At 53.9% G+C, this 115,343-nt stretch carries 105 protein-coding genes, 1 tRNA gene and 3 pseudogenes (2 of these 109 only partly in view); 41 read left to right on the top strand and 68 right to left on the bottom strand.

Features of this window, described 5'->3' with window-relative positions; genetic code table 11:
- Positions 1-1,486, bottom strand: the 5' portion of a protein-coding gene (locus AAFN47_RS03020; RefSeq protein WP_499807722.1) for an ABC transporter ATP-binding protein. It extends 227 nt beyond the left edge of the window; 1,486 of the gene's 1,713 nt are visible here — the first part of the coding sequence; it begins with the start codon at positions 1,484-1,486; the stop codon falls past the left edge of the window.
- A 382-nt stretch (positions 1,487-1,868) separates the two neighbouring features.
- Here AAFN47_RS03020 and AAFN47_RS03015 point away from each other — a divergent pair, with 382 nt between their 5' ends.
- Positions 1,869-2,963 carry a glycosyltransferase family 2 protein gene (locus AAFN47_RS03015; protein ID WP_499807721.1) on the top strand — a complete coding sequence of 365 codons (1,095 nt, stop codon included), beginning with the start codon at positions 1,869-1,871 and terminating at the stop codon, positions 2,961-2,963.
- A gap of 24 nt (positions 2,964-2,987) precedes the next feature.
- Here the strand turns inward: AAFN47_RS03015 and AAFN47_RS03010 are convergent, their stop codons facing one another.
- Together AAFN47_RS03010 and AAFN47_RS03005 are read right to left on the bottom strand one after the other, a co-directional pair.
- Positions 2,988-3,353, bottom strand: coding sequence for a YcbK family protein (locus AAFN47_RS03010; RefSeq protein ID WP_499807942.1), 366 nt, complete (start codon positions 3,351-3,353; stop codon positions 2,988-2,990).
- Between the two features lie 143 nt (positions 3,354-3,496).
- Positions 3,497-5,635, bottom strand: coding sequence for a ComEC/Rec2 family competence protein (locus AAFN47_RS03005; RefSeq protein ID WP_499807941.1), 2,139 nt, complete (start codon positions 5,633-5,635; stop codon positions 3,497-3,499).
- A gap of 331 nt (positions 5,636-5,966) precedes the next feature.
- Between AAFN47_RS03005 and gltX the strand changes: the two genes are divergently transcribed.
- The 3 genes from gltX (at position 5,967) to parE (ending at position 11,205) form a co-directional block, all read left to right on the top strand.
- Positions 5,967-7,388 (top strand): glutamate--tRNA ligase, encoded by a 1,422-nt coding sequence (gene gltX / locus AAFN47_RS03000; protein WP_499807720.1) that lies wholly within the window; start codon positions 5,967-5,969, stop codon positions 7,386-7,388.
- A gap of 258 nt (positions 7,389-7,646) precedes the next feature.
- Positions 7,647-8,939, top strand: coding sequence for a citrate synthase (gltA, locus tag AAFN47_RS02995; RefSeq protein WP_499807719.1), 1,293 nt, complete (start codon positions 7,647-7,649; stop codon positions 8,937-8,939).
- A 190-nt stretch (positions 8,940-9,129) separates the two neighbouring features.
- Complete coding sequence (gene parE / locus AAFN47_RS02990) at positions 9,130-11,205, top strand: DNA topoisomerase IV subunit B (RefSeq protein ID WP_499807718.1); 2,076 nt, start codon at positions 9,130-9,132, stop codon at positions 11,203-11,205.
- 9 nt (positions 11,206-11,214) lie between these two features.
- Here parE and AAFN47_RS02985 read toward each other — a convergent pair whose 3' ends face one another.
- The 5 genes from AAFN47_RS02985 to AAFN47_RS02965 form a co-directional block, all read right to left on the bottom strand.
- Positions 11,215-11,568, bottom strand: coding sequence for a DUF1428 domain-containing protein (locus AAFN47_RS02985; protein ID WP_499807717.1), 354 nt, complete (start codon positions 11,566-11,568; stop codon positions 11,215-11,217).
- Between the two features lie 224 nt (positions 11,569-11,792).
- Positions 11,793-13,322 (bottom strand): AMP-binding protein, encoded by a 1,530-nt coding sequence (locus AAFN47_RS02980; RefSeq protein ID WP_499807716.1) that lies wholly within the window; start codon positions 13,320-13,322, stop codon positions 11,793-11,795.
- Entirely contained in the window at positions 13,303-14,568 is a 1,266-nt protein-coding gene (locus AAFN47_RS02975) for an acyl-CoA dehydrogenase family protein (RefSeq protein ID WP_499807715.1), read from the bottom strand. Before AAFN47_RS02975 ends, AAFN47_RS02980 begins: the two co-directional genes overlap by 20 nt.
- Positions 14,561-15,352 carry an alpha/beta fold hydrolase gene (locus tag AAFN47_RS02970; RefSeq protein WP_499807714.1) on the bottom strand — a complete coding sequence of 264 codons (792 nt, stop codon included), beginning with the start codon at positions 15,350-15,352 and terminating at the stop codon, positions 14,561-14,563. Before AAFN47_RS02970 ends, AAFN47_RS02975 begins: the two co-directional genes overlap by 8 nt.
- Complete coding sequence (locus tag AAFN47_RS02965) at positions 15,349-16,386, bottom strand: 2,5-dihydroxypyridine 5,6-dioxygenase NicX family protein (RefSeq protein ID WP_499807713.1); 1,038 nt, start codon at positions 16,384-16,386, stop codon at positions 15,349-15,351. Before AAFN47_RS02965 ends, AAFN47_RS02970 begins: the two co-directional genes overlap by 4 nt.
- Before the next feature lie 89 nt (positions 16,387-16,475).
- On the opposite strand from AAFN47_RS02965, the gene AAFN47_RS02960 reads away from it, so the two are divergent.
- From AAFN47_RS02960 to AAFN47_RS02945, 4 genes are all read left to right on the top strand, one after another.
- Positions 16,476-16,955 carry a flavin reductase family protein gene (locus AAFN47_RS02960; RefSeq protein ID WP_499807712.1) on the top strand — a complete coding sequence of 160 codons (480 nt, stop codon included), beginning with the start codon at positions 16,476-16,478 and terminating at the stop codon, positions 16,953-16,955.
- Positions 16,945-17,406 (top strand): MarR family winged helix-turn-helix transcriptional regulator, encoded by a 462-nt coding sequence (locus AAFN47_RS02955; RefSeq protein ID WP_499807711.1) that lies wholly within the window; start codon positions 16,945-16,947, stop codon positions 17,404-17,406. The genes AAFN47_RS02960 and AAFN47_RS02955 overlap by 11 nt, the downstream gene beginning before the upstream one ends.
- A gap of 701 nt (positions 17,407-18,107) precedes the next feature.
- The gene (locus AAFN47_RS02950) at positions 18,108-19,748 is read left to right on the top strand and encodes a phosphatase PAP2 family protein (protein ID WP_499807710.1); all 1,641 of its coding nucleotides are present in this window, start codon (positions 18,108-18,110) and stop codon (positions 19,746-19,748) included.
- 134 nt (positions 19,749-19,882) lie between these two features.
- Positions 19,883-20,140 (top strand): hypothetical protein, encoded by a 258-nt coding sequence (locus AAFN47_RS02945; RefSeq protein ID WP_499807709.1) that lies wholly within the window; start codon positions 19,883-19,885, stop codon positions 20,138-20,140.
- Positions 20,141-20,160: 20 nt separating this feature from the next.
- On the opposite strand, the gene AAFN47_RS02940 is transcribed toward AAFN47_RS02945, so the two are convergent.
- The 3 genes from AAFN47_RS02940 to AAFN47_RS02930 all read right to left on the bottom strand — a co-directional run bounded on the left by AAFN47_RS02940 (position 20,161) and on the right by AAFN47_RS02930 (position 24,215).
- Positions 20,161-21,405, bottom strand: coding sequence for a thioesterase domain-containing protein (locus tag AAFN47_RS02940; RefSeq protein ID WP_499807708.1), 1,245 nt, complete (start codon positions 21,403-21,405; stop codon positions 20,161-20,163).
- Positions 21,406-21,487: 82 nt separating this feature from the next.
- A complete protein-coding gene (locus tag AAFN47_RS02935) occupies positions 21,488-22,741 on the bottom strand; it encodes a thioesterase domain-containing protein (protein ID WP_499807707.1) in 1,254 nt (417 codons plus the stop codon).
- Positions 22,742-23,297: 556 nt separating this feature from the next.
- Positions 23,298-24,215: a hypothetical protein gene (locus tag AAFN47_RS02930; RefSeq protein WP_499807706.1), complete on the bottom strand. Its 918-nt coding sequence runs from the start codon at positions 24,213-24,215 to the stop codon at positions 23,298-23,300.
- Between the two features lie 81 nt (positions 24,216-24,296).
- On the opposite strand from AAFN47_RS02930, the gene AAFN47_RS02925 reads away from it, so the two are divergent.
- Entirely contained in the window at positions 24,297-25,850 is a 1,554-nt protein-coding gene (locus tag AAFN47_RS02925; RefSeq protein ID WP_499807705.1) for a tryptophan 7-halogenase, read from the top strand.
- A 109-nt stretch (positions 25,851-25,959) separates the two neighbouring features.
- Positions 25,960-26,385: a universal stress protein gene (locus AAFN47_RS02920; protein ID WP_499807704.1), complete on the top strand. Its 426-nt coding sequence runs from the start codon at positions 25,960-25,962 to the stop codon at positions 26,383-26,385.
- Positions 26,386-26,460: 75 nt separating this feature from the next.
- Here the strand turns inward: AAFN47_RS02920 and AAFN47_RS02915 are convergent, their stop codons facing one another.
- Genes AAFN47_RS02915 through AAFN47_RS02900 form a run of 4 tightly spaced genes read right to left on the bottom strand, consistent with a single transcriptional unit; the run spans position 26,461 to position 31,127 of the window.
- On the bottom strand, positions 26,461-27,525 hold the full coding sequence (locus tag AAFN47_RS02915; protein ID WP_499807703.1) for a BMP family ABC transporter substrate-binding protein: 1,065 nt from the start codon (positions 27,523-27,525) through the stop codon (positions 26,461-26,463).
- A gap of 26 nt (positions 27,526-27,551) precedes the next feature.
- Positions 27,552-28,472, bottom strand: coding sequence for an ABC transporter permease (locus AAFN47_RS02910; RefSeq protein ID WP_499807702.1), 921 nt, complete (start codon positions 28,470-28,472; stop codon positions 27,552-27,554).
- The gene (locus AAFN47_RS02905) at positions 28,472-29,563 is read right to left on the bottom strand and encodes an ABC transporter permease (RefSeq protein WP_499807701.1); all 1,092 of its coding nucleotides are present in this window, start codon (positions 29,561-29,563) and stop codon (positions 28,472-28,474) included. Before AAFN47_RS02905 ends, AAFN47_RS02910 begins: the two co-directional genes overlap by 1 nt.
- Positions 29,553-31,127, bottom strand: a complete 1,575-nt coding sequence (locus tag AAFN47_RS02900) for an ABC transporter ATP-binding protein (RefSeq protein ID WP_499807700.1) — start codon at positions 31,125-31,127, stop codon at positions 29,553-29,555. The genes AAFN47_RS02905 and AAFN47_RS02900 overlap by 11 nt, the downstream gene beginning before the upstream one ends.
- 285 nt (positions 31,128-31,412) lie before the next feature.
- Here AAFN47_RS02900 and AAFN47_RS02895 point away from each other — a divergent pair, with 285 nt between their 5' ends.
- Positions 31,413-32,594, top strand: a complete 1,182-nt coding sequence (locus AAFN47_RS02895) for a UbiH/UbiF family hydroxylase (protein WP_499807699.1) — start codon at positions 31,413-31,415, stop codon at positions 32,592-32,594.
- A gap of 2 nt (positions 32,595-32,596) precedes the next feature.
- On the opposite strand, the gene AAFN47_RS02890 is transcribed toward AAFN47_RS02895, so the two are convergent.
- A complete protein-coding gene (locus AAFN47_RS02890) occupies positions 32,597-33,565 on the bottom strand; it encodes an AEC family transporter (RefSeq protein WP_499807698.1) in 969 nt (322 codons plus the stop codon).
- Between the two features lie 123 nt (positions 33,566-33,688).
- Between AAFN47_RS02890 and hspQ the strand changes: the two genes are divergently transcribed.
- Complete coding sequence (hspQ, locus tag AAFN47_RS02885) at positions 33,689-34,021, top strand: heat shock protein HspQ (protein ID WP_220227650.1); 333 nt, start codon at positions 33,689-33,691, stop codon at positions 34,019-34,021.
- Between the two features lie 75 nt (positions 34,022-34,096).
- Here hspQ and AAFN47_RS02880 read toward each other — a convergent pair whose 3' ends face one another.
- Positions 34,097-34,720: an invasion associated locus B family protein gene (locus AAFN47_RS02880; protein ID WP_499807697.1), complete on the bottom strand. Its 624-nt coding sequence runs from the start codon at positions 34,718-34,720 to the stop codon at positions 34,097-34,099.
- Between the two features lie 362 nt (positions 34,721-35,082).
- On the opposite strand from AAFN47_RS02880, the gene AAFN47_RS02875 reads away from it, so the two are divergent.
- Both AAFN47_RS02875 and AAFN47_RS02870 read left to right on the top strand, forming a co-directional pair.
- Positions 35,083-36,903, top strand: a complete 1,821-nt coding sequence (locus AAFN47_RS02875) for an extracellular solute-binding protein (RefSeq protein ID WP_499807696.1) — start codon at positions 35,083-35,085, stop codon at positions 36,901-36,903.
- A gap of 19 nt (positions 36,904-36,922) precedes the next feature.
- A complete protein-coding gene (locus AAFN47_RS02870; protein ID WP_499807695.1) occupies positions 36,923-37,582 on the top strand; it encodes a DsbA family oxidoreductase in 660 nt (219 codons plus the stop codon).
- Here the strand turns inward: AAFN47_RS02870 and mfd are convergent, their stop codons facing one another.
- Positions 37,583-41,092: a transcription-repair coupling factor gene (mfd, locus tag AAFN47_RS02865; protein WP_499807694.1), complete on the bottom strand. Its 3,510-nt coding sequence runs from the start codon at positions 41,090-41,092 to the stop codon at positions 37,583-37,585. It lies immediately after the preceding gene.
- Complete coding sequence (locus AAFN47_RS02860) at positions 41,089-41,370, bottom strand: FAD assembly factor SdhE (protein WP_499807693.1); 282 nt, start codon at positions 41,368-41,370, stop codon at positions 41,089-41,091. Before AAFN47_RS02860 ends, mfd begins: the two co-directional genes overlap by 4 nt.
- A gap of 188 nt (positions 41,371-41,558) precedes the next feature.
- On the opposite strand from AAFN47_RS02860, the gene recG reads away from it, so the two are divergent.
- Together recG and AAFN47_RS02850 are read left to right on the top strand one after the other, a co-directional pair.
- The gene (gene recG / locus AAFN47_RS02855; protein WP_499807692.1) at positions 41,559-43,664 is read left to right on the top strand and encodes an ATP-dependent DNA helicase RecG; all 2,106 of its coding nucleotides are present in this window, start codon (positions 41,559-41,561) and stop codon (positions 43,662-43,664) included.
- Entirely contained in the window at positions 43,664-44,086 is a 423-nt protein-coding gene (locus AAFN47_RS02850; RefSeq protein ID WP_499807691.1) for a DUF1801 domain-containing protein, read from the top strand. The genes recG and AAFN47_RS02850 overlap by 1 nt, the downstream gene beginning before the upstream one ends.
- Positions 44,087-44,110: 24 nt before the next feature.
- Here AAFN47_RS02850 and AAFN47_RS02845 read toward each other — a convergent pair whose 3' ends face one another.
- From AAFN47_RS02845 to AAFN47_RS02830, 4 genes are all read right to left on the bottom strand, one after another.
- Positions 44,111-44,812, bottom strand: a complete 702-nt coding sequence (locus AAFN47_RS02845) for a DUF502 domain-containing protein (protein ID WP_499807690.1) — start codon at positions 44,810-44,812, stop codon at positions 44,111-44,113.
- 121 nt (positions 44,813-44,933) lie between these two features.
- Complete coding sequence (gene glmS, locus AAFN47_RS02840; RefSeq protein WP_499807689.1) at positions 44,934-46,760, bottom strand: glutamine--fructose-6-phosphate transaminase (isomerizing); 1,827 nt, start codon at positions 46,758-46,760, stop codon at positions 44,934-44,936.
- A gap of 123 nt (positions 46,761-46,883) precedes the next feature.
- Positions 46,884-48,248 carry a bifunctional UDP-N-acetylglucosamine diphosphorylase/glucosamine-1-phosphate N-acetyltransferase GlmU gene (gene glmU, locus AAFN47_RS02835; protein WP_499807688.1) on the bottom strand — a complete coding sequence of 455 codons (1,365 nt, stop codon included), beginning with the start codon at positions 48,246-48,248 and terminating at the stop codon, positions 46,884-46,886.
- Positions 48,249-48,370: 122 nt separating this feature from the next.
- Positions 48,371-49,114 carry a cytochrome c biogenesis CcdA family protein gene (locus tag AAFN47_RS02830; protein WP_499807687.1) on the bottom strand — a complete coding sequence of 248 codons (744 nt, stop codon included), beginning with the start codon at positions 49,112-49,114 and terminating at the stop codon, positions 48,371-48,373.
- A 181-nt stretch (positions 49,115-49,295) separates the two neighbouring features.
- Here AAFN47_RS02830 and AAFN47_RS02825 point away from each other — a divergent pair.
- Positions 49,296-49,371, top strand: a tRNA-Lys gene (locus AAFN47_RS02825).
- Between the two features lie 148 nt (positions 49,372-49,519).
- Positions 49,520-50,323, top strand: a complete 804-nt coding sequence (locus AAFN47_RS02820; RefSeq protein WP_499807686.1) for a hypothetical protein — start codon at positions 49,520-49,522, stop codon at positions 50,321-50,323.
- Here AAFN47_RS02820 and AAFN47_RS02815 read toward each other — a convergent pair.
- From AAFN47_RS02815 to denD, 4 genes are all read right to left on the bottom strand, one after another.
- On the bottom strand, positions 50,320-50,967 hold the full coding sequence (locus AAFN47_RS02815) for a class I SAM-dependent methyltransferase (RefSeq protein ID WP_499807685.1): 648 nt from the start codon (positions 50,965-50,967) through the stop codon (positions 50,320-50,322). The genes AAFN47_RS02820 and AAFN47_RS02815 overlap by 4 nt on opposite strands.
- A gap of 101 nt (positions 50,968-51,068) precedes the next feature.
- Positions 51,069-51,260 carry a hypothetical protein gene (locus tag AAFN47_RS02810; RefSeq protein WP_499807684.1) on the bottom strand — a complete coding sequence of 64 codons (192 nt, stop codon included), beginning with the start codon at positions 51,258-51,260 and terminating at the stop codon, positions 51,069-51,071.
- Between the two features lie 121 nt (positions 51,261-51,381).
- Entirely contained in the window at positions 51,382-52,023 is a 642-nt protein-coding gene (locus tag AAFN47_RS02805; protein ID WP_499807683.1) for an MliC family protein, read from the bottom strand.
- A gap of 14 nt (positions 52,024-52,037) precedes the next feature.
- On the bottom strand, positions 52,038-53,024 hold the full coding sequence (gene denD, locus AAFN47_RS02800) for a D-erythronate dehydrogenase (RefSeq protein WP_499807682.1): 987 nt from the start codon (positions 53,022-53,024) through the stop codon (positions 52,038-52,040).
- A gap of 94 nt (positions 53,025-53,118) precedes the next feature.
- Between denD and AAFN47_RS02795 the strand changes: the two genes are divergently transcribed.
- The 3 genes from AAFN47_RS02795 to AAFN47_RS02785 all read left to right on the top strand — a co-directional run bounded on the left by AAFN47_RS02795 (position 53,119) and on the right by AAFN47_RS02785 (position 58,110).
- The gene (locus AAFN47_RS02795) at positions 53,119-53,742 is read left to right on the top strand and encodes an AAA family ATPase (protein ID WP_499807681.1); all 624 of its coding nucleotides are present in this window, start codon (positions 53,119-53,121) and stop codon (positions 53,740-53,742) included.
- Between the two features lie 82 nt (positions 53,743-53,824).
- A complete protein-coding gene (locus tag AAFN47_RS02790) occupies positions 53,825-55,102 on the top strand; it encodes an ABC transporter substrate-binding protein (RefSeq protein ID WP_499807680.1) in 1,278 nt (425 codons plus the stop codon).
- A complete protein-coding gene (locus tag AAFN47_RS02785; RefSeq protein WP_499807679.1) occupies positions 55,099-58,110 on the top strand; it encodes an adenylate/guanylate cyclase domain-containing protein in 3,012 nt (1,003 codons plus the stop codon). The genes AAFN47_RS02790 and AAFN47_RS02785 overlap by 4 nt, the downstream gene beginning before the upstream one ends.
- Before the next feature lie 3 nt (positions 58,111-58,113).
- Here AAFN47_RS02785 and AAFN47_RS02780 read toward each other — a convergent pair whose 3' ends face one another.
- Complete coding sequence (locus AAFN47_RS02780) at positions 58,114-58,740, bottom strand: histidine phosphatase family protein (protein ID WP_499807678.1); 627 nt, start codon at positions 58,738-58,740, stop codon at positions 58,114-58,116.
- A gap of 177 nt (positions 58,741-58,917) precedes the next feature.
- Here AAFN47_RS02780 and AAFN47_RS02775 point away from each other — a divergent pair, with 177 nt between their 5' ends.
- Positions 58,918-59,343, top strand: a complete 426-nt coding sequence (locus AAFN47_RS02775; RefSeq protein ID WP_499807677.1) for a winged helix-turn-helix transcriptional regulator — start codon at positions 58,918-58,920, stop codon at positions 59,341-59,343.
- Between the two features lie 87 nt (positions 59,344-59,430).
- Here the strand turns inward: AAFN47_RS02775 and AAFN47_RS02770 are convergent, their stop codons facing one another.
- The gene (locus tag AAFN47_RS02770) at positions 59,431-60,318 is read right to left on the bottom strand and encodes a DMT family transporter (RefSeq protein WP_499807676.1); all 888 of its coding nucleotides are present in this window, start codon (positions 60,316-60,318) and stop codon (positions 59,431-59,433) included.
- Between the two features lie 141 nt (positions 60,319-60,459).
- Between AAFN47_RS02770 and AAFN47_RS02765 the strand changes: the two genes are divergently transcribed.
- On the top strand, positions 60,460-61,107 hold the full coding sequence (locus AAFN47_RS02765; RefSeq protein ID WP_499807675.1) for a cytochrome c oxidase assembly factor Coa1 family protein: 648 nt from the start codon (positions 60,460-60,462) through the stop codon (positions 61,105-61,107).
- On the opposite strand, the gene AAFN47_RS02760 is transcribed toward AAFN47_RS02765, so the two are convergent.
- Together AAFN47_RS02760 and AAFN47_RS02755 are read right to left on the bottom strand one after the other, a co-directional pair.
- Positions 61,061-61,411 carry a hypothetical protein gene (locus AAFN47_RS02760; RefSeq protein WP_499807674.1) on the bottom strand — a complete coding sequence of 117 codons (351 nt, stop codon included), beginning with the start codon at positions 61,409-61,411 and terminating at the stop codon, positions 61,061-61,063. The genes AAFN47_RS02765 and AAFN47_RS02760 overlap by 47 nt on opposite strands.
- Before the next feature lie 240 nt (positions 61,412-61,651).
- Positions 61,652-62,026 carry a hypothetical protein gene (locus AAFN47_RS02755; protein WP_499807673.1) on the bottom strand — a complete coding sequence of 125 codons (375 nt, stop codon included), beginning with the start codon at positions 62,024-62,026 and terminating at the stop codon, positions 61,652-61,654.
- A gap of 399 nt (positions 62,027-62,425) precedes the next feature.
- Here AAFN47_RS02755 and AAFN47_RS02750 point away from each other — a divergent pair, with 399 nt between their 5' ends.
- The gene (locus tag AAFN47_RS02750; protein WP_499807672.1) at positions 62,426-63,094 is read left to right on the top strand and encodes an XRE family transcriptional regulator; all 669 of its coding nucleotides are present in this window, start codon (positions 62,426-62,428) and stop codon (positions 63,092-63,094) included.
- A gap of 321 nt (positions 63,095-63,415) precedes the next feature.
- Here the strand turns inward: AAFN47_RS02750 and AAFN47_RS02745 are convergent, their stop codons facing one another.
- The 4 genes from AAFN47_RS02745 to AAFN47_RS02730 form a co-directional block, all read right to left on the bottom strand.
- A complete protein-coding gene (locus tag AAFN47_RS02745; RefSeq protein ID WP_499807671.1) occupies positions 63,416-63,844 on the bottom strand; it encodes a PaaI family thioesterase in 429 nt (142 codons plus the stop codon).
- 33 nt (positions 63,845-63,877) lie between these two features.
- The gene (locus AAFN47_RS02740) at positions 63,878-65,440 is read right to left on the bottom strand and encodes a trimethylamine methyltransferase family protein (protein ID WP_499807670.1); all 1,563 of its coding nucleotides are present in this window, start codon (positions 65,438-65,440) and stop codon (positions 63,878-63,880) included.
- A 421-nt stretch (positions 65,441-65,861) separates the two neighbouring features.
- Positions 65,862-67,673 carry a TRAP transporter permease gene (locus AAFN47_RS02735; RefSeq protein ID WP_499807669.1) on the bottom strand — a complete coding sequence of 604 codons (1,812 nt, stop codon included), beginning with the start codon at positions 67,671-67,673 and terminating at the stop codon, positions 65,862-65,864.
- Positions 67,674-67,739: 66 nt separating this feature from the next.
- On the bottom strand, positions 67,740-68,711 hold the full coding sequence (locus AAFN47_RS02730; RefSeq protein WP_499807668.1) for a TAXI family TRAP transporter solute-binding subunit: 972 nt from the start codon (positions 68,709-68,711) through the stop codon (positions 67,740-67,742).
- Between the two features lie 140 nt (positions 68,712-68,851).
- Between AAFN47_RS02730 and amaB the strand changes: the two genes are divergently transcribed.
- Both amaB and AAFN47_RS02720 read left to right on the top strand, forming a co-directional pair.
- On the top strand, positions 68,852-70,381 hold the full coding sequence (amaB, locus tag AAFN47_RS02725) for an L-piperidine-6-carboxylate dehydrogenase (protein ID WP_499807667.1): 1,530 nt from the start codon (positions 68,852-68,854) through the stop codon (positions 70,379-70,381).
- Between the two features lie 39 nt (positions 70,382-70,420).
- Positions 70,421-71,698, top strand: coding sequence for an NAD(P)/FAD-dependent oxidoreductase (locus AAFN47_RS02720; RefSeq protein WP_499807666.1), 1,278 nt, complete (start codon positions 70,421-70,423; stop codon positions 71,696-71,698).
- 22 nt (positions 71,699-71,720) lie between these two features.
- Here AAFN47_RS02720 and AAFN47_RS02715 read toward each other — a convergent pair whose 3' ends face one another.
- Positions 71,721-73,136: an MFS transporter gene (locus tag AAFN47_RS02715; RefSeq protein ID WP_499807665.1), complete on the bottom strand. Its 1,416-nt coding sequence runs from the start codon at positions 73,134-73,136 to the stop codon at positions 71,721-71,723.
- A gap of 210 nt (positions 73,137-73,346) precedes the next feature.
- Here AAFN47_RS02715 and AAFN47_RS02710 point away from each other — a divergent pair, with 210 nt between their 5' ends.
- A complete protein-coding gene (locus tag AAFN47_RS02710; RefSeq protein ID WP_499807664.1) occupies positions 73,347-74,330 on the top strand; it encodes an aldo/keto reductase in 984 nt (327 codons plus the stop codon).
- 342 nt (positions 74,331-74,672) lie between these two features.
- On the opposite strand, the pseudogene AAFN47_RS02705 reads toward AAFN47_RS02710, so the two are convergent.
- From AAFN47_RS02705 to soxR, 5 genes and pseudogenes are all read right to left on the bottom strand, one after another.
- Positions 74,673-75,137 (bottom strand): annotated as a pseudogene (locus AAFN47_RS02705) (DUF2207 family protein); the annotation flags it as partial.
- Positions 75,122-75,880, bottom strand: a pseudogene (locus AAFN47_RS02700) (DUF2207 domain-containing protein). The pseudogenes AAFN47_RS02700 and AAFN47_RS02705, both read right to left, overlap by 16 nt.
- Positions 75,881-75,917: 37 nt before the next feature.
- Positions 75,918-76,472, bottom strand: a pseudogene (locus AAFN47_RS02695) (LemA family protein).
- Between the two features lie 50 nt (positions 76,473-76,522).
- Positions 76,523-77,197 carry a M15 family metallopeptidase gene (locus AAFN47_RS02690; protein WP_499807663.1) on the bottom strand — a complete coding sequence of 225 codons (675 nt, stop codon included), beginning with the start codon at positions 77,195-77,197 and terminating at the stop codon, positions 76,523-76,525.
- Positions 77,198-77,325: 128 nt separating this feature from the next.
- Positions 77,326-77,826 carry a redox-sensitive transcriptional activator SoxR gene (soxR, locus tag AAFN47_RS02685; protein WP_499807662.1) on the bottom strand — a complete coding sequence of 167 codons (501 nt, stop codon included), beginning with the start codon at positions 77,824-77,826 and terminating at the stop codon, positions 77,326-77,328.
- A gap of 107 nt (positions 77,827-77,933) precedes the next feature.
- Between soxR and AAFN47_RS02680 the strand changes: the two genes are divergently transcribed.
- Positions 77,934-78,599: a D-lyxose/D-mannose family sugar isomerase gene (locus AAFN47_RS02680; RefSeq protein ID WP_499807661.1), complete on the top strand. Its 666-nt coding sequence runs from the start codon at positions 77,934-77,936 to the stop codon at positions 78,597-78,599.
- Positions 78,600-78,626: 27 nt separating this feature from the next.
- Positions 78,627-79,565, top strand: a complete 939-nt coding sequence (locus tag AAFN47_RS02675; protein ID WP_499807660.1) for a carbohydrate kinase family protein — start codon at positions 78,627-78,629, stop codon at positions 79,563-79,565.
- A gap of 15 nt (positions 79,566-79,580) precedes the next feature.
- Here AAFN47_RS02675 and AAFN47_RS02670 read toward each other — a convergent pair whose 3' ends face one another.
- The 4 genes from AAFN47_RS02670 to AAFN47_RS02655 all read right to left on the bottom strand — a co-directional run bounded on the left by AAFN47_RS02670 (position 79,581) and on the right by AAFN47_RS02655 (position 84,332).
- The gene (locus tag AAFN47_RS02670) at positions 79,581-80,153 is read right to left on the bottom strand and encodes a hypothetical protein (protein ID WP_499807659.1); all 573 of its coding nucleotides are present in this window, start codon (positions 80,151-80,153) and stop codon (positions 79,581-79,583) included.
- Positions 80,154-80,239: 86 nt separating this feature from the next.
- Positions 80,240-81,850 (bottom strand): GMC family oxidoreductase, encoded by a 1,611-nt coding sequence (locus AAFN47_RS02665; protein ID WP_499807658.1) that lies wholly within the window; start codon positions 81,848-81,850, stop codon positions 80,240-80,242.
- Positions 81,851-82,258: 408 nt separating this feature from the next.
- Positions 82,259-83,047 carry an NAD-dependent epimerase/dehydratase family protein gene (locus AAFN47_RS02660; protein ID WP_499807657.1) on the bottom strand — a complete coding sequence of 263 codons (789 nt, stop codon included), beginning with the start codon at positions 83,045-83,047 and terminating at the stop codon, positions 82,259-82,261.
- Positions 83,048-83,336: 289 nt separating this feature from the next.
- On the bottom strand, positions 83,337-84,332 hold the full coding sequence (locus AAFN47_RS02655) for a DUF2336 domain-containing protein (protein WP_499807656.1): 996 nt from the start codon (positions 84,330-84,332) through the stop codon (positions 83,337-83,339).
- Between the two features lie 256 nt (positions 84,333-84,588).
- On the opposite strand from AAFN47_RS02655, the gene AAFN47_RS02650 reads away from it, so the two are divergent.
- Positions 84,589-85,509, top strand: coding sequence for an HpcH/HpaI aldolase/citrate lyase family protein (locus AAFN47_RS02650; RefSeq protein WP_499807655.1), 921 nt, complete (start codon positions 84,589-84,591; stop codon positions 85,507-85,509).
- Here the strand turns inward: AAFN47_RS02650 and AAFN47_RS02645 are convergent.
- The gene (locus AAFN47_RS02645; protein WP_499807654.1) at positions 85,499-86,080 is read right to left on the bottom strand and encodes a nitroreductase family protein; all 582 of its coding nucleotides are present in this window, start codon (positions 86,078-86,080) and stop codon (positions 85,499-85,501) included. The genes AAFN47_RS02650 and AAFN47_RS02645 overlap by 11 nt on opposite strands.
- Positions 86,081-86,164: 84 nt before the next feature.
- On the opposite strand from AAFN47_RS02645, the gene AAFN47_RS02640 reads away from it, so the two are divergent.
- Positions 86,165-87,106, top strand: a complete 942-nt coding sequence (locus AAFN47_RS02640) for an RgsD C-terminal domain-containing protein (RefSeq protein ID WP_499807653.1) — start codon at positions 86,165-86,167, stop codon at positions 87,104-87,106.
- 43 nt (positions 87,107-87,149) lie between these two features.
- Here AAFN47_RS02640 and thrS read toward each other — a convergent pair whose 3' ends face one another.
- The 3 genes from thrS to AAFN47_RS02625 all read right to left on the bottom strand — a co-directional run bounded on the left by thrS (position 87,150) and on the right by AAFN47_RS02625 (position 90,061).
- Entirely contained in the window at positions 87,150-89,114 is a 1,965-nt protein-coding gene (gene thrS, locus AAFN47_RS02635) for a threonine--tRNA ligase (protein ID WP_499807652.1), read from the bottom strand.
- Positions 89,115-89,248: 134 nt separating this feature from the next.
- Complete coding sequence (yidD, locus tag AAFN47_RS02630) at positions 89,249-89,602, bottom strand: membrane protein insertion efficiency factor YidD (RefSeq protein WP_499807651.1); 354 nt, start codon at positions 89,600-89,602, stop codon at positions 89,249-89,251.
- Between the two features lie 9 nt (positions 89,603-89,611).
- On the bottom strand, positions 89,612-90,061 hold the full coding sequence (locus AAFN47_RS02625) for an iron-sulfur cluster assembly scaffold protein (protein ID WP_499807650.1): 450 nt from the start codon (positions 90,059-90,061) through the stop codon (positions 89,612-89,614).
- Positions 90,062-90,305: 244 nt separating this feature from the next.
- Here AAFN47_RS02625 and folE point away from each other — a divergent pair, with 244 nt between their 5' ends.
- The 3 genes from folE (at position 90,306) to AAFN47_RS02610 (ending at position 92,395) form a co-directional block, all read left to right on the top strand.
- The gene (folE, locus tag AAFN47_RS02620) at positions 90,306-90,896 is read left to right on the top strand and encodes a GTP cyclohydrolase I FolE (RefSeq protein ID WP_499807649.1); all 591 of its coding nucleotides are present in this window, start codon (positions 90,306-90,308) and stop codon (positions 90,894-90,896) included.
- Positions 90,897-90,924: 28 nt separating this feature from the next.
- Complete coding sequence (hisI, locus tag AAFN47_RS02615) at positions 90,925-91,362, top strand: phosphoribosyl-AMP cyclohydrolase (protein WP_499807648.1); 438 nt, start codon at positions 90,925-90,927, stop codon at positions 91,360-91,362.
- Between the two features lie 121 nt (positions 91,363-91,483).
- Positions 91,484-92,395, top strand: coding sequence for a patatin-like phospholipase family protein (locus tag AAFN47_RS02610; protein ID WP_499807647.1), 912 nt, complete (start codon positions 91,484-91,486; stop codon positions 92,393-92,395).
- A gap of 42 nt (positions 92,396-92,437) precedes the next feature.
- Here AAFN47_RS02610 and AAFN47_RS02605 read toward each other — a convergent pair whose 3' ends face one another.
- The 6 genes from AAFN47_RS02605 to AAFN47_RS02580 form a co-directional block, all read right to left on the bottom strand.
- Positions 92,438-92,791, bottom strand: a complete 354-nt coding sequence (locus tag AAFN47_RS02605; protein ID WP_499807646.1) for an AzlD domain-containing protein — start codon at positions 92,789-92,791, stop codon at positions 92,438-92,440.
- Positions 92,781-93,521, bottom strand: coding sequence for an AzlC family ABC transporter permease (locus tag AAFN47_RS02600; RefSeq protein ID WP_499807645.1), 741 nt, complete (start codon positions 93,519-93,521; stop codon positions 92,781-92,783). The genes AAFN47_RS02605 and AAFN47_RS02600 overlap by 11 nt, the downstream gene beginning before the upstream one ends.
- Positions 93,522-93,537: 16 nt before the next feature.
- Positions 93,538-94,077, bottom strand: a complete 540-nt coding sequence (locus AAFN47_RS02595) for a hypothetical protein (RefSeq protein WP_499807644.1) — start codon at positions 94,075-94,077, stop codon at positions 93,538-93,540.
- A 2-nt stretch (positions 94,078-94,079) separates the two neighbouring features.
- Positions 94,080-96,563: an ATP-dependent Clp protease ATP-binding subunit ClpA gene (clpA, locus tag AAFN47_RS02590; RefSeq protein ID WP_499807643.1), complete on the bottom strand. Its 2,484-nt coding sequence runs from the start codon at positions 96,561-96,563 to the stop codon at positions 94,080-94,082.
- 10 nt (positions 96,564-96,573) lie between these two features.
- The gene (gene clpS / locus AAFN47_RS02585) at positions 96,574-96,930 is read right to left on the bottom strand and encodes an ATP-dependent Clp protease adapter ClpS (protein WP_499807642.1); all 357 of its coding nucleotides are present in this window, start codon (positions 96,928-96,930) and stop codon (positions 96,574-96,576) included.
- A 268-nt stretch (positions 96,931-97,198) separates the two neighbouring features.
- A complete protein-coding gene (locus AAFN47_RS02580) occupies positions 97,199-97,549 on the bottom strand; it encodes a phasin family protein (protein ID WP_499807641.1) in 351 nt (116 codons plus the stop codon).
- A gap of 223 nt (positions 97,550-97,772) precedes the next feature.
- Between AAFN47_RS02580 and AAFN47_RS02575 the strand changes: the two genes are divergently transcribed.
- Complete coding sequence (locus tag AAFN47_RS02575) at positions 97,773-99,263, top strand: SPOR domain-containing protein (RefSeq protein ID WP_499807640.1); 1,491 nt, start codon at positions 97,773-97,775, stop codon at positions 99,261-99,263.
- A gap of 73 nt (positions 99,264-99,336) precedes the next feature.
- On the opposite strand, the gene AAFN47_RS02570 is transcribed toward AAFN47_RS02575, so the two are convergent.
- The 4 genes from AAFN47_RS02570 to AAFN47_RS02555 form a co-directional block, all read right to left on the bottom strand.
- Entirely contained in the window at positions 99,337-100,038 is a 702-nt protein-coding gene (locus AAFN47_RS02570) for a DnaJ domain-containing protein (RefSeq protein ID WP_499807639.1), read from the bottom strand.
- Between the two features lie 6 nt (positions 100,039-100,044).
- On the bottom strand, positions 100,045-100,452 hold the full coding sequence (locus AAFN47_RS02565) for a hypothetical protein (protein ID WP_499807638.1): 408 nt from the start codon (positions 100,450-100,452) through the stop codon (positions 100,045-100,047).
- Positions 100,453-100,899: 447 nt separating this feature from the next.
- The gene (locus AAFN47_RS02560) at positions 100,900-101,337 is read right to left on the bottom strand and encodes a DUF1489 family protein (RefSeq protein ID WP_499807637.1); all 438 of its coding nucleotides are present in this window, start codon (positions 101,335-101,337) and stop codon (positions 100,900-100,902) included.
- Positions 101,338-101,404: 67 nt separating this feature from the next.
- Positions 101,405-102,805 (bottom strand): L-serine ammonia-lyase, encoded by a 1,401-nt coding sequence (locus AAFN47_RS02555; protein ID WP_499807636.1) that lies wholly within the window; start codon positions 102,803-102,805, stop codon positions 101,405-101,407.
- A 156-nt stretch (positions 102,806-102,961) separates the two neighbouring features.
- Here AAFN47_RS02555 and AAFN47_RS02550 point away from each other — a divergent pair, with 156 nt between their 5' ends.
- On the top strand, positions 102,962-103,204 hold the full coding sequence (locus AAFN47_RS02550) for a hypothetical protein (RefSeq protein WP_499807635.1): 243 nt from the start codon (positions 102,962-102,964) through the stop codon (positions 103,202-103,204).
- Positions 103,205-103,467: 263 nt separating this feature from the next.
- On the top strand, positions 103,468-104,457 hold the full coding sequence (locus tag AAFN47_RS02545) for a heparan-alpha-glucosaminide N-acetyltransferase (protein WP_499807634.1): 990 nt from the start codon (positions 103,468-103,470) through the stop codon (positions 104,455-104,457).
- 28 nt (positions 104,458-104,485) lie between these two features.
- Here the strand turns inward: AAFN47_RS02545 and AAFN47_RS02540 are convergent, their stop codons facing one another.
- The 4 genes from AAFN47_RS02540 to AAFN47_RS02525 all read right to left on the bottom strand — a co-directional run bounded on the left by AAFN47_RS02540 (position 104,486) and on the right by AAFN47_RS02525 (position 107,926).
- Positions 104,486-104,872 (bottom strand): MerR family transcriptional regulator, encoded by a 387-nt coding sequence (locus AAFN47_RS02540; RefSeq protein ID WP_499807633.1) that lies wholly within the window; start codon positions 104,870-104,872, stop codon positions 104,486-104,488.
- Between the two features lie 93 nt (positions 104,873-104,965).
- Positions 104,966-106,381, bottom strand: coding sequence for a magnesium transporter (mgtE, locus tag AAFN47_RS02535; protein ID WP_499807632.1), 1,416 nt, complete (start codon positions 106,379-106,381; stop codon positions 104,966-104,968).
- A 142-nt stretch (positions 106,382-106,523) separates the two neighbouring features.
- Positions 106,524-107,546, bottom strand: coding sequence for a threonine ammonia-lyase (locus tag AAFN47_RS02530; protein WP_499807631.1), 1,023 nt, complete (start codon positions 107,544-107,546; stop codon positions 106,524-106,526).
- A 5-nt stretch (positions 107,547-107,551) separates the two neighbouring features.
- On the bottom strand, positions 107,552-107,926 hold the full coding sequence (locus AAFN47_RS02525) for a methylglyoxal synthase (RefSeq protein ID WP_499807630.1): 375 nt from the start codon (positions 107,924-107,926) through the stop codon (positions 107,552-107,554).
- Positions 107,927-108,182: 256 nt separating this feature from the next.
- Here AAFN47_RS02525 and AAFN47_RS02520 point away from each other — a divergent pair, with 256 nt between their 5' ends.
- The 4 genes from AAFN47_RS02520 (at position 108,183) to AAFN47_RS02505 (ending at position 111,610) form a co-directional block, all read left to right on the top strand.
- Complete coding sequence (locus AAFN47_RS02520) at positions 108,183-109,220, top strand: TRAP transporter substrate-binding protein (RefSeq protein ID WP_499807629.1); 1,038 nt, start codon at positions 108,183-108,185, stop codon at positions 109,218-109,220.
- An 11-nt stretch (positions 109,221-109,231) separates the two neighbouring features.
- Positions 109,232-109,732, top strand: coding sequence for a TRAP transporter small permease (locus AAFN47_RS02515; protein ID WP_499807628.1), 501 nt, complete (start codon positions 109,232-109,234; stop codon positions 109,730-109,732).
- Positions 109,729-111,039 (top strand): TRAP transporter large permease, encoded by a 1,311-nt coding sequence (locus tag AAFN47_RS02510; protein WP_499807627.1) that lies wholly within the window; start codon positions 109,729-109,731, stop codon positions 111,037-111,039. Before AAFN47_RS02515 ends, AAFN47_RS02510 begins: the two co-directional genes overlap by 4 nt.
- 76 nt (positions 111,040-111,115) lie before the next feature.
- Complete coding sequence (locus tag AAFN47_RS02505) at positions 111,116-111,610, top strand: SRPBCC family protein (RefSeq protein ID WP_499807626.1); 495 nt, start codon at positions 111,116-111,118, stop codon at positions 111,608-111,610.
- Here AAFN47_RS02505 and sufA read toward each other — a convergent pair whose 3' ends face one another.
- The 5 genes from sufA to sufC form a co-directional block, all read right to left on the bottom strand.
- Positions 111,611-111,991, bottom strand: a complete 381-nt coding sequence (gene sufA, locus AAFN47_RS02500; RefSeq protein WP_499807940.1) for a Fe-S cluster assembly scaffold SufA — start codon at positions 111,989-111,991, stop codon at positions 111,611-111,613.
- 82 nt (positions 111,992-112,073) lie between these two features.
- A complete protein-coding gene (locus AAFN47_RS02495; protein ID WP_499807625.1) occupies positions 112,074-112,469 on the bottom strand; it encodes an SUF system Fe-S cluster assembly protein in 396 nt (131 codons plus the stop codon).
- Between the two features lie 24 nt (positions 112,470-112,493).
- Positions 112,494-113,753 carry a cysteine desulfurase gene (locus tag AAFN47_RS02490; protein ID WP_499807624.1) on the bottom strand — a complete coding sequence of 420 codons (1,260 nt, stop codon included), beginning with the start codon at positions 113,751-113,753 and terminating at the stop codon, positions 112,494-112,496.
- Positions 113,746-115,017, bottom strand: coding sequence for a Fe-S cluster assembly protein SufD (gene sufD, locus AAFN47_RS02485; protein ID WP_499807623.1), 1,272 nt, complete (start codon positions 115,015-115,017; stop codon positions 113,746-113,748). The genes AAFN47_RS02490 and sufD overlap by 8 nt, the downstream gene beginning before the upstream one ends.
- 27 nt (positions 115,018-115,044) lie before the next feature.
- On the bottom strand, positions 115,045-115,343 hold the final stretch of the coding sequence (sufC, locus tag AAFN47_RS02480) for a Fe-S cluster assembly ATPase SufC (RefSeq protein ID WP_499807622.1). Its footprint extends 457 nt past the window's final position; only the last 299 of its 756 coding nucleotides appear in the window; the start codon falls outside the window, past its right edge — the gene reads right to left on this strand; it ends in the stop codon at positions 115,045-115,047.

The raw sequence follows: 115,343 nt of genomic DNA, 5'->3' as shown, positions 1-115,343 counted from the left end.
CGCCGTCCAGAGCCGACGTCGCCTCGTCGAAAATGATTACCGGAGACGCCTTCAATATGGCGCGCGCAATGGCGATGCGCTGACGCTGGCCGCCTGATAGGTTGGTCGCATTGGGCCCTATATGCGTATCAAGGCCGTCGGGGAGATCTTTGGTGAATTCCTCGACATTGGCAAGGCGCACCGCTTCGCGGATCTCTTCGTCTGTGGCGTCCGGTTTGCCATCACGAATATTTTCGCGAATGCTGTTCTCGAACAGAAAGACATCCTGTGACACGAGTGACACGGCCTGACGCAACTGCTTGAAGCCGATCCGGTTCAGATTGACCCCGTCGAGCTTGATTTGTCCGGCGTTCGGCGAGACCAGTCTCAAAATAAGATTGATGATCGTCGTCTTGCCTGATCCCGATCGTCCGACAATCGCAATTGTTTCACCCGGCGAAACTTTGAAGGACACGCCATGCAGGAATGGTTTGTTTTTCTTGTAGCCAAACTTGACGTTCGCAAATTCCAACTCGCCTTTGACTTCATCGAGAACTACCGCGTTCTCCGCGTCAGCGGTTTCCGCTTCCTTCTTGTCCAGAAGTTCATACATTCGGCCGATCTGTATGAGTTTCCGTTGCAGCGAGACATTCACGGATGCGAGCCTTTTTGCGGGCTCATAGGCGAACAGGAACGCCATGATGAACGCCATGAATTCGCCAGGGGTCTTGCCGTTCGTCAGGCTTTGCCAACTTGCATATACGATGAAACAGCCGACGATAATGCCGCCAAGTGTTTCCATGACCGGACTTGCGAAGGCTGCCAACCGTTCCAGTTTTAACGCCCGCTCTTGCATGCTTTCCACGGCGTTGGAAAAGGTCGTTCTGGTCTTGTCCTCAAGCTGGTAGGACTTGACTGTGCGTATGCCCTCCAGTGCTTCGGAACCCAGCGAATAGACCTGTCCGGCGAGTTCGTTCTCCGCTTTCGAAAATTCGCGCACCCTGCGGGTGATCGAGGAGAGCGAAATAATAATCAGCGGGAGCGCGAGAGCCGCAAACATGGACATCACAGGCTCCTGGAAAACCATCACACAAACCAGGCCAAGAAGCGTTAGAATGTCTCGGACTATCGTCGTGGTGACAGTCAGGAAAGCATCAGCGGCAGCCTTCGCCTGAAGCACGACTTGCGCGATTTGCTTTGACGGGTGCTTGTTTGAAAGAAATATCAGGCTTTGCGACGTCAGCTTCCGGAACTGCAGTGTTTGATAGTTGGTTACGACGTCGCGTCTCAGCATGCCGTTGAACACGACGCCAAAATATGTCGACAGCCCCTTGATAATGGCGACCGAAATGACCGCTGCGGCGACGAACCAAGATGCAGTCACATTCTGATCGACGAAAATCTTGTTGACCATTGACCGTGTAAGCAGGGCGAAAGCCGATGTCGAGGCCGCCACAAAAACCGAACATACCAGCCCGGCAAGATAGATTCGGACATTACCTGGCATACTCTCCCGTAGCAGGCGTTTTATGATTGAGAGAGATTCAGATGCATTGGCCTTCATTTCACTGGTTTTAACGAGATCCAGGACCCGCGGCCTGTTGGCGGAGCTACTCAAAACGAACTCTATATTTTGCAATTGTGTTGGCGGTGGATAAAATAGTAGCAATCTTTTCGGGAGTGTCTAACATGCTCGATACAACTGTGAAATGAAAAATTGGCCGGTCGCAGGAGCGGTTTAAAGAAAACGTTAAAAAGTTTCAGTATCTGAGAAATAGAAGACATATCCGTCCGATTGATGGCGGTATCGTGTCATATTTCGTCATTGCATGTTCGCAATGGCATCACAAGGGCGCTGTGATCCGCCATGGTCACATTGTGATGAATTGATGAATAGTAACCATTTTAAAGCTTCGGATTTTGATCTCCAGAACACCAGAATTTATCTCGGTCCTCTACCCCGGATTGGAACGTTGGCGTTGAATAAACAACAGCCGGGAATTACGAAGCAATATCGCGCGGCGGTTTGCTGCACGACCCACAAGCGACCCAAAATGCTGGCGAGGCTATTGTCTTCCTGGCAGAACCTGGAAATACCGGGGAATGTGGATCCGTTTTTCATCGTAGTCGAGAATGACGCAAAGGAATTGTGCCGGAAAATCGTTGAGAATGCGCAGCGGCAGCTCTCACCCTACGACGTGATCTACGCGTCGGAAGCTGTGCCTGGAATACCGGCCGTCCGGAACAAGGCCATTGAAACCGCTGTTTCCGCTGGCGCGGATCTCATTCTTTTTGTTGATGACGACGAGACCGTCAGTTCGCAATGGTTATCCGAAATGGTGCGCACTTATGACGAGACAGGCGCCTTTCTCATCGGCGGTCCGGTCTTCGGAAGCATTGCAGAAGACAACTCCGACACATTACTGCTGCGCCTTATCCGCAGAGGTCTTGATGCCCGATATCGTCGGATCGCCGATAAAGCCGAGCGGAAATTGAAAAGCAATCAGGGTCACACCATCACGGTAGTGACTTGTAACTGGCTTGCTGATGCGCGACTTTTTACCGATTACAATATGTCATTCGACGTAAGCCTCAGCGAGACGGGCGGCAGTGACGCCAAATTCTACCGCACTGTAAGCAGGCGCCTGAATTTGCCGACCAGTTGGTCGCCCAAGGCAGTGGTTTACGAAACTGTTCCACCAGAGCGACTGACACCGAGGTACCAATATTACAGGGGTATGGAACAATCACGCAATTCCATGCATCAGAAGCTTGAGGAATACCCCAAAGTGGTTGTTTTTCCGATGATTCTGGGAAATATTGCAATCCGCGTGATCACCCTGACCGCTCTTGTTTTGACCATTCCCTTCAACGCTGGCCCTGCTCTTGTGCGCATCTTGCGATCTGCAGGCTGGCTAGCAGGCCGAATAAGCGGATTTTTTGGCGCGCGCTCCAAACTGTATGAGAATTTCAACGGGTCGTAATTTACCGGTCCACGGGTATAACCTTCACCAGGTCCGTCTTGGTCCCGTGTCGATGTGATAGAATCCGCCCGGATAATATTTGTATCCCCCAACTTCGGGTTGGGATTTCAGGTAGGCGACTACCGAAGACGGATCGCCGCGCACCGAAAAATCAACAGCTTTACATTTCAGGTGGTAGGAATTGCGAGCTCCGCCTTTACGCCGGTTCTCATACCACCAGCGTTTCGTGGAGTGCACGTTAACTGGACCATAGCGCTTCGAAACCCGATTCAGAACGCGTTTCAGCTTCCTTGGCACACACCATTTGGTATCCTGATATGAAACGGTTGATGATGACGTTCCAATCCATCCGAAACCAGGCAGACTGGAACAGCCCGATAACGCCAACATCGACGCCAGCACCGCTAACGTTACTTGTTTTCGCACTTTCATGTCGCCTCGCACCGTTCGTCTGTGACTTACAAAATTGCTGTCATTTGATTAAGATTGTCATGAAAAACGTGGTTAACTGGCGAGATTGATCAGGATGCGGTTTACCTGACATGGCGAAAGTTTTTGGTGCGCCAATTATAGAAGCGATGGCGAGTCCACTGTCGGAACTTGCTGTTGATCGCTCCAACGCTAGTGATGGCGCCCTCCTGAAAGTAAATTTCCAGCGCGCCACTGCGTCTCAATGATTTTCCAGTGATCAAAACGGCGCCGGAGTAACATCGTGGCATGCTAATATGCGCGGCCACTACGACAAGGTCAGATTCATCACACGCGGCGCCGAGGAACGCCAAATCCTGGATCGTTGTGATCTTCAGGCCGTTGTGAGAACGTCCAGCGCACCAAGCGCCCTTGGCGCAGCTGAATGTATTGTGTCCATTAATATCAATAGCTTCGAAAAATGAATGAAAGTGTTGTCTCATATTTGAAGTGGAGGTTGGGACGTCGCCGGAAGCGTGGATGGATGGTGTCGCGACTGAATTTAGGTCAAAGGCATCCTTCCATTGGTCGACGATAAATGCGGATGGGCGCGCTCTATTCGCTGCAAGGCCATTGTCATCTATCAGGGCGACCAGCGCGCCGTCTTCTGAAATGATCGCCTCAGGCAGTTCGCCAGGCGCCGCGCCCAGCCCCCAAGAAATTCCGATAATGAAAAGCGCTACGCCGAAAATCCGCAACCAGGAGCGCATCAGAACGAGTATCAGGAAGCCGACGAGTGCGACGAGAAAGGGCTGGGATGCGATCCTTCCGGTAATCGCGTCACCGCCAAGCCGTTCTGTTTGCATTGCGATGGCTATGACTGCGTCCAACCCTGCTCCCATGATCTGCAACGGCCAGTATTCAAGGTGCAATGGCATTGCGATGAGGGAAACAAGACCGAAGGGCATGACGACAAATGTCACGACAGGCATGGCGGCCACATTGGCAAGGAGACCGTAGGGCGCGATCCGTTGGAAATGTTCGACTGCAAAGAGGCCGGTCGAGACGCCGGCGACAAGGGATGTGAAGGCAATTCCAAGAATGAATTGCAGCGCCACTTTCAATGTCCGGTTTATGGAAAGAAAGGACGCCTGATCGTAGTTTCTCGTTCGCCTCGACCAAACGGCATAGGCTGATATCAGGGCGATGGTCGCCGCAAAGGACATCTGGAACCCGGGACCGATTACGGCGGAGGGCTGTATCAATATAATTATAATGGCCGCAAGGGCGACGTTTCTCAGCGTCAGGGCCATTCTGTCAATCAAAACCGCGATCAGAAAAATCACGAACATGAGCCATGCGCGCTGCGTCGAGACTGCGCCGCCCGAAATCAGCAGATAGGCGGTTGCGGCGGCAAGCGCAAAGAGCGCCGCGATCTTTCGTGTCGATCGTGTATGAACCAGATAGGGAGAAAAGCTGAGCGCGCTGCGTACGAGCAGCAAGACCGTTCCCGCAACAAGCGCCATATGCAGGCCTGAGATCGCCAAAATATGCGCCAACCCACTGGCGCGGAGGGCGTCGACAGTCTCCTTCGATATGGAGCGTCTGTCGGCAACCGCCAGCGCGCTTGCAAGTGCTCCAGTGTCGCCCGGAAGCACAGCTCGAATTCGGGTGGCTATTGTTTCTCTCAAACGGCTGAGCGTGATGGCAACTGGCTGTGCGCCAGTGTGATCGGTGGTGCGTGTATCGCCTGTAAGCGGCTTTCCATAAAAATAGCCATAGGCGCCCAAGCCTTTGAAATAGGCGTCAAAGCCGAAATCGTAACCGCCAGGCAACGCAGGGCCGGATGGCGGACCCATTTTGGCGAGGCCTTTTATGGCGCCGCCGATTTCCACTGGTTTGTGGTCTGCCCTGGCCAGAAGTCTGACGGTTTCCGGGGGGCGCCCAATAATTGGATCCGTGGTGCGGACGAGTCGGATCGTGTAACGCCAATAACGCCGATAATCGACATCGCGGGCCAGCACCACCCCTTCCAGCCGCGTCGTGATCTCACTGTCGAGTATCGTTGTCGCTCGACGCATAGTCTCGACCTGGGCGGTTGTCATTCCGGTCGCAAATCCGGCGACAAGAAATACGACATATCTGTAGAATTGCCGATTCCCGAGCACCGCGTACGCCAGCCATGACGCCAGGAAAAACAGAAATATTACAATCGCAGACGGCGCTCGATAAAATCCGAACCAGACGGCCGCCCCAAAAGCCATGGCGACCGGAAACCACAGAAAATGATGTCCGTATGCGACTTCTTGTTCCCATGCCTGGCAGATCTGAATTGAAATGGACCGCAATGCCTCGACAAGGTCGCGTAACGCGAACCGGTGTGGCTTTGGAGAAGGCACCGAGGTTTTGGATATATCCGAGTTGCCGGTCTCCATGGAAGAACCGGCGGCATCCTGAATATTTTCAATCTGGTTGCTGGTCATACCCAGATACAATCATGGGTTTAGTCGTGCGGCAATGGCTGTGTGGGAACTTGCGCTCTTGCACATGTGTGTTACATGGACCGCCGTTTCCGGTTCCCACACAGAGGCCTCCATGTCAGGTGAAACCATCACCCGTTTCGCGCCGTCCCCGACGGGATTTTTGCATATCGGCGGCGCACGCACCGCGCTCTTCAACTGGCTGTGGGCGCGTCATTGCGGCGGCAAGATGCTGCTTCGGATCGAGGATACGGACCGCAGTCGAAATTCCGATGAGGCGGTGGCGGCCATTCTTGATGGACTTTCGTGGCTGGGCGTGACCTGGGATGGTGACCCGGTTTCACAATATTCTCGTGTGGAGCGCCACAGGGAGGTCGCGCAGGAGTTGGTTCGACGTGGTGAAGCCTACTATTGCTATGCTTCACCACAAGAACTTGAAGACATGCGGGAGAAAGCCCGATCTGAAGGACGCCCTCCCCGGTATGACGGGCGCTGGCGCGATCGAGATCCTGCAGAAGCGCCTGCGGGCGCCGCCGGCGCAATCCGCATCAAGGCGCCGAAGGAAGGCGAGACACTTGTCGCAGATAAGGTGCAAGGCGATGTCCGGTTTCCGAACAGCGATCTTGATGATTTCATCATCCTGAGATCCGACGGCAATCCAACTTATATGCTAGCGGTCGTGGTGGATGATCACGACATGGGCGTTACGGATATCATTCGCGGTGACGACCATCTTACCAACGCCGCGCGTCAAACGGTCATCTATCACGCGTTGGGCTGGGATGTGCCGAGTATGGCGCACATACCGCTGATACATGGCCCGGACGGCGCAAAATTGTCCAAGAGACACGGAGCGCTGGGTGCAGAGGCTTACCGCGCAATGGGGTTTCTGCCTGAAGCGCTTGCCAATTATCTTGTCAGGCTTGGATGGAGCCACGGCGACGATGAAATCATGTCAATCGACCAGATGATTGAATGGTTCGATATTGGCGATGTCAACAAGGGCGCGGCGCGGTTCGACGTTAAGAAGCTTGAAGCACTTAATGCGCATTATATTCGAAGTAGCGATGACAAATACCTGACAGACGCCCTTGTTTCGGTTCTGCCGGAGATCGAAGGAGGCGCCTTTTATATCGAGCGATTATCTGACAGGCGTTACGCGCAGTTGCTTGAGGCCATGCCTGGATTGAAGGAACGTGCGCGGACGCTCGCGGATCTGGCGGATGGAGCACGTTTCATCTTTTCCGAACGGCCGCTGGAGATGGAAGAAAAAGCCGAAAAGATACTCGCCGAAGGCGGCAGGGATGTTCTGGCGAAAATCCTGCCCATACTGGAAGGTGTGGTGGATTGGTCGGTCGAGGCGACGGAAGATGCGGTCCGGGACTTCGCTGAGGCCAATGAACTCAAGCTCGGCAAAGTCGCGCAGCCGTTGCGATCGGCTTTAACCGGACGTACGACCTCACCAGGTATTTTCGATGTCCTTGCAGTTCTCGGAAAGGACGAGAGTCTTGGTCGAATTCGTGATCAAGTCGCTTGATCTACAAAGCCGGCGCCACTCTGGTTTCGTCATTAAGCTATTGAAATAGTATAATAATATTTCGATTGTTCGGGATCAGTAAGTCCTTCAGAGCTTCGGTTCCTTTTCCTGGGAGACTATTTTCCTATATGGCATTGCATCGATACACTTTTGCCTCTCTTGGCAGGGCGTCGGAAATCGGCTAGCAACTGCACACCAATCATTGCGGCGCTGCACATCTTGCATTCCGTTTTGTATTTTCTGTTGAAGGGGACCAGTATGACGGCATCGAACGCCAAGCTTTCCGTCGATGGGAACGATATTGAACTTAAAGTTCGTAACGGATCCATCGGACCTGACGTTATCGACATCGCCAGCCTGTATAAACAGACAGGCAAATTTACCTATGATCCAGGATTTACCTCTACGGCGTCTTGTGAATCCCAGATCACCTATATTGATGGTGATCAGGGAATTCTCCTCCATCGTGGATATCCGATCGACCAGTTGGCAGAGCACGGCGACTTCCTTGAAGTTTGCTATTTGCTGCTTTACGGGGAGCTTCCCACCAAAACCGAAAAGGCTGATTTTGATTATCGCGTGACGCGGCACACAATGCTTCACGAACAGATGTCGCGATTCTTTACCGGTTTCCGTCGTGATGCGCATCCTATGGCGATCATGTGTGGCGTCGTCGGCGCGCTTTCCGCCTTTTATCACGACTCAACTGATATCACCGATCCCTATCAGCGGATGGTCGCCAGCCTTCGCATGATCGCGAAAATGCCGACAATTGCGGCTATGGCTTACAAGTATCATGTTGGCCAGCCCTTTGTTTATCCGAAGAACGATCTCGACTACGCCTCCAATTTCCTGCGCATGTGTTTCGCGGTGCCCTGTGAGGAATACGAAATCAATCCGGTTCTGGCGCGCGCCATGGACCGTATTTTTATTTTGCATGCGGATCATGAACAAAACGCATCGACGTCAACGGTGCGCCTTGCAGGTTCTTCGGGAGCCAATCCGTTCGCCTGCATTGCTGCTGGCATTGCGTGTCTCTGGGGACCTGCCCATGGCGGCGCCAATGAGGCCGCTCTCAATATGCTGAGTGAAATTGGTTCGGTCGATCGCATTCCGGAATTCATTGGACGCGCCAAGGATCACAACGATCCGTTCCGCCTGATGGGATTTGGGCACAGGGTCTACAAGAATTACGACCCGCGGGCGAAGATCATGCAGAAAACAACGCATGAAGTGCTCGGCGAGCTTGGCATCAAGGACGATCCGCTCCTTGACGTAGCGATCGAGCTTGAAAGAATTGCTCTTACCGATGAATATTTCATCGAAAAGAAGCTTTATCCAAATATCGATTTCTACTCTGGCATCACGCTTAAAGCGCTTGGTTTCCCAACGACCATGTTCACTGTTCTCTTCGCCTTGGCGCGGACCGTCGGCTGGATCGCACAGTGGAAGGAGATGATCGAGGATCCGAACCAGAGGATCGGTCGTCCCCGTCAGCTCTACACCGGTGAAGAAGAGCGGGACTACGTGCCGCTATCAAGTCGCGGCTAAAGTTATGACAGGGGCCGGCACGTGTTGCCGGCCTTTTTTTTCTGGAAGCGTCGTCCAGCTACGGTCGCGTCACGCTGTTGCTGACTGAGCGTCGATCCTCGCAAAAATACCTTGAATCTGGCACAGTGAAGCGATCCGAATCACTGTGCTCGAACTGAATCTGAAATCGCAACAAGGCGCGCCATCGACCATGGATGACAATAACGATCTGTTCTCGAAACTGACCGTATCGCCCTCGCCCGTTCGGCGAGACAGCAGCGTGCCTTCCAAGGAACGGTCTGCAGCAGAGACGGAGAAGAAACCGAAACGGTCTCGTTCGCATCCGGTTTCAACGGAAGATGGCTATTCTGCGTCTGACATTGAGGTCCTTGAGGGGCTTGAGCCCGTTCGCAGACGTCCGGGAATGTATATTGGCGGTACGGACGTCGGAGCACTGCATCACCTTTTTGCGGAAGTGATCGACAACTCCATGGATGAGGCCGTCGCTGGCCACGCCAATTTCATTGAAGTGGAACTGGGAGCGGACGGTTTTTTGACCGTGACCGACAATGGACGAGGCATCCCGGTAGACGCACATCCGAAATTCAAGAACAAATCCGCTCTCGAAGTCATAATGACGACTTTGCACGCCGGCGGTAAGTTTGACTCCAAGGTCTACGAAACTTCGGGGGGCCTGCACGGCGTCGGCGTCTCGGTAGTCAATGCGTTGTCGGATCGGCTCGAGGTAGAGGTCGCGCGCGGTCGGCGGCTATACAGGCAAATATTCGAGCGTGGATTACCTGCCGGAAAACTGGAAGATCTCGGCGAGGTTCATAATCGCCGGGGAACACGTATTCGCTTTCATCCCGACGCCCAGATCTTCGGAGACAATGCGCGTTTCGAACCGGCGCGTCTTTTGCGCATGGCTCGCTCCAAGGCTTACCTGTTTGGGGGCGTTGAAATCCGGTGGAATTGCGACCCTTCTCTGCTGAGTGAAAAGGACGAGACGCCTGACAAGGCGGTGTTCCATTTCCCGGGCGGATTGAAGGATTACCTGGAAGCCTCCATCGGAGCCGACCATAAGGTGACGCGGAATTCCTTTTCCGGGCGCAGCGAAAAGAAAGGCGGACACGGAACGGTCGAATGGGCGGTTACCTGGTACACGGGCGATCCATTCATGAATTCCTACTGTAATACGATCCCTACTCCCGAAGGCGGGACGCATGAAGCCGGATTCCGGCTCGCTCTAACGCGCAGCCTCAAAGCCTACGCGGAACTCACGGGCAACAAACGCGGCTCGATCATCACGACGGACGATGTAATGATTTCGGCTGCCGGCATGCTTTCTGTGTTCGTGCGCGAACCCGAATTCGTCGGGCAGACCAAGGACAAACTGGCGACCGTTGAAGCACAGCGTCTCGTGGAAAACGCAGTCCGTGATCCCTTTGATCATTTCCTTGCCGACTCCCCGCAGGATGCGGCGCGGCTTCTCGAGTGGGTCGTCGAACGCGCAGATGATCGGGTTCGTCGACGCAAGGAACGCGAAGTCAACCGCAAGTCTGCGGTGAGAAAATTGCGGCTTCCTGGAAAGCTCGCTGACTGTTCCCAGGGAACGGCGGCCGGCGCGGAACTGTTTATCGTCGAGGGAGATTCGGCTGGTGGATCGGCAAAGCAGGCGCGAGACCGTTCGAACCAGGCCATTCTTCCGCTACGCGGGAAAATTCTGAATGTTGCCAGCGCAGGCCGAGACAAGCTTGGCGCCAACCAGCAGATCGCCGATCTCATCCAGGCGCTGGGTTGTGGGACGCGCACGAAATACCGGGAAGAGGATCTGCGATACGAGAAGGTGATAATCATGACCGACGCCGATGTTGACGGCGCTCACATCGCTTCTCTGTTGATCACATTTTTTTATCAGGAAATGCCAGACATGGTCCGTGAGGGTCACCTGTATTTGGCGGTGCCTCCCCTGTACAGGATTACCCAGGGCAGCAAGACGCTTTACGCGCGTGACGACCCACATCGCGAAGAACTGTTGCAGACGGAATTTGCCGGAAAAGGCAAGGTAGAAATCGGACGCTTCAAAGGTCTCGGGGAAATGCTGCCCGCTCAGTTGAAAGAGACGACGATGCACCCAAACAAGCGAACCCTTCTCCGCGTCCAGATTGATGACGCAGCAATAGAAGACACCCGCACCGCCGTTTCAAATCTCATGGGAACAAAGGCGGAAGCGCGGTTCCAGTTTATCCAGGAAAGAGCTGAATTCGTCGAGGATCTGGATATCTGACGCGTATGGTCACGCTTCGAGGATCATTTCGAAGCCGCCGTAGATCAGGCGTTTGCCATCAAACGGAAATTCGAATTGATCCGGCTGCATCCTGGGATCTTCCATCACTTTCTGCATGCCTTCATTGCGCGCAACGCGCGATGGCCACGTGATCCAGGAAAACACCACCGTTTCATTTTCTTCCCGCTTAACAGCCGTGGGGAAGGATGTAACTTCACCGTCGGGCACGTCGTCGCCCCAGCATTCCACCACTGTCAAAGCGCCATGCTCCTTGAAGACAACAGCCGCATCTTTGGCGTGCTTGAGGTATTTTTCCCTGTTCGCGTTTGGAACTGCTGCTACAAAGCCGTCTACATAGGGCATGGTCTAATTCCTCTCATCAGATTTCGGCTCAGGGCCGAGCGGCAGATTATTGCCGTATGGTGACGATTGAATGTTCATCGCTTCAGCAATGTCAGCTTTGATATTCGCCGCATGTACGCTGATACTTGTATTACAGGCGTCCCGACCGAGTGTACGGATTTACGTGTCATATTCTTCTGGAGGCTTGGCGCCGACCAGGCAAGTAAACTTCGGCACGACGACGATCAGCTGGCGGCAGTTTGAACCAGTCGGCGTACCTCGTCTACGACCACTTTTCCCATCGAATTTTTAGGCAAGGCGTCGACGAATAGGATTTCCTTGGGCTGCTTGAAGCGCGCAATTCGGTCATTAAGAGCCGAATGGATATTTGCGGCGGTGAGCGTCTTGTCGGCGCGGGTCACCACGGCGACCGGCGCCTGACCCCATTTCTCGTCAGGGCGGCCAACGACGCAACATTCGCCAATTCCCGACAGTTCGCTCAACACGCGCTCGATTTCAGCAGGATAGATGTTCTCACCACCGGAAATCAGAATATTCTTGAGCCTGTCCTGAAACCAGTAGAGTCCATTGCTATCGCGCACAGCCACATCGCCTGTCCTGAACCAGCCGTCCTTCGTGCTGTCACGCGTCGCTACAGGATTGTTCCAGTAACCGCTAAAGCAGTTCGGGGCTTTGACCCAGACTTCTCCGGGGATTCCATCCGGCGCTTCCTGGCCTTCGGCATCGACAATACGGATCGAGCTATGAAGCCCGCGCCGTCCGATGGAACCGACAGTATCGAATGCTTCGTCGATTGTTTGATAGATGGACACAGGTCCGGTTTCTGTCGCTCCATAGATCTGCACGACCGGGATCGTTTTCACATGCACCTTTTCAATCAAAGATACGGGAACGTCAGTCGATCCGATAGCCATGCATTTCAGGCGAGGCGGATTGAATACTTCCCAATCCGGATGGGAGGTCAGCGCGCGCAAGATCGTCGGAACCACGGTTACGAGAGTGACAGTGTCGAAGAGTTCCGGCGCGTAGAAGGCGTTCGGATCGAATTGCGCATGCAGCACCACGGTTCCGCCCGCCAGGAATGTCGGCAAGGTCTGTATGTTCAGACCACCTACATGGAACATTGGCAGGATATTCAAAGTCACGTCGGTGTCGGAAATGCGGAAGGCGTGACGGCTGCTCAACGCGTTCCAGAACACCGCCTGCTGTGTGATAACAGCACCTTTCGGTCTGCCGGTCGTGCCGGAGGTGTAAACCAGCAAAAGTGGATCGGTTATACGCCCAAGCTCTATCTGTTGAGTGGTTTGTATGGTGCTTTCCAGCCCGACCCTGGTTTGGACGATTCCATCCAGTTCCCGCGTGACGCGTGGAAGCACGGTTTCGAACGTCGTATCGTGAAACAGGACCCGTACACCGGCGTCAGATAGCACATAGTTCAACTCGTCAGCGGCAAGTCGCCAGTTGAGCGGCACAAGCATGAGACCCAGACGAGCCGCGGCGAACAGCAGAATGATCTGTTCGTCGCTGTTCTTGCCATACCACGCGATACGATCGCCGCGTTTCAAGCCGAGTTCACCTGAAAGATACTCCGACTGGCTTGCAATCTTCTTGCGCAACCCGTCGTATGTTGTTTCCCGACCGTTGAAAATCAGCGCGGCCTTTTGTGGCGTGAATTCTGCGTGACCGGTAATCCAAGTATCGATGGTCTGCGCTTCGACCGAACTCTCCATGCTGTCAGGCAGCATCTTCGTCATCGGTCTCGCCTTCCTCGTAGAGCGCCTCGCGTCCAAGCTTGTCCATGCACAGTTCCGCCGTCCATGGAAGCATCAATGAACCACAGCGGCTGTCACGATAGAGCCGTTCCAGAGGTAATGTGCGAAGCATGGACTGTCCGCCGCAGGTTCTGATCGCCAGTCGCGATATTTCGTTTGCGTTTTCCATGACGGTGTATTGCGCCGCCCAGGCTCTCATGACGGACGCCTTGTCCGGACCCGGACGGGCTTCCGAAATTGCCTGGAACCAGATCGCCTTGGTCTGTTCAAGCATGATCCGCATCTGCGCGACTGCGAGTTGCTTCGTCGGATACATACGCCGTTTCACCGGAGGCATGCCTTCGATTTCGCCACGCAAATACCGCACTGTGAAATCATACGCGGCCTGAGCGATGCCCATGTAACTTGGCGTCAGCGTCATGAACATATGGGGCCAGTTTTGCGCCGCTGAATAGTATATGCCGCGAGGCATCAATTGTTCCTGGTAAGGAACGAATACATCCTTGAAGATCAACGTGCGTGACACTGTTCCACGCATGCCCAAGGGATCCCAGTCGCCGACCACCGAGACGCCTTCTGCAGTATTCGGGATGGCTATGTACATCGTATTGCGCCGCGACGGTTTCTCGTCCGCGTGCTCCAACTCTGTGCACAGAACGCCGTAATAGTCTGCGTGACCCGAGAGCGAAGCGAAAATCTTCTTGCCATTTACGATCCATCCGCCATCCGACCTGACCGCTGTCGTGCCAAAAGCCTTGAAGCCGGCTGCCGCTGCACCGCCTTCAGAGAACGGCTGCGCATAGATCGCGCCTTCTTCGACAATTCGCACGTAATGATGCTTGCGATAGGCTTCGTGCTCTTTTCGCTGGCAATCGTCCATATCGAGGCCATCGGCGAGAAAACCCGTCCACAGGCAGGAACTGACATGCATGTTGAATGTAAGCGCCGTCGCGCCGCAATAACGGCCGATTTCCGCAGCTGTCAGCATATAGGTCTGGTAATCGGCCCCTACCCCGCCAAATCGTTCCGGAACGCAAATTCCCAACAGGCCGGAAGACGCAAGGTCCTGATAGTTCTCTGTCGGGAATGTCGCTTCGCGGTCATACACGAAAGCGCGGCGAGCGAATTTTTCCTGTCCAAGCTTGCGCGCGATTGTCGCAAGTTCGATTTGCTTGTCGGTCAGTCGCCAGTTCTCCGGCTCGAAAATGGCCGTATCACCACTATCCATTGTTAAACCTCTTCTTCAGGAAATCCGATATGATTTGATTGGTTTGTGCAGGGCCCTCGATGTTGACGAGGTGACCTGCATTCTCGACGAGATGGAACTCTGCTTCGCGCATTTTCGACGCCATCCGCTCCATGGTTTTTGCGGGCGCCGTGCGGTCTTCACCCCCGGCGATTAGACAAGCCGGGCAATCAATGGTCGCGATATCGTCACGCCGGTTGAAAGTGACCAGGCACTCGAGAACTGCGCGATAGGTTTCGACGGGCACACCGGCCATCCAGTCGGTCGCTGCATCGATAACGGCGGAACCTGCCGACGATCCGATCATTGACGGAACCAGCCGTTCTGCGACCTGTCGCATTGATTTACCGGACGCCAATGGCGCAAGCCGTTGTTCAAGAAATCTTTCCTTGAATTCCGCGTCGCGCCCTCCGAAAGCAGACGTCGTCGCGATCAGGACAAGGGAGGCAACCTGACCAGGACAACGTAGCGCGTAGTCTATGGCTATCATCCCGCCTATGGAGTGGCCGACAAGGTGGACGCGATCGAGCCCCTTGACCTCCAGAAATCGCCTCAATTTTTCAGACAATGTTTCAAAATTGGCCGGAGAAACGGCTTCAGACTCGCCGTACCCCGGCATGTCCCAGGAAAGGATACGCGTATGCGCGCCGAGACCATCCAACTGAGGACGGAAGCTCTCGGCTGCGCCACCGATTCCGTGCAGACAAACGAGAGGCGTCCCTCCCCGCCCATTTTCCAGATAGGCGACGCCTGCGGCGTGCATCATGACGTCAACTTGCCGTTTTCGACTACGCAACGATCATCGAGATGGATCGTGCAACCCATCATCGGCAGGTCGAAATGCCCGTCGGTGAAACGGTTTGCGAATTCATTGGCGCCGGTCGAATACAGAAAATTTCCTGCAACCGCCCGCAGTTCCGTCCCGTTGCAATCCCGCATGTCATACATTGTCAGCGCTTCGTAACGGGCGGCTCGATTGAGCCCCCATCCGACATGGCTGGTCGCGAATGCGTTCTTGTCACCAAAGGCGTCGAGATAATCGCGCATGAGGCGGGCGTCGACGCCGCTGCCTTCAATCCCGGTGACGTAGTCATCTTCCAGATGAAAGACGACCTGGCTGTCGAAATAGCGTTTGAAAGTCAGATTCATGTCGCCTGGTTGAAACACCAGCCGACCGTTGACGGAACCTGCTGCTGGAAAGCTGACCACAATGCCGCCAGGCCAGTGTGCAAGCGTTCCGGGGCGGTCTGTCCATCCCCATACGCCGACGGTTGAGGCGCCGTCCATATTGACTGTCAGATCGGTGCCGGCGTCGCTCGCTACTGTCATGGCGTCGGCGCCACGGCACAGTTTCACTGCGGCCTTGACATCCTCCATCAGCGAAAGTTCCGGCTTGCACCGTTCAAGCGCGTCCGGATGCTCGTTGGATATGTTGAGGATGCGGGTCCCGCTTTTCAGGATGCCTGCTGTTTGAGGCGCATGCATCAGACCTTCGACAGTAAGGTCGATAACAACATCCACGCCGCATAGCGCGGATACGGCCGCAGTCTGACCATTCAATGCGGTCGATGCTCCAGTTGAGCGAAGGATCGCCGGACCAAGTTGCGGAGGCGTGGGCACCTTGACATTGAAATAGGTGGCCTCGGTCCGCGCCAGCGCTAGTTCGGCAAGTTGAACATTCAATGAGCGGCTTTGCGTCTCGGAGAGAATAGCGACTGACTGGCCAGCGTCGATGGCGCAAAGATCCATCACCTGCTGGAAAGCGTCGATCCACTTGGCTTCAATCCTGTCCTCAAACACTGCGGCCTCCTTCTTCGATCCTCGCTTCATTTGCAATGTATATGAAAATGAAATATATTAAAAGTAATATATATTCGCAGGAGGTGGTGATGCGTGACAAGCGCGGCCTACGCAATGCTCTTGGAAAATTCGCGACCGGCGTCGCCGTTGCAACGACCGTCACTCAGGATGGCAAACCCGTCGGCGTAACCATCAATTCATTCGCCAGCGTTTCGCTGGAACCCGCGCTTGTCCTGTGGTCCCTGACCCGTAACTCGCCAAATCTCCGGCATTTCACCGGACATGGTTGGTTCGGCATCAATATACTGAGTGCGAGCCAGTCAGAGGTAAGCCGCGTTTTTGCATCGCCGACGCCCGACCGCTTTCAGAAAATCGACTGGAGTTACGGCGTTCATGGATTGCCGCTTCTTGATGGAACGCTCGCGAGGTTTGAATGCGAGGTTGAACGGGTAGCCGATGGCGGCGATCATCTTGTATTCTTCGGTCACGTACACGCGCACAATGAGGAAGAACGCGAGCCGCTTCTTTTCTTCTCGGGACAGTATGGAACCGCAAACATTGCAAGTTGAAACGGACATCTCCACCGACAGACCCTTTACCGGCGACTATCTGCTGTACCTTCTGGCGCAGGCCAGCGCGGCCGCCAGCAACAGTTTCCATGCGGATCTTGCGGCGCTTGGCGTATCTGTGCCCAAATGGCGCATTCTTGCCAGTCTCCATCCACTCGGCCGGATCACCATCGGACAACTTGCGAAGGAGTGTCTGCAAAAACAACCGACATTAACCCGTATCGTCGACAGGCTCGAGCAGGATGGTCTTGTCAGGAGATCCCATTCCCTGTCGGATCGTCGGGAGGTGCGTGTCAGCCTGACTGACAAAGGCAGGGAACTGACAGCCTGTCTTGTCGCGCGGGCAAGACATCACGAGGCTGCAATTTTGGACAACTACAGCGACGACGAGGTCGAAGTCCTGAAGGAGACGCTCAGGGAGCTCGTAAGACGCACCGCTTCGGCCGATTGAGTCTGTTAGGCAGGTAGATGCTGAATACGATTTTGGCGCCGGAGGCCAATCACGGCCCAAAGGCGCGCTCGGATTGCATTATCTGAATTCTGCAATCTTTAAGCGATTATTGTTACTTTTACGATTAGTATTTATCTGCTATCCATTATTAGTGGCATATTTATCACGTATTTTTCACGCTCACCGCACTCCAGTCGAACGAGTTCCAGTGTAGAATCTCATCCAAACCAGAGCAGCCTTGCCTGCTTTAGGAGTTTGAGATGGCGCAAAGACAGACCAACTATCGACCGGTTGATTCCGGGCGGAACAGGGCGGCGAAGGCGCTCGCCCGCCGATCCATGGCTACCTTCATGGCGGGTGAGCGCCCTACTTTATCAGTTCCTTCAAACGAGGAAGACTGCCACCGTTTTTCCACAGTCAGCGTGAGCAGTTTCACCAAGGGTCTTCCACACAATCCCTATGGCATAGCGAACCGACGCGCCTTCGAACAGTTCGTGACAAGTTTGACATCCGAAACAGCCGGCGGCTCAATCCTGACTGGTTGCGCCAACGAGGAATTCCTGGGGTGGGAGGGCGCGCGGGACGGACACGCTTATACTTTGAACGGAGCGGACGCCTCGACGATTGCTTTGCCGCCCGCCCCCAAACTTGGATTTTGCGAGGCAACGGCCGAACTGGCGGAGCTCTACGCCATGGCCCTTGTGCGGGATATTCCCTTTGGCGCGTTCTCGAACCCCAAAACCCCAATCGGATTCTACTACCCTCCGACCCATCCGCTGAAACCAGGCAAATCAGCGAATCTTGGCGATCTTTTTGACGAACTGGATAAACTCGCATGGTTTGATAAGGCGCGCACCGTCGCAACTTCGTTTGGTGGGCGGCGATTGACGCAGCCTGAGCTGCGTCGCAGGCAGGTAACCTGGTTGTCGAACCAGGGTCGTGTCTCAGTTGACGCGCTTCTGTCAGGAGCCACTTGCGGCGGAGAAAACTGGCTGTCACAGTTTTTTTTGATAGGTAGCGGTGGGTGCGAGCGACATCCGGAGCGCACGCCTTCATGCGGCCTGATTTCCGCCGGCGCATATTCAATCGATCAGCGCATTGCAGCGCCAGTAGCCTGTATTGATTATTTGACCAACTGGCATGACTGGTTGCGTAGTCAGAACGGCGCCAAGGCAGCCGCGTCTCACGCCGCCTCTGACCGGATCAGATTCGTTTCGACGCCGCGTGATCTCTCCGCGTGCAGTCGTTGGAATCCCGCTCACCAGCCATTTGTAAATGCTGCGCTCATCCTTCTCGGCAATAATGCACCTTGCGACCCCGGACTTATGCTCGGCAACAAGGGGTTGTCATCAAGTTGGGGTTTCACAGAAATCAATCGCTTGCTGGGAGACGCCGTATTGCAGGCCACAAGAGCAGTTCGCAGGCAGCAATACCAGGTTCACCGCCGCGGACGGCCCGAGTCTCTGGCCGCGATGCTATCGCTTGAAGCAAATGGCGAGGGTCGGCATTTGGGCGAGGCCCGAAAATCGATCCAGCTTATGCTGAACGATCTCGGTGCAGGGCAACCTGACGACGCCTCCCGTCCCGGCGTGTTACTTGACTGGATCTCGCAATTGAATGCAGATCGAAACGATCGAAAGCCTCGAGGTTTCGAGGCCCTGTTCTCGGTTGACCCCAACCGCAACTATCTGCTGCCCATAGCTTGGCCAGACGGCGCTCCTATGTCTCCATCCTACGGGTCCCTGCGCGCTGCCATCGCAGGCGCTTGCGTTACTGTGTTAAAAGCGGTTTTCGACATGAAAGTCACTTACACGCGCGCGACAGGCGCAAAGCATCACTACGCGCCAAGCGCTCTATCGGGTAAGCGGCTCGAAATCCTCGGAAACAGCCTCGGCGTCACGCTTGAAGGAGAACTGAACAAGCTTGCCTCCAACATCGCCATCGGTGACCGGTTCGCAGGCGTTCATTTTCATTCCGATTGTTACGAAAGCCTCCGCTTGGGCGAATGCCTGGCCGTGGGGATTCTCCAGGAGCATCTGCTCGAATACGGGTTTGCAATGTCCATGTCGTTTACAGGTTTCGATGGCGACAGAATAACAATAGCGAGCAATGGCAAGGCAGCTAGCGATTCCGTTCGCGCCTATATCGAGCCAGCTTGGGATTCCCTGCCTGAAAGCACGCCGCCGACTTGGGAGGCCATGGAAGACTGGGAATATCGCTTCAATTCCTGGTGGACCCGATCTGTTGTTGAATTTGAAAATCCGATGCTGGACCTCGACGAGGTCGATATTGAATTTGCAATGCCTCAACTCAAGGAAAAACTTCAACATCTGACGGCCTGAACGCCCAGGCGATCAGCGTCAGAGCAGGATGCCGCTTCGGTTGCGCCTCCGAAGCGGCATTCACTCTCTCCTCACTCAAAAACGGTATCCGCGTCATGACCAACGGAAAATCTTCGCACCAGGACGTTTTGGCAGTGCCTCGTACGACACAGCAGACGTCTGATTGCCGGTTAGCCCTGTCGCCGCGACAAGCATATGCGTCGGGTCAAGTAAGTCCCGCTTCAAATGACGCCTACTTCAAGGTGATCGCCGGTTCGATGGGTATCGGAATGCTTCTGGCCTTTGCGCTGCTCGTCGGGCTTTCATTTCCTGAAAGCGCAGCCCTGACCGACGCGACTGTCAGTGGTCACACATCGGTCTCTAACAATACGATCGCCACTGATCGCCGATAAAAACCGGTCCATGTTCCTGTTCAGGATACAACTGCTGAAACCCTATAGCTCACACCCGCTTCATCAAGCAACTTCTGTATGATTTCGGCGTTACGCGGCAATGACGGGTCGACCGTGTCCTTGTGATGTTGTCCGGTTACGATCAGATTGTGGTTAGGCAGTAGTTTATTCAGGGGATGATGAGGATTTGCAACTTCTCGCTGCAATTCGCGGCTGGCGATAATGTCGATATGGTCCGAAACCGGTGTATCGTTCATGTAATTGTGCAAAGCGTATTTCAGTTTTGCTGCAGCATAGGCGGCGCTGTCCGACGCGCAAATCTTAACCAGGCTGTCGCGTACGTCCTCGTCGAACTTGTCCGCTTTGCTGGCTCGCCAACGAAGACCGGTTTGTCGCTTCGCAATCGCCCTGTTCTTGATCTCCGGAATCTCGAACGCGTCCTTGTCCCTGAAGTCGATCCAGGATCCGTTTGTGAAAAATGTCCTGATCTTGGACAGGAATACCCAGAGTTCCGCCCTTGCCTTGCCGAACCAGGTCGTTCCGGCAAAAAGACGTCCGGCAAACAATCCGCGTTCCGCCTCATACCGGTCGCGCATCTTGCCTCTCTCGATCCTTGGGTCGACAAGGACGATGCGATCGAGCGCCTTTCCCTGTGCTGCGAATATTTTGATGATTTCAAGCGTTATCCACGCGCCGCCGCAATAAGCGGCCACATACCAGGGACCGGTCGGATTCATCTTGAGTATCGAGCGTGCGTAGTCAGCTGCTATTTCTTCTACGGTGCCGAAAGGCTCGTTCTGATCGTCGAATCCGCGAATCTGAAATGCGTAAACTGGTTGGTCCTCGTGGAAACCGGCCATGAATTGCGGCTTGGGAAAAAGAAATCCGGCGCTACCGTGTATGATGAACAGAGGCGCGCGTGATCCGCCGGTCCGGGCAGGCACAAGGTTGCTTGGAATTTTACGTTCGGTCGAGGCGGTTTCGCTCTGAATTACTTTGGCGACGGCCTGAATCGTCGAGTTTTCGGAAAGCCTGCCTGATTTGAACTCCACGCCGAATTTTTCGCTGATTGCCTTGGCTATCTGCGTGGCGAGGATTGAATTTCCATCAAGTTCAAAAAAATCATCATCCGTTCCCAGGCCATCTATTTGAAAGGCTTCGGACCAGATTTCCAGAAGGTCTGTTTCGATGTCGTTGACGGGCGCGACGTAATCTACATAGAGATCCAGACCGTCTCTATTAATCCGTTCGACCTTTTGATCCATTGATCCGCTCATTGGTGCTCAGAAGTTGTGGTGTCTCTAGCACTTTCAGTAAAAGACAACAAACGTGATGACGCCAAAAATACTATGCCACGGTCGTCAAAGATTGTTGGGGATCGGCGACGTTGGATTCGTCCATCATCTGTTGAATGATCCTTGCATTAACGGGAGAAGCAGATGCTACCGCATCAGTGTGATTTTCTCCCGAAATGATTCTGTTCTGGCGTGGCAGTATCGTATTTAACGGGTGATTTCTGTTCTCGAGTTCCTTTTCCCTGGATTTGCTGACGATGATGTCGACCGGCTGATTCAGCGGTGTACTGTTGGCGTAGCTGTAAAATGCGTGTTTCAGTTTTGCTGAAGCCAATATTATGTCCGTCGTGCTTTCCAGCGTAACAGCCTCGTCCTCGACCGACTCGCTTTCAAACTTCTTCTTTAACTGACCAATGCGTACAGCCCGTTTCATATGGTTTTTCTTCCGGGACAATATCCAATGGCGCACGGCTGGCACATCGAAAGCGCCGATATCGCGGTAGTCGATCCAATGGCCAGTCGCCAGGAAGCAGCGGAAACGAGCCCAATTGGAGTGAAAGTTCAATCTTTCCAGCGCGGATGTTGATAGAACTGGCTTGATTATGCGCGCCGGCGTAGAATAATGCATGTCGAACTGTTCGCGCATTTTTCCGCGCTGGATACCGGGATCAATCAGCACCAGGCGGCCAGCTTTTTTTCCCATGGTTTCGAGCCTGCGCGCCATTTCGACGACGATCCAGCTTCCGGCGCAATAGCCGGCGATAAACCAGGGGCCATCAGGACTGACTTGCAGCATTGAGTCGACGTAATCCGCGGCAATCTCTTCGACCGTGTCGAGCGGTTCGTCACGCCCGTCAAATCCACGTATCTGAAATGCATAGACTGGCTGATCGTTGTGAAATCCCGCCATGAACTGCGGCGTGGGGAAAACAATGCCGGCGGCGCCATGCACGAGGAACAGCGGCGGCCGGTTTCCGGTTTGCCGGACAGCTATGACGTTGCTGGGCAGCAAAAGGTTATCATCGGAGCCGATAAGATTCACCATGGCGGCCGGGGTGCAGAAGTGAACCAGCGCGCCGGTTTTAAAGGAGGCCGCGAACGTCTCATTGATCCGGGTTACTAGTTTCGCCCCGTTGGTCGAATTCCCACCGAGATCGAAAAAGTCGTCATCCATGCCTAGATTTTCGATTTCAAGGCATTCTTCCCAGATTGCTAATACCTTACGCTCGACAGGCGATGCGGGCTCGATAAACTGGTTGGTCAGGTCGAGAGAATCCCGAGAGATCTGCGACGACTCCTGATGCATGCAAACTTTCCCCTGTGCGACGCCATCAGCGATCTCAAACTGTCCGCCGGCATGGTGTCTTACTTATATAGATAGGCGACTGGCGCATTGCATCTGATTGCGTTGGGGTGGGCAGCCAGTAACAATGCGAACCATAGACTATGATAGCATACTCTGACCGGCTTCAGGAACCATCTGGCGCAGGTTTGGATAAGCTATGCAATCTTCCGGTGCACATGTTTGGGAAGCATAAAAGCGCGCCGCTTGTCGGCTTCACGCATCGACACTTTCCCATCCACCGCAGCCGAGTAGCCGGCTCCTCGAGTATAGTCAAGCATAACGGCGAAAGCCACAATGGGGAGCCGTTGAAACCGATGCTGTTTGTCAGTGTTTAGCAGGCTGGCGCGGTGTCTGCCCGAAAATTAGAGGCGCATAAACTTGTGATGAAAATTCCCAGGGAATCTGCTAAAGAAAATTCAGTCGCTTCGTGACCGAACTTCGCAGGATAGCAAGAGGTCAGCGGAATCCGCAGATTCCCGAAACAAAGCCAAAATGTATTATTATAAAATAATAACAGTTATTTAGCGTATTTGAGCCTGTAATATTCTCCATTTTCAAGTCCGATCACGACTGACTGGCCATCGTGGCCCCTATCGATGAGCATGTCCTTGTCAATACGGGCTGGCAGTTGAAAGGCTGCGACATTCGCCCAGACGTCATTGGCAAGCGTGACTATTCTCAGAGCCTTGCGATCGGCGTCAGGCAGGGCGAGATCCAGTCTTCCGTCTTGATCGAAATCGCCTGAAGCCGACAGTCCCATCTTTCTCGAACCAATGAAATGGTTGGAGAAACCTCCCGCTTCAGCTCTGTTTTTCAGCTTGCCCTCGCGTAGTTCCACCAGCTTTAGGACGCCGCCAATATGCGGCGTTTGGACATAGGCGATTTGAAGCCCTCCGTTACCCACGTAATCCTCAATCCCTGCAACATTGAGCCAACGGTTGGGCCGCCCGATGAACTTGGTCGCGGCAATCTGGACAAGGCGCCCTTCCCTCAATCCATACACGGACACCGAAGCTCCGCTGTGAACAGAAGACCGGATTGTGACCACCTCATTGGATCCGTCGCCGTCCAGATCATGGATTCTGGGTGTGCGGTCCTCGAAAACCTCAGTGTTCGGCAATTCCAGTTTCTCAGTTTCTCCATTCTGCAAACGAACGGCCAACACCGACGCCTCTATCGCGTCACCCAATATTCCGTGCTGATATCTGGAAGTCGGCCTTTCGTACCAGGCCGCTATTATGTCCCCCCCATTGTTGGAGGCGGCAAGCACGCCGTCAGGCAAGGAATCCCGGCTGTCAGGTTTCTGCTCCGGTTTCAGCAAACGTTCGTATGCTGCGACGTCAGTCTTTTTCAGTGTCCAAGCTGCATCGGCCAAGGCAGAAATGCAGGCCAGGCAGAACATGGCGCTGGCCAGCGCCAGGCGGAAACCGTTCATTTTGAAATTTCCGCTTTAATACAACGCGCAAAGGCAAATTCGACTGTTGCAAAAATGTAATACTGGTGTGATGTTGCTGTCATGGAGGAGCAAACTTTCAAAATTGTTGTCGTCGGCGGTGGCACCGCCGGATGGCTCACAAGCCTTATCATAAGGCACTACGCGCGCGAATCGAAGCTGCCCGTCGAAATACGTGTGGTTGAATCCAGCAAGATCCCGACCATTGGAGTAGGCGAAGGAACCACGGCGATATTTCGCCAGACCCTCGATCTGATCGGCGTGAAGGATACGGAATTCATCAAGCACACGGGCGCGACGATAAAGCTTGGGATTCGACACAAGGAATGGCTTCGCCGCGGCCACGTTTACGATGGTCCATTGGACGACCCGAATTTCCTTGCCGTGGACCCTTCCTTCCGGCCTGAAGAGATCGGCTCCGCGCTTCACATCTATTCCGTGGCCTCTGGAAAGGAGATACCGAACGTTCACCTGTTCGGACATCTCATGAAACGCGAAAAGAGCCCATACGGGCTCGATCTTGACGGCGCATTCATACCATCCGGACCATTCGAACACGCCTATCATTTCGATCAGGCCCGCGTTGGCGCCTATTTGCGCAGCAAGGCGGACGATATAGAAATCATCGACGACGAAGTCTTGGATGTCGGACTCGACGCAGAGTCAGGATTGATCACCAAACTACGCTGTTCTTCGGGTGCGGAAATTTCGGCTGATTTCTTCATAGACTGTACGGGCTTTCGGCGTCAGCTGATTTCCGGCGGGCTCGGCGGTAAGTGGGTTTCCTACCGCAAGAATCTTCCGGTCAATCGGGCGATGCCGTTCTGGCTTGAGCACAAGGAAGGCGACGAAATACTCCCTTTCACGCTCGCTTGGGCGCGGGAGGCGGGTTGGATGTGGGCCATTCCGACCCAGGATCGCATAGGCTGCGGCTATGTCTACAGTGACGAGTTCCTGACGCCGGAACAGGCGCAGCAAGAGATTGAAGCCGCAATCGGCCAGCCGATCGAACCGCGCAAGGATCTGAAATTCGATAGCGGAAGACTGGACGATTCCTGGATCGGCAATTGCTTGGCCGTCGGACTGTCTTCCAGCTTTCTCGAGCCACTTGAGGCGACTTCAATCCATGGTTCGATCGTCCAGGCCAGGCTTTTCGCAACGGAATTTTTGCCGGCGATGACGCGAGGTAAAGCCGTAGACAGGAAGCGATACAACTCGATCGTGGCCGCCCAGATCGATGATTTCATGGTGTTCATCAACCTTCATTACACGGGCGAACGAGACGAGCCTTTCTGGCGACATGTCAGGGAGAATTGCCTTCACGACAGGACGAAGGCGATGCTGGAACACTGGAAGAGAAAAATGCCGCGTTATGTTGATTTCGCAGCGTTCCCCTGTGAATTGCCGCACATCAATGCGCAGCTTTACTATCCGGTGCTTGACGGGCTGAACCATCTCGACCGGACGGTTGCGAAGAACGAGTTGGCTTCTTCACCCAAAGTCAGGTCGCACGCGCGCAAAACGACGGAGAAATTCGTCAAGGAAAATTTCAGAATAACAAACAAGTGCCTGGGGCACCGTGAATATTTGGAAAAAGTGGCGGAGTCGTCTTCCTGATAAATCGGTCTGTACCGCAGATTCAAATGCTCGGAAAAATTTGGTCAGATTGATTCAACTCAAGACGACGGATTCTTGGACATCCTAAGATGCAAATTCGGTCAACGAGATGGAAGGCGAACAGATGTACAACACGATTATTGTGCCTATAGACTTGTCTCATGAAGAGCGCGCTTCTCATATGCTTGAAGCTGCAAAGAGGCTTGGCGGCTCATCTGCAAAGGTTTACGTTCTCAATGTCTTCGATGACGTGCCGGGATATGTGGCGGCGGAGTTGCCTGCGGACATAATCGAGAACTCGAAGAATGCCTCCATGCAGCGTCTAGGGGGGATTGTCGCAGAAAGCGGTGTGGACGCTGAAGCGGTCATTCGTTCGGGCCAACCTGCGCGCGGAATTCTGGACCTTGCAGAAGACGTCAAGGCGGATCTTATTGTCATCGCCTCTCACAAACCGGGTTTCCAGGACTATCTGCTTGGATCGACCGCTTCACGGGTAGTGCGGCACGCCACATGTCCTGTCTTCGTAATACGCTGAAGTATATTTCCTTGCTGATGTAAAAAAGGCGCCGGAAAAGCCGGCGCCTTTGTAAATTGTAATGCTGTCTTACGGTCATTTCGGCAACTGGTCATCGACGCCTTCGACATAAAAATTCATGCCGAGCAAAGTGCCGTCGTCAGCCACTTCGCCTTCCTTCAGCCAAATAGAACCATCCTGCTTGTTGATCGGTCCCGCAAACGGATTGGTTTCGCCGTTGGCGACTTTGGCTTCGAGGTCCATGGCCATCTGCTTCACGTCATCAGGCATGTTTGTGTAGGGGGCCATTGTCAGGATGCCTTCAGCCAGGCCGTCCCAACTCGACTGCGATTCCCATGTTCCGTCCATCACAGCCTGGGTGCGCTTGATGTAGTAAGGCCCCCAGGTGTCCACAATCGACGTCAACTGTGTCTCGGGTCCAGCCTCGATCATGTCCGACGCCTGGCCAAAGGCCTTGATTCCGCGTTCTGCGGCAACCTGCATCGGCGCAGTTGAATCCGTGTGCTGCGTCAGGATATCGACGCCCTGGTCGATCAGCGCCTTGGCGGCGTCGGCTTCCTTGCCCGGATCGAACCAGGAATTGACCCACACGACCTTGATTGTGAAATCCGGGTTTACAGACTGTGCGCCCAGCAGGAATGCGTTGATCCCCTGCACGACTTCGGGAATGGGGAAGGAAGCGATATATCCTGCTACGCCTTTTTCCGACACTTTCCCGGCGATCATGCCTGAAATGTAACGACCTTGATAGAAACGGGAATTGTAAGTGGTGACGTTGTCGGCTGTCTTGTAACCGGTCGCGTGTTCAAATTTCACGTCCGGGAATTTCTCGGCGGCCTTGATGGTCGGATCCATGAATCCGAACGAGGTGGTGAACACCAACTCGCAGCCTGATCGGGCAAGGCGCTCTATCGCGCGTTCGGCGTCCGGGCCTTCCGGCACATTCTCTAGATAGACGGTTTCCACCTCGTCGCCGAAATGGTTCTGCAGTTCCTGGCGTCCGATATCGTGAGCCTGGGTCCAGCCGCCGTCGGTTTTGGAGCCGACATAGAGGAAGCAGACCTTGGTTGCAGCCTGTGCAGCCCCAGCGGTCATGGAAATGAGCGCGGCAGCCGACAGGGCCAGAATATATCTTTTCATGTTTCACCCTTTGGTTTTGGTTTCGTTTAGCGGTCCGGCACAAATCCCTGTCCGAGACAGGCCGGTGTGTTCATCAACGTCAATCGACGGTTTCTCGAAATCAACACGAGAACCACGATTGTTGCAAGATATGGCAGAGCGGAGAGGAACTGCGATGGAATTGCAACGCCCAGCGCCTGGGCGTGCAATTGTCCGATGGTTACAGCCCCGAACAGATAGGCGCCTGCAAGAACCCGTAGTGGACGCCAGCTGCCAAAGACGACAAGCGCCAGCGCAATCCAGCCTCGCCCTGCCGACATGTTCTCCACCCATTGCGGTGTATAAACAAGACACAATTGCGCGCCTGCTAGACCGGCGCAGGCGCCGCCAAACATGACGGCAAGGTAACGGGTTCGGATCACCGGAGTGCCCAGAGCATGCGCCGAATGATGATTGTCGCCGATTGCCCTCAAACGCAGGCCGGCGCGCGTGCGGAACAGAAACCAGGACACACCAAAAATAAGCAATATCGAGATGTAGAAAATGATGTCCTGATTAAACAGAAGCGGTCCAATAAACGGAATGGTCGAAAGCACAGGGATCGCAATCTCATTGAGCGGCACCCCTGCCTGACCGACGAAACTTTCCCCGATCATGCCGGAAAGCCCAAGCCCGAGGATGGTGAGGGACAGTCCGGTCGCGACCTGGTTCGTGACAAGGGTCAAGGTCAGAAAGCCGAACAGTAGAGAAAAGGCGGCTCCCGTGAGAGCGCCACACAAAGCGCCGAGATAGGGATTGCCCGAAAGCTTGGCGACGGCGAATGCCACCGCCGCCCCCATTATGATCATACCTTCGACGCCAAGGTTGAGGACGCCGGAACGTTCGACGACCAGTTCTCCGATCGCAGCAAGAAGCAGCGGTGTCGCAGCTGTCACGATGGTTAGGATGACCGCCTGAGTCAGATCCATCAGGAGACCCCTCCTTCCTTGACAGTCCGGTCAAACACCAACTTTACCCGATAGTTGATGAGCGTGTCGCAACCCAGGACAAAGAACAGCAACAGCCCTTGGAATACATCAGCGATCTTGTCGGGAAGCCCGATTGATATTTGCGCCGCCTCTCCGCCGAGATAGGTCAGAGCAAGGACAAGACCTGCGGCGAATATGCCCAGTGGATTTAGCCGACCGAGGAACGCGACGATGATTGCCGTGAACCCATAGCCAGGTGAGATCACCGGCTGGAGCCGTTCTATGGCGCCGGAGACTTCAGAGATACCAGCCAGGCCTGCAAGCGCGCCAGAAAACAGGAAGGCGAAAAAGACCATCTTGGAATTTGAGAACCCGGCAAAGCGCCCTGCCCTCGTTGACTGGCCGAGCACCGAAACCTCAAAGCCTTTCAGCATGTGGCGCATCATGAACCAGGTGAGAAGCGTCACAATGATCGCAAAGACGAAACCGTAATTGGTCGGACCCGACGACGGAACGATTTCGGGGAGAATCGCGTAGTCGTGAAATTCGCGCGTTTCCGGAAAATTGAAACCCTCCGGATTGCGCCATGCTCCTCTCACCAGCCAGTCGAGGAAGAGTTGAGCCACATAGACCAGCATGAGGCTGGAGAGGATCTCGTTGGTATTGAAGCGGGTTTTCAAAAGCGCCGGTATTGCGGCATAGGCTGCTCCGCCGAGCATACCCATCAACATCATGAGCGGCAGGACAATATAACCCTGCATGCTAGGAAGAAGGACCGGTAGAATGGAACCGGCGACCGCCCCCATGATGAACTGGCCCTCCGCCCCGATATTCCAATTGTTGGATCGAAAACAGACGGACAGTCCGACAGCAATTATAATCAGCGGTGCGGCTTTGATTGTAAGCTCGTGCAGGGACCAGACTTCGGTCAATGGCTCCACGAAGAAGCTGTAGAGCGCGCTGAATGGGTTCTTGCCCAGCAACCAGAAGATGATCACGCCGGCGAGGACTGTGAGGAGCAGCGCCAGGAACGGTGAGAAAATTGAAAACAGCGGAGATTGTTGCCGTCGCCGTTCCAGTTCAATGCGCATGAGACGCCTCCGACCCGTGGTCCTCTCCGTGGACACCACCCATCAGTAGCCCGATCCTCTCAAGCGTCATGTCAGCGGCCGGTTCAGCCTCTGTAAGCGTACCTTCGTTGATGACTGCGATTTTGGTCGCCACTTCGAATATCTCGTCGAGATCCTGACTGATAATAACGACTGCCGAGCCGTTTTCGGCAAGGTCGATCAGCGCCTGCCGGATCCGGCTTGCAGCTCCGGCGTCCACGCCCCAAGTCGGCTGATTGACGATCATGACCGAGGGTTGCCGGTCGAGTTCCCGTCCGACTATGTATTTCTGGAGATTGCCCCCGGACAGCGAGGAGGCTTGAGGATCTTCGCCTGATTTCCGGACATCCATATCTTCAACGATACGTTGAGCCGCCGTTTTAACCGCGCCGCGATTGATGATTTTCAGCGGTCCTCCCTCCAGAAACACCTTCGCGTCTGAGCGGTGCCGCGCAAGGATCATGTTGTCCGATAGAGACATCTGGGAAACGGCGGCATGCCCGTGCCGCTCTTCCGGAACGAAGGCCGCTCCGAGGAGGCGCCGACCTGAAATGTCGAGTTTTCCTACCGGCTTTCCGCCAATTGCGATCGCGTTGGCGTCGTGGGCAAGGAATTCGCCGGAAAGCATTTCGAACAATTCGCTCTGGCCATTGCCTGCAACACCAGCGATTCCGATAATCTCGCCACGATTGACAGACAGATTGATGTTCTTCAGGGCTACTGCGAACGGCGTCCGCGCTGGCGCAGAAAGCCCGTTTGTCTGGAGCAATACCTCGTCACCCGCCGAACCGGCGTGTTGGGTGACAGCCTTGACCTCCGAACCAACCATCATGCGGGCCAGTGAGGCCGCAGTTTCCTGGCCAGGATCGCAGGCGCCTGTAACCTTTCCGTGTCGCAAGACTGTCGCGCGGTCGCAAAGGCGTTTCACTTCTTCCAGCCGGTGGCTGATATACAGCACCGAACGGCCCTCGGAACGGATTTTTTCAAGCGTCTCGAAAAGCTTGTCCGCTTCCTGCGGCGTCAGGACAGAAGTCGGCTCGTCGAGGATAATGAGTTCGGGATTCTGGAGCAGAGTTCGGACAATTTCGATGCGTTGCCGCTCGCCCACCGAAAGATCGGCGACATGGGCGTTTGGATCAAGCGGAAGGCCATATTCGCGTGAGAGTTTTTCAGCCTGATCGGCTAGCTTTTCGATCGGTACGTCGTTATCCATCGAGAGGGCGATGTTTTCTGCGACGGTCAGAGCCTCAAACAGCGAAAAATGCTGGAAGACCATGCCGATGCCTAGCGCCCGCGCCTGACCCGGACTGCGGATTTCCACCGGATCGCCCTTCCAGTATATCTGCCCGCCAGACGGTTCGAGAGATCCGAACAGCATTTTTACGAGTGTCGATTTCCCTGCTCCGTTTTCACCCAACAAAGCATGGACTTCACTGGAATTGATTTTAAGATCGATTCCGTCATTGGCGCGGAATTCTCCGAAGATCTTTGTCAGATCCCGAACTTCAAGCAGGCAGTCGTCCCCATCCTGTCTCGCCTCGACCAAATACACTCTCCCCGAGTGAAGCTGTTAATTTCCTGGTTACCCAGAGCATTCTAGTCACAGCCCACGTGATCTTGAAATGCTCTCGAAATGAAAACTGCTTCAAGAATTTGACACATAATTGCAAAAGGACGGGTAACTGTCATCAAGTATTGTATTGATATGACCCCGGTTCCACATGATTTTGCTGCGTCGCAGCAGATTGACGCAATGGTTCGGGAGTTGTGGACAGGACGTGCTTCCAGCGCTAATTCCTGACCATATGAGAAATACGGAGGCGACCAGAACATGACTCCACAGTTCGACGTAATCGTCTGCGGAGGTGGTCTTGCGGGCGCCGCTGCTGCGCTGGCGGCTTGCCATTCAGCAAAGAATGTAGCGCTTATTGCGCCACAAAATCCCACCCCGGACGGGCGCACCACTGCTTTGATGATGCCGTCGGTTCGCTTTCTCAAGCAACTCGGTGTTGATTCTGCGTTTCTGGAACAGGCTGCGCCTCTGAAAACAATGCGCATAGTCGACGACACGGGGCGACTCTTTCGGTCTCCGCCTTTGACCTTCAGGGCTCAGGAGATCTCTCAAGAGGCGTTTGGCTACAATATTTTGAATGCTGAACTGCAGAAGATATTGATGCATGCTTTGCATGATGTAGAGCGCGTCACGGTTTTTAAGGTTGCTGCGGAGAAGATCACTCACGAGGAAGACGGAGTAAGAATTGTCTTGGAGGATGGTGCGCAGCTGGAGGGACGTATTCTCGCCGGCTCGGACGGACGCAACTCCCTTGTGCGGCGCTCTGCTGGCATATCTACACGGTCATGGTCCTACCCACAAACGGCCATCGTCCTGAATTTCGATCATGAATACGATCATGACGATACTTCAAATGAGTTTCACACCCCGGCCGGACCTTTTACTCAGGTGCCTCTGGGGCGCAATCGCTCCAGCCTGGTATGGGCCATGAACCCGCTGGATGCGGTTGATAGGAGACAGAATACAGACGACGATCTTGGTCAACAGGTAGAAAAACGTATGCATTCGATGCTCGGAAAGGTTAAAATCGCATCCGCGCGCGGCTTTTTTCCGTTTTCGGGACTGATCGCCACTCAACTTGGTAAAGGACGAAGTGTGCTTTTGGGGGAAGCCGGTCATGTATTTCCACCGATCGGAGCACAGGGTTTCAATCTCGGACTGCGTGACGTCAGTGTTTTTATGGATCTGCTTCGCCAAATTGAGACTGGCGGCGAAGCCACGATCGGAGACGCATTCGATCGCGGGAGGCGGTCGGACGTTGGAAGCCGCACCTATGGCGTCGATATCTTGAATCGATCGCTCCTCAACGGTTTTTTGCCAGTGCAGATGGCCCGATATGCCGGAATGACGGCATTGGCCCATATCCCGCCGCTGAGAGCATTCGCAATGCGTGAAGGCATGGGCCCTGCCCGGTCGCTGCTACCTGGTGTGGCGAACTGACATCAAGGGTTCAGGTAAAAGTCCGCAGGGAACCATCCCGCCTTCATACCTAGCAACAGGGTGGAAACCGACAGAACCGAAAGTGTTGTCGTGATCATTATGGTGGCAGAGGCGCGCTCCATCCACAAATTGTACTGCTGGGCGATCACAAAGACATTTGTTGCGGTAGGCAGGGCTGCTAGAAGCACTGCCGTGAATATCCAGACATCATCATAATTACCTGCGAGCGATAGCACTACATAAGTGATTATTGGGTGCAGGATGAGTTTTGCAGGCACGATATAGGTCAGTTCCACGGGGCGACGTTTGAGTGGTCTGAGAGCTAGTGTGACGCCCATGGCGAACAATGCGCAGGGCGCGGCGGCTTGCGCCAGATAATCGATCAACCTGACCACCGCTTCGGGGATTGGCGGGGCCATCCACGCGATGATAATCCCGGCGATTATTGACAGGATAATCGGGTGGCTGGCGATACGAACGGCTATGGAACGCGTAATTGCCAGAAATCCTCGTTTCTCGCTGCCTGAAAGGGCCATTAGCGCAGGCGCAACGCAAAAATGCGCCGTATTGTCGAAAACCAGGATCAGCGCCAACGGAGCGCCAGCCGCGTCGCCAAAAGCAAGTAGAGCTAATGCAGGTCCCATGTAGCCGATGTTTCCATAACAACCGGCAAGCCCCTGGATCGTGCATTCGGCAAGCGTGGCGCCACGCAGGAAGAAGGCCAGGCCGAACACGAGGACGAAAATAAGATAGGTTGCGAGCAGGCAGACGAGCGCGAAATCGATCTGCGCAAGCTGGTCTATGGGCGTGGCAGACAACAGACGGATGAACATCGCCGGGAGTGCGAAGTAGAGCACAAATATGTTGAGCCAACTCAGACCTTCGAGTGGATGACGATTGACCCGGGCCCCGAGATATCCCAGGCCGATCAAACCGAATAGCGGCAATATAAGACCGGCAATGTGCGCCATCTGACCCTAGACCAGGCGGCTTTGCGTATATTTCAACGCGGTATGTGAATGATTAATTTTTTCTATGATTATCATTGATTTTCTGACCGCATTGCAGCAATTTCCCAATCAGGAGACGAAGTTATGTTCAAAGCCGAAACAGCAAAGTTTCAGATTGGCCAGACGGTAAGACATCGTATTTACCCGTTCCGGGGCGTCATATTCGATGTGGACCCAACCTTCAATAATACTGAAGAGTGGTATGAATCCATTCCGGAAGAAGTACGCCCCCGCAAAGACCAGCCCTTCTATCATCTGTTTGCAGAAAACGACGATACCGATTACATCGCCTATGTTTCTGAACAGAACCTCATTCCCGACGATAGCGGACAGCCGGTTCAGCATCCTCAGATTCCGGAAATTTTCGAGGGCTGCGACGATGGAATTTATCGCCTTAGGGGTCCGATAGGCCACTAGGTCCTGCCATTGTCTGAAACAAAAAGGGGGAGCCGAACCGGCTCCCCCTTTGCATTCCGCAAGAGATCGCAACAATCAATTGCTTTCTTCGATGGCTTTCTTTTGAGCTTCCTCAAGCTTCATCCGTTCCGCCTGAATCTTCTTTTGCATTTCTTCCTGCAGTTTCTGCTGTGAAGCCTGCAGGTCAGACTGCTCGACCGGAGGTCCGTCGAAGGCCGCCGTGAAACCCGAGAGTGAAATCTTGATCGGATTTGGCGCGCGCTGATAGTTGATGGAAGTGAATACCGCTTCACCACCACGTTTCATCGAACTGATGATGCCGTCTGTCAGTTGCACTTCTGCCACGCATTTGTCCGGCATGCAGATCGTATAGGGTAAACGCTGCGCTTCACCACCGTCGATCTGCAACTGGATGCCTGGCGGAATAAGGCGCGCCGGAGGCACGGTCACCTGCATTGCCCTGCGGTTGACCTTGCCTTCAACCGTCACGAGACCAACAGCTGTTACAAGCTGTCCGGTCTGAGCCTGAATGATATATTGCACGACGCAGACGTCATTGTCTTCCTGCTTGGTGCATACCTTGTACCAACCCTGTCCGGGCGCTTGGGCATTGGAGGCTGCCACACCGGTCAGCGATGCAGTGCCTGCAAAGATAGCTGCAAGAGCTGCCTTGAAGACGGTCGAGGTTTTGAAAGTCATCGAAATCGAATCTCCTGAGATTTCCGGATCACCATTGTTATTATTGTGATGAATTTTTGACGTTCATTGCCGATTCTGCTGGATCACCGTTCAATCGCCCCGCCGGCGGTTCTGGCAGAACCTGGATTGTAGCGTTCGTTCTTTCCTCCCTGGCGAAGCGCAATGACGAACAAGTCGCGCTTCGCGATCTTTCATAGTTCGATGTTGTCTAAGCATAAACGCCGCTCCTGTCACCCCGTCTTCATGGTTGAATACAAAATTAGGCTTCATTTGAGGCATAAACTCTATTTTGTCGGGGTAATTGAATCACAATTTGGCTTGCTGCCATACTGCCCCGAACAGAATCAGGGAGATAAGGCGCTATGCGTAAAGTGTTTATGAGGTTTGTTGCTGTAATCACAGCGCTCCTGACATTTGGCGCCTCCGCCTTCAGCGACGATTCAACGCATGCAATTGCAATTCGCGGCGAACCCGCACTGAGCGCAGACTATACGCACTTTCCCTACGCCAATCCCGACGCACCCAAGGGCGGGCGGATAGCCTATGGCGTCGTCGGCACCTTTGATACGCTCAATCCCTTCATCGTGAAGGGCGTCAGAACGACCGCTCGCGGCATGTGGGACCCGCAGTTCGGCCATCTGACATATGAACCACTTATGCAACGGTCGAAAGACGAACCTTTCACCATGTACGGGTTGATTGCGGAATCTGTGGAGTTCGATGAAAATCACTCCTGGATACAGTTCAATGTCAATCCAAAAGCACGATGGTCAGATGGCGAGCCGATTACGGCGGACGACATCATTTTCACCTTCGAACTGTTCGAGAAAAAGGCGCGTCCTCCCTATTCAGACCGGCTTAAATACGTGACGCTCATGGAGAAGGTCAACGAAATGAGCGTGCGTTTTACATTGACCGAGAACGCCGGTTTCGAGTTTCCCCTCATCCTGGGCCTGATGCCCGTTCTTCCGGAACATGCGACAGACGTCGAGACCTTCGATCAAACGACTTTTGCTGAACCCGTCACCTCCGGTCCATACAAAATCAAGGAAATACGCCCGGGAGAACGCATTGTTTTCGAGCGCAGACCCGACTATTGGGCGCGTGATCTTCCGGTGAAACGGGGTTTCGACAATTTCGATGAGATTTCCATCGAGTACTTTCTGTCCGACAGTTCACAGTTCGAAGCTTTCAAGAAAGGCGCTTTCGACGTCTACATGGAAGGCAATCCGGTCGCCTGGGACCGTTCATATGATTTTCCCGCTGTTGAAAAGGGTGAAATTGTCAAAAAGGTCTTCGAGGAAAAGACGCCAGCCGGCATGTATGGGTTCGTCTTCAACACGCGAAACCCGGTATTTCAGAACGTCGATCTGCGACACGCCTTGGCGATGCTGTTCGATTTCAACTGGGTCAACCGGACACTGTTCGAAGGTGCCTACAAACGGACAGAAAGTTATTTTCAGGGATCAGAGCTATCGTCCATCGGCGTCCCCGCAAGCGATCTGGAACAGAAATTGCTGGCCCCCTACTCCGACGCAGTGGCTCCTGAAGTAATCGAGGGACGCTACAGAGCGACCGAGACAGACGGCAGCGGAAGAGACCGAAAGATCCAGCGCCAGGCGTTTCAATTGCTAAAGAAAGCCGGGTATTCGATCAGCGACGGCCAACTCGTACACGAGATGGGAAGACAGCTGTCCTTTGAAGTCATGACACAGAACCTGGGTCAGGAGAAACTGGCTCTGGCCTACCAGCGCAGCCTCTCGGCGCTCGGTATTGACATGCAAATTCGAACTGTGGACGACGCCCAGTATCAGCAACGAACAAACAGCTTCGACTATGATGTGATCATCAAGAGCTATCCCTCATCGCTGTCGCCCGGCGTTGAACAGCTCGGGCGCTGGGGTAGTCAATCCCGTGACGAAGATCGCAGCTTCAATTACGCGGGAACTGCCGACCCGGCGATCGATGCGATGATTGACGCACTACTCGCTGCAAGAGGAAAGGATGATTTCATTGCGGCGGCAAGGGCATTGGATCGCGTTCTGATCTCCGGACATTATGTCGTGCCGCTGTATTACCTGCCCGGGCAGCGTGTAGCCTACCAATCGCGCCTTGATCATCCCGAAGAAACGTCCATTTATGGATATCAGTTGCCGACGTGGTGGGACAGCACCGCCAACTGACCGGCGTGGAGATAGTGTCATGACTTCAGTCAACATCGATATAGTGTCCGATGTGATGTGCCCCTGGTGCTATATCGGCAAACGTCGACTGGAAGAGGCAATCGGAATGCTGCCTGAAGATCTAGAGGTCGACATGCGGTGGCGACCGTATCAGCTCGATCCGACGCTGCCGAAAGAAGGCAAGGACAGGAAACAGTATTTGCAGGACAAGTTTGGCGGCTCTGCGGGAGCATCGCGAGCCTATGAAGCCATCAGGGAAGCAGGGCGTCTTGAAGAAATCGCTTTCGACTTCGAGGCCATCCCGGTGGCGCCCAACACTCTTGACGCACATCGCATAATAAGGTGGGCGGCATCCGAAGCCCCTGGCGTCCAGGACGAACTGGTGGAAGTCCTGTTCAAGGCCTATTTCGAAAAGGGATTGAATATCGGTGACAACGAAGTGTTGCTCAACGCCGCCCAGGAAGCCGGGATGGATCGGTCGATTACGGAGTCTCTTTTATCCGGTGTCGCCGATTGCGAGGCCGTTGAAAAAGAGATCGACACAGCGCGACAACTCGGCGTCACCGGAGTGCCCTGCTTCATCATCGACAACAAATACGCGGTCATGGGCGCGCAACCAGCAGAGACGCTGGCCCGCGCGATCCGCGAAGTCGCTGCAAAGAAAGCTGAAGCGCAATAATCAGGCCGCCTCGGCGATTTCCGCCAGTTTGGACATCAGTACGGCCGCTCCGTTCAGCCGCTTCTGTGCGTCCGGCAAGTTGCGCGCAAACACGACGCTCTGGTCAGGTCTGAGCCGCGCCTTGTCCTGCTGTGCGGCGATATAGGAGACGAGACCAGCCGGGTTCGGGAATTCGGCGTTTCGGAATTGCACCACAATTCCCTTAGGTCCGGCGTCAAGCTTTTCAACATTGGCCGTACGGCAAAGAGACTTGATGTAGACGACCTTCAAAAGGTGGTCGACTTCGGCCGGAAGCGAACCGAATCTGTCGATAAGTTCTGCTCCGAACGCGTCTATTTCGTCCAGCGCTTTCAAATCCCCTATCCGTCGATAGAGACTCATTCGAAGCGTAAGGTCTGGCACGTAGTCCTCGGGGATCATGATCGGCGTGCCGACTGTAATTTGCGGCGACCATCCCGTATCCACCAGTTCTTCGCCGCCCTTCAACTCTGCAATGGCTTCTTCGAGCATGTGTTGATAGAGCTCGAAACCAACCTCCTTGATATGGCCTGATTGTTCCTCGCCCAGCAGGTTACCGGCGCCGCGTATATCCAGATCGTGGCTGGCAAGTTCAAATCCCGCGCCAAGGGTGTCCAGCGATTGAAGGACCTTGAGACGACGGTCGGCTGTCTTCGTCAGTACACGGTTCACTGGAAGCGTCATCAGGGCATAGGCTCTTACCTTGGAGCGCCCTACCCGACCACGCAGCTGGTAAAGCTGGGCCAGTCCGAATATGTCGGAACGATGCACGACGAGCGTGTTGGCTGTCGGAACATCAAGTCCCGATTCCACGATCGTCGTGGACAGCAGCACATCGTATTTGCCGTCGTAAAAGGCATTCATCACATCGTCGAGTTCGCTCGGCGGCATCTGGCCATGCGCCACCGCGACTTTGACCTCGGGAACATCGGATTCAAGAAACGCGTGTATTTCGGCGAGATCAGAAATACGCGGACAAACATAAAAACTCTGGCCGCCCCGGTAATGCTCGCGCAGAAGGGTTTCCCGAATGATCAGCGGGTCAAAAGGTGATATGAACGTCCGCACAGCCATGCGATCCAAAGGCGGCGTTGTGATCAACGAAAGTTCGCGTACGCCCGTCATTGCGAGCTGCAATGTGCGCGGGATTGGGGTCGCCGACAATGTCAGCACGTGGACATCGGCCTTCAGTTCTTTAAGTCTTTCTTTGTGCTTGACGCCGAAATGCTGCTCTTCATCGATGATAAGCAATCCCAGATTGGCGAATTTTATGCCCTTGCCAAGCAGCGCATGAGTGCCAATGACGATGTCTGCTTTTCCGTCAGCCAGTTCCTTCTTGGTCTGGGACATTTCGCCAGCTGAGATGAGGCGCGAAGCCTGCCGCACCCTCAGTGGAAATCCTCTCAATCGCTCCGCAAACGTCTTGTAGTGCTGTCGCGCAAGCAGTGTTGTCGGCACAACAATTGCGACCTGAACTCCGTTCATTGCAGCCACGAAAGCCGCTCGCAGCGCAACTTCGGTCTTTCCGAAGCCTACATCCCCGCACACCAGGCGGTCCATGGGTCTTGCTGCGGCAAGATCGTCAAGAACGGAATCGATCGCGGTCTGCTGATCGTCGGTTTCGTCATACGGGAACCTGGCCGCAAACTCGTCGTAGAGCCCTTCCGGCACGGCGAGACTGGCGGTATGGCGGGTGTGGCGTTCGGCGGCGATACTGATCAGCGTGTCAGCCATGTCGAGCAGGCGTTTCTTCAGTTTAGCCTTGCGCATCTGCCAGGCGACGCCGCCCAGCTTGTCAAGGGTCGCTTCAGCCGAATCGCTGCCGTAGCGCGACAGGAGTTCAATGTTTTCGACCGGCAGGAAGAGTTTAGCCTGATCTGCATAATGCAGTTCCAGACAGGCATGGGGCGCGCCGGCTGCTTCGATGGTTCTCAGGCCGACAAAGCGACCGATGCCGTGTTCGGCGTGAACAACAATCGATCCCGCTTCGAGACCGGAAACTTCCGTTATGAAATCCGCGCCCTTCTTGCGGCGGCGATTTCTTCTGACCAGCCTGTCTCCGAGAATATCCTGCTCGCCGATGACGGTCAGTTCTCCGTTCTCAAAACCGGCTTCCAGATTGAGAACAGTCATCGCGGCTTCGCCGGTCTTCAGGTCGCCCATCTCCGAGATAGAAGAGATGGGCCGTACACGTTCGAGACCATGCTCCCCGAGCACCTGCATCAGCCGATCCAGAGAACCGTCGCTCCAAGCCGTGACTAGCACCTTTCCGCCTTTTGATCTGCGATCAGCGATATGTTTTACGACCTGGTCGAAAACATTGGTGCGCTCGGCTTCCGTGGAATTTTCCTCAACGGTTTTGGCCCAGCGTTTTCCCGGCTTGGAGTCTAGATTGACAACTTCGCGCCTGCCGCCACTTTCTTCAGCGAAAGGCGACAGGCGTATTGCATTGCGAGCGCTGAGAAAGGATTCGACAGCGCCCTGTTCGAGATAAAGCGTTTTCGGCTCAATCGGATTATAGGGAGTGCCGTGAGTTGAAGCTGACGCGTCCGACACCTCGCGACGCGCGCGATAGTGGTCCTCGACCTGATCATATCTTTGCCCGGCGGCTTTCGCAGCGTTGTGGTCGGCAAACCAAGTATAGCCTGGCAGATAGTCGAACACGGTCTCCAACTCTTCGTAGAAAAGCGGAAGCCAGTGTTCCATTCCGGCAAATCGCCTGCCTTCACTGACGGCCTGATAAAGAGCGTCGTCACGACGCGCTGCGCCAAAACTGGCAAGGTAGTTTTTGCGGAAACGGCTGATGGTCTCGTCCGTAAGCACAACTTCGCTCATTGGATTGAGTTCCAGTTCCCTTCCCTGACTGACGGTTCTCTGGGTGTCCGGATCAAAGCTGCGGATGCTTTCTAGCGTATCACCGAAGAAATCGAGACGGAGTGGAAGTCCGTTGCCGGGCACGAAGGCATCCAGAATACCGCCGCGAACAGCAAACTCTCCGACTTCCCGAACTGTGGCGACGCGTTCGAACCCATTGTAGGAGAGCCGGGAAACCACATCGTCCATCCTGACCTGATTGCCAGCGCGGGCCCGGAATCCAAGCTTCGCGAGTACGGTGCGAGGGGGCAGTTTCTGGATCAGCGCGTTGGCGGATATCAGAACGATCGCCGGATGCGGGTTTTCTGCATGGGCAATCAGCGAGCAAAGGGCGGACAGCCGGCGCGCTGAAACATCCGCGCTTGGCGACACACGGTCGTAGGGTAGACAATCCCAGGCCGGAATTGTCAGGACAGGCAAGTCCGGAGCAAAGAAACCAAGCATTTGCTCCAGGTCGGCAAGATGCTGTCCATCGGACATCACATGTACGACTGGCTTGCCGGATCTCGCGGTCTCCGCGAGAACAAGCGGAACAGCGCCGTCCGAAACATTGGCCAGAGTGATCGGCTCATCGATTGCGATGATTGTTGAAGGATTGAAGCTATGCAGCATACTCATGGATTTCGTTGGTAAGCACAGATTGCCCGAAACAGGGCTGTATCGAAGTCTGCAGGGGTGTCGACTTCACCTGTGACCCAGCGGATCAGGTCGCGATCGTCCACCTCGAGAATCCGTTCGAGCGTATCGAGTTCGTCATCGGTCAGTTTGTCGATGTTACGATCGGCGAACTGTCCCATAACGATGTCCATCTCACGAATACCGCGGTGCCAGCAGCGAAACAGAATCTTGCGGCGGCGTTTGTCCAGATCGGAGCTGGACCTTGTCGTGCCGGTCATGACGGGAAACTCTTAATCTGCTTGTGGAGGGGCTTCTATAGCCGACCCGGCGTTCGTTGTCAGCCGTCGCTTTGTCGATATGCGATATCATGGTAGAGGCTGTTGTTCCAATGCAGATATGCTTCATTTTTTCCGGGATCGCCTCCGCAACTTCTGATATTCCGGACGGATTGTGAGAGTGTGAAGAAATGCGTCCCGCAGAACTCGATCCGCTCTTTGTTCCCATCACATCCTATTCCGGGATAGGACCGAAAATAGCGGATTTGATTGCCCGTGCGCTCGATCGTGAATCCGGAGATGACACCCGCGCCGTAGACTTGATTCTTCTGCCTCCTAGCCGGTTGATCGATCGCAGACATCGACCCGGCGTAGCCTTCGCACAGGAAAGCGAAATCGTTACGCTCAGTCTGCACATCGATCGTCACACGCCACCGCCGCCTGGACGAAAAAATGTTCCGTACCGCGTTCTGGCTCATGATGAAACCGGCGAAATAGCGCTGACTTTTTTCAATGCGCGAACAAACTGGCTCGAAAAGCAATTGCCTTTGGGAGAGAAGGTTCTGGTCAGTGGTCGAATGGAATGGTTCAACGGACGCGCGAGTATGGTGCATCCCGACCGAATGGCCAGAGAAGGTAGCGATGATCCATTCCCTGTAGTCGAACCCGTTTACCCATTGACAGCGGGACTTTCCCCGAGGGTTTTGCAGAAAGCGATAGACGCTGCCTTGGAGGCTTTACCGGTTCTGCCGGAATGGCAGTCCAAACCTCTCATTGAAAAAAACAGTTTCCCGAGCTTCAACGACTCCGTCCTAAGGCTCCATGCTCCGCGAGATCACACGGACATGGATCCGAATGCTCCGGCGCGCAGACGTCTGGCGTATGATGAATTACTCGCCGGTCAATTATCCCTGGCGCTCGTCCGGCAGTGCATTCGTGCTCTGCCGGGAAAACCGGTCAGGGGCGACGGAAAACTGCGAAAGCAATTGATGGCGGCCCTGCCCTTTCATTTGACCACCGGCCAAATTCAAGCTGTCGATGACATTCTTGCGGACATGAACTCCGAAGAACGCATGTTGCGTCTGCTGCAGGGCGATGTCGGATCTGGAAAAACCATAGTTGCACTGATTGCGCTTGTCGCCTGTGTCGAGGCCGGTGGCCAAGGCGTCCTCATGGCGCCGACCGAGGTTCTCGCCAACCAGCATTTTACCACAATCATGCGAATTCTGGAGAACTCTGGAATACGATGCGCGTTTCTGACCGGCCGCACCAAGGGGCGCGAACGCGCAGATGTACTGGAGAAGATCGAGAACGGACAGGCGGGTATTATCATCGGAACCCACGCCCTGTTTCAGGAAAACGTCAATTACAATAATCTGCTTCTGGCAGTTGTGGATGAACAACATCGATTTGGCGTCCACCAACGCCTACGCCTGACGGCGAAAGGCGCAGCGCCGCATATGCTCGTGATGACGGCGACGCCGATCCCGCGCACACTTGTTTTGTCTGCCTTCGGCGACATGGATGTCTCCCGTTTGTCAGAAAAGCCGGCGGGTCGAAAACCGATCGCAACGGCCACCATGTCGATTGACCGCTTGCCTGAGATCCTGGATCGGTTGCGAAACGCAATTGATAACGGCAGGAAAATATACTGGATATGCCCGCTGGTCGAAGAGTCCGACCTTGTCGAACTTATGTCGGCTGAGAAGCGGTTCGAATGGCTCAAAGAGTATTTCGGGACACTGACCGGATTGATCCATGGACGAATGAAATCCGACGAAAAAGATACGGCCATGCAGGATTTCAAATCCGGCAAAATCCGCCTGCTCGTCGCCACGACGGTTATTGAAGTCGGTGTGGATGTGCCTGATGCTTCGATCATGGTCATCGAACACGCGGAACGTTTCGGGCTTGCTCAACTTCATCAACTGCGCGGCCGCGTAGGGCGTGGCGATGAAGCATCGAGTTGCATTCTGCTCTACAAGGGGCCGCTTGGCGCCACCGCCAAGGCCCGTCTTTCGATCATGCGCCAGACAGAAGACGGTTTTCGAATTGCGGAGGAGGATTTACGATTGCGCGGTGAAGGTGAATTACTGGGTACGCGACAGTCCGGAATCCCCGGCTTTCGGCTGGCCTCACTCGACGTACATGCGGACTTGCTTGAAACCGCACGCAACGATGCACGCCACATTGTTCACGAGGACCCTTCGCTGTCTTCGAAGCGTGGCGCCGCCTTGCGCATGTTGCTTTACATTTGGCGCAAGGACGAAGCCGTAAGACTGTTGAGGGCAGGCTGATGACCGAAAAACCATTCAAGGATGCAAGCGTCAGGTCCGCTTTCGAGGCCTTTCCGGATGAAGCGCGAAACAGTCTGATGGAAATGCGGGAAATTCTCTTCCGAGCGGCCCATGAGACGCCTGGCGTGGGAACAATCACCGAATGCCTGAAGTGGGGCGAGCCGAGTTATTTGCCAGCGAAGTCTGGCGTCGGCACAACGGTTCGTCTGGCATGGAAAGAGAAGCAACCGAGGCACGTGAGTGTATTTCTGCACTGCCAGACCAATCTGGTCGAGCGTATTAGGGAAATCTATCCTGACGTGTTCACATTCGAGGGGAACAGGCAACTGTCAGTGCCTGTTGGCGCGCCGTTACCGGAAGAGGAATTGCAGCACTGCTTCTCGATGGCCCTAACCTACCATATGAGAAAGAAGACCGGATAGAGTCTAGAATAGCCGCTTAGTGGATCAAGCGTCGATCTTTTCTCGCTCGGTGATGGCCTGTCGTGCGATCTCTTCAGTTTTTCGATGATATTCCGGGGCGACCAAGCCCGCAGATATGACCATCTTGGCGGCTTCTTCGACGCTCATGTCCAGAACTATGACATCTTGCCGAGGCACAAACAGTAGAAAACCTGATGTCGGGTTCGGGGTCGTCGGGAGGAAAACCGAAACAGTGTCGACACCTGCATCAGTCAACCTGTAAGCAACTTCGCCCTTCGTATCTGTCGCAAGAAAGACGATCGACCATAGACCCTTGCGCGGATATTGGATCAACGCCGCCTTGTTGAACGAATTGTTTTGCTCGGCAAGGACGGTTTGGAAAATCTGTTTCAAACCCTTGTAGATGCCGCGGATCAGCGGCATCCGGTCGAGTATGGATTCGCCATAGGTCAGGATCGTGCGGCCGATCAGATTGGCAGTGAGGAAACCAACAAGGGTGATGAAAATCAACGCCGTCAGCAGTCCGAATCCTGGAACGCTGAACGGCAGGTAGTTGTCCGGATTGTAGACGTGCGGAAGATAAGGTTTTACCCAGCCATCCACCCACTCAATAAATGACCAAGTGATATAGGCGGTGATCGCAAGCGGAGCGCAGACGATCAAGCCCGTGAGGAAATAGTTCCTGACACGGGTTGTCGCGCGAATTCGGACCGGTTTGTCAGACATGAAAATGCCAATGGGAACTTTGATGCATAAAGCATTATTATAGGAAGGCGAAGGCCCGCCAACAAGCGTTGTCTTGCGCCCGAGAGAAATATTGATGTTGGCGTCTGAGCGCGTCTAGCCGCTATTCCACAGTGACCGATTTTGCGAGATTGCGGGGCTGATCAACATCCGTTCCCATGAAAACCGCCGTGTGATAGGCGAGCAATTGCACCGGGATTGAAAATACCAGCGGCGCAATGAACTCGTCGACACTGGGCAGTGTGACCGTCGCCAAAGTTTTCATGGATGACGCCGCGGCGCCGGCTTCATCAGTAATGAAAATGATTTTGCCGCCTCTTGCGGCGACTTCCTGCATATTCGACATCGTCTTGTCAAAATGCCGGTCGTGCGGCGCTATGACGATCACCGGCATATTTTCATCTATCAGCGCTATCGGGCCGTGCTTCAGTTCTCCGGCAGCATAAGCCTCTGCGTGGATGTATGAGATTTCCTTGAGCTTCAATGCGCCTTCCATCGCCAGCGTGTAGCTGGTGCCTCGACCGAGATAGAGCACGTTGTGGTATTTCGATAGTTCACGGGACAACTCTTCCAACTGTGGTTGAATCGCATGAAGCACATTACCCACGATCCGCGGCGCATGCGTTGCCGCTTGAATCATCTCGGATTCCTGTTCCGGCGTGAGCGTATTGCGGGCGCGGCCAGCCAGGATGGCAAGTGAGGCGAATACGGCGAGCTGCGATGTGAACGCCTTGGTTGACGCCACGCCGATTTCCGGGCCTGCGAGCGTCGGGAACACAACATCTGCTTCCCGCGCAATCGTCGATTCCTGAACGTTGACGATCGCGCCGATCTTGAGACCGTTCTCCTTGCAGTACCGAAGTGAAGCCAGCGTGTCAGCCGTTTCTCCGGATTGAGAAATGAAAAGCGCCGCTTCTCGATCGGTCATGGGCATTTCACGGTAACGGAATTCAGAGGCGATGTCGATTTCGACAGGCAATCGCGCGTAACGTTCGAACCAGGTCTTTCCGATATGTCCTGCAAGGAAAGCGGTTCCGCAGGCAGCGATTTTCAGACCATCGATAGACGCGAAATCAATAGGCTGGGAAACAGGCCGAACAGCTTTGGCGACGAAATCCATGTAATGCGCAAAGGTGTGTGAAATCGCTTCCGGCTGTTCGTAGATTTCCTTTTCCATGAAGTGGCGATGGTTGCCCTTTTCCACCTGCGCATAGGCGACAGACGCTTTCGAACGCTTGCGTTGAACGGGTAAGCCGTCTGTCGAGAAGATTTCAAGGCGGTCCTTGCGTACGACAGCCCAGTCTCCATCCTCGAGATAGGTGATATCTTCGGTAAAGGGAGAGAGCGCGATGGCGTCTGATCCGAGGAACATTTCACCGGATCCATGACCAATGGCCAGCGGCGGACCATTGCGTGCGCCCATGATCATGTCGTCATGGCCTTCCACAAGTACGCAAAGCGCATAGGCGCCGCGAATGAGTTTGACCGCTGCCTGCATCGCTTCTTCCGGCGACTTGCCGCTCTCGAGTAGACTGGCGATGAGTTGCGCGACTACTTCCGTGTCTGTTTCCGTATTGAACTCCGCCCCGCGCGCTTCAAGCTCCTGTCGGATTTCTGAAAAATTTTCGATGATACCGTTATGGACGACGGCTACGCCGTTGCAGAAATGCGGGTGCGCATTGTTCGTGGTCGGAGCGCCGTGTGTCGCCCAGCGCGTGTGGCCGATGCCGATGGTTCCCTCCAGCGGCTGTTCGTCCAGTTGTGTTTCCAGATTGATCAGCTTGCCTGCTGCGCGCCTGCGATCAAGATGACCGCCGGATAAAGTGGCGACGCCGGCAGAATCGTATCCTCTGTATTCAAGGCGCTTGAGCGCGTCTACAAGTTGGGTCGCTACCGGTTTGTTGCCAATAATTGCTACGATGCCGCACATGAAACCGGATCCCTATCAGAAGTACTGCCCTTGACGCTTGTTATATTATTTGGGCGCCGCCGCAATCAGTGGCGGCGTTCACATTGAGTTACACCGTTAAATGCTTCTGTTTTCGCATATTTTCTAGGTTTTGGGCTTCCCTGTGGCTGCCTTGAGAGCGTGACTGCGAGCGTGAACTTTTTTTGCCACACCTTCCTTGTTTTCCTGGCGAGCTCGGCCGAAAGCGAGAGCCTGTGACGGCACATCCTTGGTAATCACACTACCGGATGCGATGTAACTTTGATCGCCGATGGCGATCGGAGCCACCAAAGAGGTATTGGAACCGACAAAAACCTCCGCTCCAATTTGCGTAAAGTGCTTGTTGACGCCGTCATAGTTGCAGGTGATGGTCCCGGCGCCGATATTGGATTTAGCGCCGATCGTGGCGTCGCCAATATAGGTAAGGTGATTTACCTTGGCGCCTTCGCCAACGGTCGCGTTTTTAACCTCGCAAAAATTTCCGACTTTTGATCCCGGTTTGAGATCGGCGCCCGGGCGCAGTCGTGCGAACGGTCCAACGGTGCAACCGGAACCAATCGTGGTCCCCTCAAGATGGCTGAATCCCTTGACGACGGCGCCACTGCGAATTGTAACGCCGGGCCCAATGATCACGTTTGGCTCGATCGTTACGTCGGCCTCTATCATTGTATCATGGCTCAGAAAAACGGTTTCAGGCGCGATCATCGTGACGCCCGCCTTCATCATGTCAATGCGCCGATCCCATTGCCAAAATTGTTCAACCTCGGCGAGTTCAGCGCGATTGTTGATGCCGATAAGTTCGCGATTGCTCGCTTCCACTGCAACGGCCCGGCCGCCCTTCTCGCGCGCGATGCCGACTATGTCGGTCAGATAGTATTCCGATTTGGCGTTTTCGTTGCCAATTTCTCGAAGCATTTCGAGGGCCTTGTGGCCATTTATAGCCATTAACCCGCCATTGCAGAATCCGATGTTGCGCTCTTCGTCGGTGGCGTCTCTTTCCTCCCGAATCGCGACGAGTTCACCATTTTCCTCTACCAGACGTCCGTATCCGTGCGGTTTGTCTGTTCTGAAACCAATCACTGCGACATCGGCTCCATCGGCGAGCATTTCCCGGCTTTGCATCAGGGTTTCGGATCGCACCAGCGGCGTATCACCGAAGATGACAAGAACGTCGTCATAGCCCTCGTCGATGGCCTGTGCTGCGGTCAAGGCGGCATGGGCCGTGCCTAATCGCTCTTTCTGCTGCCAGACCGAGAGGTTGTCGGTGACGTCTCTTGACGCGGCCTCGACAGCGTCTGCGTCGCGCCCGACAACCAGAGCGACCGATCCGACGCCGGCCGCCTTCGCAGCGCCTATTACATGCGAGATCATCGGCAGATTGCCGACCGGGAAAAGGACTTTCGAGCGAGACGCCTTCATTCGCGTGCTCTCGCCAGCGGCAAGTATGATCGCAAGACAGCTTCGCGCCATGGTTTTCTCCATCTTAACGGAATTTCTAGACCGAGAATGTCAACAGGTCCTGAATCATGACTCAGGAACGTGTCGGCCAGTTATCTAACGCCTGTCGACATTTTACAAAAGGGCGGCTGTGATCAGCCAATCGTGGACAGGATCGGGAAAGTTTCCAGTAGCCAAAATGCCATGGTTTGCATACCACCGGTCACGAAAAGAATGCCGGTGAGCACGAGTAACCCGCCCATAACTTTTTCTACTGTGCCAAGGTGCCGCCGGAACCGGGTAAGAAACCGCATGAACAGACCGGAGAAAGCCGCCGCAATCCAGAATGGAATGGCAAGCCCAAGTGAATAGAAACCGAGGAGTAGAGCCCCTGCTCCAACCGTGTCCTTGGTGCTTGCGACGCCAAGGATTGCGCCGAGAACGGGTCCGATGCACGGAGTCCACCCAAAGGCGAATGCAAGCCCCATTATATACGCGCCTGTGATTGTCGCAGGAGCGCCGCCGCCTTGAAAACGAGCCTCACGAGCAAGAAAGCCGATCCTGAAGACGCCGAGAAAATGAAGCCCCATAATGATTATGACAAGCCCGGCGATCTGCGAAAGGATGCCCATGTAACTGCGCAGCAACGCGCCAATCGTCGAGGCTCCGGCGCCGAGGGCGATGAAAACAGTTGCAAATCCGAGCGTGAAAAAGAACGACGCGAACAAGATCGCCCTGCGCGCCCGGACTTGGCTCTGCGCGCTTTCCCGGAAATCTTCGACGCTGACACCGGCCATATAGCAAAGATAGGGAGGCACAAGCGGCAAAACGCAGGGCGACAGGAAAGACAGCGCTCCCGCGCCAATCGCCACAAAGACGGAAATGTCGTTTATATCCACTCGATTACCTGAAACGCGTCTGGAGCAACATGCCCTGACATAGTTTCAAATAACATCACGCGCCAGTCACCTTTTCGCATATGCCAAAAAGACGCATAAACCCGGTATTTTGATATTGACCCGCCATGGGGTCGTCCCTATGTTCCGCGCAATTCTTGAGGCAGGGATTCCCGGCCTCCGGGAGCCGATAGCTCAGCCGGTAGAGCAACTGACTTTTAATCAGTAGGTCCAGGGTTCGAACCCCTGTCGGCTCACCATTTTTCCATAATTACAATAGTTTACAGTCAAAACTGGATGCTTCGCTGCAAATATCCTGGAAACGTTCTTCTGTGGGTTCCATCACAGTCTTGCAGCCAAAGGAAGTGGTATGATCTCGCGAACCATTGAAACTCGCAGGAGGGTTCAATGCATATCGTAGAGAAAGGTTTGGTGCTTTTCCTTGTCTTCAGCGTGGTTCTGCTGGCGGCCTGCAACAAAAAACCTGACGCGGAATCCGCAGGCGGATCTGAAGCGGCGACCGAGGAAACGACGGATAGTTCCTCATACTCCACCGACAGGTCTGCCCATCACCGTTACTACAGGCGTTCCGGAAACGTGCCTACAGGGAGCGGAGGAAGCGTTGGCAGAGCGCCAGCATCGGTTGGGCGGCCAGATTCATTGGAATACAGAGACCGGCTAACCGCCTTACCTGAAGGTTCATTCTCCTATAACCGCACCAATTCCATGTGGCGACATGAGCCAGAAACCATTGTTTTGAAACTAAACGCCTCTGATGTCTTTCCAGATATTCCGGCAAGTCTGGGCGGCGAAATCGTCAGGGAGCGGGCAGCGATAACGCCAAGAATGTCGGCCGAACTGAACGGGTCCGCGGGACTTCAGATCAGCCCATCCGGCGCTGTTGAAAAGAGAATATCCGATACCGCGACCACGATCTGGCAATGGAGGGTGACGCCGATCGAGGAAGGCGCACAAATTCTTTGGCTGACGGTTTACGTCAATATCGACGACCAGGGACCAATTATACTGGCAAGCTATGAGGACACCATCCGGATCGATGTGTCTGCGTGGCAAAGAACCAAAACTGTAGTGGCAGAAATTTCGCCGGTATGGGCGTTTCTTGCAGGTCTCGTGTCCCTGATTTCTGGGCTAGTAGTCTGGTTTCGTAAGTGGCGACGCAAGTCGGCTAATGACGCAAAAGTCCACTTCTAGTTTGTTTTGATGGCGACGATGAATGGCCTGACATCCTTGCCCTTCGTTGCGTGAAATTCACAAGCGTCGATGTTAAATCCTGTATTGCGAATCTTCTTCTCAAGCGCAGACGCCTTTATCGACTGCACGTGCTGCGGGGCTTTTCCGACAGCTCTCATCAGCGGAATCACCAAGCGGATCAAGAGGTTCATGTCGCCAATACAGGGTGTTTTAGAGATGAAGTATCCGCCAGGTTTCAAGCATAGGCGGATCAGCTCCAGAGTCCGGTCAATGTCTTCGACGAGGTGAAGATAGTTAAACCCGAGGACGGCGTCATACTGATCAGGTTGCAGCTCCAGTGTCTCGACTGTGCCTGTCGAAAACTCCAATTGGGAAATGGGGCTTCTTGCCGCTTTTTCTTGTGCGATTGCGATCATTTGCGGCGAAACGTCCGTCGCAAGATAGGAGGAAACCGTTGTCGCCAGATGCAGGGCTGTGGTTCCGGTTCCGCAACCGAGTTCCAGCACACTGTTTCCGCTTTTCATTAAGTCGCTGACGCGCATCAGCGTCTTCTGGTAGCCTTCTTCGTCCTTGATCGGATCAGTTGAATACTTCCGGGCTATGCGATCCCAGAACCGTGCGTCCTTGTTTTCCGATGTCGTCATGTTTTAAAAGATACCAGGTTTTACAATTGCCCCTTTGATGCAGATATTCGACAACCTGCGCAACACTTGAACGCCATGAAATCAGATCAGGTTTGAATTTTTCAAAAGTTACTCTTCGCAACCTCTATGAACATGTCGGGATAATCGAGATAGATGTAGTCGATATCGCAGCCGGAGATATCTTGGAATGTCGCTGCGTCATTCCCGTCATAGTAAGCCTTGATTTCAAGATCTGCTTTCCGGCAGGCTGCAAGAACCGCCGGCTGCAATTCCTCCACTTCGAGTTCCACCATCGTCGTCCGGAACACCGATTTGGCCACGGAAGGCAGGCGACGATCGAAGATCCGCCCCGTAAGGGCAACGAAACACGGGGTTGCAAAACTTCTGTCTCAGTTTTGTTTTGCTTTGGTGACGCTATTCAGTGATCGGTGGTAAGTTCCCGGTGGCCTTTATGCATTCGACCGGATCTTTTCCAGGTGGAGCAAATAGAGCCCCTTTGCCGTGATCCCAGAATGTCGCCTCGCCGGCCCCGGGAAATTCCGTATGATAACGCGCGCCGGAGCCTGATATGACTTGTGGCAGAACCATCCTTCGGCCTTCCCAGCTTAGGGAGACCATATGTTCCATCGTATTAATGAAGACGGCGCTTACAGGAGCGCCGACGCCTTCGCAGTTATATATGACAGGGCCGATCGAAACTCCGTCATCTGAAGCGCGATGAACCGCATATGCGGTGCGCAGTTCGTGAATGCGCATCGCGTCCGCATTGGCAATGCATACCTTTAAATCGAGGGTGGAACTTATGCATTTGCCGCGTTCCGTCAGCCAATTTTTTTGTGAATTTTTCAACTCTGCCGTCCGCTCTTCAGTCATATCGGAACTATTGAGCGCCAGGGTGTAAAGCCTTGTCATTTCATCATTGAGCGATCTCAGTGTTTCTGAACCGCATATTGCCTCCTGAACTACGCCTGTCGCCAGAGAGCAGTCCAAGGACTGCGCTTCTGCAGGCACCGCAGCCAACATGATAAGTCCTGATACAAAGCCAATCGATCTCACTGAGTTGTCCCCAATTAGTGGCCGGATCTATCGAAATCATCCTCGATATAGATTCGAATAATATCTTCAAAACTATTGTCTGCCCGAAAGCCCAGCGCAAGCGAGCGTTTGGGATCGAAGTTACGCGGCCAGCCTGAAACCAGTCGGATAACCAGTTCGTCCGGTTTCCGTTTGATGAGTCGAACTGTTTCCTCGCCAGCGATACTTCGGAGCGCCTCGATCTGCTCTGCGACTGTGCATGAAATACCCGGCATGTTGATGGCGAGACGACCCTGGAGCAAGGACGTATCAAGTTTGGCGGCATGAGTGAGAAACCCGATAGTCGTTCGCGGCGAAACATGCCAATGACGAACGTTCGCACCCACGGGAAGAAGGGCTTCCTTGCCATTAAGCGGTTCGCGGATGATTCCTGAAAAGAAAGAGGATGCGGCAAGGTTGGCCTTACCCGGGCGAACAACGACAGTCGGCAACCGAATGGAAATGCCATCTATAAAACCCTTGCGACTGTAATCGGAAACAAGAAGCTCCGTAGCGGCTTTCTGCGCTCCGTAAGAGGATTGCGGCGCGCTGAGGAAGTCGTCCCCGATCTTGTCGGGATAAGGTCCGCCAAAAACCGCAATGGATGACGTGAACACCAGGCGTGGCCGATATTGCCCTTCGGTCGCTTCATGCACCTGCTTGAGCGCTTCAAGAAGCTGCCAAGAGCCGCGCGCATTGGTGTTCCAGCCCTTTTCGAAGTTCGTCTCTGCTTCGCCGGACACTATGGCGGCCAAGTGGAAAATGATATCCGCCTTGAGATCGGCCAGTCTGATCGCTTCACTATTGTCTGCGATATCTCCTACCAGAGATCGTATCGGGAATTCGGCATTTACCGGGCGCGCTTCTACTATGTCATGTAGAATCAACTCGTCGATCAAAATGTCACCCAATCCACCATTCGCAATAGAATGCGCAAGCTTTTGGCCAACCATGCCTGCGCCGCCGAGCACCAGAATTTTCAAATTTTCTCTCCCTGCGATACAGCCTGACCGTTGCCTGACCGACTTTGCGCTGTAATGCTTGGCTCAACTATTGCAATCTTTGGCGGTGGTGTCGATGACCCATGTTTCCTTCGAACGATTGGCGGCTATCATCGCAAAGCGAGGCGCTGCGTCCAGAAGCCTGACGGCGATTGCAGGCCCGCCAGGGTCCGGTAAGTCGACTGTCTCGGAGCAGCTTGTTGATCATTTGAACGGGATCGAACCTGGTTCCGCCGCTTTGCTGCCGATGGATGGCTACCACTATGACGATGCTGTCCTACGGGAACGCGGCCTTTTGGAGAGAAAAGGATCTCCGGAGACCTTTGATGTCCTGGGGCTGATTGCAATGCTCGACCGGCTTTACAGCAATACCGAGAAAGAGATCGCCGTTCCCGTTTTCGATCGCACCATCGAAATATCCCGGTCGGCCGCCAGGATAATAGCGGGGCACGCACGTCATGTTGTTCTGGAAGGCAACTATCTACTGCTTTCCTCCGGGAATTGGGCGCAAATGCATCGATACTATCATACGACAGTCATGCTTGATGTTTCGGAGAAGGCGCTGAATGAGCGACTGGAGAGGCGTTGGCTGCATCTGCCTGAACACGAGCGTGAGTCCAAAATCAATAATAACGATCTTCCGAATGGGCGCCTTGTCATGTCTGAAAGCGCTTCTGTCGAATTTGTTCTGAAAAACTGAACCCTCAGCGTCACAACGTATCGGAGATTTTTTGCCAATCTGGTGCAATTCGTTGTATCAGTTTGTGTGATTGTTTCCGGGATTGTGGATACCGAAAACGCATATTACCGCGTTGGCGGCAGAGGGGATGAAATTGATCGTTGCCCGACAGACTGTGTCCCGAAACTCGAGAGTGCGGCGCTTCCAGATTTATCTCGCAGCGATTGCTGGTATTGTTTGTCTTGCCATACCTGCCAAAGCCGAACCCGGCGTCTACCAGGACAGGATCGTATTTGGTCAGTCCGCAGCGTTTGAAGGTCCAGCAGCGTCGCTAGGCACTGACATACGCAACGGAATCCTCGCAGCATTCGATGAGGTCAACAGGATTGGCGGCGTCAACGGTCGCAAGCTTGAGTTGATTTCCTACAACGACGGTTACGAACCCGAAATCGCGATCGACAACACCAGACGCCTCCTAGAACAGGACCAGGTCTTTGCGCTGATCGGTGAAGTCGGCACGCCAACATCTCGCGCAGTACAGCCGATAGCGCGTGAATACAGAACGCCATTCATAGGCGCTTTTACAGGTGCCGCATTCCTGCGCGACCCCGGCCTGACCAACGTCATCAATATACGGGCTTCATACGATCAGGAAACCGAGGAACTTGTTGATTTTCTGGTGAAGGATCGCGGCATCAAGCGGATCGCAATCCTCTATCAGGATGACACATATGGCAGCGCGGGCCTTTCTGGCGTCGTTGCGGCGCTTAACCGTCGAGGCATCGAACTCGTCGCGGACGGCACTTATATGCGCAACACGGTCGCTGTGAAGAGAGCTGCGTTAGCCATACGCAAGGCCGGACCTGATGCTGTTATCATTATCGGAGCTTACAAACCTGCTGCAGAGTTTATCCGCATTGCGCGGTCGATCGGTATAGACGCATTGTTTCTTACTGTTTCCTTCGTAGGCAGCAATGCGCTTGCATCCGACCTTGGAAACGATGGCAGCGGAGTAATCGTGTCGCAAGTCGTTCCGTTGTTTCACGACACATCCGTTCCGGTCGTGGCAAGCTTCCACGATGCAATGGTGAAACTCTCTGAAACATCGGGCAGAGATCTGTTGATAGACGGTCTGGGCTTTGTCTCACTGGAGGGGTACATCACCGGACGACTTGTCGTGAAGGTGTTGAAAGACCTTGGTGACGATCTTACTCGAGAAACCTTCATCAGCCTATTCGAAGAATTGCAACGATACGAAATCGACGGTTTCTCGCTCCAGTACGGGCCAGGAGACAATCAAGGCTCCAATAACGTGTTTCTCACCATCATCAACGATGAAGGCAAGTTCGAAAACATTAAACGCCAGGTTGCAGATCAATGAGCGATGGGGCTGCAAAAGGCAAAGAAGCAGCTCTATCCAAAGTCGCTGTTTCGGAACGCAGTTTTGCCGAACCTGTCGCCAAAAATGAAGCTGCGCTTGTCCAGCAAGTTAAATCATCCGCCGTTGTCTTCGGAATAAAGGCAAAGCTGCTCCTTTCTTTCATCGCGCTTGCCGCTTGCACGCTCATCGCATGCATTGTGGCCTGGACCGTGTTCAGCCATATCCAGCGCGCGGTAACCAATGTCACGTCGGACAGCCTGCCGAAAAATACTCTTGCGCTTACGATTGCAGAACATAGCGCTGAAATTTATGTCAGTGCTCCCAGTATTATGGCCAGCGAAAGCCAATCGGTACTGGAATTCAGGAAGAAACTGCTGGACGACGCCGTCATGCAGTTGAACGCCGCCATTACCCAGTGGCGGGATATCGGCATGGCCAGTGACATCGCCGGCGACCTAACCGGAAAGGTTGAAAGGATTTCAGGCTATATCGATGAAGTAAACCTTTCCGTCGCCAACATGCTTGACATCACGGATGCGTTGCATGGTCAGGTCGACAAATTGTCACAGACTCATGGCCAGTTTCTGGAAGTGCTTGAACCTCTGATCGACGACGCCGTTTTCAATCTGGTTATTGAAAACGAGTCGACAACCTCCAAAGCGGAAGTGGCGCTTCGGGAAACCTTGACCGCAGAAACAGAAACACTAGGCGCGCTCCTGGCGCTGAAAAACGACCTATCCATAATAGATGGGCCGTTAGCAAATGACTCCGGTCTGGAAAACAGTAATTTGCAACATTTTAGCGTCGATGAATTTAGCGGCATCCGCGAGCATATTGCGGATCATATTCGAACGCTTCGGCTGTCCGCTTCTGCAAACGAGCTCGAGTTCTTCAATGATTCTGTCCAGGCCTTTGTCGTCGGACTTGGCAGTTACCTGACGCGTGCCGCGGGTTCGCAGGATTCCGGACCCGACACTGTTGCGCGTCAGGATCTGGCGCGCATACATGCCGACCTCCTAAAGTATATTGATCCACTGATTTTGCAGACTCGGGAACGGCTGCTGACGCGCACATTTGAGATTTTCAGCCAACAATCCTCCAAGACCATGGAACTTATCGACCTTGGAGCCAACACGATACACAACCTCCTTACGATCCGGTCCGACGGAAATCTCGCCGCGGGCCTGTTGAATGAGGCGTCGAACGTCCAGGAACCGGAAAGGCTGGAGCCGCTTGGAGAACGCTTTCGCGCAGCAGCTGGCCAGATTGAACGGTCGTATCGGCAACTGCCTGAGCAGAACAGATCGGATGAATTGCGTATGGTCATCGATTCGGTTCTGAGCATCGGTCACGGAGATGACAGCATTTTCAGATTGCGCGGACAGGAACTCGTGGAACTGGAACATGCGCAAAATTCCATCAGCGCAAGCGGTGATGTCTCGCAACAGCTTGTCATTGCGGTGACCAGGCTTGTCGAAGAAACAGAACAGGACGCAAACGAGACGGCGCGACACGCGGATGAAACAATTCGCACCGGCAAAATTGAAATGCTGATAATCGCCGGCGCCAGCCTGATCGGTTCGGCTCTGATCATGCTGATTTTTGTCGGCCCTCGAATTATCAGACCAATAAGAGAGATCACCGACACGATGACTGATCTTGCAGCCGGTGACACGACCGTCGTTATACCGGGCACTGACCGGAATGATGAACTCGGAAAAATGTCGAAGGCGTTGGAGGTGTTCCGGGATATAACAATCTCGATCCAGGAATCCAACCTGAAGGAAATTGATCTCGCCCGTCGTAGGCTCGCGGATGCGATCGAGAGCATTTCCGAAGCCTTCTCCCTCTACGATGCCCAAGACAGGCTGGTCGTTTGCAATCAGAAATACGGCACCTTGGTGCATCCGGAAATCGCCGACGAGATTCACCCTGGATTGTTTTTTGAACAGATTGTGCGCCGCTCAATCGAACTTGGACTGATATCCGAGGCCATTGGACGTGAGGAAGAATGGCTGAAAGAAAGGGTCAAGAGGCACCGTCACCCTGAACAACCCCACATCATGCATCGCCATGACGGAACCTGGATCATGGTCAGCGAACGCAGGACGGCTGACGGTGGAGTTGTCGCCGTTTATTCCGATATTACCGAGATGAAAGAACGAGAGAACGAACTCGCCGAAAAATCGATTGCCCTCGAGCAGCTCTCCAAACAACTCTCCAAATATCTATCTCCGCAAGTTTATCAGTCCATCTTCAGCGGAGAGCAATCGGCAATCGTTGCAAGCAAAAGGAAGAAATTGACAGTCTTCTTCAGTGACCTTGTCGGGTTCACGGAAATCGCCGACAGGCTGGAATCAGAGGACCTCACGCAGATCCTTAATCAATATCTGACGGAAATGACGTCGATCGCTTTGGACCATGGGGCGACAATAGACAAATATATCGGTGATTCTCTGATGATATTCTTCGGAGACCCGGTTTCCCGTGGGGTCCAGGCAGACGCTGTCACCTGTGTGAAAATGGCTATCGCCATGCAGAAACGCCTGCGTTCCCTCAGTGAGGAATGGAGGACGATGGGACTGACCGAAAAGCTTGAATGCCGCATAGGCATTGCAACCGGTTTTTGCACGGTTGGCAATTTCGGAAGCGAAGACCGGATGGACTACACGATTATCGGAGGAACGGTAAACCTTGCTTCAAGACTTGAGGGCGTGACGGCGCCGGGCACGACGCTGGTCGCAGCTGAAACCTACAGTCTGATCCAGGATGCGATCGTCTGTGAGGAACATGAGACGGTCGCAGTAAAAGGAATCGCCTATCCCGTGCACACTTACAGGGTAATCGACACCAAGGAGGTCGTTGCAAAAAGAGGCGGACCGGTGAGCAGGAAGGGCGATCGAATAACCATCGACGCAGATATCGATTCAATGTCCGAGGAAGAGCGCAGGGAAGTCTCCGAAATGCTGCAGAAAATCCTTTCGGATCTCAATCCGCGGACGACGTGACAATCAATGGTCTCGATACCAGCGTATATCGCGATTTGTCGCCTCTTCTCGATTACACGGTATGCTTTCGAGCAACTCTTCCATTCGTCGCCACGGGTGAACGGCGCGAAAACTGTCGATTGCGATAGTGAAATAGTTGCCGCCGCCATTATTCGGCTGATCAAAGGAACGTGAGATCGGTGCATCGGCAAAGTGGCAATAGAGCAGAGTGCCGACTCCGCCATGACCGACAAGAAGAATATCGCCCTGCCCTGCCTGCTTCAGATAGGGCAGCGTCGCCCGCACAATGCGAACCTGTGCGTCAATCGCTCTCTCCCAACCGCGAACGCTGATGTGGGGTTCTCTGAAAAACTGGTTTGCAACATCCTGAAATTCCGCCGGTGGAAGAAAGCCTGTTGCACTTCTGTCGTTCTCTCCCATCGCATCATCGATTTCCACTTCCAGACCGATTTCCAGGGCCATAATTCGCGCAGTTTCGACGGCCTTTGTCTCACCGCTGCTGACGAGGCGCGTCGTTGCTCGTAAAACAGGTGCTCCAGCAAATCGCTGAGCCTGGTGTTTGCCGATTTCGGACAATTTCCACTGCGCAACGGGGATATCAGACTCCATCGCCACCTGTGGGTGCGACAAGTAACGCAATACTCCGGGCATAAAACTTACCAGCCTCCACCAGCAACATCTCGATAAGCGATAGCACAACCAGATGACATTGCATTGATGGCGGATAATCGATCTTGATTGGTCGGGTAACCATTTTTGATTGCAATCTGCCAGTGACCGGCTAGCATTGTTTCAAATGGCCGTGACATGAAAACCACAAAAACTGAATGTCCAATAGATTTTGCCGCCCGCGTTGTGGGCGACAGGTGGAGCCTGCTAATTCTCCGAGATATTCTCCTTTACAGCAAAAGCAGGTTCAGTGAACTGGCGAGTGAAGAGGGAATAGCAACCAATATTCTCAGCGACCGGTTGCGACAGCTAGTTGACCGCGGTGTGATTGAAAAGAAGCGCGATCCCGATGATCGCAGAAGTTACATCTATCAAGCGACTTCACGGGGCAATGGGCTGGCTGGTCTGATGTCGGAGCTAGGCGCATGGGGAACAACTCATGAACCGGCATCAAAGGACCTTATTGGAACGCTGAAGCACTACCGACCGGATTCAGAGGTCGCCGCCACGATCAGATCCAATATTTACCGCAACCGTTATGCTGATGATACGGATATGCAGTGAATCATTCACGGTCATCTTGACTGTAAACGTAATCACACGATCCAGTGGCAAACCAAATTCACACGGATCGCCAGACAAACTTTCCGATTATTCAACCCTTTTATCCATGTGAGCGAGCGATTGCGGTCGTTCGATCAGTATAAATGCAAGTCCGGCAATCACGATCGCGCCCCCCGCAAACGCGATCATTGTTGGCCGTTCCCCCAGGAAGGCGATGCTTCCAGCGACGGAGAAAACCGGCAACATCAGCAGAAACGGCGCTACCTGACTGACAGGGTGTTTCCTCACCAGCGAATACCATAAAGCATATCCGAGGGCGGTCATGACCAAGCCAAGATAAATTACCGCCGTCCAGTCAATCCATTTGGCCGTCAACACGGAATCCAACTGGTTCCTCTCCAGCAAAAAGGACATGATGAAGAGTTGCGGCGCAGCCCAGATGGCGACCCAAGCCGTGGCGGTGAGCCCGTCGATTTCCTTAAGCGTGCGTATCATTGCCTGTCCGATCGCCCACGTAAATGCACCCCCTATGACAAGCAGCACCGAGACCCAGGCCGCGCCAACTTTCGGTTCACCCATCATCAACCCAACGCCGACAAACGCCATCGAAATTCCGATCCATTTTCGTATCCCCGGCGTTTCACCGAGAGCGAGGACGCCAATCAGCACGAGGAACGGCACCTCCAGTTGGACAACGAGCACCGCCACTGAAGCATCGAGTCCCTTCAGACCATTGAAAGTCAAACTGTACTGGATGGCGGCGGAGACGACGGCGATCCAGAAAATGCGCTGCAACTGCCCTGTCGGCGGCCGTACGAACCAGACCAACGCCACAGCCGTTACACTGAAGCGTAGCGCCATCAAGAAAATTGGAGGAAACTGGTCCAGGGCAGCCTTGGCGAACACGAACCCCATACCCCAAACCATGGCAACGAGGAGACCCATGATCACATCAATTGGCGATAGTTTGTTCATGTCACTGTCTGCATTATCCGGGTGTCACGCGTCTAGGGTCGCTATCCTGTCTGGGGTATACAGATCATCAGAAACGTCGCAAACGTGACGATACGATTTCTCAAGTCTGATGTCGTGGCCCTGCTATCCGGAGAATATTTCATGCCATTGCCAGATCAACCGTACGGAACGCCTATTCCGCCAAAACTCAATCGATGGAATTGGGGCGCCTTTCTGTTGAACTGGATCTGGGGGATTGCCAATAACACCTGGATTGCATTGCTGATGTTCGTGCCGATTGTAAACATCGTCATGCTATTTGTTTTGGGTATCAAGGGCAGCGCCTGGGCCTGGAACAACAATCTGTGGCGTGATGAGGCGCATTTTCTGAAAAGTCAGAGGCGCTGGGCCATTGCCGGATTTATCTGCGTCGCGTGTGCACTTGCTCTCATCGCCTATGGTGGCGAGAAGGTTTTCGGCGTTCTGAAGAACTCGGCAGTCTATCAAATGGCGATGGATGAAATCAAATCCAATCCAGCGGTTACCGCGGCGCTTGGCGAGCCAATTGACGCCGGTTTCTGGGTTACGGGCAACATCAACTTGAATCTGACGGATGGTAGTGGACACGCGCAGTTGCAGATCCCGCTTTCAGGATCTAAGGCGTCAGGTGATGCAATGGCGCAGGCAATTCGATCAGACCGAAAATGGATCATCGAATTGCTGATCGTGAAGGTGGATGATTATTCGGAACCGATTGTATTGATCAACACTGGGAACAAACCGATACCAGGCTCCCCGCAGGAGATCTGATTTCACTCAGTGCGTGATCCATGTTCTGGATATCCTGAAGAATCAGAATCCGCATAATATGGCTGACAGGCACGCCAGAGCGCATGGCACGGGCTCTTTCCCGAATGCTCTTGAGGTCGATCTCATCAAACAGATCGAAAAGTTCCCCTCCTCTTTCCGCCAACATCGGGTCGAATTCCATCAATGCGGAAAGCGCCGAGATTGTTTCGGCATACAACTCGGCGGCGTTGCCTTTTGTTTCCACAATGAGGCGCAACACCAGAGCCAGATGTCCGGCGCCATTGCGTGACGCAATTTTCCTCAACGTAGCGCTCGAAAAGCAATCCCGATCGCCTCTCGAGCCGTCGTATCGTCGAGACCCATTGTAGAGGCGAACACCGCATTGCCTGGCAATTCGGTAAATATCATGCCTGGGTTTTCGTTTCTTAACTGTTGGATTTTGACGCGCAGTCGGTTGGACGTCTTTCATAATGAACGATGCAAATTGTCATAAATAATAGAAAGGAGGCCGAGTTTCTGGCCACTAGCGTGAGTATATTCACCGTTATTGAGTAACGCCGTGTTTATCGTCGCCAATTTCGACCAACCCCAGCATCTCCCCTGCTTGTCGCCGTGTCATTCCCTCGAGTAGTAGGTTGCAATAGGTCTGTTCAAGCTCTGATGGAATCCAATAGCCGCGACGCTGGCGCTTTCTGATTTCGAGGTGTCTGGATACGTCCAGATTGGTTTCTTGTGTTTGTTCGCCAACAACATTCTGCAAAGCATGTCCCTTACGAATGTTGAGCCTGGCGGCGCGACGACGGATTGACTGTGCCGAAATCCCGAAATGTCGTGCTATTTCTTCAGTCGAGGTCTCTCCGCCAAAAAGTTGCAAGACGCGAATCTGCTGGCTCTCGGATAGTTGGTTTAAAGACTTCATCGCTGGCTTTTCTCACTATTCAGGATACTGACGTGAGCCACCGACACATCCTTGTAGCCAATATCCGAGCTTCTATCGGCGTCGATCAAGGCCCTTCTATCCACAACGCGACGCAACACTCTGTGAATACCGAGGTTTTCCGCCGTGATGCGCGCATCTGTACACGTTTTGTTCTCCTTAAAATTATCGCTTATAATATGGACGCGACTATCTGTTCCCTCGGGCAATGCCCGTGGGATTGAATTGTGCAACATCAGGTGGATACTCCCGGCGAACCAATTGGATTAAATACCGTTTACACACTATGCCATTTTGGTATATTTGTCAATCCTGAGCCTGTATTGAAGCGCATAAAATTGCGCGTATCGAGCTCCACGGAATGAGGATCGGAACTGCGGAATGAACGCCATCAGGAAACTGCGTGAGCAACGTGGTCTCACACAAACGGAGTTGGCAAGAAGGGTTCAGACTTCGCAACCTCAGATCAATCGACTTGAAGCCGGGGAACGGCAACTGTCGAAGGAATGGGCGGAAAAGCTCGCCCCTCATCTGGGTATTTCGCCAGTTGATCTCATGTTTGGCCCTGGATCGGAGGATGTTCCGACTGCAGACTTCTCCGACCTGAAAGAAAACGGGTCAAATGCAGCGATTGGTTCACTTTTAATGGATAACGCCAACGATGTACCGGTTTATGGACAGGCAGTCGGCGGAGACGATGGTGAATTCGTATTGAATGGAGAGAAACTTGAGGATGTTTTTCGGCCACCAAGTTTGTCATCGGTCATCGACGCTTATGCTGTTTACGTTAACGGCAATTCAATGGAGCCGCGATATTTCGATGGCGAGGTTGTCTACGTCAATCCGGTCAAGAAAGCGCGGCGCGGCGACTTCGTCGTGGCGCAGATTCGCGACAATGAACGCGAGACCATCATGGCCTATGTGAAACGATTCGTGCGCTGGAATGAGAGAGAGCTTGTTCTGTTCCAGTTCAATCCCGAGAAAGAACTGAAATTTCAGGCGCGAGATGTCATTTCCGTGCACCTCGCGGTGATGGGCGGTAGTACATAGATCCAGTTTCGCGCTAAAACTGTGACATATTTGCAATTGTCGGAGAGAAAAGGACACGCATTAGGCGAGCCCGGTTTCAATTCTGTATCGTTTTAGTAAGTTCAAGCCGTTTCAAGGCTCACAGCCCAGGGCGGTGTGGCTGTATTACGTAAATTATTGCATTTGGCTTCGGCCACCGGGCTTCGTTTGGCACTTTTTTTTTTTAATGCCAAGCGGAGCCCGTTTCATGTGTGGCGTCTTGGAACACCGTTGGTCAGAAGCGGTAGATGAAGAGGTCTACGTAATGCAATGGCCAAATACGTCATTCGGAGTAAGGTGTGCTTAGTCGCGCGGCCAGAGCACCATCTGGGTGCAACTGAATTTTGCCATCACTTTTGAACTCTTTTGAGAAACAACCTCCGCATCCCAAACCTGCGTCATCCTTCCCTTGTGCACGGGTGTCGCAACGCAGTCGACAACGCCTTCAAGGGCTGTGCCGAGGAAATTTGTGGATAGGTCTATGGTCGTAAAACCGACTGCTCCATCCGGCAATGATGCAACTGTGCCATAGCCGCAGCAGGTATCCGCCAACGTGACCACTGAGCCTGCATGAAGAAAGCCGTTCCATGCGAGCAGATGCTTGTGAACGGTGAACTGCGCCTCGACCCGCTCAGGCGTAACCATCATGAATTGGAAGCCCAAATGGCCTGGCAAATACTCCGAGCCCCGCGCATTCCACTCTTCAATCGTTTCCGGTATCGAGACCTTCATCGGCTTGTCTTGTCTCCTCCTGCAATTCGAACTTCAAAAGTCAGTCGGAGCGCCGCCCTCGGCCTTTCTTCGCTCGACAAAATCCCGCAATTCCGCAGCAACCGCCTGGTCGATATCCGGTTGCTGATACTCGGCCAATCGCTCTTTCCATATTCGGTTGGCTTTTTGCATTGCGGTGGGTTTGCCCGCCTGAAACCATGTCTCGTAGTTCCGCCAATCGCTGAGAATCGGCGAATAAAAGGCGTCCTGATAGCGTGATTGGGTGTGTGGACTGCCGAAGAAATGACCGCCAGGACCAACTTCTGCAATCGCCTCCAATCCTAACTCGTCTTCCGAGAAATCCATTGGCTTGAGGAATTCGGCCACCATTTGCAGAAGGTCGATATCGAGGATGGTTTTCTCGAATGAGCAACACAGGCCGCCTTCCAGCCATCCGGCTGCGTGCTTGATAAAATGACCTCCGCCATTGATGGCGCCCCAGAGAGAGAATACGGATTCGTAGGCTGCCTGAGCGTCTATGGTATTGGCTGCGCAGACATTTGATGTGCGATATGGAATCCCATAGCGTCGCGCGAGTTGCCCGCCCAGATGCTGCGCTTTCATGTATTCCGGAGTTCCGAATGCCGGTGAACCGGATTTCATGTCGACGTTCGATGTAAATCCGCCATACATGGCCGGAGCGCCGGGATTGACCATCTGGCTGAATGCGAGCGCGGCCAAGGCTTCCGCATTCTGCAGGACGAGCGCGCCGGGTATCGTCACCGGAGCCATTGCTCCCGAAAGCGTAAACGGGGTGATGACGACCGGCTGACCCATTCCCGACATATCGATAATGCCCTGCATCATCGGAATATCGAGTTGAAGCGGCGAATTGGTGTTGATGATCGAGTAGACGGAGGGCTCTCGACGAAGGGTATCTGCGCTGACACCGCGCGCGATCCTAGTCATTTCGATGGCGTCAATGACCCTCTCATGGCCGAGCGAGTAGATGCAAAACGTCTTGTCCGTTAGGGTAAGCAGGTCTGAGATACATTCGAGATGTCGCACAGAGGCATGTATGTCTATTGGCTCGACCGGATAACCGCCAACCGTATGCAATATCGAATGCATCTGCGCCAATCGCAGAAAATTCCGGAAGTCGTCCTGATTACCGCTCCTGCGTCCATGGTCCAGATCAGAGCAGTTCGGCGCGCTTGCCATCATCGCGAAGATTAATTTGTCGCCGCCGACCTGAAGATTGTGTTCTGGATTACGGGCATGCAGGGTAAATTGCGACGGAATTGTTTGGAGCGACTCCATGACGAGGTCCGGATCCATCCGGACACGCATTCGGCCCGGAATCACTTCCGCGCCGGCCGTTTTCATAATTTCGCGAGCACCGTCATGCAGAACGCGAATCCCGGTTTCGGAAAGCAGCCGCAGCGAAGCTTTGTGTATTTTCTCGACTTCTTCTGCCGACGCCAAATCAATCGGTGTAAACGCGCGAACCGGCTGTTGAAATGGCTTCTGGACGGCGCCGCCAGCGGCGCGTTTCCTGTCTCTGCCGCCTCTGCGTCGTCCCGATGGCGCTTCGTCTGGAATGATAATGTCGTTCATAGCTTGTCTCGCTGCTGCCGAAGTGCTGAATGTCTGTCGCAAGACCCAAAATGTCATAGAAAAATATCCTGAATCCGAAATATTTCCCGACCTTGTTTTAAAAGGCTTGCCCTGTCCAGCCCTTTCTGTGGCAGGGCTCCGATCTTTAGGCGCGCTATTCGTTGCGTTCGGGCAACATTCCGAGGTTTTTTGATCTAAGGTCAAAAAATTCTGAAGAAAATGGGAATTTGGTATTTTGCTCGTTTGGACAAGTCGTTAGCATTGCGACTCATCAGATGCTTGCAGCGCCTTTGGTGCGCAGCCCTGACCGTCAATTTCTCGTTTTGTATCGCGTTTTTCGGGACGCATCTGACACTCTACAGCATTGCCGGGGGGCATGCCTCGAACCGGAGCCTTGTTTAACCGCAAGGTTCCGGTTTTTTCACGCAGACGCGACCAAAGCCTTGATGATAACTGGAGAAAAGACAACGGCGGCTCCGAGCGTCGCCAGAAAGACTCTTGTCCAGAATGTTCTGCGCACGATGATAGCCCAGGAAATCAGTCCGAGGCCGATGGCGAGTTGCAGGAACGCCAGAAGCGCCGGGAAAGGCCGCCCGACAGGATCCAGAATAACGCTGTCGGCGATCATGCCGAGCGGGATGATATAGAGGCCTATCCCCAGAGACATTGCCGTGACGGCGACCTTTATCCAGTTCTCGCCAATCATTCCTGCTGCGATAAAAACTGGACCGCAAACGGGTGGCGTAATCGTTGAAAGGAGCGCGAACCAGAAAACGAAGAGGTGCGCCTGAAGCGGTTCAAGGCCAAGTTCAATCAGGGCTGGCCCCGCGATCGATACGCAAATGACGTAGGCGGCGGTCGTCGGAACTTCCATCCCGAGTATAAGACAGGCGACAGCCGTCAAGAGAAGTGATGGCCACAGCATTCCGCCGGAGCCAGAAAGAATGAGTGACGTCACTTTCACCCCGAGTCCGGTGATTGAAAGGACGCCAATAACGATAGAGGCGCAAAGAATAATCGATGCAATCATCGAGACCTGTTTGGCCGACGTAATCAGTGCGTTTTCAATTCGCTGCATTGAACGTTTCAGGTTCCACTCGAAGTCAGACCCGGCAAAGAGCAAGACAAATGATACAACGATCGCCATACAGGCGGAAAATTGCGGCGTGTAGCCTGCGCCAAACATTCCCCACATCAGAATGGAGAAAGGAATAAGAAAGAACCCGGCGGTAACAGCTACTTCGCGAATGGTGGGCTGGTCGGCTGAACTAACTGCTTTCAGGTCGTATCGGCTGGAATATGCGTTGATGCCAATCCATACAGTCAAGAAATACAATAGCGACGGTAGAAAAGCCGCCGCCATTATCGTTGTGTAGGGAATGCCTGTCAGTTCTATCATGACGAAGGCCCCTGCTCCCATCAATGGCGGCATGATCTGTCCGCCGGACGAGGCTACGGCCTCGACGGCGGCGGCCAGACGTCGCGGATAGCCAAGCTTCGTCATGGCCGGCAGAGTGATTGCGCCTGTCGAAGCGACATTGGCCGAGGCCGATCCGGAAATCGAACCGAACAGCGCTGACGAAATCACCGATATTTTGGCTGCGCCTCCCTTCAAGCGACCAGCCGAAAGCACGGCGACATTCATGAAACCCTGTCCTGCTTCGCCAGCGTTGAGAAATGCGCCGAATATAACGAAGATCGCAACGACAGAAACGGAGACGCCGGTCAGGCTACCCCACAGGCCGCCTTCGGCGATCGTCAAGGTGCCCAAAAAACTCCCAAGCGGAGTGCCCGAATGGCCGAATTCACCAGGCACATATTGGCCAAACAGTCCATAAGCGAGGGCAAGCATCGCTATGAGAGGCAGCGGCCAGCCGATCGCCCGGCGAGCGGCCTCTAGCGCAACGATCAACAGGGCGCTGGCGATAAACAATTGCCAGCGATTTTCCAGGAAGCCGTACTGGTCAGCAAGCGCCTCGTGATAGACGACGATCCACACGCAGGACAATGTGCCGACCAGCCAGAAAACAAACCCGGTAATTCTCGACCAACCGGGATTGGAGGCGAAAAGAAAAATCCAGGGAAGTGCCAGCGCCATGTGCAATGGACGACTAACAAGATTGGAGACGAGCCCGTAGAAAATCAGGCCAAGATGAAATGCGACAAGAACGAGAGCGAGAGATATCCAGACGACTCGAATAGGTTTCAAGGTCTCGCTGATTGTCTGGAACATGCAGAAACTCGAAGTTTCCCGTTCGCCGATCAGTCAATGCCGCCGACGAACAGGAAACAATATGACTTATTTCAGAGATGCGTCAGTTGGGAAACCGACTTCCCTGTAGAATTTGGCCGCTCCTGGATGAACCTTGCCTGTCATGTTCGGCATAAGCGTCTCGTTGACCCCATTCCACCACGGGGCTGAATTGGTCATGTGTTGCAGACTGTCCCAGTAGTCTTTCGTAAGCGCATAAGCCGTATCATCATCCATTTCGGTTGTTGTATAGGCGACAACTGGAAGCGAGGTGGTGATCACTTCCTGAGTCTGGCCCGCATAAGTGTTTGCGGGGATGACGATCTGGGTTCGTCCTGTCTCCTCGATTTCCTGTCCGGTCATCGACAGGATCGTAATGGGAAGTGACGCGGCCGCCTCGGTGACATTGGGCGCAGGATAGGAACCCGCGGTCACGAAACCGTCTATTTGTCCGTTCTTCAGAGCTGGCACAGCGTTTGAAAGCTCCACATCGGCAATCTTCACCTTGCCCTCAAGCCCGAACAGTTTGAGGTAACGCGCGCCTTCCCTGGCGCCGAACGAGCCCTTGCCAAGAAGCAACGTTTTACCCGCCAGTTGTTCGAAGTCGGTCACGCCGCTTTCTTTGGACATGACGAAATGCATGGTTAAAGATGGTATCGGGAACAAGGCGCGAATAGTTTCGAATTTCGGATCACCTTTTCCCTCGAAGGGGCCCTCGCCCTGCTGCGCAAGAGTGACCAGGGAAGGAGGCGTTGTGAAGACATAGTCTGCGCCACGCCCCCTCACCTCCATAACGTTTTGGACCGACCCTTGGCTTTCTTCGTTCGTGACGATGATTCCACCGTCGGATGCTTCCTTGACGGCCTCCGATATCTGAACGCCCATCTGATAGTAGGACGATCCTGACTTGGCGGATTTGTAAGTCACGCGCGTTTCCGCCTGGGTCGCGGAACCAAGGCTGAGCGCAAGCAGTCCCGCAAAGCCGAACAAGGCTGTGCGTTTGATGAATGGTTGTTTCATAGTTTCCTCCCTATCTGGCTGATCCTGTTCGGCGGACGCCAACAATACCGTATGGAGACAATTGCTTATCAAAGAGAATACGTGTCAAGGGCTAACACGATCTTGAAATGCCTCTTCCCAACCATCATGAAGAGCGGGTAATGAAACGTTCAGGAGCCAAAACAATGATTGCCAATGAAACCGCAAGAATTCTATCCAGACTCGGCGTGGAAGAACAACTTTACACGTCAGGTGATTTGGTGGTCTCAACGCCTTTAACCGGTGAAAATATCTCGAAAGTCCAACAGACTGGCGCTGAACAGGTGTCATCGAAGATTGAGGAAGCTCACCGCGCATTTTTGCAATGGCGCAACGTGCCAGCGCCCCGTAGGGGCGAACTCGTCCGGCTTCTTGGAGAAGAATTGCGAAACGCCAAAGAGGATCTCGGAAAACTGGTTTCTGTTGAAGTCGGTAAGGTTCCGTCCGAAGGCGCGGGCGAAGTTCAGGAAATGATCGATATCTGCGATTTTGCAGTTGGCTTGTCGCGGCAACTCTACGGTTTGACAATCGCCACGGAGCGCGACGGTCACCGCATGATGGAAACCTGGCATCCGCTTGGCGTGGTTGGCGTCATTACCGCATTTAATTTTCCTGTGGCGGTGTGGTCCTGGAATTCCGCCTTGGCGCTCATCTGCGGCAATTCAGTTGTTTGGAAGCCGTCCGAAAAAACGCCGCTGACCGCGCTCGCGTGTCAGGCAATTCTTAAAAAGGCGCTTGTTCGTTTCGGGGATGCTCCGGAAAATCTGCTGACGGTTTTAATTGGCGCAGGAGACGTTGGTGAGGCGCTTGTCGACAACACCAAGGTTCCTCTCGTGTCGGCAACCGGATCGACGCGCATGGGCCGACTGGTAGGTCCGAGGCTCGCCGCCCGGTTCGCAAGACAGATTCTCGAACTCGGGGGAAACAACGCCGGTATCGTTTGCCCCTCCGCGGACCTCGAAATGGCGCTGCGCGCGATTGCTTTCGGGGCAATCGGCACAGCGGGGCAGCGTTGTACGTCGATGCGCAGGCTTTTCGTCCACGAAGATATCTACGATCGACTCGTGCCCCGTTTGAAAAAAGCTTATGAAACGGTATCGGTCGGCAATCCGCTTGAGCAGGATGTCCTTGTCGGCCCTCTCATCGACCGCAATGCCTTTGAAGCCATGGAGGCTGCACTGGAGTCAGCTGTAAAGCAAGGCGGTGCGGTAACCGGCGGCGGTCGTGTCGATATTGGCAATTCCGAAGCCTTTTACGTTCGGCCGGCTCTGGTGGAAATGCCGGAACAAAGCGGTATTGTTCTTGAGGAAACGTTTGCGCCTATTCTTTATGTGATGAAGTACACCGAACTCTCCGAGGCTATCGCCCTGCACAATGCGGTTGGCGCCGGACTTTCCTCATCAATCTTCACCTTGAACATGCGTGAGGCGGAACAGTTTCTTAGCGCCAGTGGTTCGGATTGCGGCATAGCCAACGTGAACATTGGAACGTCTGGCGCTGAAATCGGCGGAGCGTTTGGAGGAGAGAAAGAGACCGGTGGAGGACGGGAGTCGGGTTCGGACGCTTGGAAAGCCTATATGCGCCGCGCCACCAACACGATCAATTATTCCGCCAGCTTGCCGCTGGCGCAGGGCGTGTCTTTCGACATCTAGTGGAAGACAATTCCCAGCCTCGATTGGAGACGGATATTGATGCAACTCGATAGCATCGTGTGGTCTGTCTCTGCCGGTGAGCCTTTGGACGCCGGCCGGCTTGAAGGTGATATGTCTGCCGATCTGGTCATAATTGGCGGCGGTTTCACGGGGTGCTCCGCCGCTCTTCACGCCGCAGAGGCGGGTTTGGGTGTCTGTCTGCTAGAAGCGGAGAACGTTGGTTTTGGCGGCTCCGGACGAAACGTCGGCCTGGTAAACGCCGGTTTGTGGACGCCGCCAGAAGACGTCGAGCACCTTCTAGGCGCCCAGGAAGGACGCAAGCTCAACGAATATCTTTCCGGCGGACCTGATCTCGTCTTCGAACTGATCCGGAAACATTCCATCGAATGCAACGCCATAAGAAATGGAACGCTGCATTGCGCTCACTCCAGTGGCGGATTGCGAGACCTGGAGCGCCGTTACAAGCAGCTTAGACGGCACAAGGCTCCCGTCGACATTCTTGATGCGCGTCAAGCCGCGGCGCGCACCGGCAGCTTTGCATTCGGGGGCGCGTTGTTTGATCCGCGCGCGGGGACGATCAATCCGCTGGCATATTGCCGCGGCCTGGCGCGGGCCGCGATCAAGGCGTCGGCCAGATTTTGCGAAAAAACGCCGGCAACGGCGATAAAGCGGCAAAATAAACTGTGGCTGGTCGTCACGCCAACAGGCACTGTATCCGCGCGATGTCTTCTGATTGCCACCAACGCCTACACCATTGCGACCGATGGCATGCCATCTATGGGGCATACAAGAGTGAATTACTGCCAGTTTGCGACTTCACCACTGTCTGACCAGGCGCGTGGATCAATCCTGCCCGAGCTTGAAGGATGCTGGGACACCGCTCTGGTCATGTCGTCTTTCCGTCTTGATAGTGAATGCAGAATGATCATTGGCGGCATTGGATCGCTGGACCATCCGGCGGCTTTGATTCATGAGCAATGGGCAAAGAGAAAACTCGCATCACTGTTTCCACAATTGGCCGAAGAACCCTTGGTGCATGGATGGACGGGACGGATCGCCATGACCCGTGATCATCTTCCAAGAATTCTCAAGCTCGGCAATTCAGGATACGCCGTATTCGGTTATTCCGGTCGGGGAATAGCTCCCGGCAGTGTATTCGGCAAAGCTGTCGCCCGATCCATTGCAGCCGACACGGATTCCGAACTGCCCCTTCGCCCGGTCGAATCCTATTCCGAGAATTTCGAACAGATGCGACAGTTGTGGTTCGAAGGCGGGGCGCTGGCTATTCATGCTATCCAATCGGTTAAGCTAGGCTGAAACGCGCTGTTTACGAATTCGATCACTCGCGCGGTCGAGCAAACATATAAAGAGCTGCAAGGCCGAACATGACCGGCAAGAGTGGGGCTGCGAATACCGCTATAGCTATTGGCTCCGGTCTGCCTGCAACACCCATCGCGGCTATTCCGGATGAATTGGCGACGATCCCCAAATAGGCTGCGCCGAATGCGAAACCCAGCCTCTGAATCGTCGGCATAGCGCCAGACACTCTGCTAACGTCATCCTCATCCGCCGTCTGTGTCGCCACTCTGAGAATAAACGTCCACGCCATTCCGTAACCGCTGCCCATGAGAATTGCGGATATGAAAATGAACCATATCGGACCATGCGGAATGGACCAGGCCAGGCAGGCGATACTTGACGCGACGATGCACATCCCGATGGCCGCCATCGTCCTGTCGTGTCGCTCCGAAATACCGGATACGATCACTGCCATGACCGACCACGCGATGGATTCGCATAAAAGCACAGATCCTGCTGTCAGGATGGATACGCCGTGCACGGCCATCATGAGAACTGGTCCGTAAAGTCCAATGGCAATCGTAGCCGCTGAAAAACAGAATACGACTGCAAGAGCGGCGTTTGTCGCCCGTCTGACATCGACGGGATTTCTGGGAAGTAGCCTGTTATTGCCTGACGCCATATCGAGCTGTAAAAAGCGGAACAGAAGCAGGAGGGCGAGAGCCACGAAGGCGGTCGTTTTGAGCAACGACACCTCAATGCCGGCCCAGGCAATCGAGACAATGGAAGCGGTCAACCACAGCAAACGCCGGATTGGAAACGGACTGTTGTCACCAGTGTCTGCAGCGGTGCTCCGTATGCGACTGCTGGATGCTATCCAGACCGCCAAGAATATGCCTTGTCCGGCGAAGGCGAAGAATCCGGCTCTCCATGAAAGGTATTCAACAAACAGCGCGCCAAGAACCGGTCCTACGAACGATGCAACACCCCAAAGCGCCGAGATAACCGCAATCACACGACCTGTGAGGCGCGACGGAAACAGGGTTGCAATGGATACAAAAGACATCGCCATCATGCCGCCGCCGCCGAAACCCTGGAACAATCGGCCAGCCAGAACAACATTCATGGATGGAGCAAAAGCACTGACCAGACACCCGACCGAAAAGAGAAACGCAGCTACGGCCATTGGCGTCTTTACGCCATAGCGCGTTGTCAGGAGACCGCTGGCTGCGCCGGATACAATGGACCCCACTTCGTAGAGAGCAATATTCCAGGGCAACGCGCCAATTCCGCCGATATCAGCTACAATTGCCGGCATCATGGTGGCGACAAGCAATCCATCAGCGGCGTGCAACCAGATCCCGAGACATACAAGAACAAGCGCTGACGCATGACCTGTTTTGATAAGTTCGCGCCAACGAACCATCTCTTTACCACTTGTTTCCACAATTGCCATCCAGTCGCCACCAACCACAGATTCGGAAATGAGCGTGACTTTACGAGCTCAACTTAACTTGAGGTCAAGGATGTTCATTCATTTGTTTTTAAACCGAGACGTCAATAATGGCGCAATACTGTTTCACATCAGATGATATAATATTACGATACCAATTAGCCGGCTTTTTCCGCGCCAGTCAGTTTGAAATCAATCACATCGGAGATGTCTATGAACAAGAGAATGCTTGGGAAGGATGGACCTCTGGTAGGCGCTGTTGGGCTCGGCTGCATGAGCTTTGCCGGCTTTTACGGCGCGACAGATGAAGCTGAATCACACCGCACTCTTGCCAGAGCGGCTGAATTGGGGGTCACGCATCTCGACACCTCGAACGTCTATGGAGCTGGCCTCTCCGAAAGTGTGATCGGCAGCTTCCTAAAGTTGCACCCGCATCGCTTCTCGATAGCGACGAAAACTGGAATTGTCGCCGGGCCTCCAAGGAGCTTCAACAACTCAAAAGACCATATGCGCACTACCCTTGAGGAATCGCTGCGCCGTCTCGGAGTCGAACACGTCGACTTGTTCTACGTCCATCGTCGAGATCAAACCATTCCGATAGAGGATGTGACCGGATTTATGGCGGATTTCGTTGCTGAAGGTAAAATCGGAGGCATCGGTTTTTCAGAGATTGCACCGTCTTCGTTGCGCCGCGCAGCACAGATACATCCTGTTCGGGCGGTTCAAAGCGAATATTCCCTATGGACACGCATTCCGGAACTTGGATTAATTCAGGCTTGTGCAGAGCTTGGCGCAGCCTTTGTCGCATTTTCTCCGCTTGCACGCGGCATGTTTGCCGACGAGACCCCTGATCCTGCCGCTTTCACAGAACGCGACTTTCGCCGCCAAAACCCTCGGTTCACCGAACCGAATTTCAGCTACAATCGCAAAGCTGTTCAGACGTTCATTGAATATGCCAAAGATCAGGGCGCGCACCCCGCATCGATGGCGCTTGAATGGGTGCTTAGGCAAGGCGAACATATCATAGCCATTCCCGGGACGCGCACTGCAAAACATCTGGAACAGAACGCGCTTGCCGGTGACCTCAAGCTCACTGACGAACAGTTGCATACAATCGAAAAATTGCTTCCGGCAGGCTTTGCTCACGGTTTCCGCTACACGGACAAGCAATTGTTTGGCATCGAGCAGTATTGTTGAAAATGCGGTGTGCAGCAAACGATTTTGAGTATGAAGTCCGTTGTGGTCGTCTGACAGTACAACTGTTGCAAGTGTAATGCAGTATGACTATAAGATTCACAGATTGTTACGTCGCGAAACTATTTGGTATTACTCTGTCAAGCGATGATTGCTGGTGAAAATCGGTCGATAAATGAAAAAACCAAACACTCGTTCAACACCCGCTTCTGGTCGGCGCCGTAACATCGTCATTGGTCATCGCCAACTTGGCAGAATCTGCCGGAGTAATTCACCTGTTGTGCGAAGAATGCGTTTGAGGCGCATGCAGAAACTTGCAGCCAGCAAGAAGTTTGAAGAGTAGGTCTACCACCCTCCTCCGCCTCCACCGCCTCCCCCGCCGCCTGAAGAGCCTCCGCCGCCGGAAAATCCGGACGATGATGACTCTGGAGCAGGCATTGCAGATGTCAGGCTGCTTTCGATCCCGGACGATATGCTGTTCATTGAATCGCTGATGTGATGACTGTCAAATGAACCTCCATGATACCAGCCGGGAGACCATGTGGCAGCCACAGTAGCCGCTGCTGCAGTTGTCAACCAGATTTCAAAGGCTTTTGTCCAAGGCTTCTCCAAACCCAGTGCGACAGCATAGGGAAGCAAGGTTTCATAGTGACCGACAGACATTTGTGGTCCGCCCGTCAGGTTCATTCGATCCTTTTCTGCGAGGCTGAGATAGGTTTTAAGACCTTCTAGTTCATCCATTAGTTTTCGTCCCAACGCAGTCGGCGCGCCGATAAGGAAAAAGAACAAAACGTTCAACGCAACAAGACCACGATGGAAATGATATCGCCACGGTGATCGCGCCAGTACCAGGATCGTCTTTGAGCCTCGCTTGGCGGTAGCACAACGCCTTTCTGGAACCCGACGACGATGGTCAGGCCTTCACGCGGCTCGAGTTTATCTGTTGTGTTGAAATAGACGGCGTTTCGGCCCTCTGTGATCTCCGCCTCGGCGTTCTTGCCTTTGGACCCGTAGGGTCCTGTGTAGTAGGCGACTTGATCGACAATGCCGCCATCGGGCAATTTTACCAGCGCTTCAGCTTGCAGTATCGGGAACTCCCAGAAATTCCCGGTTACATTTCAATACAATTCATCTTGATCATCGAAGAAGCGTATTTGACGGTCAGTACTGTAGATCAACTCGTAAGTATATTCTCCACGATCCAGAAAAACATCTTCATCGCCGATGTAAATTCGGATGGCGCGCGAACCGCGTTGGGTTTTGTATGGCTCTGTTTCACCGTCGCGCTTTACCGACACCACTTCGAATCCGACTTCTCGTTCCTTCCCGTCAGCGTCTCTTTGCAGCAATGGAAAATCACGATAAATTCCTCTGCGAATTCGTTGGCCTTCCGCATTGACGCTTATTGTTTCGGTGACAGTCAGTTCACCGTCCCTGGCGATTGCAATGTCACTCTTAAAGGACCGGATGTACTCATCGGCCAGCGCGCGGCTCAATGAGCTGGCAAGGACGATCAAGCCAAAGAGAACGGATAGGCAGGCGGAGCGAACCATTATGCCTCCCCCAGTATTGGAAGCTTTTCAAGAATAATCAAAACGACACTTTTGGCGTAGCCCGATCGGAATCGTCGGTAATTTCGAAATAGTCTGCCTGATCGAACTTGAACGTATTTGCTACAATATTGGAGGGAAAGGATTCGACTTTCACATTCAGCTCCCGAGCGGCCCCGTTGTAGTATCGACGAGCCATCTGGATGTCATGCTCGATTTTATCGAGCGAAGACTGCAATTCTATAAAATTCTGATTGGCTTTAAGGTCGGGATAGGCTTAAGCGACGGCAAAAAGACGTCCGAGAGCCTGGCTCAACATACCTTCTGCAGCGGCTCGGCCTTTGACGTCATTTTGATCGACATTTGCCGCCCGGCTGCGCATTTCAGTCACATCACTGAATGTTTGGGCCTCATGAGCCGCGTAGCCTTTGACCGTCTCAATCAGATTGGGAATGAGGTCGGCGCGTCGCTTCAATTGCACGTCTATTCCGCTCCAGGCTTCTCGCGACATCTGCCGGGCTCTGACAAGGGCATTGTAGGTGTGTGCCGCATAGGCGGCGATCGCCAATAAGATGATGATGCCGATCAATTCCATCGATGATAATCCTCGTCTGCTGATTGTACTCTAACGCTGCCAGATTGCATTCATTCCGTACCGGTCGGATCGCAATATCCGTACCATGCTACTTCGTCGGCCCCAACGCTGTTGACCACGTAGAGTTGAGTTCCACGGTCGTAATGCCAGAACTCCTGAGGATAGTTCGCAAAACCTGAGTTCGTCATCGCCCAATGCAGCAATCGTCTATTGCGCAACGGTGGGTGATCGGCATTGCATTTCCCGTCGGTTAGCAGGAATTCGAAAGCAGCTGTGGGCGTATAATCGCAAATCTCATCAAAGCCTGAACCCATATCCAGAAGTTCGCCAGTGGCAAGTGAACGCAATGTCAGGTCCACCGCTCCGCCCGTTGCATGGACCGGCCAAGTCTTAGGATCATCCTTTTGGAACCGATGCGGATTGGAAACATATTTGATGACTTCATGGAAAATTGCAGCGTCGTTCATTTCGGGATGTCGCTCTCGAACATCAAACTCGACATGACGCCACAACGCCTTTTGCGCCTCGACCGTACGATAGGCGTCCCAGACAAAAACCTCCGCATCATAGGGCTTTAGACAGGTATTGGCATGGCGCAGCGACTGCAGAACGCTCGCTCTGCACCATATATCGGGAAGGCTGCCAGGAACCCTGTAACCATACGGGGGATTTTCGCCATCATCCTGATGATAGTAGGACTTGCCTGCGATGCCGGAACCCGTCACGCAAACCAGTGGTTCGGCGTAGCGAGGATCCGCGCTGTTTATCGGTATGTCGGAATAGCCGCCGGCGTCGCCGCAACGAGACATCGAAGGGACAGGAACAGAATACGGATCATCGAGCCGGCTAATTCTCAAGTCTCCTCGCATTCCGATAAGTCGCCAAGCAGATAACGCGGTCCTGCGCCCACCTTTCCTGCCTTGTCATCCGGGTTTAACAAAGCGCATGCCCGCAAAGAAAGACAGCCACAACCGATGCACCCGTCAAGATTGTCCCGAAGCCGTACCATGCGTTCGATACGGTCATCCAGCTCTTTCCTGAAATTGCGGCTTATCTTGCTCCAGTCTTTCTTGTTAGGCGTCCTTTTCGCAGGCAATGCCGCAAGTTGTTTGCGGATTTGCTCGATCGTAAATCCAAGTTGTTGCGCGATTTGAACAAAGGCCAAACGTCTTATATCCGACCGGACGAACCGCCTTTGCCCTGCGGCGTTTCTTTCCGAGGTCAGTAGACCGGCGGTTTCATAAAAGCGGATCGCTGAAACACTGACACCAGTGCGTCCGGCAAGGTCTCCAATCCCGATCGTCTTCATGAGCGCCATGAATATCATATTGATATCCTTTGAGTTGATTTTCAATCACTTGAGCATGCTCAGGCGCAAACTCATAAGCACAGCGTGTATCAAGAACCCAAATTCCCGTTCAGGCATTGCCACGCCGAGTACGAAATTATAGATGGACCGTGATGAAACGGTCAGAAATCAACACTATTCTTCGCGAAGGCGACGCGTTCATACGAGACCACGGTTTTATGTTGCCGCGCTTTGCCTCGTTCGCACCGGATGAGATGCGGGCTCTTGCCGATACGGCGCTGTTTCATAACAGGCTTGGATGGGACGTCACCGATTACGGAGAAGAACGGTTCTCCGAATATGGTCTTTTTCTCTTTACGATCAGGAACGGCAACATCGAGGATTTAGCGAAAAGATCCGGCATGCTTTACGCTGAGAAGATCATGATATCGCGCGATAGCCAGATTTGCCCTATGCATACCCACTACTCGAAAGTGGAAGATATCATTAATCGCTCAGGCGGCGATCTTATATTGGAGTTGTACGGCTCGCACGATGACGGTTCCATCGATCGTGAAAGGGGCGTGGACGTCGCCGTCGACGGCATGGTGCGATCGATACCCGCAGGAGACAAATTGCGGCTCATGCCTGGCGAGAGCGTAACACTTGTGCCGGGCGTTTGGCATGCCTTCTGGGCTGAGCATGGCGATTGCCTGATTGGCGAAGTGTCCACGGTCAACGACGACCTCAACGATAATTGGTTCGAAGAGGAAATTGGACGCTTCTCGGAGATAGAAGAGGACGAGGAGCCGTGGCGGCTGCTCGTTTCCGACTATTGAGTCTCTATCGAATGACGGATTTCTAAAATGTACCTGGTTTGCGGCGAAGCACTATTCGATTTCTTCCAAACTGATCGGCCCGAAGGCGCGAACGCCGTTTACGATGCGCGTATTGGCGGTTCTCCCTATAACGTCGCCATGGGGCTCGCCCGGCTGAAGGCGCGCGCGTCATTGTTTACCGGTGTTTCTGGCGACCTGTTTGGCGACCGCATCGCCGAAACCATGGAGAAAGAAGGCATCGACAAATGGGCCGTCGTGCGAAAGGACGCGCCAACAACCTTGAGCTTTGTTGGGCTGGATGCCCAAGGTTCGCCTGCATACGCGTTCTTTGGGAACGGCGCCGCCGATCGTTCACTTGCGCCTGAAGATCTGCCGCCCCTGCCCCCATATGTCGAATGGCTTCATTTCGGATCCTATTCTCTCGTGACGCCTCCGACTTCTTCAACACTCTTCAGCCTTCTTGAGCGTGAAAAAAGCCGTTTCATATCTCTCGATCCAAATATTCGTCCGACTGTCGTCGCCGACATGTCTGTCTGGGAGGCGCGGATAACGGCAATGTTGCCTTTGATAGACCTGGTGAAGGTCAGCTCCGAAGACCTGTCGATGCTCTATCCGGACAAAGATCCGTTGGATACTGCGCAGTCCTGGCTGGGGGATGGACCGCGCCTTGTTGTCGTGACCGATGGCGGGAGTGAGGTGATCGGACTGACTGAAAATGGCGTTCATCGGGTCGCGGTTCCGATCACCGAGATTGCCGACACCGTCGGCGCCGGCGACACATTTATGGCAATGCTTATGTATCTTCTGGGCAAGGACGGAAATCCCTCGCGAATGGTGGATTCTCTCGATCACGATCGGCTTTGCAGCATTCTCGACATCTGCGCGCGCGCGGCCTCTTTAACTTGCACGCGTCGTGGCGCTGATCTTCCCCGTCTCGATGAAGTACGCCCGTTCCTCAAGGATTGAGCGTATTCTGCTGCTTCAAATGCGCTGAACGGATCGCCGCTTGGGCAATTCGGCGTTGATTGCAGGCTTCGCGTTTTCCTGCATCCAATGGTTCAAGTGCTTATGTTCCTGTGAGCGCGCGAACGGTCTGTCTTCCACCCATTGCTTGCTGGCCATTTCAATGTTCGCGACTTGCGCTGCGTTTAGTTTTTGGGAAATTTTTGCGCATATTTGAGTAATTTTTCTGCGCAGGCCGCGTTCCGTGTAGCCTTTAAGTTTCGCCAGCACTGCAAGGGTGCATCCCTTGCCGCATTTGATCCTCGCCCACTCGTAGAGAAGTTCCCGCTCAGCCTGGTCGGGCAAAGCATTAATCCATTCCCAGCACGTCTCCATCCTGTCCAATGCACCAGGCGTTGGCCTGCGCTTGTAGCATAGCTTTGATTCGCCATAGGTTGCATGTTGGTCGAGGATTGTAGCCGGCATGGAATTGCTTATGTCGGCCGGACCGTGTGCACGTGGACAAAGCATCAATGTTTCAGCCGCTTCAATAATTCTGTTTTCGACTGCTTTGGTCGTCCAAGCTTGAAATTGTGTTTCTTGCAATGCCATACCCCTCAGTAAGAACAAAGAAGGAACATAGTGCTCGGCGCGCAGGAGTCAAACACCATATGCGACATTCAACAAATCGACCTGGATCAGGACTTGTTATCCTGAATGATCATATCACTCGCCTTCTCGGCAATCATGACGGTAGGAGCGTTTGTGTTGCCTGATGTTATCAGTGGCATGACGGAGGCATCGACGACACGCAGCCCGTCAATTCCACGTACTTTCAGTCGATTATCGACAACTGCTGCATCGTCATTTCCCATTTTGAGCGTGCCGACCGGGTGAAATATTGTGGTGCCTATGTCGCCCGCGGCTTCTATCAGGTCATCGTCGCTCTGACAGTTTGAACCCGGCAGATATTCGTCCGGTCTGTATTTGACCATTGCCGGTTGCTGCAGAATTTTACGTGTAATTCGGATTGCGCGAATGGCCGTCTGCCTGTCCGCCTCTGTGCTGAGATAGTTTGGGGCGATGACTGGGGCGTCGCGCCAATCGGCTGATCGCAGGCCGACGTGTCCCCGGCTATGTGGTCTCAGATTACAGACCGAAGCGGTGATCGCCGGGAAATCGTGCAACGGATCACCAAACTTGTCGAGTGAAAGCGGTTGTACATGATATTCAAGATCGGGCGTTTCGAGTGATTGTTCAGATTTGACGAATGCGCCAAGCTGGCTGGGCGCCATGGACATCGGTCCGGACCGCATCAGGGCATACTCCATGGCGATCGATATCTTGCCGAACAAATTTGATGCGCGCTGATTGAGCGTCTTTGCATTGTTGATGCGGAAAATCGTCCTGAGTTGAAGGTGATCCTGAAGATTTTTTCCGATTGCGTCGTTTGCATGGATGCATTCGATGCCAAAATTAGAGAGACCGCTTGGCGGTCCTAATCCGGATAGCATCATCAATTGCGGAGAATTGATAGCCCCTGCGCTCAGCAAGACTTCATTGCGGCACTCAGCAACAAAGTCTTGTCCGTCTCGGGAAAACTCCACACCGGTTACCCGCTTGTCACGGATGACAAGCCGCGTCGCCTGGGCTTTCGTGACGACTTCCAGATTCGGACGCGCGCGGACTGGCTTGAGAAACCCTCGCGCCATATTCCATCGAAATCCATTTTTCTGATTGACCTGGAAGTAGCTGCAACCTTCGTTGTTGCCGCGGTTGAAGTCATCAACTTTTGGGATCCCTGCCTGCTCGCAGGCATCTCGGAAACTGTCGAGCACGTCCCATCTGAGGCGCTGTTTATCGACGCGCAACTCACCTCCGCGGCCATGGAGGCTGTCATCTTCAGCCAGATAGTGGTCTTCGGATTTCAGGAAGAACGGCAGCACGTCGTCCCAGCCCCAGCCAGCATTGCCAAGTTGCCGCCAGCGATCATAGTCAGACGCCTGACCACGCATGTAAATCATGCCGTTTATGGAAGAACAGCCGCCGAGAATCTTTCCGCGCGGATAGGCTATCGAGCGCCCGTTGAGGCCTCTTTCAGCCACGGTGCGAAATCCCCAGTCGGTTCTCGGATTACCGATGCAGTAGAGGTATCCGACGGGTATTTTTACCCAGATGTAGTCGTCATTCCCCCCAGCCTCGAGAAGCAGTACTTTTCGGTCGGGTTGTTCGGAGAGCCGATTTGCAAGTACGCATCCTGCTGATCCTGCGCCGATGATGATGTAATCGAACTGACCTACGGAATTCACGGCTCCCCTCCCGATCCATACAATGCTCGCGTAGAATGGACTTACGTCCTTACGACATCAAATTCTTCACACGAATACCCTGAAAGCCTGTTCCTCCCAAACTAGGCATGGACGAAGGTCAACGCCAGCTTGATTGCGATAACACAGAACAGTTTAACTTTTAGGTGAAACACAGTTGCTTTTCTCGTTTTTAAATATATTAGTACGAGTGGATTGCTTGCATTGTTATGCAATAGCGGCATGGCACAAGTATTCTACTGGTTTTTCTGAGATGTAATTGATTAATATCCTGACATGACCGGTGAGCCTTGTTTTTCTTGAAAACAATACCGGTCTTCCCCGCAAGCTAGCGATCCGCCCGTCGCTTTCTTGCGGGGAACTCATTTTCGGAATTGCACTGATTTTTTCTTAGCGGGACCAAGCTGCCTTACTAAAAAGCGTGCCGGACAGTTTGGAAATAACGATCTGTGTCTTGTTCACGCCATCACGCGGCTTGTAGCCTAAATGCTTACGCGCCCTGCTCAGTGGATAGCGGCTGTTTTCGACATCAGACGTCAGGTTGAATACTGTAAATCCGCGGTTCTCAGCGGAAATTGAAAGTTCAATAGCCTGAAGGAAATCAGAATCGCTCAACCACACTTCACGTAGTCTCTTCGGCGCTCTGAGAACATTTTCTCGAATATTGTAACGTGGCGACCACCCAAGACGCAGGCATATAACATCCGGATACGCGGCCAACAGTTTCTCACAATGAAGTTTCGATCGGCCAAAGTCGCCAGACGGTTTCGGTGGCAAGTCTTCGGTGATGCGACGTCCGAACTCGCGATACCCGTCCATCACACGTAGACTGCTGGCAAAAACAATGCGGCTGACATTGTGCATCCTGCATGCCTTAAGGACATTCGCTGTGCAATCGACATTCTGTGATTTGAGCGTGTCGGGTGAAGAACTGACTTTCGACGTGCCGGCTAGATGAATAACGATATCTACTCCGGCAAACAATTGCATCCAATTGCCCGGAACCGAAAGGTTGGCAATCCGTACATTGAGATTTGGATGCGGCATCTGATCGACAAGAATAGATTTCTGGCTGTTTTTTACCAGTTCGCGCGCAAGTTTTGATCCGAGATTCCCGGTTGCCCCGGTTATCAGCACCACAGGCTCGGTTCTGAAAGTGTCACGACCGTTATTTGTCACGATACAATCTCTGAATGAAATTGCATTTATGCAATTCCAAACGCGGAAATATTTATTTTTCTGGATCGATATTTCTATTTGTTTCTTAAGACAAAAAAATCTGTTGCGCAAGACATCAAAACAACTTCGGTAAATAAATATTTATTACCTAAATATTCTGCATAAAAATAGGCTCTATCGCAAAAATTAAGCGCTATAGTTGCAAATAGCGTATAACCATTGTGGCGGTATTTTGATTATTTTCAACTCAATGTAGATCGCAATTATCTACAAAGCTGTTTCCCTATGATCAGGCGGCTGCCATTGATAGCGCATAATCTCTCGCTGAACGGCGTTGATATTCGAGGTTCAATCGTTCAACGAGTTGAAACAATTCAGCGACCTGTTTGTCTCCCGGCCGCCGCCGCATGATTTGCATGTGACGATCCATGATTTGTTCGGGAGACATTGCAGATTTGCCCATTGCTGCATCGCGCCAGAGCAAAGTCGATTGTACGAATACCTCTCCAATCGACCTCTGAATACCACAGGAATTGAATAGAGAAGCTATCGAGGCGCGGCGGCCGTCGACGAGTATGGCGCGAACGCGCGCCCTCCCCATTCCGGATATGCCGGCAATCGCTGCGGCGAAGAATTCGATGTTTCCTTTGCAAAGCAGATGCATCAGGAACGCTGGAGACAGGTCGCCACGGATTCTCAAATGTTCCACAAGCGCCGGAATTTCCGAATCACGCACGTTGTCGGCCAGCGTAAAGATCGCCTTTTCGCATGCGGACGCTGTAACTGCTGTTACCCGTCCGGTTCCAACAATTGACGAAACGAAGCGCGATCCCGCCAGCGCATTGCCGACCTTGAATATGAGCGTATGCCGTACATCGCACGGCAGGTCATCTCTGTCGATCAGACTGGAACGCACGTCTGTATCGTCCTCGAACCGCTCCCAGATCCTATCGAATGAAACGCTTGCGATCCTGGCGTAGCGGTTTTGAAGAAGTTCACTGACCGCTGGGCTACAACCGACTTCAGCTACTGCCGCACAAACGGACGTAGACAGGTTTTGACGCATGGCGACAGCAAGTTGTAGTCCGGGTCTGCTGTCAGCAACAAAATCAACAAGATCCGCGTCTTTCAGTACAGGTGAACAACTTACGACGAGGCCGGCGATGTCCAGCTGGTCGCTCGCCAGACCCATTATGACGGCGCGTGGTATGCGCGGGCTGAAGCAAATCGCTTCAGCAAGTCCAAGACGCACTAACGGAGAAGGATCGTCGAGCAGGAAAACCATGGCGGCTTCGGCGGCCCTGGCTTCCTCTTCCGACATATTTGACTGGATGTAAGCTCTTCCAAGGGCGTTCGCCGCTCTGGCGCGATCAATTGCTTTTGCATGTTTCGACCATTGGAGGAATTTTTCGACGATCATATTTTGATAACCGGTCCGATGTTGCAGATAATGAATTCATAACGCCGAATAGTTTACGATCGGTTCACCATGTTCATTAACCGCTTCATACTGTAGGAAACTTTGCCGGCGTCTCCACAGGATGCGGAACTTTGCAAATAAGAAGGCCCGACGAATGAGATCTTATCTTTTTGTGCCTGCTGATTCAGAAAGAAAATTGGAGAAGTCTCTGCAATCTGGTGCCGATTGCCTGCTGATCGATCTTGAAGATTCGGTGTCTTTTTCACACAAGGAAACCGCCAGAACTCTGGCTGCGGCTTTTGTCCAAGATCAACGAAGCAGGAAGGATCGTAGCACAATCGTCATAAGGGTGAATTCCCTGACAAGCGGTATGGCGGATGACGATCTCGCAGCTCTGGTTCCAACTCGGCCGGATGGTGTGCTGTTGCCGAAATCAGAACATGGCGCCGATGTACAGAATTTGTCCGCCATGATCGCAGTGCACGAAGCCAGGTCCGGGATCACAAACGGAGAGATAGGGATACATGCGCTCATTACCGAAACCGCTACAGGCCTGCTAAACGCCGCGACCTATGTCGGCGCGTCCGACCGGTTGAAATCAGTCTCCTGGGGCGCTGAGGATCTGTCGGCTGATCTGGGGGTGGAAACAAACAGAGACAACAACGGTAACTACACAGATGTATTCAGGCTCGCCCGCTCTTCCGCGCTACTTGCCGCGGCCTCGGCCGGCGTTATGGCTGTCGATGCGGTTTATGTCGATTTCCGAAATGAGGCGGGCCTGGAAGCGGAATGCCAGAAGGCGGTGCGTGACGGTTTCTCAGGAAAAATGGCGATCCATCCCAATCAGGTAGAGACCATCAATCGCGTCTTCACGCCGTCGCCTGAATCGATAGAATGGGCGCAACGTATCGTCTCGCTCTTCGAACAATCTGGGGCAGACGCTGGCGTCCTTAGCCTGGATGGAAAAATGGTGGACCGCCCTCACCTGCGGCAAGCAGAACGTATATTGTCGCGCGCGCGCGATACCGGCGTCAGACAGTAGCGTCGTCCAGCCAAGTCACAATATCGTCGAGCGCGGGTCGTGGCCTCTCGGTCGGGGGCGCAGTTGGCGTTCCTACGTGGATAAAACCTGCAATGCTCTCGTCGCCAACCAGTCCGAGAGACGCAAGGGCGTCAGCGTCGTCCGCCATCCACTCCGTCAGCCAACTCGCGGAAAATCCGTATGCGTTCGCCGCCATCAGCAGCGCCATACAACTCGCGCCTGCAGACAATACCTGTTCCCATTTTGGAATTTTGGGATGCTCGACCACGCGGCTCACCACAGCGATGACGACAGGCGCCCTGTCGAACCGCGTGCTTTCTGCGCGGAGCTGATCCCCAGAAAGGTCGGGCCGCCGTTCGAGCGCGATTGACCGAAATCTGTCGTTTAACCTCAGTCTGGCTTCGCCCTCTATTACAATAAAGCGCCAAGGCGCGAGTTTGCCGTGGTCGGGAACGCGCGCCGCAATTGTCAGGATTTTTCTAATGGTTTCTCGGTCAGGGCCTGGTTCTGCAAGAAAATTCGCCGGTATAGTACGGCGGCTTTCAAGATATTTCCATAACGCTTCGTTCACGGATGGTCCTCTTTCAACAATGGTTTAGCCTTGAAATTGCCTATAGTATGGTTTTCAAACAAGCGAGTTTACAATGGAATCGTCATGACAATGTTGAAGCGCTTTCTTGTTCTGGGGGCAGTTTGCCTGTTTACACTGTCCCGACCTGTCGGCGCATTCTCCCAGGAAATCGAAACAATGACGACGCCGTCAACGGCGCTTTTCCCCGGATTGACGGAATTTGCGCCGCAATCAATGACCCCAGCGGAAACGCCCGAGGGTACTTACAACATTCGACTTGAAGCCAAGCTGACCGGAGACGGCGCGCCGCTGCAACATGGCCTTGTATGGCGGGTTTTTGATCCAACAACGGACGATAGCGGCAAAATGCCGCTTCTCGCACAGTCCGAGGGCGGAGAAGCGCTTTTCGAATTCGAACCGGGGGAATACCTCGTCCATGTCGCGTTTGGATTGGCCGGCGTTACGAAGAAACTGATCGTTCCTGTCTATGCCGCTGACAATCGGGATTTCATCCTGAACGCCGGGGGTCTTGTTCTCGACGCCGTGTCTGGTAATGACGGTCGAATACCGATTTCAAAACTCAGCTTTTCAATTTATGCTGATGAACGTGATGACAACGAACAGCGACCGCTGGTGATCGCTAAAGTCAAGCCGAACCAAATCGTGCGACTGAATGCAGGAACGTACCACGTGGTTTCCGAATACGGGAACGTGAATGCGGTGATCCGTTCAGACATCAGGGTAGAGGCCGGGAAACTGACAGAAGCAACGATCCAGCACCGGGCCGCCAACCTCACGCTTAAACTCGTCGCCGAGGAAGGCGGGGAAGCGATCGCAGACACGGCCTGGTCGATCACCAACTCTGCCGGCGACCTGATCAGTGAAAGCGTTGGCGCTTTTCCCTCACTTGTTCTGGCCGAAGGCCAGTACACAGCCATCGCACGTCATAAGGACAATCTCTATCGACGGGACTTCCAGGTCGTCGCAGGACGCGACACCGACGTCGAAGTCATCCTCGATCAGTGAAATGTCCATGTCCGGATCGCGATCGATCCGGACATGGTCCTTGTCAGGATTCACCAGCCTCCCGGCGTCTGATGTCCGGAGGCATTGCTTCGTCGACAAGCATGGATACAGCCTCATCCAGGGAAAGCGATTGCTGGTCCCTGCTGCCGAAACGTCGCATGTTGACGGTGTTTTCCTCGGCTTCGCGTTTGCCGCATACGAGTATCACCGGAACCTTTGTCAGAGAATGTTCCCTGACCTTGTAGTTGATCTTCTCGTTTCGGAAGTCCGTTTCCACTCTCAAGCCGGCCTTTTTCAGTCGTTCGGCAACCTGACCGCCATATTGATCTGCATCCGAGGTGATCGTCGCGACGACCACATGGAGCGGCGCAAACCACAGAGGAAAATGCCCGGTGTAATTCTCGATGAGGATACCGAGAAAGCGCTCCATTGACCCGCAGATTGCGCGGTGAATCATGACCGGCTGCTTCTTTTCCGAATCGCTGTCGATATAAAAAGCACCAAAGCGTTCAGGCAGATTGAAATCCACCTGTGTCGTGCCGCACTGCCACTCGCGTCCGATGGCGTCACGCAGCGTGTATTCGAATTTCGGGCCGTAGAATGCGCCCTCGCCGGGCATGATCCCGGTTCTTATTTTGCCGTCCGACTGCGCCTCGATAATCGCCAACACTTCCGACATGACGGATTCTGCCCTGTCCCACAACGCATCGTCGCCTACCCGCTTTTCGGGCCGCGTCGACAATTTGACAGTAAACTCGTCGAAACCGAAATCAGCATAGGTGCTCAGGATCAGATCATTGATGCGCAGGCACTCCGCAGCCATCTGCTCGTCGGTACAGAAAACGTGCGCGTCGTCTTGCGTGAAACCGCGCACGCGCATGAGCCCATGTAACGCGCCGGAAGGTTCATATCTGTGAACCGAACCAAATTCCGCAAGCCTCACAGGCAGTTCCCGATAACTTTTCAAGCCATGCTTGAATATCTGAACGTGGCCTGGACAGTTCATCGGTTTAATCGCAAAGACACGTTCATCCTCCGTCTTGGTGATGAACATGTTCTCGCGATACCAATCCCAGTGACCAGAGGTCTCCCAAAGCGCCTTGTCCAGAATCTGAGGCGCATTGACTTCCTGATAACCGTGCTCCTCGGTCCGCCGGCGCATGTAACTGACAAGGTTCTGGAACATGCGCCATCCCTTTGGATGCCAGAAAACCACGCCGGGTCCTTCTTCCTGAAAATGGAACAAGTCCATTTCCCGGCCGAGACGGCGATGGTCTCTTTTCTCTGCCTCTTCCAGCATATGCAGATAGGCGTCGAGTTCCTTCTGGTCCGCCCACGCCGTGCCGTAAATGCGCGTTAGCATCGGGTTGTTCGCGTCGCCACGCCAATAGGCGCCGGCTACCTTCATGAGTTTGAAGGCGTTGCCAATCTGGCCCGTCGACGCCATGTGAGGCCCCCGGCAAAGATCGAACCAGTCGCCCTGACTGTAGATCTTCACGTCTTCGCCTTCGGGAATAGCGTCCACCAATTCCACCTTGTAGGACTCGCCCATGTCGGAGAAGGTCTTCTTTGCCTTTTCCCGAGACCAGATTTCTTTTTGAAAAGGTTTGTTGCGAGCAACGATCTCCCGCATCTTCTTTTCGATCCTCGGAAGGTCGTCTGAAGTAAAAGGCTGATTGCGCGCGAAGTCGTAGTAAAATCCGTTTTCGATCACTGGACCGATCGTGACTTGCGTGCCCGGATACAATTCCTGAACCGCTTCAGCCATGACATGCGCAGCGTCGTGTCGTATCAGTTCCAGCGCGCGTGGATCTTCACGGGTGAGAATTTGCAATTCTCCAGCAGTCACCACATCGTCGAGATCTTGAATGGTTCCGTCGATTGCGATCGCCACAGCCTTTTTGGCAAGAGACTTGGAGATGCTTTGTGCGACGTCCCGACCGGTCGTTCCCGCTTCGAAGGAACGTTCCGAGCCATCTGGAAAAACAAGGGGAATTTGTTCTGACACTGGTTTTTACTCCTATCCAGTCCCGCCAACGAATGCGGGTGGTTGAACATCGGTCTCCAACGGGAGTCCTGAGCGGATCCCTTGAAAACCGCGGGCCTTTTAGCGCAACTTTTCCTTAGTGGAAACCTTGAAAGTCAGGCTGTACGGTCAGCCTTAATGAAATACCGCCACGGCAGATACCATTTTGCGCCGTGAGGCGCAGCTTCCGGAACCGAATCATATCCGTGTGATCCGCCTGGGCCACACCGAATGACACGAAAAAATGTCATCCAGCCACCTGGCCAAAGACCATGTTTTGCAATCGCTTCATAACCGTACTCAGAACACGTCGGTAAATGCCGGCACGTATTGCCGATCAGACTTGAAAGCGTAATCTGGTACAGCCTGATTAGAGACATGCCCAGCAATCGTCCGGGCGTCTTGCGATACGGACCTTTAAAATTGCGCCCATTCGCCTTATGGCGCGCTCCGTCACACCGGCAATTCATGCCAACTTCTCAAGCTGCCGCTCCGTCCGCGCGGGACTTTTCGATTTGATCAAGCGCATCAACGACCGCATCGAAAGTTAATAAAGTCGAGGCGTGGCGCGCGCGATAGTCCCGCACAGGCTCAAGATATTTCAAATCCTCGAAACGCCCCGTTGGAGGCGGTCCGTTCTCCTTCAGCATCGCGTACATTGTTTTTCGGACGTCGCGCAATTCATCATCTGTCGCTCCGACGATGTTGCACGCCATTATGGAAGACGAGGCCTGACCGAGCGCGCAGGCCTTGACGGTGTGTGAAAAATTGCTCACGACATCGCCGTCCATCTTCAGCCAGATGTTGACAGTGGAGCCGCAAAGTTTTGAATGGGCGCGCGCAGACGCGTCTGCGTCCTCCATTTCGCCGACGTTCGTTATGTTGCCAGCAAATTCCAAAATCTTTTCGTTGTACACTTCGTCGATCATGTGCTTGCACCTTGCGGAACACTACATTGATTTCTTGACACGCTGCGACACTGGCAATTGCCGTTCCTATACACTATTTTGGTCCTTTGTTATGTCATTACAAGTGCAGCATGGCACGGTGACACAGAAACCTTGACACATGGTGCAGACAGTGCAAGCAAGCGGCCTGCCCAAGACGGCAGCCGCCTTATCCGCTTTGTAAATGTTAGGCAGAGCTTACGCCTGCCGCGGAGAATTCACAGTCATGGATGCAATTGTAAAAGACAAACCGACGAAAGCAGAGGCGGAAGCCGCAGTCGAAACCCTGTTGCGCTGGATCGGTGACGACACCACTCGCGAAGGCCTCATCGACACGCCTTCTCGCGTAGCCGCCGCCTATGGCGAGTTGTTTTCAGGTTATGGCAAGTCCCCGGAAGAGGTCCTGGGGCGCACCTTCGAGGAAGTTGCAGGATATGAAGACATCGTCCTTGTGAAGGACATCAATTTCTTCTCCCATTGTGAGCACCATTTGGTCCCCATTATCGGGAAAGCCCACATAGGATATCTCCCGGATCGCCGGGTCGTGGGTTTATCAAAGCTTGTGCGGGTCGTGGATATGTACGCTCGGAGATTGCAGACACAGGAAGCGATGACTGCGCAGATTGCTGAAGCGATAGAAACCCATCTGCGTCCGCTTGGCGTCGCAATCGTTATCGAGGCCGAGCATATGTGTATGGCCATGCGTGGGATTCGCCTGCAGGGCTCGACCACCATGACGACAACTTTTCGCGGCAGTTTCAAGAACGACGTCAACAGCCAAGTCCGCTTCATGACAATGCTGCGCGACTCCGCATAAACGGCAAATCCTCCAAGGGTAAGAAAGTATGTGCAACGCAACCGCCGCAAGCAAGCAGGCTCTTGAGGAAGGCGATACTTTGACGCCTCGCTTCGACGCCAACGGTCTGGTTACCGCCGTCGTCACCGACGCGGACGACGGAACAGTTTTGATGCTGGCGCATATGAATCGCGAAGCTCTGGACCTGACTGTGTCAACCGGAATCGCTCATTATTACAGCCGGTCGCGCAAGCAACTTTGGAAAAAGGGGGAAACCTCCGGAAATCTACAGACGGTCACGGAAGCGAGAATTGATTGCGATCAGGATGCGATCTGGCTCAAGGTGCGGGTCGCCGGGCATTCAGCAACTTGTCACACTGGCAGGCGCAGTTGCTTTTATAGACGTATTGAAGGGACCGATCATGGTCCCCTGCTCCGCACGGACGAATCGCGGCCGCTTTTTGATCCAAGTGATGTTTACGGGTGATTTAGTCGGGAAGTGATTCCAATAACAGATCTGCTTTTGGCGTATCAATCGCTATAGAAAAACTGTTGTGGACTTCCGATATTGATATTGTCCATATTTTGGACAGAAGTTTCCGCCGAATATGCGGCATGGCAATTCCACGGGGATAATCGTGCTGGACAAGACAGAACAGGGATCGATTGCGCTGGCACTCGGTGGCGGTGCCGCTCGCGGCTGGGCGCATATCGGCGTTCTGCGCGCTCTCGACGAGGCCGGAATAAAGGTCGGCATGGTGGCTGGCACCTCTATCGGCGCGCTTGTCGGAGGATGTTATCTTGCTGGCAAACTCGACGAACTCGAGGAGTTTGCGAGAAGCCTGACATTGCGCCGAATTGTCGCCCTGCTGGATTTTGCAGTGGGTGGAAGCGGATTGTTTGCCGGAATGCGCTTGAGTAAGCGGATGCGCCAGCATCTGGAAGGCATGGATATCGAAGATCTGGACCGACCTTTCGTTTCTGTTGCGACCGAGATTTCCACCGGACACGAAATCTGGATACATAGCGGATCGCTTGTCACCGCCATTCACGCGTCTTACGCGTTGCCAGGCATATTTGAACCAGTGCTGTGCAATGGCCGTACCCTGGTTGACGGGGCCTTGGTCAACCCTGTGCCGGTTTCCGTTTGTCGCGCCCATGAGGCGCCGCTGGTGGTCGCGGTCAATCTGCAGCAAGAGCTTTACGGGCGCTCAGCCGTTATCAAGCATCATGCATCAGAAGTTCTGGAAAATGGCGCAATGCAGATCGACAAGACCGATCGAAGAAAAGCCCGAAAAATTGGAATGACCAATGTCATGGTCGAATCCTACAACATCATTCAGGATCGCATCGCGCGGGCGCGGCTTGCCGGAGATCCGCCCGACCTGCTGCTTCTTCCCAAACTGGGTGAGATAGGGCTCGCCGATTTCCATCGTGCATCGGACGCGATCGATCGTGGCTATGAGGAAGCAACAGCGCGTATGGCCGAATTGCGTAGGCTTTGTGAAGTTCTCGTCTGAACACGATCGTTGAGCCAGACTTAAGCATGACAAGCCAGGCGATCAGGATATTGCGAAAAGGCCGCCAAACAGCACGACCTCCGCAACGACAATTCCGACAATCATCTGCTGACGGGACAGTAGAAAGGCTGAAAAGCCTATAGCGCATGCGCCGATGCGAAGCCATACAGGCGTCGTCGACAGGGCACCGGATGGATAAAGAATCATTTGTGCGATGACTGCGGCCACCAGCGCCGTGGCGATCGACCGCACCAGGTACATTACTTCTGAATCATTGCTCAGCCGATTGCCAATGAGAACTCCCAACCAGCGCCAGACATCGGTCACGAGCCATCCGGCGATGAGGATGTAGAGATAGGTCCAGTATCCATTGTCAAAGAGACTGTCAGGACTCATCAGCGCCCCAGAATTTTCGAAACGATCTTTCCAGTGCGAAGGCGATAATTCCGCCGGCAATGCCGGCGACCAGAATCGAATATCCCGGTGTAAGATAGTGGAAAATCGGCCCCAGTATCAGTCCGGCCACCATCGCGAAATAGACTTCCGGGGTGCGGGCGGAAGCCCATATCGAGGTAATGAAATAGATCGGCGTCAGGAAGAACAGAGCGCCCGCCACCATTTCCGGCAGTCTGTCGATGACGCCATAGAGCACAGCGACCAGGACCACATTGGCGCAGGTCATGGTTATTGCGAAACCGGCAAAGAAAGGCAAACGTCCATTTTTCGGAATGTCGCGGACATGCTGCATAGTGTAGACCCATGTGGTCACCGCAATGAAATGAGAGAGAAACAGCAGCTTCCACGTTGGCGTCGACTTGCTTCGTATTTCCGGAATCAGCACGGTCACCATCGGCATGAGCCGCATCGAAGATAGTCCGACGGCGATTGCGGCAGCCGGCAGCGACGCGCCTGCAATCATCGCCCCGATCAGGATCAGTTGTCCCGGCAAGGCCCACATCATTCCCGTCATAAAGGCGACCTGGATCATAGGCACGCCCGTTTCATAGGAAAATGAACAGAATCCGACGAACGCGCCCATCAGAATAAAGGCTGGTATGGATATGATTCCCGCAGCGCCTTTCAAAAACCATTGCAATGAAGAATTGTCGCCGTTGACGCGTTTCACTTTTGCAAAGCCCTGATCACGACATGGTGGCCTGTGCTAACCTCGCTCTTAGCCGATGCGCGCGGGCCGCGAGCGCCTTGCGCTTGCTGGAGAGCGCTGAATCAAGATGGGTTTTGGCGCGTTGTGCGTCGATGCGTCCGGACATTGCTAGATCCACGATTGCCTGAAGACTGCAGGCCGCAACGATGGACCACTCGCTCGTAATGTTTCTCTCGAGCGTTCTCACCAACGTCTCCACCTGGATATCCGACAAATTCATTCTGACGAGTATCTTGGGCAATTGCTCTCCGATCTCCCATTGCTTCGGACGGGCAAGACGTTCAAGCAGGAAATCGCAAGAGGGAACAAAGAGTTCGGGACGTTGCTCGCTAACGCGCATCAACGCGTGCGCTGCATGCGACACCACCCCGGGGTCCGTGTCATCAAGACACTCCAGAACCGCCCCAAGGACCTTGAAATCGGAGAGCGCCATTGCGGCGACAGTTTCACTGGAGCCAGTTTCCCGGCGATCGCCCTCGTGCAGGCGATCGCGGATGCTTGCCTCGACCGCGTCCACTATCAGGACTTGCGCGGTACTTTTGGAACGGTGCTCGTTGCCTTTTTGCGTGCTGTCGATCCGCCCGGTTCCGGCTTGTCGTCGACAGCGTCATCGCCAGCTTTTCTGGAAGATGACGCCTTGGCCTTCGCCGCAGTTTTCCTCGGCTGCGAAGAAGATTTGTTCTTGGGTTTTGCCGGCGGCTTGTCCGGGATGGCTTCAAGAGCGAGACCTGTGGAACCATCGTCGTGCGTCTCAACGGATACTTTAACCGTTCCACCGCGCTTCAGCTTGCCGAACAGCACTTCGTCTGCAAGTTTTTTCTTGATGTGTTCCTGTATGACGCGGGCAAGCGGGCGGGCGCCCATTTGTTCGTCATAACCCTTGTCGGCCAGCCAACCGACAGCATCGTCCGTTAGTTCAAATGTCACGCCGCGTTCGGCAAGTTGCGCTTCCAGTTGCATGACGAATTTCTGGACGACCTGATGGATGACTGGCGTAGGCAGCGATCCGAACGGAATGATCGCGTCAAGGCGGTTTCTGAACTCCGGAGTGAACATCCGGTTGATGGCTTCTATATCGTCGCCTTCGCGCTTTGAGGAGCCGAATCCGATCGCAGCCTTGGCCAGATCGGATGCGCCTGCATTGGTCGTCATGATCAGGATGACGTTACGGAAATCGATCTGTTTGCCATTGTGATCCGTGAGTTTGCCGTGATCCATGACCTGCAGCAGAATATTGAAGAGATCTGGATGCGCTTTTTCGATTTCGTCGAGCAGCAATACGCAATGCGGATGCTGGTCCACGCCATCGGTCAACAGACCACCCTGATCAAACCCGACATAACCGGGAGGCGCGCCCAAAAGACGCGAAACCGTATGTCGCTCCATGTATTCCGACATGTCGAAACGGAGCAGTTCCACTCCAATTGAACTGGCGAGCTGGCGCGCGACCTCAGTTTTACCGACGCCGGTGGGGCCAGAGAACAGGTAGCTGCCGATTGGTTTGTCCGGTTCCCTCAGCCCTGCCCTGGCGAGCTTGATCGCTGAAGAGAGCGCTTCGATAGCGCTGTCCTGGCCGTAAACGACGCTGCGCAGTTCCTTTTCGAGGTTGGCAAGGACATGCTTGTCATCCTTTGAGACAGATTTCGGCGGAATGCGCGCCATCGTGGCTATCGTCGATTCGATCTCCTTATTGGTGATCATCTTCCGACGCTTGTTTTCTTCAATCAGCATCTGGGAGGCGCCGGTTTCGTCTATCACGTCAATCGCTTTGTCCGGCAATTTTCGGTCGCTGATATAACGTGCGGACAATTCCACGGCCGCCTTGATAGCGCCGGAACTGTATTTGACCCTGTGATAGTCCTCGTAATACGGCTTCAAACCCTCAAGGATCTCGATGGCGTCGTCGATACTGGGTTCGTTGACGTCGATTTTCTGGAACCGACGTACGAGCGCCCGGTCCTTCTCGAAGAACTGGCGAAATTCCTTGTATGTCGTCGATCCAATGCAACGAATCGAACCGGAGGAAAGAGCCGGCTTCAAAAGATTGGAAGCGTCCATAGCGCCGCCTGATGTCGCGCCGGCGCCAATGACGGTGTGAATCTCATCGATGAATAATACGGCGCCCTCGGTCTGCTCGAGTTCCTTGACGACCTGCTTCAGTCGCTCCTCGAAATCACCACGGTAACGCGTACCGGCCAGCAACGCGCCCATATCGAGCGCATAGATTGTGGAATCCAGAAGCACTTCGGGCACGTCGCCGTGTATAATGCGACGAGCCAGCCCCTCGGCGATTGCGGTTTTTCCGACACCCGGATCCCCAACATAGAGAGGGTTGTTTTTCGATCTCCGGCAGAGAATCTGGATCGTGCGATTGACTTCCTTTTCACGACCGATCAGCGGGTCAACCTTCCCGTCGCGAGCCTTCTGATTGAGATTGACGCAATAGGCGGTCAATGCATCCTGGTTTTTCTGCTTCGTCGTTTCCTCGGAATCCGACGATGAACTCTGATTTTCGGATTCTGACTCTTCTGCGCCGCGAACGGCGCGCGTTTCCGAAGTGCCGGGCCTCTTTGCTATACCGTGCGATATAAAGTTGACTGCATCGTAGCGCGTCATTTCCTGTTCCTGCAGGAAATAGGCCGCGTGGCTTTCTCGCTCTGCAAAGATTGCAACGAGCACGCTGGCGCCCGTCACCTCCTCGCGGCCGGACGATTGAACGTGAATGACAGCTCGCTGTATGACGCGCTGGAAACCGGAAGTCGGCTTCGAATCTTCGTCATACCCCGTCACAAGGTTAAGCAACTCGTTATCTATATATTCAGTGATGGTGGAGCGCAGAGCTTCGAGGTTCACGCCGCAGGCTCTCATCACCGCCGCTGCGTCCTGATCGTCCATCAGCGCCAGCAAGAGATGTTCCAGTGTTGCGTATTCGTGATGACGATCATTCGCGAAGGTCAACGCCTGATGCAGTGCTTTTTCCAGACTCTGAGAAAATGTCGGCACTACCGTATCCTCATTTCTTTTCCATTACACATTGCAATGGGTGCTGGTTCTGTCGGGCAAAATCCATGACCTGAGTAACTTTGGTTTCTGCCACCTCATAAGTAAAGACCCCACATTCACCAACACCGTGATTGTGAACGTGAAGCATGATCCGGGTGGCTGCTTCGCGGTCTTTGAAAAAAAAACGCTCCAGCACATGAACTACGAACTCCATGGGCGTGTAATCGTCATTGAGCAGTAGAACGCGATACAGGCTCGGCTTTTTGAGTTTCTTACGGGTGCGCGTGATGACGGAGACGCCATTACCTTTTCCGTCTTCGTTGTCATTTTTGTTCTTGTCACCTGCGCGAACAGGATGCGCCGACATCAGTTTTTCTCGTCCGATTCTGTTTTGCCTAGTCACGCGTTTACCCTGGGCATGAACTCCAACACAATTGTGTCCTTTATCTAGTCTTTTTCAATATGGTTTTCAGCCCTGGCGCCGGCAAATTTCAAATTTCCTGGAATCAGACCTTTATGTTCCCGTGAGTCCGACGCCGCAATGTCACAAACGTAAAGCTCAAATGACAAAAAACCCGGCCGCGTGATGCCGCCGGGTCAAACAGAATGAATTGCAGTCTGATGGCGAGCCTCGATCAGGCCGCCTTCTTGGTTGCAGGCGGCGTGGTTGTAGCTACTGCGGATTCGAATGGCTCGTAGGCTTTGCGTGCGAGTTCCATGTACATCTCGCTCATTTTCGTCGCTTCCGTCATGAATTCCTCATAGGCGGATTTTGCGTAATCACTTTGAATTTCGAAAGCCTTGTCGAAGCTTTTCGCCGCCATGAGTTTTTCAAATGCAGCGGTATTTCCTTCGTAGGCTTTCTTGGAGTAATCCGACATCTCGGTGGCCAGCGCCTGAAGGGCCTGAGCCGTTGCCGAGTAATTTGTCAGCATGTTGTCCATCATTTCTTTGCCCATTTTGCTGGCGTCGTCATAAGAAAACATGGTGTATCCTACTTGTAGAATTGTGGGGGGCTGGGTTAGACCTTGGGGCATACGGAGTGCGCCGGTCACATCCTTCATTTAGTTGCGCCGCACAATTTTGTCAATATTTTTGTGCGTCGCAGCGTTCGGATGTATCGTCTCTGTCGGTAAGAAGGATTCGGAAACCATAAACGGATTGGTAACGCTACTTGCCTAAACTGGACCACAATTATCGGATCAAGAAATGCATCAGCAGGCCTTTGGGATCCGTATGTGTGCAGCGAAATTATATTGGACCGAAGCAGTGACAAAGACACAGTTCCATCTCGCCAATCCGGTTTCTACGAAAATCGCCAAACTTCTGTTGCTCGCGTTCGTCGCTCTTGCGATGACCCAAACAGGACAGGCAGTAGCCAATCCAAAGTACGCCGGCATCGTTGTCGACGCGAAAACCGGCAAAACACTCTATTCGTCGAGCGCCGACAGCTATCGATATCCTGCTTCGCTTACAAAGATGATGACGCTTTACCTGATGTTCGAGGCCATCGAACAGGGGCGGATGACAAAAGGCACGCGTATTCGCGTGTCTTCAAAGGCTGCGGCCGAGCCGCCATCTAAGCTTGGTCTTTCTGCGGGCAGCACAATAACGGCAGAGCAGGCGATCTACGCTCTTGTAACAAAATCCGCCAATGACGTATCTACGGCTGTCGCCGAACATCTGGGCGGCTCGGAGGCTGAGTTCGCCCGGCAAATGACGCAAAAGGCGCACTCGCTCGGCATGACGAAGACCACCTTTAGGAATGCGCATGGCCTCCCTAATACAGCCCAGAAGACAACCGCGCGCGACATGGCGCGGCTTGGCATTGCTCTTCGGGAGCATTTTCCAAAGGAATATAAATATTTTTCGACCCGCAGTTTCCGTTTCGGTAAAGCAACCTATGGAAATCACAACAGGCTGCTTGGAGCCGTCAAAGGCGTCGATGGCATTAAAACCGGCTATACTCGCGCATCGGGTTTCAATCTGGTGAGCTCCGTAGATACAAATGGCAGACAGATTGTGGCCGTCGTTATGGGCGGCAAGACGGGAGCCAGTCGCAACGCCCAGATGCAGAAACTCATTGCGCAGTATCTGAACAAGGCCTCGAAGCGTGGTTCAGGCAACCTGGTGGCGAAGACAACGTCGCCATACTATATCGCGCTTCCCGAGATCGGCCCGGTGCCCAAGTCTCGCGATTTCTCCGAGCTGCGCGTAGCGCTCGCCTATTCCAGTCAACCGAAAGCCAGCGAATTTCCTATACCCGTTGCAAAACCGGTTATCGGCAAGGCTGCTCTGATCGACCAACTGAACCAGCAACGCGCTGCTGTCATTCCTGTGAGCCGTCCAGAAACTTCGGTTGTCGTTGCGGAAGTGCAGCCGGAGCCGGAGCCGGAGGCGGCGATCGGCGAAGGGGATGTAGATGAAATCGTAACGTCCAGCACAGCTGCGCCGTCCGGTTGGGTTGTGCAGATCGGCGCCACGCCGAATCGCGCAGAAGCCGAATCAATGCTCCAGGAGGCAAAGTCCAAAACCGGCGGACTCATTTCAAATGCACGGTCCTTCACTGTCGTCACCAACCAAAATGGAGAGCAGTTGCACAGGGCCCGCTTCGCAGGATTTGACGGCAAGTCCGAAGCGTGGAGCGCTTGTAAACAGCTGAAGAAAAAAGGTTACGGTTGCTGGGCTACACAACAGTAATTTGGGCCGCAAATCAAAGGCGCCTTAACCATCAGTTCATATCCTCTGAAATAGTATTCGCGTAGTGGGGATTTTACCTATGTCGACTCAACAGAATATCCTTGGCCTCGTTGATGCGGGCCGCGAGAAAAACAGAACCTCCGGCATCGGGGTGAACGCGTTTCATCAAGCTGCGATGCGCCTCGCGGATTTCAGACTCCGTCGCTCCAACCGAAAGACCAAGGATCTCGTACGCTTCCTCCTCAGTCATGGAGCCCGAAGCTGGCGCAGTTCGCAACCCTTCGTCCATGTCCGCGTCAAGGTCGTCACGCCAGGCGGGTTCTCTGCGGTCAAGATACGCCTCTAGGACCTGAACGGATTCCGGATCGGATTCCAGTTCACGACGCAAGACATACAGATCTTCCTTTTTCATTTCTTCCAGCATCTGCCCTTCATAACGGCCGGCAAGGACCAGGCCGTTCATGTCCCCGGTATCAAGGTCCAGTTCCATTTCCAGCGCTGCGGTTCGAACCCGTGATTTTCGATTTCCCTGGGTCCCGGGTGTCGTGCGCGCGCGCATTTTGGCGCGGGTAAACATTGCAAGAGCCAGTGACATGAGGCCAAATCCAAAAGCCCCTCTCCCGGTAATTGTCAAAATCAGACCAAATATGCCGAGGGCTATTGGCGCAGACATGCGCAGCGTCGCGGCAATCTGACGCGCATCAAGACGCAACAAGGCCATGCCTATGCCGCCCATAAGCAATGTAAACAATGCAAGATAGATAATTATCGTCATGGAGTTTCAGCCGCGTTTGCCGGACAGCTGTTCCAGCAACAGTTTTGATTCCGATATGCGGCTTGATTGCAGCGCCTTCATGCCTCCGGAAGCATATACAGCAACCGCTTTCAGCAAATTTTGCAACGTGTTCGCTGCGTTCTCGTCAAACTGAAAATAGGCGCCCTTGCTCAGTCGCGCGATTTCCTTAAAGGCTGTCTGCGCGACCGGATCCCGTCCTTCCTGAAACATGAAACAGGGCGCCTTGCGTATTCCTAGTTCTCCCGCAAATTCGCAAAGCCGGTCGATACTCTCTTCCATGGCGTCACCGATATAGACGAGCGCGCTAACCGGCTCCCTGACGGCTTCATCCCTCGTGTGACGGAGAACCTTTGCTATCTGCGTGTGGCCACCGCGACAGTCGATTCGGGTCATCAGATCTCGTAATTGATCCGTGTCGGACACCCAACGCGAAGACTGGCATTCGCCGAACCCGCGAAAATAAACTAGTTGCACCTTAAGACCACCCGCTCGTCCAACTGCGTTGAACATCTCGCCTTGTAGTCTGCAGGCCGCATCCCAGGTAGGCTGCCTGCTCATCGTTGCATCGAGCGCAAAAACAAGTTTTCCTGCTTTGCCGCCGGTTGCCGGTGCGATATTGCGCGCAGCTTTCAGGAACGCCGACACTTCCTGTGTGGAAGAGACGTCGTCATTTCGACTAAGGTTTCCGGAGGGGCGCCTCCTGTCTACGTCCTTGCCGCCCATCAAGTACTCCACCGATCAATTCTGTAACTATAATAGCACTCAGTGATGTAGTGCATGCGAACAGAAGTGCGAATGCGTTATTATCTGGCTTCTCGAAAGCACTACAAGAAACTTCTGCTACAGCAGACCGAGTTCAGCCAATTCTCGACGCAGTTCCGGCGGCAGAGCCGTCAATCCATCGTTTGGATCCTTCAGGTCCCGTGGAGCGTCTTCGCTTTTCAGATAGCGCCAGCCCTGAAAAGCTCTTCGTGGCTGCCAGTCCGTATGGACAAGTGTCGGTTCCAATACGATTCGACAGCGTGAAATTCCCGATGAGTCCGTAAATGGCCGGATTTCGTAGATTACTTGTCGAACCTGTATGTTGCCTTTGATTACCCAATAAAGCGATCCGCCGTCGACCAGTTCGTCAGCGCGTTTTGGAATCATCCGTGTCGTATGAAACTGGATGACTTCCTCGCCCGCCCGCTCCTTCTCTTTCAATCTGAAGAGAATCCACGATTCCAGATCTTCGACCGAATCTACACCGACGCATAGTTTTACGAGATTAAGACCCATGCCCTAGCAAGTAACCTTCGCAGCTCGCTGGTCAAGTCGGTACGAGAGCTGTCCACAACCGCGCTGCTCAGCATTCAACCACGTTCACAGCCAGGCCACCCTCGCTAGTTTCCTTGTAGCGGTCATTCATATCAATGCCGGTCTGACGCATTGTTTCCACGCAAGCGTCGAGCGGTACGAAATGCTGCCCGTCTCCCTTGAGCGCCAGTGAAGCGGCTGTGACGGCTTTCACCGCACCCATTGCGTTTCTCTCGATACAGGGAACCTGAACGAGACCGGCGACTGGATCGCAGGTCATGCCCAGATGATGTTCAAGGGCTATTTCTGCGGCATTCTCGACCTGTTGCGGCGTTCCGCCCATTACCGCTGCAAGTCCGGCTGCGGCCATGGCCGCAGCCGAGCCCACCTCACCCTGACAGCCGACTTCTGCTCCGGATATCGAAGCATTGTGTTTGATCAGTCCGCCGATCGCCGCGGCAGTCAGCAGGAATTCCCGAATTCCCTTTTGATCAGCCCCACTCTGAAACCGTGTATAGTATTTGATCGTCGCCGGGATCACACCGGCGGCGCCGTTTGTTGGCGCCGTTACAACCCGTCCGCCGGAGGCATTCTCTTCATTCACCGCCATCGCATAGACACTTAGCCAGTCATTGGCGAGCAACGGGTTTGGCTGATTGCGTTGCCACTCGCTGTCTAATTTCTCATGAATGGAGCGCGCGCGCCGTTTTATTCTGAGACCGCCAGGCAATTCGCCTGTCTGTCGCAGGCCTCTTTCGATACAGCCTCCCATTGCCGACCAGATTCGATCCAGCCCCGAATACAGTTCATCCACTGTCTGTCGCGTCACTTCGTTCGCCTGCTTCATTTCAGCAATGGACAATCCGGAGGCCTGCGCCATTTCCAACATCTCGGAAGCGCTGCTGAAGGGATAAGGAACCTCTTCAATCGCTTGATTCTCGGTTTCGCTTTTCATGGCGTCCAGCTCAAGATCCGTAACGACGAAACCACCGCCAATCGAAAAATAGATCCTCCGCAACAGCTGACGATCATCGTTGTCGAAGGCTGTAAACGTCATCCCGTTTGCATGCCCGAGAAGCGGGTTCTTACGGTCGAATACAAGATCAGACGCAGGATCGAAACGATAGGCCGGGTGTCCTGGCGGTTCAATGACGCCATTGTTTTCAACCGCCTCAATGATCGCATCCGTCGCATCGGGATCAACACTGTCCGGCTTTTCACCACACAGGCCCAGTACAACGGCGCGCCCCGAGCCATGCCCGATCCCGGTATAGGCGAGAGAACCGTGCAGGCTTACTTTAAGAAAGGTGATCTCGCTGCCATATGGCCTCGGCCAGTCTCCGGTGACTATCTCATTCAGAAACCGGTTGGCGGCTGTCATGGGACCCATGGTATGTGAACTCGAAGGGCCCACCCCGATTTTGAAGACATCGAATACCGAAAGGAACATTGCAGTTTCCAGGAATGCTAGAGGCGTCTTTTCGTTATCATATATTTTTACGCCCGCGTGTCTTCCGGGATTATCGACACGCCGTGGCATGAGGGCGACATCAGAACAAAAAGATGCGGCGTGAGGAAAACCTCACGCCGCTCTTTGAAACAGATCATGAACTTGATTGGTTCAGACGCCACCGAACAGATAGATGAGAAATATCAGGATGGCAAAACCGAAAACCGCGCGGGCTGTAACTCCCCAGCAGGATTTCTGAACGGTATCTTCCATTTTGGCTCCGAAAAGTGCCCTGTTATAAGCCGCGCCATTAACAATCAGTCGCGGCAGAGCCGTGACATATTAGATGCGATGCGCTTTCGCAACTGCAAAATGGCGATTTTGTGTCAGGCTTTTTAAAACGATTATATCTTGATGAAAAGAGGCTCGTATTTTCAATCTCTTAGTTTGGCAAGCGGCCTTGGGGACTTTGTTAAAAAAGTGTGAATGCTGCGTCAAAGCATCGGCGAAAAACCCCTTGGAATATGTGATTTTGTACGCAGAATGAAACTGAGTCGGCGCTTTGTGTCGTGCGACGTACGCGATTGCTGTTTGATACGCCGTTGGCAATGGTGTTGCTCTAAACTATTTTGAACGCGTCAGGTCTAAGTCATATCCTTCCCATGAAATTCTTCGGCACATACATTTCCCGACTCGGCAGATCGCACGCCCTACCGATCCGCGGACGAATTCGGGTGTTCGATGTGGCCCGCGGCGTCGCGCTGGTGGCGATGGCGATCTATCATTTCACCTGGGACCTGGAGTATTTTCACTATGTTCCTGCGGGACTGACCGCCGAAGGCGGCTGGAAGATTTTCGCCCGATGCATCGCAGGAAGCTTTCTGTTTCTGGTTGGAATCAGTCTGGTGCTCGCTCACGGCGGCCGGATCAAATGGCGACCGTTTTTCGGCAGGCTGGCAATGATTGTCCTGGCGTCGCTCGCCATCACAATCGTCACTTATCTGATGATGCCTCAGCGATACGTTTTTTTCGGGATACTTCACTGCATCGCCTTGTCCAGCCTGCTTGGTCTAGCCTTCCTCAGGCTCCCGCCGGTATTGATTGCATTGGCCGGATTTATGATAATTTTCTTGTCGCCCTATTTACATACGACGCTGTTCGATCACCCCCTACTCAACTGGATCGGACTGTCGACCTACACAATTCGTTCAAACGACTATGTGCCTCTCTTTCCCTGGTTTGGGCCAGTGTTGATCGGAATCTCGGTCGGGAAAGTTCTCAAAAGGACTGATGGTCTGGCAAGACTGGGAGCGCTCTATCCCGCGAATGATCCTGTTGGCCAAGGATTGTCATTTTTGGGAAGGCACAGTCTGGCATTCTATCTGATACATCAGCCGTTGTTGTACTCGATCGTCTTTGTGTTCAGTCTTTTTTTCCAGGCTGACCTGAGGCCGGTTTATAGCAACCTCTGCAATCCGAACTGTGCACAAAATGATTCAATCGCATTCTGTCAGCGCTATTGTCAGTGCACCGGAGACAAGTTCCACGAAGCAGGGCTTCTGGAAGATCTCCTATATGACAGGCTGGTCTACCAGGGCAATGATACTGTGACCTCTGTGGTTTCGAGTTGCACTGCGGAATCCCGCAAATAGCAGCGAACATCAATATGTATGGATTTGGTCAGGAACCAACGCGCAGTTCGGCGAGACGCGCCAGACACGCCTCGTCGACATTGTCCAGTTCTGAGAGTGTTTCCTCGATGTCTTTGCGCTTCTGATTGAGTTGATCGCGCTTTTCCGCTACGCGCTGCATCATCAACTCAAGCTGCCCGATTTCACCCGGCGGCCCTTTGTATATGTCGATAATTTCGCGGATTTCCGCTATAGTAAAGCCGAGCCTCCTGCCCCTCAGGATTTCCCCGATGAGGTGACGGTCGGACGCCTTGAATAATCTGGTGCGCCCTCGCCGCTCCGGATGGATCAGTCCCTCATCCTCATAGAATCTCAGGGTGCGGGTCGATACGCCGAACTCGCGCGTCAACTCGGTGATGGTATAGTATTTATGCATTGGCTCTCATGATGTTGAGAGGACAGTGAATGACTTTTACGTAAAAGTCAATTTTCTGGCTGTCCTTGCGCAGTCTTCTCTGAGCAAAGTCTCCTATAGGAGACCGAACCACCATCCCGCCAAGCCAAGGAATGAGAAAAAGCCGACAATATCTGTCACGGTCGTCACAAAAACCGCTGACGCAAGCGCGGGATCGACTCCGATCTTGTCGAGCAACAATGGCAGCAGAATACCGGCGAGCGCCGCCGAAACCATGTTGATCACCATTGCTATAGCAATTACCAAGCCGAGCTGCGCATTGCCGAACCAGAGGAAAGCCATAATCGCGACCAGAACGGCGAACAACAGGCCGTTGATCAATCCGATCCAAGTTTCGCGCCGAATGATTCGGGCGGCGTTGTAAATATCCAAATCACGCGTCGCCAGCGCGCGGACGGTCACCGTAAGCGTCTGCGTACCCGCATTGCCTCCCATTGACGCGACGATTGGCATCAGGACAGCGAGCGCCACCATTTGCTGGATTGTCGCATCGAAAATTCCAATGATCAACGAGGCAAGTATTGCTGTCGCCAGGTTGACGAGCAGCCAGGGAAAGCGCGAACGCACGGTGGATACGACGTTGTCCGATAGTTCCTCATCGCCAACACCCCCGAGAAATTTAATGTCCTCCTCCGCCTCTTCTTGGATCACGTCGAGGACATCGTCGATTGTCAGAACGCCGACCAGCCTGTTGTTTTCGTCAACGACGGCCGCTGACAAGAGGTCGTATTGGCTCATCAACTGGGCGGCGTCTTCCTGGTCCATAAGAGCCGGAATGGACCTGCTGGTCTCGTGCATAATGTCTTCGACGCGCACTTCGCGCCTGCTGCGAAGGATACTGTCCAGGTCGATTGCGCCAAGCAGTCGAAACGTAGGATCGACAACGAAAACCTGGGCAAATGAAAAGGGAAGATTTTCATCTTCACGCAAATAATCGATGGTCTGTCCGACGCTCCAGAATGGCGGCACGGCGACGAATTCGGTCTGCATCCGTCGTCCGGCGGTCTCTTCCGGATAGTCCAGCGAGCGACGCAGACGAACCCGTTCCGTAAACGGAAGACGCGCCAGGATGTCGTCTTGCTCTTCCGGGTCCAGATCCTCCAGAATGTAAACTGCGTCGTCGGAATCGAGTTCGCCAAGACCTTCGACCATTTGCTCGATCGGCAGGTCCCCGACGATCTCGCGGCGCACGGATTCGTCCACCTCGGTCAACGCCGTAAAGTCGAAATCCTCTCCCAGCAGTCCGACAAGAGCCTTACGTTGCTCCGGCTGAATGGACTCCAGCACATCACCGAGTTCTGATTCATGAAGGCTGGCGACCTGCTCTTTCAAAAACAGGATGTCGCGGTCGGCAATCGCAGCGCCTACGCGAGCGAGATACTCGCTGCGGATAACACCGTCATCGTCGTAGATATCGGTAGCTTCTGCGGCCGTATTTTCGGCTGCAGTATCTTCAGCCTCTTCGCTCATTGATATCCATGGGTGCGCGCGTGTTCAGGATTTCGCGGAACATAGAGCGACTGCAGACCAAAGGAAACAGGCTGGCGCAGTCAATAGGGACGATTATCTAATTGGGAACCATCGCGAGAAGCTACTGAAAAACAAAGCTCAATCAACGCGGCGGTACATTATCCCCTTTTGCCAGACACTCGGAGAAAATTGCCGGATCAACATTGCCGCCTGAAAGAACCACCGCGACAGTACTGCCGGCAAATCGCTTGCGTTGTTGTAGAAGGGCAGCGAATGCAGCCGCCCCACCGGGTTCGACGACGACCTTCAGATTCTGGAACGCGAGGAACATGGCTGACAACGCCTCGTCATCGGAAATGGCGTATCCGCCGCTTACGTATTCCTGAATGACTTTGAATGGTCGCACGCCGACGGACTTGGTCAATAACGCGTCGCAGATTGTCCTCGTCTGGAAATCTGCATGCTGTCTGGTTCCGGTTGCGAGCGAACGGATGACATCGTCGAAACCCGCCGGTTCAGCAAACCATATCGACGTGTCCGGCATGTAGGATTTAACCGCGAGGGCGATCCCTGACAGCAGCCCGCCTCCGCCAGCCGGACAAAAGACGTGATCCACACGGGTTCCGGCCTCGATCGCGTCTTTTGCAATTTCCAGACCTGTCGTCCCCTGCCCGGACATGATGTCGAGATCATCGAACGGCCTGACTATTTCGGCGTTTGTTTCCGCGGCGATTGCGTCGGCGATGGCTTCACGATCTTCGGTAAATCGGTCGCAGGTGACGACGTTTGCTCCGTATGCGCGCGTGTTTTCCGACTTTATGACAGGCGCATCGTCCGGCATGACGATGGTACAGGAGAGGCCGAGTAGTTGCGCCGCATGAGCGACGCCTTGAGCATGGTTGCCGGATGAAAAGGCTACGACGGGTTTACCAGGTTCCGATTCGGCCAGCCTCGAGAGTTTCGTATAGGCGCCGCGAAACTTGAATGAGCCGGTTTTCTGAAGGCACTCAGGCTTGAACAAAACACGCATACCCAAATATTCATTGAGCAGCGGCGCTTCCAGCAATGGCGTTTTTACTGCCTGGCCTTTAATGCGCTCGGCAGCATTCTCGATCATCGCCAGATCGATTTGACCCTGATGCTGTTCTGCTTCGGCAATTTTCATGTGTTTTACCTCGAAATATGGTCGAGAACGGCGTTGGCTGTCGAGATACTGCACGCCAGAGGCAAATCATAGACTATAGCCAATCGCGTCAGAGCCTTTACGTCTACGTCATGCGGCAGGGGCGAAAGTGGGTCGACAAAGAAGATCAAAGCGTCAAGCTGATCCTCGGCGATCAAGGCGCCAATCTGCTGATCGCCACCCAACGGGCCACTTTTCAGAGCCTTCACGTGGAGTTCAGGAAGCGCAGCGCTTATCCGGCCGCCTGTCGTGCCTGTCGCCACAATCTCCATGTCCGAAAGGCGCGACGCATTTCGAACGACCCAGTCGACAAGAGCATCCTTCTTTGCGTCATGGGCGACGAGTGCGATTCTGATGGGCATGGTCAGAAGTTTTCCGATTTACGGCAATGCGCTTGGTTATAACAGGACATCGGTGAAGAAAAGCCGTCGTCTGTAAATAGCAGGCATCGACGGTCTTGATTGGTTTAAATCTAAAATATAATTTTCGTTTTCGGTTCGCGTCACCCGATTACAACCGTTTGCATGGTGGAAAGGACGCGAATAATTAATTGACCAGTCGGTCGGCTTATGGCCTAATGACTGCGCAATCAGCCCGGGACAACCGGAGGAGGAACATATGGGTACTATTTCAAAAGTTGGCGCTGTCAGCGCTCTCTGCCTTTCAATTGCCGGCGTTTCGATATCCGCGCAGGCTCAAACAACGGAGTTGACGGTCTCATCCTGGCTGCCGCCGTCACATCCGATCGTTGAAGATATGGTTGTACCTTGGATCAAACAGGTCGAGGAAGCAACGAATGGTTCAGTCTCCATCAAGATACTTCCTAAACCGGTTGGGTCCCCGCCGGCGCATTTCGATATCGCACGCGATGGCCTGGCCGACATAACCTACGGCGTCCATGGCTATCAACCTGGCCGTTTTGTGCTCACATCCGTCGCCGAAATGCCGTTTCTTGGCGACAGCGCAGAAGCGACGTCAGTCGCCTATTGGCGCATTTATGAAAAATACATGGCCGACAAGGGCGAACATGACGGCGTGAAAGTCCTGAGCGTTTTCACCCATGGTCCCGGCGTCATCATGACAACCGGCGATCCGATCGAACAGATATCCGACCTCGACGGCATGAAGATCCGCGTCGGCGGCGGCATCATCAAGGACCTTGCCGGCGCCATGAACGTGGTGGCCATCCTGAAACCAGCAACCCAGGTTTATGAAATCCTGTCGCGCGGCATCGCTGACGGCGTGTTCTTCCCGATGGAATCTCTGGCGGCTTTCAAGCTTGAGGGGCTGCTCAAAAACCTGACGGAAGTCCCGGGCGGCCTCTACAACACCTCCTTCTTCCTGGCCATGAACCCGGCCACATATGACAAGCTGACGGATGAACAGAAAGCGGCGGTCGATACTGCTTCCGGCGAGGCGTTTGCGAAACTTGCCGGCTCCGCATGGGACGTGGCGGATGAGGAAGGCCGTGAGGTCGCACTCGACAACGACATTCAGATCATGACGGCGTCGGAATCGTTTGTCGGAGAAATTGCGACGGCCGCTGGCCCTATCATCGACGCCTGGTACGTTGAAGCCGGCAAGAAGGGCGTTGACGGCAAAGCGATGCTTGATGAGTTCAAGCAGCTCGCGAAAGAACTCGAAGCCTCCAACTGAGCCGCTGACTGATGTCAGAAACAATATCCAGGGTCGCGCGCGTCGCGACCCTTATTCTTGAGATCAGCGGCGCCGCGCTTCTCGTGGCGATGATGCTGATGACATTCGCAGATGTTATCGGGCGCTATTTTTTCAACAGCCCGATCGATGGCGCATTCGAACTCACCGAATTGATGCTGGCGACACTGCTTTATTGCGGACTGCCGCTCATATCAATGCGTGACGGCCATGTGACAGTCGACCTCCTGGAGGGTGGACTTTCATCGAGAACGAAGCGTGTGAGAGATGCTATCGTCAACCTGTTGATGGCTGGCGCATTGGCGTTTCTCACGGTGAAGCTTTGGGGCAAGGCGGACCTTTCGAGCTATGACACGACGGCTATTCTCGAAATTCCGCTCGCGCCGCTGATGCGTTTCATGGCCATTTCATGCGGCGTCAGCGCAATCCTGACGCTTATGCTGCTGCATTTTCCGCACAAACCCGTCAATCGGGAAGTGGTGGCTGGGCAATGATTGAATCCCTTATTGGTTTTGTAGTGCTTCTGGCGCTGGTGTTCATGCGAATCCCCATTGCGCTCGCCATGGGCATCGTTGGTTATGTGGGTTTCGGCATGTTCGTTTCCTTCAGCGCGGCAGGCAGCCTCATTGCAAACATGGCCTACGAGACCGGCGTCAATTACGAACTGTCGGTCGTTCCACTGTTCGTATTGATGGGCAATCTGGTGTCGCGCGCCGGCCTGTCGGAAGAACTCTATAACGCGTCAAATGCGTTTCTCGGACATAGACGAGGCGGTCTTGCGATGGCCACGATTGTGGCCTGCGGCGGCTTCTCTGCAGTGTGCGGTTCCTCAATCGCCACGGCCGCGACGATGTCGAAGGTGACGATGCCTTCCATGCGGAAATTCGGATACTCCGATTCGCTGGCTGCCGGCGCCATCGCTTCCGGCGGGACGCTTGGCATCCTCATCCCGCCTTCGGTCATTCTGGTCATTTACGGCGTGATGACGGAAAGCAATATCGGAAAGCTCTTTATCGCAGGAATTCTTCCCGGAATTCTCGGTGTGTTGCTGTACATGGCCGCCGTGCGCTTTACCGTCTGGCGCAAGCCGGAATCCGGCCCGCCCGGCGATCGCGCTGACTGGTCGCAACGTTTCAGGGCGCTTCGCTCGACCTGGGCGGTGATCTTCCTGTTCATCCTGATAATCGGCGGCATCTATGGCGGCATCTTCACGCCGACGGAAGCAGCCGGCGTAGGCGCTACCGGCGCATTCCTTATTTCATTCCTGCGCCGCAAGCTCGGATGGAAAGACCTATTCTCAGTGCTCGTGGAAACGATCGAGACAACGGCCATGCTGTTCTTCGTGCTGATCGGGGCGCAGATATTCTCAAATTTCATCAACTACGCTGATCTGCCGAATATCCTGACTGACTGGATCCTCGGAATGACAGTGTCGCCCTATCTGGTCATGGCGCTGATTCTCCTGATTTATCTGCTGCTCGGCTGCGTCCTCGAAAGCCTTTCTATGATCCTCCTGACTGTGCCGGTTTTCTATCCGGTCATACTGGGGCTCGATTTCGGAATGAGCGAAGAAATGACGCTTATCTGGTTCGGCATCATTGTCGTCGTCGTAACCGAGATCAGCCTGATAACGCCTCCAATAGGCATGAATGTATTCGTGTTGAAAGCAATGCTCCCGGACGTATCCACCGGCAAGATATTTTCAGGCGTAACGCCATTCTGGGTCGCCGACGTCGTTCGGTTGTCCCTCCTGGTCCTGATACCGGCGATATCGCTCATGCTGCCGAGGTTCATGAATTAGCGCGCAGGGATTTCTACCCTATCCTGTGCGCACAGTCCTGCTATAACAGAGCAACTCCCGATGGAAGCTCTGTCCTATGTCGGAACACGATAAGCTGTCGCTCTTCGTCAATGCACCACCTGTCGCCGTGTTTTCGGTGCTTGCCGACGTCAAGAATAGAACCGTCATTCTGTCCGGAGTCCGGAAAGTACGGCTGTCTGGCCCGCTACCCATAGACGCTGGTAGCAGCTTTCGGGAATGGCGAAGGGATTCCGTCAGGCTGTCAGGAATTGTCTTCCGTTTAGCGACATTCAATCCGCCTCGGGAAATCACCTTCAATAAGCGCGGTCTGGTCATCCAGGTGAACGTGCCGCTGCGACTGGAGTCAGATCATGACGGAACGCATCTGACTGGTCAGGTCGCGGTGTCAAGCCGTCTCATCCCGGCGCCCCTCCTCCAGCTGATCGAAAGACCGGTGTCGCGGTATTGGTCCCGGCTATTCGAAGCAGACCTGATGGCGATCAAGAAATATGTCGAGCAGCGCGCCAATCCAGTGTGGCGCGCCGGTCTGCGCTCGAAACATGATGCCTGATCAGTTGCCCGTCTGAACGACCGGGCTTCCCTTGTCGGCAAGCGCCTTGAGATCCGCCGGCTTCAACTCGACGGATTCACCGCAGCCGCAGGCCGATGTCTGATTGGGGTTGTTGAAGACAAAACCGGAGCGAAGTTTCGTGGTTTCGAAATCCATTTGCGTGCCGAGAAGAAAAAGCACGGCCTCGGGCGCAACGAAAACGCGCGCGCCATCATGATTGACTTCGTCATCCTTGTCGTTCGTTTCACTCGCGAGATCGACCGTGTATTCCATTCCTGCGCAGCCGCCTTTCTTGATGCCGACACGCAGCCCAATGGCCGGTTCGGCGGCGTTGGCGACTAGGGCCTTTACGCGCTCTGCGGCTTTGTCAGTCAGGGACATTATTGCAAATTGGCTCACGACAGTCTCCGTACAAAACAGGAAGCACTCACCGGAAATATAGACTCATCGGCTCATATTTCAATCAGTACCAGCCGACCGCTATCTGCGCTTCTTCCGACATGCGATCGGGAGTCCATGGTGGATCGAACGTCATGTTGACGTCGACATCCATCACGCCTTCGACGGAACGGACGGCGTTTTCCACCCATCCCGGCATTTCTCCGGCAACGGGACAACCCGGTGCCGTCAGCGTCATGTCGACCTTGACTGTCCGGTCATCCTCGATGTCGATGCGATAGATCAGGCCGAGTTCGTAGATATCCGCGGGGATCTCGGGGTCGTAGACAGTCTTCAGCGCGGCTATGATGTCGTCGGTCAGCCTGGCGAGTTCTTCGCGCGGAAGGGCGGACGCGGAAAAAGTCCCTTTGCCGGCGTTGTTTTCTTCAGGTGCGATATCAGTCGTTGTCTCTTCCGTCATGCTCAACATCCCTGTTTCCGCAGCTCAGGCGAAAAACTCCTTGGCTTTTTTCAGCGCCTCAACCAACGCATCGACTTCAGAGCGCGTATTGTAGAGCCCGAACGAAGCCCTGCAGGTTGACGTCACGCCGAATTGCTTCAGCAGCGGTTGCGCGCAATGGGTCCCGGCTCTCACCGCCACCCCGGAACGATCAATAACCATCGAAACATCATGCGCATGGATACCTTCGATCTCGAAGGACACTATAGCGCCCTTGCCCGGCGCATCGCCAAATATCTTCAGCGAATTGATGGCGCGCAACCTGTCATGGGCGTATTTGCAAAGATCCGCTTCATGAGCGGCGATCGCATCGCGTCCGATGCTTTCCATATAATCAAGCGCAGCGCCAAGACCAATAGCCTGCACGATCGGCGGCGTGCCAGCCTCGAAACGGTGCGGCGGCGCGTTGTAACTGACTTCGTCCTGACTGACGTCGAGAATCATTTCTCCGCCACCCTGGAACGGCCGCATTTTTTCCAGCATCGCCTGCTTGCCGTAGAGCACGCCAATACCCGACGGGCCGTACACCTTGTGACCGGTGAAGACATACCAGTCGCAATCGATATTCTGAACGTCGACGCTCATGTGGACGGCGGCCTGGCTGCCGTCGATGAGAACCGGAATGCCGCGCTCATGGGCGATCCGGCACACTTCCTTGACCGGAACCACCGTGCCGAGAACATTCGACATGTGTGTGATCGCCACAAGTTTCGTGCGATCCGTGAGTTGCGCCTCGAAGTCTTCAATGTTGAATGCGCCATTGTCATCGACCGAAACCCATTTCAACTTTGCTCCCTGGCGCTCGCGGATGAAATGCCAGGGCACAATGTTGGAATGATGCTCCATGATTGTGAGCACGATCTCATCGTCGGCTCCAATGAATGGCATACCGTAGCTGTAAGCGACGGTGTTGATTGCTTCCGTCGTTGATTTCGTGAAAACGATGTTGTCGACGCTTTCCGCGTTCAAAAACGATCTGACCTTCTCACGCGCCTGCTCATAAGCGTCGGTCGCCGCATTAGAAAGATAGTGCAAGCCACGATGAACATTCGCGTATTCGTTCGAATAGGCGTTTGTTATCGCGTTGATCACAGATTGCGGCTTCTGGGCTGAAGCGCCATTGTCGAGATAAACCAGCGGCTTGCCATAGACCTCGCGCGACAATATCGGAAAATCCCGCCGAATGGCCTCGACATCATAGCCGGTTGCGCCGGACAACCTTGTTTCCGCAGTCGCGTCAGGCATGTTGCGCCAGCCATTCCGAGAATCTGTTCTCGAAGGCCTCAACCAGATCCTCCTGCTCCAGATCTTCGACGATTTCGGATATGAAGGCGTTTACAAGCATTGCTCGCGCCTTGGAATCAGAAATACCACGCGACTTGAGATAGAAAAGATGGTTCTCGTCGATATCGGCGACCGTTGCGCCGTGTCCGCACTGAACGTCATCGGCGAATATCTCGAGTTCCGGTTTTGAGAAGAACTCGCCCTCATCGGACAGCAGCAACGTGTTGCACGCCATTTTGGCGTCTGTCTTCTGGGCGATCTGTGCGACGCGGATCTGTCCCTGGAACACGCCGCGCGCGCGGTCGAAGACGACGTTGCGTATGGTCTCGGTGGACACGCAATTCGCCACCAGATGATCAAACTCCATCGTGATGTCAGTGTGACTGTCGCCACCCAGCAGATTGACTCCGCGAAGTACAAAGTCGGAATTCTCGCCGTCTGCCGTCACATGCACTTCCTGACGCACCAGATGGCCTCCGGCGTTGGCAATGAAAAGCATGAGCCGGGCGTCTTCGCCCAGACGGATGTTGATCTGGCCGAGATGCGTGTCGGACTTTCCTCGCTCCTGGCTTATGATCCAAGTGACTGCGGCGCCCTTGCCAACTGTAAGGTCGGTGATGGAAGAAACGAAGGAATCGGTCTTGCCGGCTGCAGTCTGCCGTTCGATGAACGTGCCTTCCGCGCCTTCTCCGATATTGACGGACATGCGCGTGTGCAAGTGACCACCCAGCGATGCGTTCTGCAACTCGACGGCTTTTTCAAGCTTCGCGCCTTTCGAAACCTCAATGACCGAACCGCCGTCCACGAACATGCTGTTTACGCGCCCGATGAAGTCATCGGATCGGTTGGACGCCAACAGATCGGTAGCGCGCTCTGAAGCCAGCAATTCCTTGAATGAAGAAACCGCCACACCATCCGGAACTGCGGCGTCCTGGCCGCCGCCGCGTGCGGACAGAACGATTGCGTCCGGGAGAATTGGCTTCGCCAATGCGCCCAATTCAGTCGAAAATTCTTCTGGCACCGTTTTCAGCAACGTCCGAAGATCGGTGTAGTGCCATGTCTCAATACGCCGCCCCGGTAGACCAGTCTGAGCGAAGTCGTGGACAAGCCCGTCGCGAAGTTCAGTCAGGGATGCGTCGCCCTGAAGCGCCTCGCGCCGTTCCGCATATCGATCGAGGAGCGACTGTTCGGCGGCCGTAATAGGTTTCTTGCTTTGCACGTTCATATCAAACCTTGCCTTGCGGACCGCGGATCAAGCTGCTTTCTCGATGATGTTCGCATACCCGTTCTTCTCGAGTTCCAGCGCGAGTTCCTTTTGACCGGACTCGATAACGCGCCCCTTGTAGAGAACGTGCACGCTGTCCGGAACGATGTAATCGAGAAGACGCTGATAGTGCGTGATAACGACGATGGCGCGTTCCGGAGAACGCAAGGCGTTCACGCCGTCGGCGACAATCTTGAGGGCATCGATATCGAGCCCGGAATCGGTTTCGTCGAGGACGCACAGATTGGGTTCTAGCAAAGCCATCTGCAGAATTTCCGCGCGTTTCT

Source organism: Hoeflea sp. CAU 1731 (genome assembly GCF_039888615.1).
In the GTDB taxonomy this organism is placed as follows: domain Bacteria; phylum Pseudomonadota; class Alphaproteobacteria; order Rhizobiales; family Rhizobiaceae; genus Flavimaribacter.
The sequence above is the reverse complement of the archived record's forward strand: the minus strand, read 5'-3'. Positions and strand labels throughout refer to the sequence as shown.

Excerpts from the sequence above, each read along its gene's own strand:
- AAFN47_RS03015 (WP_499807721.1), top strand. The coding sequence starts at position 1,869 with ATGAATAGTAACCATTTTAAAGCTTCGGATTTTGATCTCCAGAACACC.
- AAFN47_RS03010 (WP_499807942.1), bottom strand. The coding sequence starts at position 3,353 with ATGTTGGCGTTATCGGGCTGTTCCAGTCTGCCTGGTTTCGGATGGATT.
- AAFN47_RS03005 (WP_499807941.1), bottom strand. The coding sequence starts at position 5,635 with ATGGCTTTTGGGGCGGCCGTCTGGTTCGGATTTTATCGAGCGCCGTCT.
- gltX (WP_499807720.1), top strand. The coding sequence starts at position 5,967 with ATGTCAGGTGAAACCATCACCCGTTTCGCGCCGTCCCCGACGGGATTT.
- gltA (WP_499807719.1), top strand. The coding sequence starts at position 7,647 with ATGACGGCATCGAACGCCAAGCTTTCCGTCGATGGGAACGATATTGAA.
- parE (WP_499807718.1), top strand. The coding sequence starts at position 9,130 with ATGGATGACAATAACGATCTGTTCTCGAAACTGACCGTATCGCCCTCG.
- AAFN47_RS02985 (WP_499807717.1), bottom strand. The coding sequence starts at position 11,568 with ATGCCCTATGTAGACGGCTTTGTAGCAGCAGTTCCAAACGCGAACAGG.
- AAFN47_RS02980 (WP_499807716.1), bottom strand. The coding sequence starts at position 13,322 with ATGACGAAGATGCTGCCTGACAGCATGGAGAGTTCGGTCGAAGCGCAG.
- AAFN47_RS02975 (WP_499807715.1), bottom strand. The coding sequence starts at position 14,568 with ATGGATAGTGGTGATACGGCCATTTTCGAGCCGGAGAACTGGCGACTG.
- AAFN47_RS02970 (WP_499807714.1), bottom strand. The coding sequence starts at position 15,352 with ATGATGCACGCCGCAGGCGTCGCCTATCTGGAAAATGGGCGGGGAGGG.
- AAFN47_RS02960 (WP_499807712.1), top strand. The coding sequence starts at position 16,476 with ATGCGTGACAAGCGCGGCCTACGCAATGCTCTTGGAAAATTCGCGACC.
- AAFN47_RS02940 (WP_499807708.1), bottom strand. The coding sequence starts at position 21,405 with ATGGATCAAAAGGTCGAACGGATTAATAGAGACGGTCTGGATCTCTAT.
- AAFN47_RS02935 (WP_499807707.1), bottom strand. The coding sequence starts at position 22,741 with ATGCATCAGGAGTCGTCGCAGATCTCTCGGGATTCTCTCGACCTGACC.
- AAFN47_RS02930 (WP_499807706.1), bottom strand. The coding sequence starts at position 24,215 with ATGAACGGTTTCCGCCTGGCGCTGGCCAGCGCCATGTTCTGCCTGGCC.
- AAFN47_RS02925 (WP_499807705.1), top strand. The coding sequence starts at position 24,297 with ATGGAGGAGCAAACTTTCAAAATTGTTGTCGTCGGCGGTGGCACCGCC.
- AAFN47_RS02920 (WP_499807704.1), top strand. The coding sequence starts at position 25,960 with ATGGAAGGCGAACAGATGTACAACACGATTATTGTGCCTATAGACTTG.
- AAFN47_RS02915 (WP_499807703.1), bottom strand. The coding sequence starts at position 27,525 with ATGAAAAGATATATTCTGGCCCTGTCGGCTGCCGCGCTCATTTCCATG.
- AAFN47_RS02910 (WP_499807702.1), bottom strand. The coding sequence starts at position 28,472 with ATGGATCTGACTCAGGCGGTCATCCTAACCATCGTGACAGCTGCGACA.
- AAFN47_RS02905 (WP_499807701.1), bottom strand. The coding sequence starts at position 29,563 with ATGCGCATTGAACTGGAACGGCGACGGCAACAATCTCCGCTGTTTTCA.
- AAFN47_RS02895 (WP_499807699.1), top strand. The coding sequence starts at position 31,413 with ATGACTCCACAGTTCGACGTAATCGTCTGCGGAGGTGGTCTTGCGGGC.
- AAFN47_RS02890 (WP_499807698.1), bottom strand. The coding sequence starts at position 33,565 with ATGGCGCACATTGCCGGTCTTATATTGCCGCTATTCGGTTTGATCGGC.
- hspQ (WP_220227650.1), top strand. The coding sequence starts at position 33,689 with ATGTTCAAAGCCGAAACAGCAAAGTTTCAGATTGGCCAGACGGTAAGA.
- AAFN47_RS02880 (WP_499807697.1), bottom strand. The coding sequence starts at position 34,720 with ATGACTTTCAAAACCTCGACCGTCTTCAAGGCAGCTCTTGCAGCTATC.
- AAFN47_RS02875 (WP_499807696.1), top strand. The coding sequence starts at position 35,083 with ATGCGTAAAGTGTTTATGAGGTTTGTTGCTGTAATCACAGCGCTCCTG.
- AAFN47_RS02870 (WP_499807695.1), top strand. The coding sequence starts at position 36,923 with ATGACTTCAGTCAACATCGATATAGTGTCCGATGTGATGTGCCCCTGG.
- mfd (WP_499807694.1), bottom strand. The coding sequence starts at position 41,092 with ATGAGTATGCTGCATAGCTTCAATCCTTCAACAATCATCGCAATCGAT.
- AAFN47_RS02860 (WP_499807693.1), bottom strand. The coding sequence starts at position 41,370 with ATGACCGGCACGACAAGGTCCAGCTCCGATCTGGACAAACGCCGCCGC.
- recG (WP_499807692.1), top strand. The coding sequence starts at position 41,559 with ATGCGTCCCGCAGAACTCGATCCGCTCTTTGTTCCCATCACATCCTAT.
- AAFN47_RS02850 (WP_499807691.1), top strand. The coding sequence starts at position 43,664 with ATGACCGAAAAACCATTCAAGGATGCAAGCGTCAGGTCCGCTTTCGAG.
- AAFN47_RS02845 (WP_499807690.1), bottom strand. The coding sequence starts at position 44,812 with ATGTCTGACAAACCGGTCCGAATTCGCGCGACAACCCGTGTCAGGAAC.
- glmS (WP_499807689.1), bottom strand. The coding sequence starts at position 46,760 with ATGTGCGGCATCGTAGCAATTATTGGCAACAAACCGGTAGCGACCCAA.
- glmU (WP_499807688.1), bottom strand. The coding sequence starts at position 48,248 with ATGGCGCGAAGCTGTCTTGCGATCATACTTGCCGCTGGCGAGAGCACG.
- AAFN47_RS02820 (WP_499807686.1), top strand. The coding sequence starts at position 49,520 with ATGCATATCGTAGAGAAAGGTTTGGTGCTTTTCCTTGTCTTCAGCGTG.
- AAFN47_RS02815 (WP_499807685.1), bottom strand. The coding sequence starts at position 50,967 with ATGACGACATCGGAAAACAAGGACGCACGGTTCTGGGATCGCATAGCC.
- AAFN47_RS02810 (WP_499807684.1), bottom strand. The coding sequence starts at position 51,260 with ATGGTGGAACTCGAAGTGGAGGAATTGCAGCCGGCGGTTCTTGCAGCC.
- AAFN47_RS02795 (WP_499807681.1), top strand. The coding sequence starts at position 53,119 with ATGACCCATGTTTCCTTCGAACGATTGGCGGCTATCATCGCAAAGCGA.
- AAFN47_RS02785 (WP_499807679.1), top strand. The coding sequence starts at position 55,099 with ATGAGCGATGGGGCTGCAAAAGGCAAAGAAGCAGCTCTATCCAAAGTC.
- AAFN47_RS02775 (WP_499807677.1), top strand. The coding sequence starts at position 58,918 with ATGAAAACCACAAAAACTGAATGTCCAATAGATTTTGCCGCCCGCGTT.
- AAFN47_RS02770 (WP_499807676.1), bottom strand. The coding sequence starts at position 60,318 with ATGAACAAACTATCGCCAATTGATGTGATCATGGGTCTCCTCGTTGCC.
- AAFN47_RS02765 (WP_499807675.1), top strand. The coding sequence starts at position 60,460 with ATGCCATTGCCAGATCAACCGTACGGAACGCCTATTCCGCCAAAACTC.
- AAFN47_RS02755 (WP_499807673.1), bottom strand. The coding sequence starts at position 62,026 with ATGAAGTCTTTAAACCAACTATCCGAGAGCCAGCAGATTCGCGTCTTG.
- AAFN47_RS02750 (WP_499807672.1), top strand. The coding sequence starts at position 62,426 with ATGAACGCCATCAGGAAACTGCGTGAGCAACGTGGTCTCACACAAACG.
- AAFN47_RS02745 (WP_499807671.1), bottom strand. The coding sequence starts at position 63,844 with ATGAAGGTCTCGATACCGGAAACGATTGAAGAGTGGAATGCGCGGGGC.
- AAFN47_RS02740 (WP_499807670.1), bottom strand. The coding sequence starts at position 65,440 with ATGAACGACATTATCATTCCAGACGAAGCGCCATCGGGACGACGCAGA.
- AAFN47_RS02735 (WP_499807669.1), bottom strand. The coding sequence starts at position 67,673 with ATGTTCCAGACAATCAGCGAGACCTTGAAACCTATTCGAGTCGTCTGG.
- AAFN47_RS02730 (WP_499807668.1), bottom strand. The coding sequence starts at position 68,711 with ATGAAACAACCATTCATCAAACGCACAGCCTTGTTCGGCTTTGCGGGA.
- amaB (WP_499807667.1), top strand. The coding sequence starts at position 68,852 with ATGAAACGTTCAGGAGCCAAAACAATGATTGCCAATGAAACCGCAAGA.
- AAFN47_RS02720 (WP_499807666.1), top strand. The coding sequence starts at position 70,421 with ATGCAACTCGATAGCATCGTGTGGTCTGTCTCTGCCGGTGAGCCTTTG.
- AAFN47_RS02715 (WP_499807665.1), bottom strand. The coding sequence starts at position 73,136 with ATGGCAATTGTGGAAACAAGTGGTAAAGAGATGGTTCGTTGGCGCGAA.
- AAFN47_RS02710 (WP_499807664.1), top strand. The coding sequence starts at position 73,347 with ATGAACAAGAGAATGCTTGGGAAGGATGGACCTCTGGTAGGCGCTGTT.
- AAFN47_RS02680 (WP_499807661.1), top strand. The coding sequence starts at position 77,934 with ATGAAACGGTCAGAAATCAACACTATTCTTCGCGAAGGCGACGCGTTC.
- AAFN47_RS02675 (WP_499807660.1), top strand. The coding sequence starts at position 78,627 with ATGTACCTGGTTTGCGGCGAAGCACTATTCGATTTCTTCCAAACTGAT.
- AAFN47_RS02670 (WP_499807659.1), bottom strand. The coding sequence starts at position 80,153 with ATGGCATTGCAAGAAACACAATTTCAAGCTTGGACGACCAAAGCAGTC.
- AAFN47_RS02655 (WP_499807656.1), bottom strand. The coding sequence starts at position 84,332 with ATGGTTTTCCTGCTCGACGATCCTTCTCCGTTAGTGCGTCTTGGACTT.
- AAFN47_RS02650 (WP_499807655.1), top strand. The coding sequence starts at position 84,589 with ATGCGGAACTTTGCAAATAAGAAGGCCCGACGAATGAGATCTTATCTT.
- AAFN47_RS02640 (WP_499807653.1), top strand. The coding sequence starts at position 86,165 with ATGACAATGTTGAAGCGCTTTCTTGTTCTGGGGGCAGTTTGCCTGTTT.
- yidD (WP_499807651.1), bottom strand. The coding sequence starts at position 89,602 with ATGAATTGCCGGTGTGACGGAGCGCGCCATAAGGCGAATGGGCGCAAT.
- AAFN47_RS02625 (WP_499807650.1), bottom strand. The coding sequence starts at position 90,061 with ATGATCGACGAAGTGTACAACGAAAAGATTTTGGAATTTGCTGGCAAC.
- folE (WP_499807649.1), top strand. The coding sequence starts at position 90,306 with ATGGATGCAATTGTAAAAGACAAACCGACGAAAGCAGAGGCGGAAGCC.
- hisI (WP_499807648.1), top strand. The coding sequence starts at position 90,925 with ATGTGCAACGCAACCGCCGCAAGCAAGCAGGCTCTTGAGGAAGGCGAT.
- AAFN47_RS02610 (WP_499807647.1), top strand. The coding sequence starts at position 91,484 with ATGCGGCATGGCAATTCCACGGGGATAATCGTGCTGGACAAGACAGAA.
- AAFN47_RS02605 (WP_499807646.1), bottom strand. The coding sequence starts at position 92,791 with ATGAGTCCTGACAGTCTCTTTGACAATGGATACTGGACCTATCTCTAC.
- clpS (WP_499807642.1), bottom strand. The coding sequence starts at position 96,930 with ATGTCGGCGCATCCTGTTCGCGCAGGTGACAAGAACAAAAATGACAAC.
- AAFN47_RS02580 (WP_499807641.1), bottom strand. The coding sequence starts at position 97,549 with ATGTTTTCTTATGACGACGCCAGCAAAATGGGCAAAGAAATGATGGAC.
- AAFN47_RS02575 (WP_499807640.1), top strand. The coding sequence starts at position 97,773 with ATGCATCAGCAGGCCTTTGGGATCCGTATGTGTGCAGCGAAATTATAT.
- AAFN47_RS02570 (WP_499807639.1), bottom strand. The coding sequence starts at position 100,038 with ATGACGATAATTATCTATCTTGCATTGTTTACATTGCTTATGGGCGGC.
- AAFN47_RS02565 (WP_499807638.1), bottom strand. The coding sequence starts at position 100,452 with ATGACCCGAATCGACTGTCGCGGTGGCCACACGCAGATAGCAAAGGTT.
- AAFN47_RS02560 (WP_499807637.1), bottom strand. The coding sequence starts at position 101,337 with ATGGGTCTTAATCTCGTAAAACTATGCGTCGGTGTAGATTCGGTCGAA.
- AAFN47_RS02555 (WP_499807636.1), bottom strand. The coding sequence starts at position 102,805 with ATGTTCCTTTCGGTATTCGATGTCTTCAAAATCGGGGTGGGCCCTTCG.
- AAFN47_RS02550 (WP_499807635.1), top strand. The coding sequence starts at position 102,962 with ATGAACTTGATTGGTTCAGACGCCACCGAACAGATAGATGAGAAATAT.
- AAFN47_RS02545 (WP_499807634.1), top strand. The coding sequence starts at position 103,468 with ATGAAATTCTTCGGCACATACATTTCCCGACTCGGCAGATCGCACGCC.
- AAFN47_RS02540 (WP_499807633.1), bottom strand. The coding sequence starts at position 104,872 with ATGCATAAATACTATACCATCACCGAGTTGACGCGCGAGTTCGGCGTA.
- mgtE (WP_499807632.1), bottom strand. The coding sequence starts at position 106,381 with ATGAGCGAAGAGGCTGAAGATACTGCAGCCGAAAATACGGCCGCAGAA.
- AAFN47_RS02530 (WP_499807631.1), bottom strand. The coding sequence starts at position 107,546 with ATGAAAATTGCCGAAGCAGAACAGCATCAGGGTCAAATCGATCTGGCG.
- AAFN47_RS02525 (WP_499807630.1), bottom strand. The coding sequence starts at position 107,926 with ATGCCCATCAGAATCGCACTCGTCGCCCATGACGCAAAGAAGGATGCT.
- AAFN47_RS02520 (WP_499807629.1), top strand. The coding sequence starts at position 108,183 with ATGGGTACTATTTCAAAAGTTGGCGCTGTCAGCGCTCTCTGCCTTTCA.
- AAFN47_RS02515 (WP_499807628.1), top strand. The coding sequence starts at position 109,232 with ATGTCAGAAACAATATCCAGGGTCGCGCGCGTCGCGACCCTTATTCTT.
- AAFN47_RS02510 (WP_499807627.1), top strand. The coding sequence starts at position 109,729 with ATGATTGAATCCCTTATTGGTTTTGTAGTGCTTCTGGCGCTGGTGTTC.
- AAFN47_RS02505 (WP_499807626.1), top strand. The coding sequence starts at position 111,116 with ATGTCGGAACACGATAAGCTGTCGCTCTTCGTCAATGCACCACCTGTC.
- sufA (WP_499807940.1), bottom strand. The coding sequence starts at position 111,991 with ATGTCCCTGACTGACAAAGCCGCAGAGCGCGTAAAGGCCCTAGTCGCC.
- AAFN47_RS02495 (WP_499807625.1), bottom strand. The coding sequence starts at position 112,469 with ATGACGGAAGAGACAACGACTGATATCGCACCTGAAGAAAACAACGCC.
- AAFN47_RS02490 (WP_499807624.1), bottom strand. The coding sequence starts at position 113,753 with ATGCCTGACGCGACTGCGGAAACAAGGTTGTCCGGCGCAACCGGCTAT.
- sufD (WP_499807623.1), bottom strand. The coding sequence starts at position 115,017 with ATGAACGTGCAAAGCAAGAAACCTATTACGGCCGCCGAACAGTCGCTC.